The sequence below is a fragment of the Methylobacterium fujisawaense genome (genome assembly GCF_014138435.1).
Lineage (GTDB): Bacteria > Pseudomonadota > Alphaproteobacteria > Rhizobiales > Beijerinckiaceae > Methylobacterium > Methylobacterium fujisawaense.
Window position 1 is genome coordinate 57,672 of record NZ_JACJIM010000010.1, and the last position, 111,033, is coordinate 168,704.

Genomic DNA, 111,033 nt, shown 5'->3' on the forward strand with positions numbered 1-111,033 from the left:
CCTCTCGGACCTGCCCGCCCGACAGGAGCGCGGAGACGAGATCGGCCGCCTGCTCGCCGCCACGGCGACCCCCAAAGACAAGGGCACGATCGAGCCGCGAACGACCGGCGCGATCACCCGCACCGTCACCACGACCCGCACCCCGCCGACGGCTTCGAGGTAATCCCCCGTGTCCGATGACGCCGCCCAGACCCTAGAGCCGACGGTCGAGCCCGCCGTGTCGGACCACGAGGCCGCGCTTCTCGAGGCTGCCGCGCTGGCGCATGCCGCGGGCGCGCCGCGCCCTGTCGAGGAGGAGGCGCGCGAGCCGGTGCCGCCGTCGGAGCGCGCAAAGCTGCTCCTGCGGAGCATGTTCCGGCTGGCCATCGAGCGCTCGCACATGCGCGTCGCCCTGGTCGGCCTGGTCTTCGTGGGCGTGTTCGGGACGATCTCCGCCAAGCTCCTGATGATGGCGATCTTCGGGGATCCGCCCAGCCAGGAGCACCGGGTCGCGGCCGCATCCTCGACCGCCTTCCGGCCCGACATCATCGACCGGAACGGCGAGATCCTGGCCACCGACATCCGCACGGTCTCGGTCTTCGCCGAACCCGGGAACATCTACGACAAGGACGAGGCGGTGGAACTCCTCACCGCGGTCCTGCCGGAACTCAACGCCTCCGAGCTGCGCGCCAAGCTCACCCAGCGCAAGGACAAGAAGGGCGCCGGCTTCGTCTGGGTGAAGCGCGAGCTGACCCCGAAGCAGCAGGCCGAGGTCCACCGGCTCGGCATCCCGGGCATCGGCTTCCTGCCCGACCACAAGCGCGTCTACCCGAACGGCGTCGCGGCCGCCCACATCCTGGGCGCGACGAACCTCGACGGCATCGGCATCGCCGGCATGGAGAAGTACATCGACTCCACCGGCCTGCAGGCCCTCAACAGCTTCGGGCTGATCAACAAGCAGGCCGACCTGAAGCCGGTGCAGCTGTCGATCGACCTGCGCGCGCAGTTCGCCGTCCGCGACGAGCTGGCCTGGGGCATCGACCACTTCAAGGCCAAGGCCGGCGCCTCCATGATCCTCGACGTGAAGACCGGCGAGGTCATCGCGCTCGTGTCCATGCCCGATTTCGACCCGAACGATCCCAAGGATGCGCTCTCGCCGGATCGCATCAACCGCATGAATGTCGGCGTCTACGAGATGGGCTCGACCTTCAAGGCGATGACGCTCGCCATGGCGCTCGATTCCGGAAAGTACAACGTCAACTCGACCTTCGACACCCGGGGCGGCGTGCTGAACTGGGGCCGCCAGAAGATCCACGAGTACCACGGCACCAACCGGGTCATCACCATGCCGGAGGTGTTCACCCACTCCTCCAACATCGGCTCCGCCAAGATGGCGCTCGGCGTCGGCGTGCCCGGTCACAAGGCCTTCCTGAAGAAGATGGGCCTGCTCGACCGGCTGCGGACCGAGCTGCCCGAGAGCGCGGCGCCGATCGTTCCGTCCCGCTGGACCGAGATCAACACCATCACCATCGCCTTCGGCCACGGCATCGCGGTGGCGCCGATCCAGGCGGCGGCGGCGGTGGCGGCCATCGCCAACGGCGGCGACCTGATCACCCCGACCTTCCTCAAGGCGAACCCCGACGACAAGGCGCGATCCACCCACGTCCTGTCGGGCCAGACCTCCGAGGCGATGCGCTACATCATGCGGCTCAACGCCTCCGAGGGCTCGGCCAAGAAGGCCGCGATCCCGTACTACTTCGTCGGCGGCAAGACCGGCACGGCCGAGAAGGTGATCGGCGGTCGCTACATTCACAACCGCCTGTTCACGACCTTCATGGCGGCGGCGCCGATGAACGACCCGAAGTACCTGTTCGTCACGATCATGGACGAGCCGCAGGGCCTGCCGGAATCCGGCGGCTATGCCACCGCGGCCTGGAATTCCGGCGTGGTCACCGGCAAGGTGATCGAGCGCGTGGCGCCGATCCTCGGCCTGCCGCCGCAATTCGAGCCGCCGGTGAGGCCGTTCCCGCAGATGGTCAAGCTCAACGCCTACCACGTCAACCAGCTCGGCGGCCCATGAGGGTGGATTCATGAGTGCGCGGCTCGCCGACCTCTTCCCCGAGGCCACCGGCCCGGCCGCGGACCTGACCGTATCGGACCTCACGGCCGACAGCCGGCAGGTCGCCACCGGCACGGTGTTCGTGGCGGTGCCGGGCACGAAGGCCGATGGCCGGCGCTTCGCCGCGCAGGCCGCCCAGCGCGGCGCCGCCGCGGTGGCCGGGGAGGGGGCCCGCCCCGCCGACCTGCCGGACGCGGTCGCCTGGATCCCGGTCGCCGACGCGCGCCGGTCGCTCGCTCTCGCCGCGGCCCGCCTCGCCGGCGCGCAGCCCGGGACCGTGGTGGCCGTCACCGGCACCGCCGGCAAGAGTTCGGTGGCCGACTTCGTGCGCCAGATCCTGGCCCGCCTCGGCCGCGACGCCGCGAGCCTCGGCACCGTCGGAATCGTCACGAACCGCGGCGCGCAGTACGGCTCCCTGACCACCCCGGACCCGGTGACGCTGCACCGGACGCTGGCGCGTCTCGCCGCCGAGGGCGTCACCGACCTCGCCATGGAGGCCTCCTCCCACGGGATCGAGCAGCGCCGGCTCGACGGCGTGCGCCTCGACGCGGCGGGCTTCACCAATCTCGGGCGGGACCATCTCGACTACCACACGAGCATCGAGGAATACCTCGCGGCCAAGCTGCGCCTGTTCACAGACCTGCTGCCGCCGGGCTGCCCGGCCATCGTCAATGCCGACGGCGCCTATGCCGAGCGGGTGATCGCCGCGGCCGAAGGCGCAGGACGTCCGGTCCGCACGGTCGGGCGGGGCGGCCGGGATCTGCACGTCGAATCCGTCCGGACCGAGGGGTTCGCGCAGGCCGCCCGGGTCCTGTTCGCCGGCCGGGCCCGGGATCTGCGCCTGCCGCTCGTCGGCGAATTCCAGGTGGAGAACGCCCTGGTGGCGGCCGGCCTCGCCCTCGCCACACCGGCGGGCGCCGCCGATCCCGACGGCGTCTTCGCCGCGCTCGACCATCTCACCGGCGTCCCCGGCCGCATGGAGCGGATCGGCGAGGCGCGGGGCGGGCTCTGCCTCGTCGACTACGCCCACAAGCCGGAGGCCCTGGAGAGCGTGCTCGCCGCGCTCCGCCCGTTCGCGTCGGGCCGGCTGATCGTGGTCTTCGGCTGCGGCGGCGACCGCGACCGGGGCAAGCGGCCGCTGATGGGCGCCATCGCGAAGCGGCTCGCCGACGTCGTCATCGTCACGGACGACAACCCGCGCACCGAGGATCCCGCCACCATCCGCCGGGCGATCTTGGACGCCGCTCCGGGCGCAGAGGAGATCGGCGACCGCTCCGAGGCGATTCACAGCGCCGTCGGACGGCTCGGACCGGGCGATGTCCTGGTCGTGGCCGGCAAGGGCCATGAAACCGGCCAGATCGTGGGGGATCGCACGCTGCCGTTCTCGGACCATGCGGTCCTGCGTGCCGCGATTGCCGCGGCGGCCTGAGGACGACGGGGGAATCGACGATGACCGCACTCTGGACGCGGGAGGAGCTGGAATCCGCGACGGGCGGCCGACTGATCGGCCCCGAGCGCGCCATCGGCGGCGCCTCGATCGACACCCGCACGCTCCAGCCCGGCGACCTGTTCTTCGCGATCCGCGGCGATGCACGCGACGGCCACGACTTCGTTCCCGACGCCCTGGACCGCGGGGCCGGCGCCGCGGTGGTGAGCGCGTCCCGCCTCGGGGACCTCGCGTCCCACGGTCCCGTCCTGACGGTGCCCGAAGCGGGCGCCGACCCGGTGCTCACCGCGATGGTGCGTCTCGGCGCCGCCGCCCGCGCCCGGACAGGCGCGCAGGTCGTGGCCGTCACCGGCTCGGTCGGCAAGACCGGGACCAAGGAGGCGCTGCGCCACGTCCTGGCCGAGCAGGGGGAGACCCACGCCTCGGCGGCCTCCTACAACAATCATTGGGGCGTGCCCCTGACCCTGGCGCGGATGCCGCGCTCCACGCGCTACGGCGTGTTCGAGATCGGCATGAACCACGGCGGCGAGATCGTGCCGCTGACCGCCCAGGTCCGCCCCGACATCGCGCTCATCACCACCATCGCGCCCGCCCATATCGAACATTTCGCCTCGCTCGCCGCCATCGCGGACGCCAAGGGCGAGATCTTCTCCGGGCTCCAGCCCGGCGGCGTGGCGATCCTCAACCGCGACGTCCCGCATTTCGACCGGCTCGCGGCTCACGCGCAGGCCTCCCGGGCGGGACGGGTCGTCACCTTCGGCGAGCACCCGGATTCCGACGTGCGCGCCCTGAAGATCGTGCTCCGCCCCGACCTGTCGGTGATCGACGCGGCGGTGATGGGCCAGCCCGTCACCTACAAGCTCGGCACGGCCGGACGGCACGCGGCGCTGAACTCGCTCGGCGTCATGGCGGTGGTCCACAGCCTCGGGGCCGACCTCGCCCGCGCCGCCCTGTCTCTGGGCAGCCTGACGCCGCCGGCGGGCCGCGGCGAGCGCACCGCCCTCGAGATCGGTGGCGGCACCGCCTACCTCGTGGACGAGAGCTACAACGCCAACCCCGTCGCGGTCCGCGCGGCGCTGGCGACGCTCGCCGGGATCGAGACCGGACCCCGCGGACGCCGGATCGCGGTGCTGGGCGACATGCTGGAACTCGGCGCCGCCGCGCCCGACCTGCACCGCGGCCTCGCGGAGGCGATCGAGGCGGCACGGATCGACCTCGTCTTCACGGCCGGTCCGCTGATGCGCCACCTGTTCGAGGCCCTGCCGGTGAGCCGCCGCGGCGCCGTGACCGACACCGCCGCCGACCTGCTCGAGCCGCTCGCCCGGAATCTCAGATCCGGCGACGTCGTCATGGTAAAGGGATCGAACGGCAGCCGCATGGGCCGGATTGTCGAGGCGCTGAAAGCCCGCTACGCGGTCGATCCGACCCGGCGGACCCAGGCCGTCCCGTGACCGGCACGTCCGCGCGTTCGGCGCAGCCGGCGCCGCTCCCCGAAACCTGAGCCTGAACAAGGGGGCCGAGCGCCCGGATGCTGTACCTTCTCTCGGACCTGAGCAGCGCCTTCACGCCGCTCAACGTGTTCCGCTACATCACCTTCCGCACCGGCGGCGCGCTGTTCACCGCGGGCCTTTTCGTGTTCTGGTTCGGCCCCTGGATCATCTCGCTGCTGCGGATCCGCCAGGGCAAGGGTCAGCCGATCCGCGAGGACGGGCCGCAGACCCATCTGCTGACCAAGCGCGGCACGCCGACCATGGGCGGCCTGATGATCCTGGCCGGCGCCGTGGTGGCGATCCTGCTCTGGGCCAACCCGCGCAACCACTATGTCTGGGTGACGCTGACCGTCACGCTCGGCTTCGGTGCGATCGGCTTCTACGACGATTACCTCAAGGTCACGAAGCAGTCGCACAAGGGGTTCTCGGGCAAGTTCCGCCTCGCCCTCGAGGCCGTGATCGCCATGGCGGCCTGCTTCACCGTCGCGGTCTATTCCCCCGCCGCCCTCCAGAACCAGCTCGCCTTCCCGGTGTTCAAGGACGCCCTCCTCAATCTCGGCTGGTTCTACCCGTTGTTCGGCGCCTTCGTGATCGTCGGGGCGGGCAATTCCGTGAACATGACCGACGGCCTCGATGGCCTGGCGATCGTGCCGGTGATGATCGCCTGCGGCACCTTCGGGTTCATCGCCTATCTCGTCGGCAACTCGTTCACCGCCAGCTATCTGCAGGTGAACTACGTCCGCGACACGGGCGAACTGGCCGTGGTCTGCGGCGCGGTGATCGGTGCCGGTCTCGGCTTCCTCTGGTTCAACGCGCCGCCGGCCCAGATCTTCATGGGTGACACCGGCTCCCTGGCGCTGGGTGGCCTGCTCGGCTCCATCGCGGTGGCGACGAAGCACGAGATCGTCCTGGCGATCGTCGGCGGGCTGTTCGTCCTGGAGATGATGTCGGTGATCATCCAGGTTGCCTCGTTCAAGCTCACGGGCAAGCGCGTCTTCCGCATGGCGCCGATCCACCACCATTTCGAGCAGAAGGGCTGGAAGGAGCCGCAGGTGGTGATCCGCTTCTGGATCATCGCGGTGATCCTGGCGATGGCCGGTCTGGCGACGCTGAAGCTGCGCTGAAAAACTGTGCTAGAGGGGCGATGAAAGTGGGCGATCCCACGCTCGCCCTCATCCTGAGGTGCTGCGCAGCAGCCTCGAAGGAGCCCTCCAGCCGGCCACGCGATCCCTGGAGCCCTTCGAGACCTCCGCTGCGCGCCGGCACGACGGGATGAGACGGCGGGCGGGATCGGCCGGGTTCGGCTGCCGCATCCAGAGTTCCGCATGACCCCCGTCACCGTCTTCCAGGAAAAGACCGTCGCCCTGTTCGGACTCGGCGGCTCCGGACTTGCCACGGCGCTGGCGTTGAAGGCCGGCGGCGCGGGGGTGCAGGCCTGGGACGACAATGCCGACAGCCTCGCGCGGGCGCGGGAGGCCGGGATCGAGACGCGGGACCTGCGCGAGGCCGACTGGTCCGGCTTCGCCGCCCTCGTGCTCAGCCCGGGCGTGCCGCTGACCCATCCCGAGCCGCACTGGAGCGTCCGGCTCGCCCGGGACGCGGGCGTCGCGATCATCGGCGACATCGAGCTGTTCTGCCGGGAGCGGCGGGCCCAGGCGGCGGGGGCGCCGTTCGTGGCGATCACCGGGACCAACGGCAAGTCGACCACCACGGCGCTGATCGCCCATGTCCTCGCCCAGGCGGGCCGCGACGTTCAGATGGGCGGCAATATCGGCACCGCGATCCTGTCGCTGGAGCCCCCCGCGGCGGACCGCGTCCATGTGATCGAGATGTCGTCGTTCCAGATCGACCTGACGCCGAGCCTCGACCCGAGCGTCGGCGTGCTGATGAACATCACCCCCGACCATCTCGACCGCCACGGCACCATGGAGCAGTACGCGGCCATCAAGGAGCGCCTGATCCAGGGCGCCGGCCTCGCGGTGGTCGGCATCGACGACGCGCCGAGCCGGGCGATCGCCGACCGGCGCGGCGCCGACCTCGTGCGCGTCCACGTGCCCCACGGCGACGTGCTGTGCACCGACGCGCTGACGGTGCGCGAGGGGATCGTCCGCGATGTCGACGGCACGGCGCTCGCGGACGTCAACGGGATCGGCTCCCTCCGGGGGGCACATAACTGGCAGAATGCAGGCGTTGCGGTGGCGGTGGCGCGGGCCCTCGGCCTGTCGCCGGAGCAGATCCAGGCGGGTCTGACGTCCTTTCCGGGCCTGCCGCACCGGATGGAGGAGGTGGGACGGCGCGGCCACGTCCTGTTCGTCAACGATTCCAAGGCGACCAACGCCGATTCCACCGAGAAGGCGCTCACCGCCTTCCGGGACATCCACTGGATCCTCGGCGGCAAGGCCAAGGAGGGCGGCATCTTCCCGCTGGTGCCGTATTTCGAGCGGGTCGCCCACGCCTACCTGATTGGCGCCGCCTCGGATGCCTTCGCGGCGACCCTGGAGGGCGCAGTGCCCTACACCCGCTGCGAGACCCTCGAGAACGCCGTCCCGAAGGCTGCCGAGAACGCCGCCGCCTCGGGCGCGCCGGAGCCGGTGGTGCTGCTGTCACCGGCCTGCGCGTCCTACGACCAGTTCCGGAACTTCGAGATCCGCGGCAACCGCTTCCGCGAGCTGGTCCAGGCGCTGCCCTGAGGGTGCGCCGCTCTCAGCGCGCGAGAACCTTGGCGGCGTCGCGGGTGGTGCCGACCGCCTGCGAGACGTTGGCCACCGACTGGACGATCGCCCCGATATTGCCGGTGATGGCCGTGACGGCGCCCGCGGCGCTCTGCATGTTCTCGGCGAGGTCCCGGGTCACGGTGCTCTGCTCCTCGATGGCGGCCGCGGTGGCCACCACGGTCTCGCGCATCACCGAGACCGAGGATCCGATCGAACTGAGCGCCTGCACGACCTCCTGCGAGACGCGCTGCACGCTGGCGATCTCGCCGTTGATCTGGCCGGTGGCGCGCGCCGCCTGATCGGCCAGCGCCTTCACCTCCGAGGCCACGACCGCGAAGCCGCGGCCCGCCGCCCCCGCCCGGGCGGCCTCGATGGTGGCGTTCAGCGCCAGCAGGTTGATCTGGCCGGCGATATCCCGGATCAGGCCGACGATGCCGGTCATCGCGGTGGCGGTCTCGGCGAGGCGCTTGGTGTGGCCATCCGCGTCCTGGACGCAGGCATAGGCGGTGTCGGTGGCGCCCTGGGAGCGCACGATGCTCTGGGACATCTCCGCCACCGACGCCGCGAGTTCCTCGGCCGCGGCCGCGACGGTCTGGACGTTGCCGGCGGTGGAATCCGCCGCCGACGAGGCCAGCGCGGCCGCCTTCGTCGAATGCGTCACCGCCTGCTCGATCTCGCCGAAATTCTGGTCGATGAGCGTCCGGAGATTGGCGAGCAGCCGGACCTGATCGCTGATGTCGGTGGCGAACTTCACCACCTTGTAGGGCCGGCCGGCGGCATCGAGGATCGGGTTGTAGGAGGCCTGGATCCAGACCTCGCGGCCGTCCTTGCCGATCCGCCGGAACTGGGCGGCCTGATAGGTTCCGTTCCGCAGGGCCGCCCAGAAGGCCCGGTACCCCTCGCTCTCGCGGTGGGCGGGGTCCACGAACAGGCTGTGATGCTGCCCGATCACCTCGTCGCGGGTGTAGCCCATCGCAGTCAGGAAATTGTTGTTGACCGCCGTCACCGTGCCGTCGAGATCGAAGGCGATGACCGCCTGCACCTTGTCGATCGCGGCGATCTGGCCGGCGCGGTCGGCCTCCTCGGTCCGCTGCTGCGTGATGTCGGTGGCGAACTTCACCACCTTGTAGGGGCGGCCGCGGACGTCGAGCATCGGATTGTACGAGGCCTGGATCCAGATCGGCCGGCCGCCGCGGCCCACCCGCTGAAATTGACCGGATTCGAATGCGCCGGACCGAAGGCGTTCCCAGAAGGCCCGGTAGTCCGGCGCGTCCCGCTGGGCCGGATCCATGAACAGGCTGTGGTGCTGCCCGACGATCTCGGGCAGCGTGTACCCGACGACGTCGAGGAAATTGCGGTTCGCCGAGAGGATCCGCCCGGCCAGATCGAACTCGATCACGCCCTGAACCCGGTCGAGGGCCGCGAGCTTGGCATGCGCTTCACGGACGTTCAGGGCAGAAAACATGGCGCGTCGGCTTCCTCTGGGCGGGCCAGGCGCAGCGCGCCTCGACCCGCCGGGGGTACACCTGAAAGTTGCAATGGGAAGATTAACATAGGGTGTCTTTATACCAGTATAAAACCGGTCGAATACAGCACTCCACCGCAGGCCGGTTTCGCGGCGGCCGAAAGCCCACGCGGCGACCATAAGGCTCCGTTTACCATTCCTGCACAGGATCAGGCCCGACCCGCGCGGATCGGCATCCGCGCGGCCTGGAGTCGTTGCCCGGCATGATGTCACGCGCGGAACGCACGCCCCTGACGGACTGGTGGTGGACCGTGGACCGCGGTCTGCTCGCGGCCCTGTTCGCGCTGATGATCGCGGGTCTGGTCTTCCTGATGGGCGGCGGCCCCCCGGTGGCCGAACGCATCGGCCTCCCGACCTTCTACTTCCTCAACCGGCAGGCGATGTACCTCGCGCCGACCATCCTGCTGATCTGCGCGGTGTCGTTCCTGTCGCTGCGCGGCATCCGGCGGCTCGCGCTGGTCACCTGGGTCTGCGGCGTCGTCCTGTGCCTGCTCGCCGGCAAGTTCGGGCCCGAGATCAAGGGCGCGCACCGCTGGATCCAGTTCGGCTCCTTCGGCCTGCAGCCCTCGGAGTTCGTGAAGCCCGCCTTCGTGGTCGTCGCCGCCTGGGCCTTCTCGGAAGGCGCCCAGCGCCGCGACATGCCGGGCGGGATCCTCGCCCTGCTGCTGCTGCCGATCACCATCGTGCCGCTGCTGCTCCAGCCCGATTTCGGCCAGACCATGCTGATTACCATGGTGTGGTGCGCGCTGTTCTTCGTGGCCGGCCTCCACCTGATCTGGGTGGCCGTCCTCGGCGTGCTGGGCCTCGGAGGCGTGTTCGCTGCCTATCTGTTCTTCCATCACGTGCGTGAGCGCTTCAACAAGTTCCTCGACCGGGATTCCGGCGGCGGCTTCCAGGATTTCTGGTCGCGGGAATCCTTCCGTTCGGGCGGCTGGTTCGGCACCGGGCCGGGGGAGGGCGTGGCCAAGCGCCACCTGCCGGACGCGCATACCGACTTCATCTTCTCGGTCACCGGCGAGGAGTTCGGCGTGATCGTCTGCCTGTGCCTCGTGGCCCTGTTCGCCTTCATCGTCCTGCGCGGCCTCAAGCTCGCCCGCCGCACCGACGACACCTTCTCGCGGCTGGCGATCACCGGCCTGACCACGCTGTTCGGCCTCCAGGCCTGCATCAACATGGCGGTGAACACCCAGCTGATGCCCGCCAAGGGCATGACGCTGCCTTTCGTCTCCTACGGCGGCTCCTCGCTGATCTCGCTGGCGCTCGGCACCGGCTTCCTCGTCGCCCTGACCCGCAAGCGTCCCCGCACCGTGATGCTCAGCCAGAAGCCCCCCGGCACCGCGCCGGCCACCGTCGCCGGAGTGATGCGGTGACGGTCTTCACCCCCACGATCCTGCTCTGCGCGGGTGGAACCGGCGGCCACCTGTTCCCGGCCGAGAGCCTCGCCCACGCGCTGCGCGCCCGCGGCATCCGGGTGGCCCTAGCCACCGACGCCCGGGTCGATGCCATCGCGTCCGAGTTCCCGGCCTCCGAGGTCGTCACCATCGCCTCGGCGACGCCGTCCGGCCGCTCGCCGCTGAAGCGGGCCGGCGCCGTGCTGACCCTGGGCCGCGGCTTCGGCGTGGCCGCGAAGGAGATCCGACGGATCAACCCGGCCGCCATCGTGGGCTTCGGGGGCTATCCGACCGTCCCGCCGGTGCTGGCCGGCCAGATCCTGCGCGTGCCGACGATCCTGCACGAGCAGAATGCCGTGATGGGCAGGGCCAACGCCTTCCTGGCGCGGGGCGCCCGCACCATCGCCACCGGCTTCAAGGACGTGCGCGGCGTGCCCGAGAAGGCCAAAGCCCCGCGGATCCACACCGGCAACCCGCTTCGCCCGGCGGTGATCGAGGCGGCGAAGATCCCGTATCCCCCCTTCGGTCCGGATGACGCCCTGCGACTCCTGGTGTTCGGCGGCAGCCAGGGCGCCCGCGTGATGGGCGAGGTCGTGCCCGAGGCGATCGCCCGTCTGCCCGAAGCGCTGCGCGCCCGGCTGCACCTCGTCCAGCAGGTCCGGCCCGAGGACCTGACGGCGGTGCAGAACCGCTACCTCGCCATGGGTCTCGCGGGGATCGAGGCGGCGCCGTTCTTCAAGGACCTGCCGGCCCGCATGGCCGCGAGCCACCTCGTGGTCTCGCGCTCGGGGGCCTCGACGGTCTCCGAACTGGCGGCGATCGGCCGCCCGGCGATCCTGGTCCCGCTGCCCGGCTCGCTGGATCAGGACCAGGCTGCCAACGCCGCGACCCTCGACGCGATCGGCGCGGCGCTGGCGGTGAAACAGTCGGATTTCACGCCTGAGCGCCTCGCCGCGGACCTCACGGCCTGCTTCGAGACGCCGGCAAAATTGACCGCAGCGGCCGATGCGGCCAGAAGCGCGGGCATCCATGACGCCGCCGAGAGGCTGGCCGAGGTCGTCGTCGAGACGGCCGCCCGCACCTGATCCTCCCGGGATTCCGCACCGGCGATCCCGACACCAGACGGTTCGACCCATGAAGCTGCCCGACAAGCTCGGACCCATCCACTTCATCGGCATCGGCGGTATCGGCATGTCCGGCATCGCCGAGGTGATGCACAACCTCGGCTACACGGTGCAGGGGTCGGACGCCTCGGACAACACCAATGTCCGCCGTCTCGCCGAGAAGGGCATGCGCACCTTCGTGGGCCACGACGCCCAGAACGTCGAGGAGGCGGCCCTGGTCGTCGTCTCCACGGCGATCCAGCGCGACAATCCCGAGCTGCAAGCCGCCCGGGAGCGCCGTCTGCCGGTGGTGCGCCGGGCCGAGATGCTGGCGGAGCTGATGCGCTTCAAGTCCTGCGTGGCCATCGCGGGCACGCACGGCAAGACCACGACCACGTCGCTGGTCGCGACGCTGCTGCTGGCCGGCAACCTCGACCCGACGGTGATCAACGGCGGCATCATCAACGCCTTCGGCACCAATGCCCGCATGGGCGAGGGCGACTGGATGGTGGTGGAGGCCGACGAGTCCGACGGCACCTTCCTGAAGCTGCCGGCGGACGTCGCCATCGTCACCAACATCGACCCCGAGCATCTCGATCATTTCGGCTCGTTCGATGCCGTGAAGGACGCGTTCCGGCGTTTCATCGACAACATCCCGTTCTACGGCTTCGCGGTGATGTGCATCGACCATCCGGTGGTGCAGGATCTCGTCGGCCATATCGAGGACCGGCGGATCATCACCTACGGCGAGAACCCGCAGGCGGACGTGCGCCTGATCGACGTGGACCTGCGCGGCGGCCAGAGCCGCTTCCGGGTGATGATCCGCGACCGCCGCCCCGGCTACCGGATGGAGATGGAGGACCTGGTCCTGCCGATGCCGGGCAAGCACAACGCGCTCAACGCCACGGCGGCGCTCGCGGTGGCGCACGAGCTCGGCGTGAAGCCCGACGCGATCCGCCAGGCGCTCGCCGGCTTCGGCGGCGTCAAACGGCGCTTCACCCGCACCGGCGAGTGGAACGGCGCGACGATCTTCGACGATTACGGACACCATCCGGTGGAGATCAAGGCGGTGCTCAAGGCCGCGCGCGCCTCGACCGAGCACGGCGTGATCGCCGTGGTGCAGCCACACCGCTATACCCGGCTGCAATCGCTCTTCGACGATTTCTGCACCTGCTTCAACGATGCCGACACGGTGATCGTGGCGCCGGTCTACGCGGCCGGCGAGACGCCGATCGAGGGCTTCGACCGCGACAGCCTCGTGGCGGGCCTGCGCTCCCGCGGCCACCGCGACGCCCGGGCGCTGGAGCGGCCTGAGGAACTTTCGGGGATCATCGCGGAGCTCGCCAAGCCGGGCGACTACGTGGTGTGCCTCGGGGCCGGTACGATCACCCAATGGGCCTACGCGCTGCCGGGCGAATTGGCCGCGCGGGGACGGTAAGGGGATGCGCGGGGCCGATCCGGAACCGGCCCGTTTCCGGCGATGCCTGCGCGGATCACAGACCGAGGCCGAGCGCTGTCTCCGATGTCGCTTGCGGGACCGGCGTCTCGGCGGGGCCGAGGTCGTCCGGCAGGAATCGATCAGGCGCTCTGTCGCGGAGTTCGACTGCCGAACGTCACGCCTGATTGGCGAGCGGACTAGCGACCACCACGCGGACAGCGACCATGGCGTTCGGGTCCCGTGGCTGACCGCACAGGGCTCTCGTGTCCTGGGGTTCTGGAATGCCGGGATCGTGAACACCGTCGCCCGCGTCCGAGACACGATCTTGTCCGTGCCGCCCCCCTCTCACCGCTTGCCGCGAGAGGGTCGCGACGACCCCGTCGTCGGCACGGAACGCCCGAAGGGCGAAGGTGAGGGGGCGGCTTCAGTCAAGCCACAGCTGGAGCCGCCCCCTCACCCTCGGCTGCCGCCCCGATGCGACGACACGGTCGTCGCATCCCTCTCCCCGCAGGCGGGGAGCGGGGAGATCCAAAGATGACCGCATCCCTCCACGACCGAATCCGCGCCGCCGCGCCCGATCTTCGCGGGCGTCTGCTCGCCGACCAGCCGCTGGCCGACCTCACCTGGTTCCGGGTCGGCGGCCCCGCCGAGGTCCTGTTCACCCCGGCCGACGAGGAGGATCTGGCGCGCCTCCTCGCCACCCTGGACCCCGACGTGCCGGTCACGGTCATCGGTCTCGGCTCGAACCTGATCGTCCGCGACGGCGGGGTGCCGGGCGTGGTGGTCCGGCTCGGCGGCAAGGCGTTCGGCAGCGTCGCGATCGACGGCGACACGCTGGCTGTGGGCACCGCGGTTCCCGACATGCGCCTCGCCAAGGCGGCCGCCGAGGCCGGTCTCGACGGGCTCGCCTTCTACCGCGGCATCCCGGGCTCGATCGGCGGCGCGCTGCGCATGAATGCCGGCGCGCATGGCGGCGAGACCACCGACGTGCTGGTGGAGGCGCGCGGAATCGACCGCCGGGGCGCATTGCGCACCTTCAGCCACGCCGACATGGGCTTCTCCTACCGGCATTCGGATGCCCCGGAGGACGTCATCTTCACGAGCGCCCTGTTCCGGGGCAAGCCCGGCGACCGGGCCGCCATCGAGGCGGAGATGGAGCGGGTCACGGCCGCCCGCGAAGCCGCCCAGCCGATCCGCGAGCGCACCGGCGGCTCGACCTTCGCCAATCCCGAGGGCGGCAAGGCGTGGCAGCTCATCGACGCCGCCGGTTGCCGGGGCCTGACCCGGGGCGGCGCCCAGGTCAGCGAGATGCACTGCAATTTCCTGATCAACACCGGCCATGCGACCGCCGCCGATATCGAGGGACTCGGCGAGGAAGTCCGTCGCCGGGTGCGCGAGACAAGCGGCGTCGAGCTGCGCTGGGAGATCCGGCGGATCGGTGCGGCGGCCGCCCCCCGGTGAGCGCGGTGAGCGCGGCGTTCCCGACCCGCCGATGCGGCCGGGATACGGTGCTCGTCTGCCACCGGTGACCGTCCGGTCCCTGCAGAGTCTGTTTGAAGCCGACCTATTCGAGGTGCCCTGATGTCCAAGCACGTCGCCGTCCTGCTGGGCGGCACCTCCGCCGAGCGCGAAGTCTCGCTCAGTTCCGGCAAGGCCTGCGCCGACGCCCTCGAAGGCGAGGGCTACCGGGTCACCCGGGTCGATGTCGGTCCCGATATCGCCTCCGTGCTGACGGCGCTCAAGCCGGACGTGGCCTTCAACGCGCTGCACGGCCCGGACGGGGAGGACGGCACGATCCAGGGTCTCCTGGAGATCCTCAGGATCCCCTACACCCATTCCGGCGTCCTCGCCTCGGCGCTCGCGATGAACAAGGAGCAGGCCAAGACCGTCATGCGCGCGGCCGGCGTCGACGTGCCGGAAGGCCGGATCGTTAACCGTCGTGAGGCCGCCAGGACACACCCCCTGCCGCCACCCTATGTGGTGAAACCTATCGCCGAGGGCTCCTCGGTGGGTGTGATCATCGTGCGCGACGGGCGCTCGCACCCGCCCCAGATCCTCGCCTCCGAGGAGTGGACGTTCGGCGAGCAAGTCCTTGTAGAACCTTACATAGCCGGCCGCGAGCTCACCTGCGGGGTGATGGGCGACAGGGCCCTCGGCGTGATCGAGGTGAAGGCCGCGACGGGGGATTGGTACGACTACGACGCTAAATACGCCCCGGGGGGGTCGGTGCACGTGCTCCCGGCCGAACTTAAACCAAATGTTTACCAGCGTGTCCAAGAACTGTCGTTAACGGCGCATCAAGCACTGGGCTGTCGGGGCGTCAGCCGTGCCGACCTTCGCTACGACGACACACCGGGTGGAACCGGTCTGCTCGTCGTGCTGGAGGTCAACACGCAACCCGGCATGACCCAGACGAGCCTTGTGCCGGAGATGGCGGCCCATGCGGGCCTGAGTTTCGGTGAGCTCGTCCGATGGATGGTGGAGGACGCTTCCCTGAATCGCTGAGCGGCGACGCCGCCGGCCGGACCGGTCCCGCGCGCCTCGCTGGCGCGATCCTGGGCCGGCTCGCCGGCCGCGTCTCGCCTCGGTCGCTCTCGGTCCGCCGGGCCCGCTCGAGTCAGCGCCTGAGCGAGCGCCTGCCGCGCGGCGTCGGCGTGGTGGCGGTCTCCGTGTCCGCCGCCGCCATGGCGCTCGCCGGTTTCGTGGCGAGCGGCCGCTACGACGCCTTCGTGGCGGAGCAGGGCCGTCCCCTCGACATCGCGGCGCGCGTCGCGGGCTTCGGCGTCGAGCGCGTCACCATCTCGGGCATCTCCCGGATGTACGAGCGCGAGGTGCTGGCCGCCGCCGGCATCGACTGGCGCTCCTCGGTTCCCTTCCTCGACGTCAACGAGGTCCGCGAGCGGCTGCTGCGCGTGCCGCTGATCGCCCAGGCCTCCGTCCGGAAGATCTATCCCAACGAGATCGCCATCACCCAGGTGGAGCGCGAGCCCGCGGCCCTCTGGCAGAAGAACGGCGAGATCAGCGTGATCGCCGCCGACGGCACCGTCATCGACGCCATGCGGGACGACCGCTATGCCAGCCTCCCCCTGGTGGTCGGCGACGACGCCAACACCAAGCTTCCGGAATATCTCGCCCTCATCGCCGCCGCCGGTCCGCTCGCCGAGCGGATCAAGGCCGGCACCTACGTGTCCGGTCGGCGCTGGACCCTCAAGTTCGACGGCATCGACGTGCGCCTGCCCGAGGCCGACCCGGCCGCGGCGCTCGCCCGCCTCGTCCGGTTCGAGCGCGAGGCCGGCCTGCTTGAGAAGGACATCATCGCGGTGGACCTGCGCATGCCGGACCGCCTCGTGGTGCGCCTGACCGAGGAGGCCGCCGCCGCCCGTGCGGAAGCCCAGAAGGCGAAGAAGAAGGGCGCGGCCAGCTGATGCCCTTCCTGTCGATCTCCGCCCGTCCCGCCTCCCGCGTCCGGTAGCGTCAATGCACAGCCAACACGGCCTCACGCCGCGCTTGAAGCCGCTCTCCGCCCGGCGCTCGACCACCCTCTCGGTGCTCGATATCGGCACGAGCAAGGTGGTCTGCCTCATCGCCGAGCTGCAGCCCGCCGAGGCGCTCACCACGCTGCGCGGGCGCACCCACCTCGCGCGCATCATCGGCATCGGCCACCAGCGCTCGCTCGGCCTGAAGGGCGGCGCCATCGTCGACCTCGCCGCCGCCGAGGGCGCGATCCGTCAGGCGGTCCACGCCGCCGAGCGGATGGCCAAGGTCGAGGTCCAGTCGGTCATCGTCAACATGTCGGGCGGCCGGCTCGCCTCGCAGCATTTCCAGGCGCGGGTGAACGTCCGCTCCGGCACCGTCACGGGCAGCGACGTCGAGCGGGTGCTCGAGACCGCGAGCGCCCACGGCGTCAGCCCCGGCCGGGCCGTGCTGCACGCCCTCCCGACCGGCTACGCCCTGGACGGGCAGGGCGCCGTCATCGACCCGTCGGGCATGATCGGCGAGGCGCTCAGCGTCGACCTGCACGTGGTCACCAGCGAGCTGGCCGCCGCCCGCAACGTCATGCTGGCGGTTGAGCATTGCCACCTCGGCGTCGAGGCGGTGATCGCCACGCCCTACGCGGCCGGACTCTCCGCGCTCGTGGACGACGAGGCCGAGATGGGCGTCTGCGTCGTCGACATGGGCGGCGGCACCACCAGCGTCGGCGTGTTCTCCGGCGGGCACCTCGTCCACGTGGACGCCCTGGCGGTCGGCGGCCACCACGTCACCATGGACATCGCCCGCGGTCTCTCCACCCGGATGGCGGCGGCCGAGCGGCTGAAGACCCTCTACGGCTCGGCCCTGTCCACGCCTTCCGACGACCGCGACATGATCGCGGTGCACGGGGTCGGCGAGGACGAGGGCGAGGCCCCGGCCCACATCCCGCGCTCGCAGCTCGTGCGGATCATCAAGCCGCGGGTCGAGGAGGTGGTCGAGCTGGTCCGCGACCGCCTGCGGGACGCGGGCTTCGCGGCCCAGGCCGGACGGCGTGTGGTCCTCACCGGCGGCGCCAGCCAGCTCGTCGGCCTGCCGGAGGTCGCCCGCCGCGTCCTCCAGGGTCAGGTGCGAATCGGACGGCCCCTCGGGATCCGGGGTCTGCCGGAAGCCGCAAAGGGCCCGGCCTTCTCGGCGGCGGTCGGCCTGCTGGTCTACCCGCAGGTGGCGCATGCCGAGCATTTCGAGCCGCGCGGGCACGGCGCCTTCGCGGCGACCGGAACCGACAACTACCTGAACCGGGTCGGCCGCTGGCTCCGGGACAGCTTCTAGGGTTTCGCATCCGCCCCCGCGGACGGGCGGATCGAAGAGTATCCGGCGCCCAGGCGTCGCACGGAAAGCACAGTTAGCGAGAGGCTCGACACCATGGCCATCACCCTCCAGGCGCCGGACATCCGGGAACTCAAGCCCCGCATCACCGTCTTCGGCGTCGGCGGCGCCGGCGGCAACGCCGTCAACAACATGATCGAGTCGGGCCTGCTCGGCTGCGAATTCGTCGTGGCCAACACGGACGCCCAGGCGCTCACCTCCTCGAAGGCCGAGCGGGTGATCCAGATGGGCCTGGGCGTGACGCAGGGCCTCGGCGCCGGCTCGCACCCGGAGGTCGGCTCGGCCGCCGCCGACGAGGTGATCGACGAGATCCGTGACCAGCTCTCGGGCGCCCACATGTGCTTCATCACCGCCGGCATGGGCGGCGGCACCGGCACCGGCGCCGCTCCGGTCATCGCCCGTGCGGCCCGCGACATGGGCATCCTGACGGTCGGCGTCGTGACCAAGCCGTTCCAGTTCGAGGGCATGCGCCGCATGCGCACCGCCGAATCCGGCATCCAGGAGCTGCAGGCCGCGGTCGACACCCTGATCGTGATCCCGAACCAGAACCTGTTCCGGGTCGCCAACGAGAAGACCACCTTCGCGGACGCCTTCGCGATGGCCGACCAGGTGCTCTACTCCGGCGTCGCCTGCATCACCGACCTGATGGTGAAGGAAGGCCTCATCAACCTCGACTTCGCCGACGTCCGCGCGATCATGCGCGGCATGGGCAAGGCCATGATGGGCACCGGCGAGGCGTCCGGCGAGAAGCGCGCCAACCGCGCCGCCGAGGCGGCCATCGCCAATCCGCTCCTCGACGACGTCTCCATGAAGGGGGCCCGCGGCCTGCTGATCTCGATCACGGGCGGCTCGGACCTGACCCTGTACGAGCTCGACGAGGCCGCGACCCGCATCCGCGAGGAAGTCGACCAGGACGCCAACATCATCCTGGGCGCCACCTTCGACGAGAGCCTCGACGGCATCATCCGCGTGTCGGTGGTCGCCACCGGCATCGAGCCGCTGCTGATCTCGGCGAACTCGCCCAACAACCCGGCCATCGCCGAGACCGAGCAGCGCATCGCCGAGGTTGCCGAGCGCCTGCGCGCCGAGGCCCGCTCTCGCGCCGCCTCGCCGGTGCCGAGCATCCGCACCGAGTCGGCCGCGCCGGCCCCCGCGCCGCAGCCCAGCACGGAGATGCGGGCCGAGCCGCGGATCGAGAACCGCATGGAGAGCGCCGCGCCGGTGACCCGCGACGACGTCGTGCTCGCCCCGGCCCAGGCGCGCGCCGCGGCACCGTTCGTCCCGGCTCCCGCACCGCAGCGGGCCGAGCCGGCACCGGCCATCGAGGCTGGCCCGTTCGTGCCGCCGCGTCCCGCCGCCCCGACGGGCACGCCGCTCGCCCGCGCTCCGCGCATGCCGCAGATCCACGAGCTGCCCCCGATCGCCCAGACCCAGATCATGGCGAACCGCGCGGCCGAGGAGGCCGCTCCGGAATCCAAGCGGACCTCGCTGCTGCGCCGGCTCGCCACCGTGGGCTTCGGCGGCCGCCGCGAGGACATGGAGGGCGCCCCGGCAGCCCGGCCGGCCTCTCCCGCCGCCCCGCAGCCGCATTTGGCCCAGCCGCATTTGGCCCAGCCGCACATGGCCCAGCCGCACATGGCCCAGTCCCACGTGCCGCCGGCCCCCCGTGCCCCGGCCGCGCCCGCGGTGCCGCAATACCGCCCGGCCCAGGGCAACCTCGACGCGCAGGGCCGGGTCTCCGCGCAGCCCCGGATGATGGACGACGATCAGCTCGAGATCCCCGCCTTCCTGCGTCGTCAGGCGAACTGACAGGCCCAGATCTCGGACACGGCAGGGGGCCGGCGGGAAACCGCCGGCCCCTTCGCGCTGCAACAAAGCAACTCGTGGTTGTTACGACCTGAAACAGGCCCCATCGCGTGGGCATGCGGCGTCTCGCGAGGCCGGGACCGTGGTGCATCCGCGCCACAGAACGGCCGCCGGTTAGCCATGCGTTAACCAAGCTTTAAGCCTTTGGTGGACCAGCGTTTTGCGGCAACGAGCCGGTAAGCGTGTCTGTAACAGACCGTAAGAATCCGTGATTTGGCTGCCCTGTGCGGTGCAGCTATAGAAACCATGTGATCGAGACGACACGCATCGGGACACAACCTGATCGCGTGGGCTAGGGCATCAAGCAGCGGACGGATCAGTCGGTTTTCTCTTCACCCCCGGTCGGGGTGTCGGGATCTGGTCGCGCCCGGGGGCTAAGGAATGCGAACGCACAAACAGACGACCCTCAAAGGGCCGGCGACTCTCTCGGGCATCGGAGTTCACTCCGGCAATCCCGCCGAGATCACGATCCGGCCCGCTCCGGCCAATCATGGCATCGCCTTCCTCCGCACCGGCACCACTCACGGCAACGACCGCCTGATCAAGGCACACCACGCCCTCGTCTCCGCCACGGAACTCTGCACCGTTCTGGGTGACGTCGAGACGGGCGCAGTCGCCACCGTCGAGCACCTGATGTCCGCCCTGTTCGGCCTGGGCGTCGACAACGCCCTGATCGAGATCGACGGCCCGGAGATGCCGATCCTCGACGGATCCGCGCTCCCCTTCGTCCAGGCGATCGACCAAGTGGGGATCGCCACCTGCGACACCCCCCGGCGCTGGCTCAAGATCCTCCGCCACGTCCGCATCGAGACCGGCACGTCCTTCGCGGAGCTGCGTCCGATCGATCGCGGCTTCCGCCTCGATGTCGAGATCGATTTCGAGAGCCCGGTGATCGGCCGCTCCCGCAAGGCGATGGACCTCTCGCCCGCCACCTATCGCCGCGAGATCGCCGGCGCCCGCACCTTCGGGATGATGCGGGACGTGGAGCGCTACTGGAAGGCGGGCTTCGCCCTCGGCGCCTCGCTGGAGAACACCGTGGCGGTCGGCGAGACCGCGGTAGTCAACCCCGAGGGGCTGCGCTTCCAGGACGAATTCGTCCGCCACAAGATCCTCGACGCGATCGGCGACCTGGCGCTGGCCGGGCTGCCGATCCAGGGCGCGTACCGCTCCTATTGCGGCGGCCACCGGATGAATGTCGGCGTGCTCTCGGCCCTCTTCGCCGACCGGGCGAACTACGCCATCGTCGAGGCGCAGGGCTCGCGCCGCGAGACCGTTTTGTCCGAACTCGGCGTCGGCCTCGGCATCGCCGCCTTCGCGGGCGACCTCTAGAAAGCGCCTGTGGCCGGTGGGACACAGCCGGCAACCGATCCTGGCTGCCGCAGCCTTGCCGCTTTCGTGCCCGAATCGAACGGCACGGTTTAACGGTCCGTGAACGGCGGGCACGGCCCGGGGCGGGCCGGATCCACCCACGCGATGGCATGACGGCGCGAGACGGCGCCGGTTCCGGGAAAGAGCGCCAGATGCCTGTCACCATTCGTCATCGCCGGGGAGCGGCCTTCGCGGCGCCCCTCGTGGCCATCCTCGGCCTGGGCCTCGGCGGCTGCGACTTCGACCCGACCAGCATCTTCGCTGAGAAGTACAAACCCGAAGTCGTCCCGGACGTCCCGGCCGACAAGCTGTACAGCGATGGCTTGGCCAAGCTCGAGGACAGCGACTACGAGGGCGCAGTCAAGAAATTCGACAATCTGGACAAGCAGTATCAGTATTCCGAGTGGTCTCGGAAGGCACTGCTGATGACGGCCTACGCCAACTACGAAGGCCAGAAATACGACGACGCCATCAGCGCCTCGAAGCGTTACCTGCAGCGGCATCCGGCCAGCAAGGACGCCGCCTACGCGCAGTACCTGATGGCGATGTCGAACTATAAGCAGATCCCGGACGTCACCCGCGATCAGGACCGGTCCGAGAAGGCGCTCGTCGCCCTCCAGGAACTGGTACAGAAGTATCCGACATCGGAATACGCTGCCGACGCGAAGGCGAAGATCCAGATCACCCGCGATCAGCTCGCCGGCAAGGAGATGGAGATCGGCCGCTTCTACCTCGAGAAGCGGAATTTCCCGGCGGCGATCAACCGCTTCCGCGACGTGGTCGCCAAGTACCAGACCACCCGCCACGCCGAGGAGGCGCTCGAGCGCCTGACCGAGGCCTACTGGGCGCTGGGCATCACCCAGGAGGCGCAGAATGCCGCCGCGGTGCTCGGACACAACTTCCCGGAAAGCCCCTGGTACAAGGACGCCCACGCGCTCCTGGCTCAGGGCGGCCTCGAGCCCCGCGAGGAGAAGTCCTCGTTCCTCTCGAAGATCTACCGCACGGTCACCGGCAAGACCGCCTCGGCCGAGTAGGCATCGGAGCCCGCGACCGGGCCGTCCCGCGCACAGATCGAGGCCCGGAGCCGCCGCTCCGGGCCTTTCCCGTTGCGGCGCCCCCTTGCGTGGTGCGACGCATTTTTGGGGTGAATCCGCGCCGCAGCGGCCTTATGTGTGCGGTCCCGTCCTGAGGAATCCCCGTCGCCGCATGCTGGCGCAGCTCGCGATTCGCGACATCGTCCTGATCGACAGGCTCGAACTGAATTTTCGATCGGGACTCAGCGTCCTGACCGGAGAGACGGGCGCGGGCAAATCGATCCTGCTCGACGCCTTCGCCCTGGCCCTCGGCGGTCGTGGCGACGGCCGCCTGGTGCGTCACGGCGAGGCGCAGGGCGTGGTCACGGCGGTCTTCGACCTGCCCGTCGACCATCCCGCGCGCCGGATCGCGGAGGAGGCCGAGATCGACACCGAGGGCGACCTGATCCTGCGCCGGACCCAGATGGCGGACGGCCGGACCCGCGCCTTCGTCAACGACCAGCCGGTGGGCGTGCAGGTCCTGCGGGCGATCGGCGCGGCCCTTGTGGAGATCCACGGGCAGCACGACGACCGGGCGCTCGCCGACCCCGCCTCGCACCGCGCGATCCTGGACGCCTTCGGCGGGCTTCAGCCCCAGCTCGCCAAGGTCGGCACCGCCGCTCGGGCCGTCCGGACGGCTCGGACCGAACTCGCCGAGCACCGCGCCCGGGTCGAGACGGCCCGCAAGGAGGCCGACTTCCTGCGCCATTCCGTGGAGGAACTCGCCGAACTCGCGCCGCTTCCGGGGGAGGAGGCGCAGCTCGCCGAGCGCCGCACCATCATGCAGCAATCCGAGAAGGTGGCGCGCGAACTCAACGAGGCGCTGGAGGCGGTCGGCGGACCCCATTCCGGCGTGCCGCATCTCTCGGCCGCCCTGCGCAAGCTGGAGCGCCGCGCCGCGCAGCTGCCGGCCCTCGTCGACCCGTGCGTGAACGCCCTCGACGCCGCGATGGTCGCCCTCGACGAAGCCCGGGCGGTCCTCGATGCGGCGGTGGCCGAGACGGAGTTCGATCCCCGCGACCTGGAGCGCGTGGAGGAGCGGCTCTTCGCCCTGCGCGCCGCGTCGCGCAAGTACGACGTGCCCGCCGACGACCTCGCCGCCCTGGCGGAGCGCTACGCCAACGACGTCGCGGCCATCGATGCCGGCGAGGCGGCGCTGTCCGGCCTCGAGGAGGGGCTCGCGACGGCGGAGGCCGCCTACGCCGAGGCTGCCGAGAAGCTCAGCGCCGGGCGCCGCCGGGCGGCCAAGCAGCTCGACGCCGCCGTGAAGGCCGAGCTGCCGCCCCTCAAGCTGGAGCGGGCCCGGTTCATCACCGAGATCGTCACGGATCCGGATTCCCGCGATGCCGCCGGCACCGACCGCGTCGAGTTCTGGGCCCAGACAAACCCGGGGACCAAGCCCGGTCCGATGATGAAGGTCGCCTCGGGTGGCGAGCTGTCGCGCTTCATGCTGGCGCTCAAGGTGGTGCTGGCCGACAAGGGCTCCGCTCCGACCCTCATCTTCGACGAGATCGATACCGGGGTCGGCGGCGCGGTGGCGGACGCCATCGGGCTGCGCCTCGCCCGGCTGGCGGCCACCGTGCAGGTGGTCGCGGTGACCCATGCCCCCCAGGTTGCCGCGCGCGCCGAGACGCATTTCCTGATCGCCAAGGCGCCCGTGAAGGGGGCCGGCCGCGTCGCCACCCGCGTGTCGAGCCTGCCGGTCGCCGAGCGCCGGGAGGAGATCGCCCGGATGCTGGCGGGTGCCATCGTCACCGACGAAGCCCGGGCGGCAGCCGCGCGCCTGCTTCAGGGCGCCGAGGCATAGCCCGGCGACAGCCTTAACCGTTGGTTGAGCTTAACGATGCGTTAACTATTCGACTTGAAAGTGCCGTCATCCCGGTACCGCGGAAGGCATGGGCGGTCGATGGGCGGGAGGGAGCCATGAAGCCGGCTATCGTCGAGTCCGATGGGCATCTGCCTGCGGGACAGTCGCTGAAGCGGGCGCTCGACACGCGCCAGCTCGGCCTCAACCTTCGCACGGTCTACGAAGGCAGCGTCGACACGCAGCCGATCACCGACACGCACGTCGAGCTGCTTCTGCGACTGCGCCAGAAGGAGCGGGAGCTGCGCCGGGCGATCTGATCCGGCCCCACGCCGCTACCAGCGGCGCGCCCCCGGCCGTCGACGATACTCGGCGGCACGAATCAACGTCAGCACCCGGTCGAGGTTGACCAGCAGCTCGGCCTCCTCGCGCCGCGCTGCGGCCGCCAGCTCCGGATCGGTGGAGAATTTCTGGCGCGCCTGCGCCAGCGTGAGGGCACGCTCCACGGCCTCCCGCTCCGCATGCAGGGCCGACCAGACCGGGTCGGCATCCGCCCCCGTATCGACCTCCTCGCCGCCCACGATCCGACGTCCTCCCGCTGTCACTGCCGCTGGCATTGCCCCGGCATTGCCGCTGCCCATGCGGGTTATGAACGCGCGAGATCCACGAACCGTGCCGTCCGGCCCGCGGCGCGATGTCATCCCGGTGTCATCTGCCTGTCGTATGCGCCCCTCCATCGGGCGGCCGGCGCTGGGTCTCTTCGGAAGTTCGGCCGCAGAGCTCTGCCGCGGGCATGGGCTTGCCGGCAGGGCAGCGCAGGCTCTTGCCCGACGGCAACGGAGAATCCCTTGAGACCCTTCGCTTACGCGCTCGCCGTCGGCCTCGCGACGGTTCAGCTGGCGTCCGCGGCGCTCGCCGCCGATATCACCGGCGCCGGAGCTACGTTCCCCTTCCCGGTCTACTCCAAGTGGGCCGAGGCCTATCGCAAGGAGACCGGCTCGGGCCTCAACTACCAGTCGATCGGCTCCGGGGGCGGCATCAAGCAGATCCAGGCGAAGACGGTCGATTTCGGCGCCACCGACGCGCCCCTCAAGCCCGAGCAGCTCGCCAAGGACGGTCTCGTCCAGTTCCCGACCGTGATGGGCGGCGTCGTGCCGGTGGTGAACATCCCCGGGATCGAGCCGGGCAAGCTCAAGCTCACCGGCGACGTGCTGGCCGACATCTATGCCGGCAAGATCGCCAAGTGGAGCGATCCGCGGATCGCGAAACTCAATGACGGGCTGAAGCTCCCCGACTCCAACATCACCCCGGTCTACCGCTCCGACGCGTCGGGCACGACCAACATCTTCACCACCTACCTGTCCCAGGTCTCCGAGCCCTGGAAGAAGGAATACGGCGCCGCCACGACGATCTCCTGGCCGGTGGGGCAGGGTGGCAAGGGCAACGAGGGCGTGACCGCCACGGTGAAGCAGGTCCCGAACGCGATCGGCTACGTCGAGTCGGCCTACGCCAAGCAGAACAAGCTTTCCTACGCCCTGCTGCAGAACAAGGCCGGCAAGTATCCGCAGCCCGACGACAAGGCGTTCCAGGCCGCGGCGGCGAGCGCCGACTGGAAGGCGACCCCGGGCTTCGGCATCTCCCTGACCAACCAGCCGGGCGAGGCGGCGTGGCCGATCACGGCGGCGACCTTCATCCTGGTCCACAAGGATGCCGTCGATCCGGCCAAGTCCGCCGATGTGCTCAAGTTCTTCAACTGGGCCTACAAGAACGGCGACAAGCTTGCCGTCGACCTCGACTATGTCCCGCTGCCGGACAACGTCGTCGAGCTGATCCACCAGGAGTGGAAGGACGTGAAGGGCAAGGACGGTAAGCCCGTCTTCAACATGTGAGCGTGGCCGGGAGGAGGTGGGAACCTCCTCCCTCGCTTCTCGGAACGCCCCGCGCTACCACGCCCTCTTCGCAGAGAACAGCGGATGCCCGCTTTGACAGAATCGATCGCCCTCGGCCGAACCCGTTCCGCGACGGCGCGGAAGGCGCCGAGCCGGAGCCTCGACACCCTGTTCCGGACCTCCTCGTATGCCGCAGCGCTGCTGGTGCTGCTCGTCCTCGCCGGCATCCTGGGCTCGATCCTCTACGGCGGTTGGCCCGCCTTCCGCGAATTCGGCTTCGGATTCCTGACCTCCAGCGCCTGGAACGTCGGGACCGAGCAGTACGGCGCCCTGGTGGCGGTGATCGGGACCGTCGCCTCCGCCTTCCTGGCGCTCCTGATCGGCGTCCCCGTCTCCCTCGGGATCGCCGTCTACCTCACCCAGCTCTGCCCGGGCTGGGCCCGCAAGCCGGTCGCCATGACGATCGAGCTGCTCGCCGCCGTGCCCAGCATCATCTACGGCATGTGGGGCCTGTTCGTGTTCGCGCCGCTCTTCGCGCGCTACATCCAGATCCCGGTCTCGAACGTCGTCGAGGGCATGCCGATCGTCGGCACCTTGTTCTACGCCCGGGTTCCCTCGGGCGTCGGCGTCTTCACCGCCGGGATCATCCTGGCGATCATGATCGTGCCGTTCATCGCCTCGATCGCCCGCGACATGCTCGACCAGATCCCGACCGTGCTGCGCGAGAGCGCCTACGGCATCGGCTGCACCACCTGGGAGGTGGTGCGCCACGTGCTGGTGCCGCAGGCCTCGGTCTCGATCATCGGGGCGATCATGCTCGGCCTCGGCCGGGCGCTGGGCGAGACGATGGCGGTGACCTTCGTGGTCGGCAACGCCAACCGCCTCTCGGCCTCGATCTTCGATCCGAGCTCGACCATCGCGTCGCGCATCGCCAACGAGTTCAACGAAGCCGACGGCCTCCAGCTCAACGCCCTGATGGCTCTGGGCTGCATCCTGTTCGTGATCACCTTCGTGGTTCTCATCATCGCCCGGCTGCTGACGCGCCGCGTCCAGGCCGCCTGAGGAGCACGCGCGATGGACGCCTCCCCCACGATGACCGCGGCGCCCCGGCGCCGCTCCGGCCGGGTCCGTCAGGGCCGGCGCATCGCCGACCGCACGCTGCGGGTTGCCTGCACCGGGGCGACGCTGGTGGGTGCCCTGGTCCTGGGCTCGATCCTGGTGATGCTGATCGTCCAGGGCGTGCGCGGCTTCACGCCGACCCTGTTCACCAACCCGACGCCGGGCCCCGGATCCGAGGGCGGCGGCATCGCCAACGCCATTCTGGGCAGCCTCGTCCTGACCGGGATCGGCATCGTGATCGCGACGCCGGTCGGCGTCATGGCCGGGACCTTCCTGGCCGAGTACGGGCGCGGCTCGAAGCTCGCGGCCCTGATCCGCTTCCTCAACGACATCCTGCTCTCGGCGCCGTCGATCCTGATCGGCCTGTTCGTCTACACCCTGATGGTGCGGCCGATGGGCACCTATTCGGGCTGGGCCGGCGGCGTCGCGCTCGCGATCATCGCCGTTCCGGTGATCGTCCGCACCACCGAGGACATGCTGCGGCTCGTCCCCGGAACCCTGCGGGAGGCCGGCGCGGCGCTCGGGGCGCCGCCCTCGACGGTGATCATCAACGTCACGTGGCGGGCGGCCTCGGCTGGCATCGTCACCGGGATCATCCTGGCCCTGGCGCGCATCGCCGGCGAGACGGCGCCATTGCTGTTCACCGCCCTCAACAACAATTCCTGGTTCTCGGCCAACCTGATGGGTGGCGTCGCGAACCTGCCGGTGATGATCTACCAGTTCGCCCTGTCGCCCTACCCGAACTGGCAGGGCCTCGCCTGGGCCGGCGCGCTTCTGATCACCGCCACCATCCTGGTGCTGTCGATCATTGCCCGCCTTGTGATCAAGCCGCAGACCTCGCGCTGAGACCATTCGAGGACACGACGATGAACGCCGCCTCCGCGATCCCTACGGTCGAGCTGAACCGCAACCGCGCCGACGAGGGCGGTCCCGTGCGGATCGCCGTGAAGCGCCTGAACTTCTACTACGGCAGCTTCCACGGGTTGAAGGACGTCAACCTCAACTTTCACGACCGGCAGGTCACGGCGCTGATCGGGCCCTCGGGCTGCGGCAAGTCCACCCTGCTGCGCTGCTTCAACCGGATCTACAGCCTCTATCCGGAGCAGCGGGCCGAGGGCGAGATCCTCCTGGACGGGGAGAACATCCTCAGCCCATCCATCGACCTGAACGAGCTGCGCTCGCGCATCGGCATGGTGTTCCAGAAGCCGACGCCGTTCCCGATGTCGATCTATGACAACGTCGCCTTCGGCCTGCGCCTCTACGAGAAGCTGCCGAAATCCGAACTCGACGGCCGGATCGAGGCCTCCCTGCGCAAGGCCGCCCTCTGGGACGAGGTGAAGGACAAGCTCAAGCAGCAGGGCACGGGCCTGTCGGGCGGCCAGCAGCAGCGCCTGTGCATCGCCCGCACGGTGGCGCAGCGCCCGGAGGTGATCCTGTTCGACGAGCCGACCTCGGCCCTCGACCCGATCTCCACCGGCCGCATCGAGGAGCTGATCGAGCAGTTGCGCGACGAGTTCACCATCGTGATCGTCACCCACAACATGCAGCAGGCGGCGCGCATCTCGCAGTTCACCGCCTTCATGTATCTGGGCCAGCTGATCGAGTTCGGTCCGACCAACCGGATGTTCATGAACCCGACGGAACGCCGCACCCAGGACTACATCACCGGCCGGTTCGGCTAGTCTGCCTGGACGCTCCGGTCTCGGGGAAGGCCGTCCGGTCGCCGCATCCGCGGAGGGCCGGCGGGTCCCCGAGGGCCTCCCCGGAGCGCCGCCCCCGGGACCCATCGAAGGATTCGCCATGCCCGGCCATATCGTCACCTCCTACGACACCGACCTGGAGAACCTGCGTCGCTCGATCTCGGAGATGGGCGGCGTGGCCGAGAAGATGACCGCGGAGGCGACGGACGCCCTCGTGCGCCGGGACGACACGCTCGCCCAGGCGGTGATCGTCGCCGACAAGCGCCTCGACGCCCTGCAGCGGGACATCGAGGAGCGCGCCGTGCTGTTGATCGCCCGGCGTCAGCCCCTGGCGATCGATCTGCGTGAGACGATCTCGGCGATCCGCGTCTCCGGCGACCTCGAGCGGATCGGCGACCTCGCCAAGAACGTCGCCAAGCGGGTGGTGGCGATCTCCGATCAGGCGCCGGCCCAGAAGATCGTTCTCGGTGTGCGCCACATGAGCGACCTCGCGGAGGGCCAGCTCAAGGACGTTCTCGACGCCTATGCGAGCCGCGACGTCCAGGCAGCCCACGATGTCTGGGAGCGGGACGGCGAGATCGACGCCCTGTACAATTCGCTGTTCCGCGAGCTCCTGACCTACATGATGGAGGATCCGCGCAACATCTCGTTCTGCACGCATCTTCTGTTCTGCGCCAAGAACGTCGAGCGGATCGGCGACCACACCACCAACATCGCCGAGACGATCCACTATCTCGCCACGGGCGAGGCCCTAGCGGGCGACCGGCCGAAGAACGATGCGTCGAACTATGCGACCGTGGACGGGGTGCCGGCTCCGTAAGCGGGCCGCCCCCGGTCCAGGCGTCGGCCTGCGCGCGCTCCTGTGGGGCGCCGCCGGAGAATCGGAGCGTGCGGGTTGAGGCTGAGCGGCGCCTCCTGCACCCTCCGCCTGCCCGCCAACTCCAAGGAGAGTCGGCGCGCCTGCAGGCCGTATGGCGCCGCTTCGTGAACGGATCTTCGAACGTGAGCATGCAAGTCCTGATCGTCGAGGACGAGGAGGCGCTGACCACGCTGCTGCGCTACAATCTGGAAGCCGAGGGCTTTCTGGTGGATTCCGCGGCTCGCGGCGACGACGCGGAGCTGCTCCTGGCGGAGCGGATCCCCGATCTCGTCCTGCTCGACTGGATGCTGCCCGGCCTGTCGGGCATCGAGCTGTGCCGGCGGATCCGGGCGCGCCGGGAGACCGAGCGGCTGCCCGTGATCATGCTCACCGCCCGGGGCGAGGAGGGCGACCGGATCCGCGGTCTCGGGACGGGCGCCGACGACTACATCGTCAAGCCGTTCTCCGTCCCGGAACTGCTCGCCCGGATCCGCGCGCTGCTCCGCCGGGCCAAGCCCGCCCACGTCTCGGACCGGCTGGCGGCGGGCGACCTCGAACTCGACCGCACCGGCCATCGCGTCCGCCGCGGCGGCGAGGAGCTGCATCTCGGCCCCACAGAGTTCCGTCTGCTGGAATTCCTGATGCTGGCGCCGGGCCGGGTCTTCTCCCGCGAGCAGCTCCTCGACGGGGTCTGGGGACACGACGTCTACATCGACGAGCGCACGGTCGACGTCCATGTCGGGCGGCTGCGCAAGGCACTGAACGGCCCGCGTCAAGCCGACCCGATCCGTACGGTCCGCGGCTCGGGCTACGCCTTCGACGAGACGTTCTCGCTCGACGCTTGAGACGGGCGCGAAGCGTTCCGGGACAAAGCGTTTCGGGCCGGAGGCCGGTCGGCCGCGCCGCCCGCCCGCGTGCAGCGAAGGGAGCCGGGGACGCCCGAGGCCGGCGGATGCTGCGAGGCCCGGCGGGCCCCCGGGCCTCGCGCAGATTCAGCGGGTCAGCGCCGCGCTCCGGCCGGACGCGACCGGCACGGCGTCGAGCGCCGCCAGAACCGTCCCCTCGGTGAGGATCTGCGGAAGCACCTGAGGCGCTCCGGTTCCGGTATAGAGGAGGTAGAGCGGCACGCCGCTGCGCCCGTGCTTCTCCAGCAGACGGGTGATCTCGGGATTCTGGTTGGTCCAGTCGCCCTTCATGTAGGTCACGCCGCGCTCGGCCATCGCGGCCCGCACGGCCTTGGTGTTGAGGGAGGTCGCCTCGTTCACCGCGCAGGTGATGCACCACGCGGCGGTCATGTCCACGAAGACGGGGCGGTGCGCGTCCACCAGGGCGTCGAGACGCGCTTGAGTAAAGGACTCGACCCCGTCGGCGGCGGCCTGCGCCGACGGCGCGGCGCGGTCCCGCGGAAGGGTCACGGCGAGGGCCGACACGGCGATCAGCGCGAGGGCCGCAGCGACCCGCGCGACCCGGCCGGCCCCGGGCGCGGCGGCGCGGCCGTGTTCCCAGGCCCAGGCGGCGAAGCCCACCAGGACGAGGCCGATCAGCGCCGCCAGCAGCCCACGCGGATCGACCTGCTGGGCCAGAACCCAGATCAGCCAGGCCACGGTGGCGTAGACCGGGAAGGCCAGGACCTGTTTGAGGGTCTCCATCCAGGCGCCCGGCCGCGGCAGCGCCCGCAGGGCCGGCGGCCAGAGGGTCAGCACCAGGAAGGGCAGGGCGAGGCCGAGGCCGAGGCTCGCGAAGACGGCGAGCGCGACACCGGCACTCTGCGTCAGCGCGAAGCCCACCGCCGAGCCCATGAACGGCGCCGTGCAGGGGGTCGCCACCAGGGTCGCCAGCACGCCCGTGAAGAACGAGCCGCTCAGGCCGGCACGCCGGGTCAGGCCGTCTCCGAGGCCGGCGAGCCGGCCGCCGACATGGACCACCCCGGACAGGCTCAGGCCCATCGCGAACAGCAGATAGGCGAGGGCTGCGACCATGGCGGGCGATTGCAGCTGGAAGCCCCAGCCGATCGCGGCCCCGCCACCCTTCAGGGCGATCAGCAGGGATGCGAGGCCGAGGAAGCTCGCCAGCACGCCGGCCGTGTAGGCGAGGCCGTGCAGCCGCAGCCGCGCCGGGCCCTCGCCGGCATGCCGCACGAGGCTCAGCACCTTGATGGACAGCACCGGGAAGACGCAGGGCATCAGGTTGAGGATCAGGCCGCCCAGAAAGGCGAAGGCCGCGGCGGTCGCGAGGGTCAGCGCGTCGAACTCGGCGGCGGCCGGCGGGGCTCCGGCCGGATTCGGCGCGCTCGACGCGGCCGCGACGGCAGGAAGCACCGGCTCGTCACCATACGCGAAGGCGAGGCGGCGGGTGCCGTCCGTGCCGATCTCGTCGATCGTCAGGACGCCGGGCAGGGCCGCGGGCACAGGATCGGTCGGGCTGCTGCGCGCGATGGTCAGATGCAGACCGGTCTCGTCGACGGTCATCACCTGCGCGGCGGCGTTGTCGATCGCCGTCTCGGCATAGGGGAAGTAGGCGGCGTTCCGGATGGATTCCGGTTTCAGGCCGGTCGCGGCGAAATCGAGCTGGAGCGTGTCGCCCTGGCTCGACAGGCGCAGGGGCCAGAGCGCCGGCGCGGGCAGGGCAGCCCGGGCGCGCGCGAACAGCGCGGCGTTGGCCGGGTCCGGCTCGGCCTTGCCCACCGGCAGGGTGAGCGCGAGATCGGCCGAACCGGGGACGCACTCGGTCTCGCAGACGAGATAGGTCAGCTTCGCCTGGATCTGAACGGGATTGGCCGGGTCGAGGCTCGGCGGCGGCGTCACGGGCACGAGGAGCGTGACCTCACCCTCGTAGCCGTAATTCATGAGGGTCGCGATCGGGATGCGCTCCGGCGCCGGCCACCGGATCGCGCTGGCGTTGAAGCCGGCCGGCAGGGTCCAGGTCACCTCCGGAGGCAGTCCGGAATCGCCCGGGTTGCGCCAGTAGACGTGCCAGCCGGGCTTGATCTGCATCCGCACCGCCAGCGTGAACGGCTGCGCGCCGGCGACCGCGGCGGGCTCGGCCACGAGGCTCGCCCGCACGAGGTCGGCCGGCGTGCGGAAGCCCTGCGGGACCCCTTGGGCTGCGGCGGCCGAGAGGCTCGCGGCGAAGGCCAGGATCAGAATGGCGAGGCGGCGGATCATGCTGTCCCTTCGCGCGCAGGGCGGGCGCGGTTTCACGCGCGGTGTATCCGGGCCAGCGCGGGCGTTTCGATGGCGGTGGGTCTTAACACGGGCCGCGCCCGGGATCCCACGCCGATCGCTCAGTCCGCGAGCGGCACGGTCGCACGCTCCAGCCAGTCGCGCGTCCCGGCATCGACCCGGGGCGCCAGGGTCTCGCGCACCCGGGCATGATAGGCATCGATCCAGGCGCGCTCCTCCGGTTCGAGGAGGTCCGGCTGGATCAGCCGCCGATCATAGGGGGCGAGCGTCAGGGTCTCGAAGCCCAACATCGGGCGCTCGCCGCCCGCGATCGTGCGGGGCTCGACCAGCACGAGGTTCTCGATCCGGATGCCGTAGGCGCCGCGGGCGTAATAGCCAGGCTCGTTCGACAGGATCATGCCGGGCTCCAGCGCCACCGTGCCGGTCTTGGCGATCCGCTGCGGTCCCTCGTGCACCGACAGGAAGGCGCCGACGCCGTGGCCGGTGCCGTGATCGAAGTCGAGCCCCGCCTGCCAGAGCGGCGCCCGGGCGAAGGCGTCGATCTGGGCGCCGGTCGTGCCGACAGGAAACACCGCCCGGGCAATCGCGACGTGGCCCTTCAGCACCCGGGTGTAACGGTCGCGCATCTCGGCGCTCGGCGTGCCCACCGCGACCGTGCGGGTGATGTCGGTGGTGCCGTCCGGATACTGCGCACCGGAATCGATCAGGAACAACTCGCCGGTCCGGACCGTCCGGTCGGTGGCGCGGCTCACCCGGTAATGGACGATCGCGCCGTTCGGCCCGGATCCCGAGATCGTCGGGAACGAGACCTCGCGCAGATCGCCGCCCGCCGCGCGGAAATCCTCAAGGGCCTCGACGGCGGCGATCTCGGTGAGGCCCCCGGCCGCGGCCGCACCGTCGAGCCAGGCAAGAAACCGCACGACACTCGCCCCGTCGCGGACATGGGCGGCGCGCGCACCGGCGATCTCGGCGGCGTTCTTGACCGCCTTCATGCCGGTGATCGGATCCTTGCCGACATCGGCGGTGCCGCCGGCAGCCTCGATCTTTTCCTTCAGGGCGACGGCGCCGGTCGCCGCGTCGAGGCGGACACGCACGCCGGCGAGGGATCCCAGCCCGTCGTCCAGTTCCGCCCGGGGCAGGATCTCGGCGATCGGGGCCAGCACCGCGCGCAGCGCCGGATCGACCTCGGGCGAGACCAGGAACAGCCGCGCCAACCCCTCGCGCGGCAGGATGGCATAGCCGAGGGCCAGGGGCGTGTGACCGACATCGGAGCCGCGCAGGTTGAAGGCCCAGGCGAGATTGTGCGGATCCGAGATGACCAGGGCATCGCAGCCGCCCTCGGCGAGGGCCGCCCGGATCCGGGCGATTTTGTCGGTGCAGGCCTCGCCGCACAGGGCATCCGGATGGAGCACAACCGGTCCGGCGGGGGCCCTCGGGCGGCCCGCCCAGACGGCGTCGACGAGGTTCGGCACGGCCCGCACGGTGCCGCCGGCCCGGGTGGCGGCCCGCTCCAGGCGTGCGAGACCGTCGGGTGTATGCAGCCAGGGATCGTAGCCCAGAACCTGATCCCTCTTGAGGTTGACGCCGATCCAGGCTTCCGGCGTCGACTCGGCCAGCGGCACCACCGTGAGGATGCCGGTATCGACCTGTTCGGGCGCCTGCAGGGTGTAGCGGCCGTCGACGACCAGCGCCGCGGATTCCATCAGGATCACGGCCGTCCCCGCAGAGCCGGTGAAGCCGGTGAGCCAAGCCAGCCGTTCGGCGTCGGCCGGAACGTATTCGGACTGGTGCTCGTCCGCCCGGGGCACGACGAAACCGTCGATCCCGTGCTCGCGGAGAGCGGCCCGCAAGGCCTCGATCCGCTCGGCGCCCTTCCGGTGGCTCGGGTCGTCGAAACTCTGGAAGCGCTGACGCGGCTGGGGCGGACGGGGCTCAGTCATGAGGCGAGCCTAGCGCCCGCCGCTCCCACGCCGCAACACCCCGTCCTCAGAGGAGGCGCCCGGGTGCGGTGCCTAAAAGATCGCTAACAATCTTATCACGCCGCCGGATTTGGCCTATTCCTCAGACATGCCACGCCGCGTCTACTACCGGATCAGCGACAGACCCGATGGCCGCTTCGACGCCATCGTGACGATCGAACCCGACACGGTGGTTCGCCGGGACGGATTCGATTCGCTCGCCGAACTCGAGGAATGGGTGGACGGTCTGCGCGTTCTGATGGCGGCGCTCGGCGCTCCCGTGTCGCGGGCAGACGGGGCGGAAACAGCAACAGAAACCGCCCCCACCTCGGATGGTTCGACGCCGTCGGGCCGCCTCCGCACCGCGCGCTGATCAGCGCTTCGTGACCGGCAGGTCCGGCATGCGCTCGATGGGCGCGCCGTCATAGCCTTCGAACCACGCAACGCGTGCGGGCGAATTCGCCGGATAGGGGCACGCGTCCTTGGGACGGCCCTGGGCCCGGGCGCGGGCGCCCTCGGCGATGGGGTCCGCAGGCGGATCATGGAGCGACGTCTGGCTCATGGCCAATCAACGCGCCGGCGCGCCGCCGGTTCGGGGCGCCTCAGGGCCGTGGGCGGCGGGCGGCGCCGCCGCGCATCAGGACCAGGGCGACCCAGCCCTCGATCATGCCGCGGCGGACGAGGGAGAAGCCCTGGAGGCGGTAGGCCGAGAGGACGCCGGGCACGTCGCGCGCGATCAGGCCGGACAGGACCAGAACGCCCCCGGAGGCGACCACGCGCGTCAGCGTCGGCGCGAGGAGCCGCAGGGGCCGGGCCAGGATGTTGGCAAAGACGAGATCGAAATGGCGCGGTCGGTCGGCGAGGCGGTGGCGCACCCCCGGCCCCTCGTAGAGCTTGAGATAGGGCCCGAGCCCGTTGGCCCGGGCGTTCTCGCGGGCCGTGCGCACGGCCTCCGCGTCGAGGTCGCCGGCCACGACGGGTTGCCGCAGGGCCTTGGCGGCCGCGAAGGCGAGGATCCCGGTTCCCGTACCGACATCGAGGACATGGGCCGGGCGCCGGCGCTTCAGCTCCGAGACCAGCGCGCGCAGACAGCCCAGGGTGGTCCCATGGTGGCCGGTACCGAAGGCGAGGGCCGCCTCGATCTCGATGGGCAGATCGTTGCCCCGCACGGCGTCGCGGTCATGCGAGCCGTGGACGAGGAAGCGTCCCGCCCGAACCGGCTTCAGCCCCTCGAGCGACGCGCGCACCCAATCCTGCTGCGCGATGGTGCGAAACTCGGCCGCATCCGCCGCATCGCCGATGACGGGCCGGATCAGGTCCCGGACGTAATCCTCGTCGGGCGCGTCGGCGAAATAGGCTTCGAGGCGCCACGTGCGGCCGTCCTCGTCCTCGAAGGCGGCGACGGCCGTGTCCATGGGATCGAACATCTCACCCAGGAGGTCGGTCATCGCCCGGGCCGACCGTTCATCGGTCAGCAGGCGCAGGACGTGAGACGGGCGGTGGGGCGGCAGGCCTTCGAGCATGATGCCGGGCTGTAACGCCGGGGCGCGCCGCAGCCCAGGGGCTAACGCGAAAAAATACGGTCCCCGCCGGCGCAGGGAGGCCCGGGAGACGCGGCCGACGCGCGGCCGACGCGCGGTCCCGCCCTTTGTTGCCGGACAGACACAAGGGTGAATACTTGTGATCTCAGCGATCTAAATCAGTGTCCAGGGGCATCGCGCGTGCTTAAACAATCTCGGCTTCCCCAAGGCCAGACCCTCGACTCAGGCGCGCCGCACTTCGTGGAGCGGCGCGCCGGTTTTGACAGACGATCGTGCTGCCATGACATCGCCTCTCCTTATCAGCGTCGCCTTCGCGGTTGTGACCACGGCCGCGGCCACGCTGTGGGCGCTGCTGGTTGCGGACGGCATGAGCGGCGCGCCGGAGAGTCAGCCGGTGGAAGGCCGCGACATCCGGACCTGGTGAGCCCCGCCTTTCGATTCGTGCGCGCGACTGCCCAGGAATGCGGCACGATGGTCGCGCGTTAATCACATGATCCACCGGGGCCGTGGAACCAGCCGCTTCGGGCGGCGTTTTTGCCGGCTTTTTACGTGAATCACGATTGAGCAGGGTGCGTACAGCGTGACCAAGTCCCGGCGTTCCGGCCCCCGTGGGCCCGTGGTCGTCACCGGCACGGCCGTGCAGTCCCGACCGCGTGAGCGGATCTTCGGGGGCCCCGCACCGGACGGGCCCCTCCCGGGCCACCTCTTGGTTCTGCTGAGCCGCCTGCACCGCGCCGAGGCCGAGCCCAAGGATCGCCGCGACGCCAATCTGGGGTGATCCGACGAGGGCGTCCTTCCCGGCGCGACCGCCGGCCTTGGCCGGCGGCCGCGGCGTCCCTATGATCCCCGTCGTTCCCCGCTGGATATAGCGGGTCGCGACCGGGGAGACCCCATCCATGCGCCTGACCCGACGGATCCTGGCCACGCTGGCCCTCGCAACGCTGGCGCTCACCCCCGGGGATCGGGCGGCGCGGGCGGAGGAGCCCGTCGTGGTGTTCGCGGCCGCCAGCCTCAAGAACGCCCTCGACGACGCTTCGGCCGCCTGGACCAGGGCGTCGGGCAAGACCGCGCGGGTCTCCTATGCGGGCTCGAACGCCCTCGCCAAGCAGATCGAGGCGGGGGCGCCGGCGGACCTGTTCATCTCGGCCGACCTCGCCTGGATGGACTACGTTGACCGGGCCGGGCTCCTGAAGACCGGCTCGCGGATCGATTTCCTGCGCAATGCCCTGGTGCTGATCGCGCCGGGTCCGAAGAACGGCGCCGCGGACCCGCAGATCGCCCTGGCGCCGGACCTCGGCACCACGCTGACGCGGATTCTCGGCGGCGGCCGGCTGGCCATGGCGACGATCGACGCCGTCCCGGCCGGCAAGTACGGCAAGGCGGCCCTGGAGAAGCTCGGCGCCTGGGACGCCGTGAAGGGGCAGGTGGCGCAGGCGGAGAACGTGCGCGCCGCCCTGCTGCTCGTCGCGCGGGGCGAGGCGCCCCTCGGCATCGTCTATGCCACCGACGCCGCCGCGGACCCGAGCGTCCACGTGCTGGCGACCTTCCCGGCCGACAGCCACCCGCCGATCATCTATCCGGCGGCCGTGACCAAGGTTTCGCGCAACCCGGATGCCGGAGCCCTGCTCGGCTACCTGCGCGGCCCGGAGGCCCGGGGCTTCTTCGAGCGCCAGGGCTTCACGGTGGTTGCGCAGCCCGGCGCCAGCCAGTAGCGGCGCGCCGGCCCCGTGTTCGGTCTGACCCCGGAGGAGTGGACCGCCGTCGGCCTGAGCCTTCGGGTGGCGACGGTGGCGACGCTTGCGAGCCTCGTGCCCGGCCTCGCCGTGGCGTGGCTGCTGGCGCGGCGCCGCTTTCCCGGCCGCGCCCTGCTCGACGGGCTGGTCCACCTGCCGCTGATCCTCCCCCCGGTGGTCACCGGCTACCTGCTGCTGCTGGCCTTCGGCCGGCGCGGTCTGCTCGGCGCCCCCCTCGCCGAGATCGGCGTGGTGCTCTCCTTCCGCTGGACCGGAGCGGCGCTCGCCTGCGCGGTGATGGGGTTCCCGCTCATGGTGCGGGCGATGCGGCTGTCGATCGAGGCGGTCGACCGGCGGCTGGAGCAGGCGGCCGGGACGCTGGGGGCGAATCCCTTCGCGGTGTTCCTGACCATCACGCTGCCGCTCAGCCTGCCCGGTTGCCTCGCCGGGGCCGTGCTGGCCTTCGCCAAGGCGATGGGCGAGTTCGGCGCGACCATCACGTTCGTGTCGAACATCCCCGGCGAGACCCAGACGCTGCCGTCGGCGATCTACACGCTGACGCAGGTGCCCGGCGGGGAGGGGCCTGCCCTGCGCCTCACCCTGATCTCGATCGCGCTGTCGGTCTCGGCCCTTCTGATCTCGGAAGTCCTCGCCACGCGGGCCGGTCGACGGCTGGGGGCGGGCTGAATGGCCGCCGCCTCTAAGGGGGAGACCCGCTCAGGCATAGGCGTAGGGGCCGCCCTGCTGCAGCGCCCTCTGATAGGCCGGGCGGGTATGGATGCGTGCGAGCCAATCCGTGACCTGCGGGCCCGTTCCCGTGCCGCGCGCCGCGAAAGCCTCCAGCGGGAAGCTCATCAGGATATCGGCCGCGGAGAAATCGGTGCCGCAGAAATACGGCCGGTCCGCGAGCTCCGCCTCCCAGAAGGCCGCATGCCGGCGCAGATCCGGATCGACGAAGCCCCGCAGCACCGTGTCGGCGATCCGGCGCACGAGGGGCCGCAGCAGCCAAGGGCTGCTCGGCGCCAGCCGACCGAAGACCAGCTTCAGCAGCAGCGGCGGCATCGCCGACCCTTCGGCGTAATGCGACCAGTAGACGTAGCGCCGCCGCGCCTCCGTCCCTGGTTCGGGCACGAGCCTCGCGCCGGCCAGCTCCGTGAGATAGGCGACGATGGCGCCGGTCTCGGCGACCACCGTCTCGCCGTCGGTGATCACCGGCGCCTTGCCGAGCGGGTGCACGGCCACGAGCTCGGGGGGCGCGCGCAGGGTCCGGGGATCGCGGGCATAGCGCGTCACGCGATAGGGCAGGCCGAGTTCCTCCAGCAGCCAGAGCACGCGCTGCGACCGGCTGTTCTCGAGGTGATGGACCGTAATCATCGCGGGCGAGTCCGGGCCGGCGCCGGAACGCGCCGCGGCCCCTGTTACCCGAGTCCCGCCGCGTGAGCATCCAGGTCGACGTCCAGATCCGGCGCGGCGCCTTCGCGCTCGAGGCCGCCTTCGAGGCCGGGCCGGGGCTCACCGCCCTGTTCGGGCGCTCGGGCTCGGGGAAGACCACGTTGATCGACCTGATCGCCGGCCTCGCCCGCCCGGATCGGGGCCGGATCACGGTCGGGGGGGCCCCATGGGTCGATACCGCGGCGGGACTGATCCTGCCGCCGCATCGGCGACAGGTCGGCGTGGTGTTCCAGGATGCGCGGCTGTTCCCGCATCTCAGCGTCCGGACCAACCTCGGCTACGGCCGCATCTTCGCCCGGCACCGTGCCGACCCGGTGGCCTTCGCGGCGGTGACGGGCATGCTCGGGATCGACCATCTCCTCGACCGGCGGCCTGCCGGGCTCTCGGGGGGTGAGCGCCAGCGGGTGGCGATCGGCCGGGCCCTCCTGGCCAGACCGCGCCTCCTGCTGATGGACGAGCCCCTCGCGGCCCTGGACGAGGCCCGCAAGGCCGAGATCCTCCCCTATATCGAGCGCCTGCGCGACGAGGCCGGCATCCCGATCATCTATGTCAGCCACGCGGTGTCCGAGGTGGCACGGCTCGCCACCACGGTGATCGTGCTGGAATCCGGGCGCGTGGCCGCCGCCGGCCCCGCGGAAACGATCCTGCGCCGGGCCGATCTCGTCCCGATCCACGAGGCCGAAGCCGGCGCGCTGCTCGACATGGTCGTCGAGGCCGTCGATGACGCCACCGGGCTCACGCGTCTGACGGGCGCTGCCGGGCGCCTGCTGGTGCCGGGGCTGTCGCGCCCACCCGGAACGCGGCTGCGCGTCCGAATTCCCGCCCGCGACGTGCTCGTCGCCACAGAGCGCCCTCGCGGGCTCAGCGCCCGCAACGTGCTGGCGGGCCGGATCTGCGGGCTCGCCCCGGCGGGAGCCGAGACGGCGGTGGAGATCGATTGCAACGGCGCGCGCCTCGTGGCGCGCGTCACCGCCGCTGCCGTCCGCGAACTCGGGCTGGTGCCGGGGCGCGACGTTCATGCCATTATCAAGAGCGCGGCCTTCGATCCCGCCGGCATCGGTCTGCTGCGGCCGCCGACGGCCATCTGAGGCCGCCCCGGCGCGACGGCGTCGGCGCCGCACGCGGTGGCGCAGCGCGGTCCCCCCTGCCGGCGCCGCACCGGAGCGGCTGTTTTCGCCCAAAGGTTGTATAATCGACGATTAAAACAACCATTGGTTAGAAGATCGGCGCCACCATAGGTCGTGCAGTCATCGGGCTGCGCGACCCGTGGAGGGCGATGCGATGGACTTGCGGCGCTTGCGCCGGCGTGGCGCGCCGAAGGGGTGGACCTGCCGGCGGGGCAGCTCTGCGGTGGAGTTCGCCCTCGTGGCGCCCATGCTGCTCCTGCTGTTCGCCGGGATCGCGGTGTTCGGGATCTGTCTCGGCGCGGCCCACAACCTCCGCCAGATCGCCGCGGAGGCGGCACGCGCCTCCGTGGCGGGCGTCACCGATTCCGAGCGCGCCAGCCTCGCCCAGAAAATGGTGAACCAGAGCCTGAACGCCGGCGCGATGTTCCGGCCGGGCAGCATCGTCGTGCAGGTCGGGCCGGATCCCAGCGACGCCACGGTGTACACGGTCACCGTCACCCTCGACGCCACGACGCTGGGCATCAACGTCTTTTCCCGCCTGCTGCCGATGCTGCCGAGCGTGCTGCGCAGCACCGTCAGCGTTCGAAAGGGCGGCCTGTGACCGGGCCGCGCGCAGGCCGGGCACGGCCCTTCCGGGCGGCCCGGGGCGGCAACGTCGCGATCCTGGTCGCCCTCGGCAGCGCGATGCTGATGGGAGCGGGCGCGGTCGGGATCGACCTCGGCATGGTCTTCCAGGCGCGGCGCAAGGCACAGGGGGCGGTGGACATCGCCGCCATGCTGGCGGCCGTCGATCCGGCCCAGGCGGACACGGCGGCGCGGCGCTCCCTCGGCGACAACGGCTACGCCACGGCGACCGCCACGGTCAGCCCGGGCAGCTACGACGCCAGCGCGCCGGGAACCGCGCCCGGCAGCCGGTTCAAGGCCGGCGGCAGCCCGGCCAACGCCGTGCGGGTCGGTCTCTCGACTTCGGTCCCTGTGACCTTCGGCCGGGCGATCGGCCTTCCGGCCGCGGTGCCCCTGCGGGTCACGGGCACCGCGGCGAGCGCGCAGTTCGCCGCCTTCACGATCGGTTCCGGCACCCTGCAACTCCAGGGCGGCATCGCCAACGCCCTGCTCGGCGCGCTTCTGGGCGCCAAGCTGTCGCTCAGCGTCAGCGACTACGACGCCCTGGCGAGCGCCCGCGTGGACGGTCTGCGGGTGCTCGACGCGCTCGGGGCGAGCCTCAACATGCAGGCGGCGAACTACACCGACATCGTCCAGGCGCAGGCCAGCGTCGGGCAGATGTTGATGGCGCTCCGGGTCGCCGCGCAGGACAATGGCAGCGTCGTCTCGGCCCTCTCGGGAATCCTCAACGCCCTGCCGAATGCCGGCAACCTCATCGCGATCGGCCAGGTGGACGGGCTGGGCGATGCCGCGGCGCTGGCGCCGCCCCGGGGCTTCGCCGGCCCCTCCCTCAACGTGCTGAACCTTCTGGGTGCCGCGGCCGCGCTGGCGAACGGCCAGAACCAGGTGGCGGTCGATCTCGGGGCGACCATTCCGGGCCTGCTCGCGACCCGCTTGACCCTGGCGATCGGCGAGCGCAAGCGCAGCTCGGGCTGGGTCCGCCCGGGCAGCCCGAACGCCACCGTGCAGACCGCGCAGACCCGGCTGCTGATCGAGGCCACGGTCACGGCGCCCCTCGGACTCGGGAGCCTCACCCTGCCGGTCTACGCCGAGGTGGCGCCTGCCCAGGCGACCCTGCGGGCGCTCACTTGCGCGGGGCCCAGCGGACGTCAGGTCACCCTCGACGCGCAGACCGGGCTGGCGACCCTCGCGATCGCCGGCGTGCCGCGCACGGCGATCAACGGCGGCAGCACAGGTCCGGACCTCTCGCAACCGGCCCCCCTGATCGCCCTGCCGCTGATCACCGTCTCCGGCCGCGCGCTGGTGACACTGGGTACGGGCGCGCAGACCCTGACCTTCTCGGAGGCGGACATCGCCAACCACACCGTGCGCTCGGTCGCGTCGGGCAACCTGACCCAGTCGCTGACCGGCAGCCTGCTGCGCAACCTCACGCTGAACATCAACGGGATCGGCGTGGCTCCGCTGCTCCAGTCGGCCCTGACGACGACCCTGGGCGCCGTGGCGCCCGCGATCGACCTCGTGCTCGACAACGTGCTGCGCAGCCTCGGCCTGCGCCTCGGCTACGCCGATCTCGATGTCGACGGCACCCTCTGCAGCCAGGCCGTTCTGGTGCAGTGAGCCGGGCCGGCCCGGCTCAGTGGCCGCGACCGCGCGCACCGGTCGTGGAAGCCTTGGCGATGTGCCGGCCGAGGTGCAGCAGCAGCATGTCGACGAGGAGCTGAAGCTCGGTATCCGCCACCCCTTCCAGGGCGTCGCGGCATTCGAGGGCCCGATCCACCGCCTGCGTGAGCGCGTCCGCGGGCTCCGCCGCCACATCCGCGGGCGGCGACGCATCGGTCACGTCGATGATGATGCCGTGTCCGAGGCGCCGGCTCGACGCGCCCGCCGGAATGCGACCGCGATCGAGGATCCGGCGGACCTGGCCGGAGGGCGACAGCGTCCGGTACTCGGCCACGAACAGGCCGCCGCGCGCGCGCACCGCCTTGAACTGCCGCACCACGGCCGGCCGGTCCTCGGGATGAACGCAGGCCTTGGCGACCGAGAGCGGGAGCGGACGTCCGGCGAGCCCGGAATCCCCGGCCAGAACGTCGGCGGCGCCGGCATCAAGGATGCACCGCTCGTCCCGCGGCGACCAGGACCACGCACCGATGATCCCGGACGCGTTCAGCGCGGCCGCGAGATCGACGGGCCGAGGACGGGGATCTTGGATCGCGTCGGCAATCATGGGCGATCTCCGATTCCGGCGTGCCGCATGCACGCATTCGCCGGAGACATACAACCTTTGATAGAATTAATGAGCAGTTAACTCAACCCATAGCGAGGCATCTATCCCGGTACGCGACTGAGCCTCCATCACGATTCTCTTTTCCCGGCAGCGGGTCCACTTCGTTGCGCTCGCCTAACGACCCGCCCAAGTTGCAATCCCGGCAGCACGTCAACCGAGTTGCGTGAGCAGCGTGAACGCGCCGAAAATCAGAACCGCTCCCACCGAGGCGGCGAGCAGGATCAGCGCCGCGCGGGATTCCCGTATCTCCGGTGACATGGCGCCCTCCCATCACGGCCCGTGTTGGTTCGCGGGCTGGTTGCGTCAAGAATCGCACCGATCGGTCGGTCTGTCGACGGTCGCCTGCGCCCAGACCCATCATCGCCCGCCATCCGGACAGCTCCGGACGGCGGGGACCGCCGGGCGTCAGGCGGCGGTGCGCCGCTCCACCATCCGGGCGAGGAAGGCGCTGCCGATCGGGATGATCGAGTCGTCGAAGTTGTAGCCGGCATTGTGCAGGCCGGGACCCGGATTGGCGCCGAGCCAGACATAGGCGCCGGGCACCGCCATGGTCATGTCGGCGAAGTCCTCGCTGCCCATCTTCGGCACGACGTTCGCCTCGACCTTGTCGGCGCCCAGCAGCTCGGTGGCGACCTCCGTGGCGGCGGCCGCCTGCTCGGGGGCGTTCTCCAACACGGAGAACACGTCCTGCAGGTCGACCGTGACCTCGGCGCCGTAGGCCGCGCCGAAGCCCGCCGCCAGCTCGCGCATGCGGGCGCCGGCGAGGGCCCGGATCTCCTTGTCGAAGGTGCGGATCGTGCCGGCGAGATGGGCCGTCTCCGGGATGACGTTGTAGGCGGAGCCCGCCTCGATCCGGGTGATCGACAGCACGATGGATTTCAGCGGATCGGCGTTGCGCGACACGATCGACTGCAAGGCCTGGGCGAGGCCGGTGGCGATGATGATCGGGTCGACGCCCCGGTGCGGCTGGGCCGCGTGGATGCCCTTGCCGCGGATGTGGATGTCGAAGAAGTCCGCCGCCGCCATGATCGGCCCCGGCCGCAGCTTGATCATGCCGTGGCCGCCGCCCGGCTGGTTGTGCAGGCCGTAGATCTCGTCGCAGGGGAAGCGCTCGAACAGCCCGTCCTTCAGCATGGCCCGGGCGCCGCCGCGGCCCTCCTCGGCCGGTTGGAACACGAACACCGCGGTGCCGTCGAAGTCGCGGGTCTCGGCGAGGTAGCGCGCCGCGCCCAGCAGCATCGTGGTGTGGCCGTCATGGCCGCAGGCGTGCATCTTGCCGGCATAGGTCGAGCGATAGGGGAGGTTGGTCTCCTCCTCGATGGGCAGGGCGTCCATGTCGGCGCGCAGGCCGATCCGGCGGCCGTTGTCGGTGCGGCCCTTGAGCAGTCCCACCACGCCGGTGCCGCCAACGCCGCGATGCACCTCGCAGCCGAAGGTCTCGAGGAGGTCGGCGACGATGCCGGCGGTGCGCACCTCCTCGAAGCCGAGCTCCGGATGGGCGTGCAGGTCGCGGCGCAGGGCCGTCAGCTCGTCGGCATAGGTCTGGATACGGTCGATCGGGCTCATGTCTTACGGACTCTCGGGGGCTGACGTCTTGGAGGGCGAGGTTTCGGAAAGCGCAGCGCCGTCGCAGGCACCGCCCTCGTCCGTGCGCCGGAACGGCGTCAACGTGTCGAGGACGTCCACCGCCTCGGCGACGTGGGCGCGCTCCCGCTGCAAGTAATCGGCCACCGCGCGGCGCAGGGCCGGGTCGGCGATGTCGTGGGCCGAATGCATCAGGACCGGCCGGTAGCCGCGGGCGAGCTTGTGCTCGCCCTGCGCGCCCGCCTCGACCCGCTTCAGGCCTCGGGCAATCGCGAAGTCGATCGCCTGATAGTAGCAGATCTCGAAATGCAGGAAGGGGTGGTCCTCGATGCAGCCCCAGTTGCGCCCGTAGAGCGCCGTGTCGCCGATGAGGTTGATGGCCCCGGCGATGTAGGTGCCCGCGCGCTTGGCCATCACGAGGAGCACCCGGTCGGCCATGCGCTCGGACAGGAGCGAGAAGAAGCGGCGGTTGAGGTAGGGCCGTCCCCATTTCCGGGAGCCCGTGTCCATGTAGAAGGCGTAGAACGCGTCCCAATGGGCCTCGGTGATGTCCGCGCCGGTGAGGTGCTCCACGGTGATCCCGGGCGCGAGGGCGTCGCGGCGCTCCTTGCGGATGGTCTTGCGCTTGCGCGAGGCGAGGGCGGCCAGGAAGTCGTCGAAGGTGGCGTAGCCGTCGTTCTGCCAGTGGAACTGCTGGTCGGTGCGCTGCAGGAAGCCGGCGGCGCCGGCCCGCTCCCACTCCGCCTCGCGCATGAAGGTGACGTGGATCGAGGAGGCCTTGGTCTCGCCCCGCAGCGCCCGCAGGCCCGCGACGAGGCCGGCGGTGGCCTCGTCGGGATCGGCCCCCGGCGCGATCAGGAAGCGGGGGCCGGTCACCGGCGTGAACGGCACGCTGACTTGCAGCTTCGGGTAGTAGGCGCCGCCGGCCCGCTCATAGGCGTCGGCCCAGCCGTGATCGAACACGTACTCGCCCTGGCTGTGGGATTTCAGGTAGCAGGGCGCCACGCCGAGGCGCTCGCCGTCGCGCTCGACCGAGATGTGGAGCGGCAGCCAGCCGGTCCTGCGGGAGACGCAGCCCGAATCCTCCAGCGCCGACAGGAAGGCGTGCGACAGGAAGGGATTGTGGGTCTCGTCGCCCGCCGCCAGCGTCTCGGCCGAGAAGGCGCAGGCATCCCAATCCGCGGCGCCGATCTCCTTCAATCCGGGAAGCGCCCGCACGGTGAGTGCGGCGGTCTCCGGCGTCGGCCCGGGTGCTTGCTTCATGGGCCGGAATCTAGCCTGTGCCCCGCAGGGAGCAAGCGGGCGGATGCGCACGGCAGCCATGGCTGCCTTGTCAGATGGCCGCCGCCGTCACCCGCTGCGCGCGCCGGACCCGCCGTCGCGCGCTTCCTCGACGGCTTGCTCGACGGCGCGGAAACGGGCCTGAGACCCGAACGGGACGCCGCCGTCGCGGCCCGCGCTCACTCCCCGAGCCGGCCCACGCAGGACACATTGTCCGGCTTGCAGTCGAGATATCCCTTCAGGATCTTGGTCCGCGCGTCGGTCAGGCCCTTCAGGCAGCCGTTGTATTCCATCGCGTAGGCCGAGCCCCCGTCGAAACCCATGGTCTCGAGGAAGCAGGTCGTGTCCCGGTACGACAGCCAGGCCTTCTGGGCGCCCCGCAGGGCGTCCTTCGTCTTCGGACCGACCTTCTTCATCAACTGCCCATAGACGGCGTTCAACGCCGTATCGGCGGTCCGGTAATCGGCACCCGCGCAGGCGTTGAGATCCGCCTGGGTCGTGCCCTCGCACGGGTCGGCCGCAGCGGCGGGCACCGGGGAGAGCAGGGTCGCGGCGAGGGCGAGCCCGCCGCAGAGCCGCACGAACCGTGCGCGCGATTCACTCGAAACGGTCATGGCGGTCTTCGTCGTGACGAATCGGACGGGTCTTAGAAAAATTTACGGGACGAATCCCTCGAACACCATCTGGTCCGCGTGTGCGGCGGCCCGGGCGCGCTGCTCCTCGGTCCGGACCGTCCAGGTCATCACCGGGACCCGTGCGAGCAGCCGGCAGAGATAGGTCGGCGCGCAGGGCAGGTCGTCCACCCGCCAGGACAGGAAGTCGGGCCTGGTCTCGGCGAAGTGCAGCAGGTCGGAGAGCGACCGGCGGAGCGAGGGCGTCAGCGCCGCGTAGGCGGGATCGTCCTGCGTGGTCTCCGCCACGATGCCTCGCGGGATCGTGGCAGGGCAGAGATCGCGCAGGGCCGCGACCACCTGCGGGTCGAAGGATTTCAGCGCCACCGGCCCGGCATAGGCCGCGGCGACCTCGGCGGTGCGGGTCGCGAGCCGCAGGTCGCCGTCGTAGCGGGACTTCACCTCGATCACCACCGGCACGACCCCGGCCACCGCCGCCAGGAAGGCCGGCAGCGTCGGGATCGTCTCCGCGGACCCGGCGACTTTGAGCGTCCCGAGTTCGGCGGCCGACCGTTCGGCCACCGCCTCGCGCGCCGTCGTGAGGCGGCCGAGGGCGGCGTCGTGGAACACCATCGCCTCGCCGTCGGCACTCAACTGGACGTCGCACTCGATGGCGAAGCCGCCCGCGACCGCCGCCCGGGCCGCCGCCAGCGTGTTCTCCGGCCGGCCCGCCGCCCGGTCGTGCAGGCCGCGATGGGCGATCGGCCGCGCGGTGAGCCAATCGGGGGCGCCCACCGTCAGCGGACCTCGAACATCGCCTCGACCTCGACGGCGGCGTCGAGGGGCAGCTCCGCAACGCCGACGGTGGAGCGGGCATGGCGCCCGCGGTCGCCGAGCAGCTCGACCATCAGGTCGGAGGCGCCGTTCATCACCCCGGCCACCGCCGAGAAGCCCGGCGCCGCGTTGATGAAGCCGCCGAGCCGCACGCATTGCACCACCGCGTGGTCGAGGTCGCCGACCGCGGCCTCGAGCTGGGCGAGGACGTTGAGGGCGCACAGGCGGGCGGCCGCCTTGCCGGCCTCCGCCGAGACCCCGCCGCCGACCTTGCCCTTGTGCTCGGCCGCGATGGCGCCGTCCGCGCCGAAGCAGACCTGGCCGGAGATCACCACGAGGTTGCCGGTGCGCACGAACGGCACATAGTTGGCGACGGGCGCGGCCGCCTTGGGCAGGGTCAGGCCCAGCGCCTCCAGGCGTTCCTTGATCGAGCTCATCGGGTTCTCCCTGGTTCCTGCGAATCCGCGGGAGCAGGAGCACGGCCGCGCCCCGCGGCGCAAGGGCCGCGCGCCGCGAAGGCTCGGATCGCGGCCTCGATGACCGGCCGCGGCGGCGGCCGTCCAGCCTCCGTTTCGCGGGCTCGCGATTCGCCGACGGCGCACGGCAAAGCCGCGGATTTGTCCCAGAGATCAGCTCTGTCCGTGCTCCGTGCAGGCCTGCCCGGCGGGCCCACCTGACATTGAAACGTTGACAGGAGCCGGCTCTTTCATAGTAATCGCGCGCGTGCCGCCCAGGACTGAGGCGGCACTTTCATTTGGAGCCGGCTCAACGCTGGCTCCCGGATCCTGCATGAAACGGAGATGGGACCCGTGACGTCAGCCCTTCTGCCGACCTACGTCCGCGCGCCGCTCGCCTTCGAGCGCGGCGAGGGCGCCTGGCTCGTGACGGAGGGCGGCGAGCGATACCTCGATTTCGGCGCCGGCATCGCGGTGAACGGCCTCGGCCACGCCCATCCGCATCTCGTCGGCGCGCTCACCGAGCAGGCGGGCAAGATCTGGCACACCTCGAACCTGTTCCAGATCCCCGGCGGCGAACGCCTCGGGCAGCGGCTCGTCGATGCGACCTTCGCGGACGTGGTGTTCTTCTGCAACTCGGGCGCGGAAGCCAACGAGGCGGCGATCAAGATCGCCCGCAAGTACCACGCGGCCGACGGCCATCCGGAGCGGTACCGGATCGTCACCTTCGCGGGCGCCTTCCACGGGCGGACCCTGGCGACGCTCGCGGCCGGCGGACAGCAGAAGTACATCGAGGGGTTCGGGCCGAAGGTCGAGGGGTTCGATCAGGTCCCGGCCGGCGACTGGGCGGCGCTGGAGGCGGTGATCGGGCCGGAGACGGCGGCACTGATGATCGAGCCGATCCAGGGCGAGGGCGGCGTGCGGGTGATTCCCCACGCGGACCTGCGCCGGCTGCGCGAGATCTGCGACGCGAAGGGCCTGCTTCTGATCATGGACGAGGTCCAGACCGGCGTCGGCCGCACCGGCCGGCTGTTCGCCCATGAATGGTCCGGCATCACGCCGGACATCATGAGCGCGGCCAAGGGCATCGGCGGCGGCTTTCCCCTCGGCGCCTGCCTCGCCACCCGCGAGGCGGCCCGCGGCATGACCGCCGGCACGCACGGCACCACCTTCGGCGGCAACCCCCTCGCCATGGCGGTGGGCAACGCCGTGCTGGACGTCGTGCTGGAGGAGGGCTTCCTCGATCGCGTCGCCCGCTCCGGCCTGCTGCTCAAGCAGAAACTCGCGGCTTTGCGCGATCGCCATCCGCACGTCATCGAGGAGATCCGCGGCGAGGGGCTGATGCTCGGCCTCAAGCTCGGCGTGCCGAACACGGATTTCGCCGCCGCCGCGCGGGACGCGCACCTGCTGGTGATCCCGGCGGGCGACAACATCGTCCGCCTGCTGCCGCCGCTGACCATCGGCGAGACCGAGATCGACGAGGCGGTCCGGCGCCTGGACGCGGCGGCGTCCAGCTTCGAGGCCGTGCGCGGCGCGGCCGAGTAGGACCGATCCGAGAGTTTCAGAACACCGCCCTCCGGATGCCGGGGGGCGGCCCGAAGCATTTCCGGGCGCGGTCGATCCCGCCGCGCCTGACGGAGATGCCCCTGCCAGGAGGTAGAGTGCGGTTCATGATCAGGTGATCGTTGAGCAGACTCTAGTTATTGTGACGCGATGAAAGCCCAGATTGACGGCCGGGCACAGGCCCCGGCCAGGCACCTGAACGGTGCCGGCCCTCGTCATTTCCTCGATCTGAAGGACTTTTCCGGAGCAGAGCTGCGCCGGGTCCTCGATGCCAGCGCCGCCATCAAGGGGCGCCGTCGGAAGGGCGAACTGGCCGCGGAGCGCCCCCTCACGGGCAAGACCCTGGCGATGGTGTTCGACCGGCCCTCGACCCGCACCCGCGTGTCCTTCGACGTCGCCATGCGCGAACTCGGCGGCGAGACCCTGATGCTCACCGGCTCGGAGATGCAGCTCGGGCGCGGCGAGACCATCGGCGACACCGCGCAGGTGCTGTCCCGCTTCGTCGACGCGATCATGATCCGCATCCTCGACCACGGTCAGATGCTGGAACTGGCCGAGTACGCCACCGTCCCGGTGATCAACGCCCTGACCAAGGTCTCGCATCCCTGCCAGATCATGGCCGACGTGCTGACCTTCGAGGAGCATTGCGGGCCGATCAAGGGCCGCAAAGTGGCCTGGTCCGGCGATGCCAACAATGTGCTGGCGAGCTGGGTCCATGCGGCCGCGCGGTTCGACTTCACGCTCAACATCGCGAGCCCGCCCGAGCTGGCCCCGCCCCCCGCGCTCCTCGCCTGGGCGCAGCAGGAGGGCGCCGACATCCACGTCACCACCGACGCCTTCGCGGCGGTGGAGGGCGTCGATGCCGTGGTCACCGATTGCTGGGTGTCGATGGGCGACGACGACGAGGCCCACCGGCACAACCTGCTCAGCCCCTATCAGGTCAACGCCAAGCTGATGGCGGCGGCGAATCCGGACGCGATCTTCATGCACTGTCTCCCGGCCCATCGCGGCGAGGAGGTGACGGCCGACGTGATGGACGGCCCGCGCTCCGTGGTGTTCGACGAGGCCGAGAATCGCCTGCACGCGCAGAAGGGCATCCTAGCCTGGTGCCTGGGCGCGAACGGGCTCTGATCCGGTCGATGTCACCGGCCTCGCGCTGGCGGGGTCGGTGCACCATATGGGCGTGAGCGGTCGGCCGGTGCCGTCCGCCTCCCCATCATGGCTGCCGTCAGGCGGCATCCCGGCGACGGACGGCGCGCGCAGCGCGGCGGCTCCGACTCCGGGCCGGTCGGGGTGAGGGATCCGATCGCTCCGCCAAGGTCATCGCCTCACGCCGCCCGGTCCGCCGGGAGGACGGATCCACGCCTCGCCGGCACGACATGCCGGACGCATCGATCGGAGAGGGCATGACCTCAGGAACCCAGTCGCATTCCCCGTCTCATTCCCCGTCGCAGCCCGAGAATGCCGGCAACGGCCAGGCAGGGGCGGACGATGCCGTGCTGCCCTTCGCCGTCGAGGCGCTGGACGTGCGCGGACGCGTCGTGCGGCTCGGTCCCGCCGTGGATACGATCCTGCGCCGCCACGGCTATCCGGACCCGGTGGCACGCCTCCTCGGCGAGGCGGCGGCGCTGACGGTGCTGCTCGGCTCCTCCCTCAAGTTCGAGGGCCGGTTCCAGCTCCAGACCAAGACCGACGGTCCGGTCGCGATGATCGTGGTCGATTTCGAGGCCCCGGACCGGCTGCGCGCCACCGCGCGGTTCGACCCGGCACGCGTGGCCGCCCTCGGCACCGGCCCGCTCGCGGATTCCGACCTGATCGGCACCGGCCATCTGGCCATGACCATCGACCAGGGCACGGCCGCCAGCCGCTACCAGGGCGTCGTGGCCCTTGAGGGCCAGAGCCTGGAGGAGGCCGCGTATCAGTACTTCCGGCAGTCGGAACAGATCCCCACACAGGTGCGCCTCGCCGTGGCCGAGGCCGTGGAGGAGGGGGCCGGACGCTGGCGGGCCGGCGGGCTGCTCGTGCAGTTCCTGCCGCAGTCGGTGGACCGGGCGCGCCTCGCCGATCTGCCGCCGGGCGACATTCCCGAGGGGCACAGGCATCTCTCGGGCGAGGCACCGGAGGACGATGCCTGGGTCGAGGCCCGCTCGCTGGTCGCCACGATCGAGGATCACGAACTCGTCGATCCGCATGTCTCCAGCGAGCGGCTGCTCTACAGGCTGTTTCACCAGCGCGGGGTGCGGGTGTTCGACCGCCAGCCGGTCCGGGAGACCTGCCGCTGCTCGCGCGAGCGCGTGATGGGCATGATCCGCTCGTTCTCCCCGCAGGAGCGCCACGACATGGTGGCGGATGACGGACGCATCGTCATCACCTGCGAGTTCTGCTCCCGGCGCTACGATCTCGATCCCCAGGAGGTCGAGGCGGAGGTTGCCGGACAGCCGACCCAGTAGAGCGCCGATCGGCGCAAGCACGGATCCACAGACCCGTGCTTATGGCCAAGCTTTTCCGCGCGAAACGCACGAAGTTCGGTATTCGTTGCGTGAATTTTTGGATCCTCCAGTCTGAACCGTTTCGCGACCTTCGACGTTGCGTGGCAGATTCAAGATTGGAGGTTTCGCCATGCGGAAGATGTCGATTGGTTTGGCTGCGCTGCTGATCAGCACCTCGGCCTATGCCCAGCAGGGTGGCGCCGAGATGGGCGGACGTGGCGGTCAGGGAGCTGCCGAGTCCAGCATGAAGGCCGGCGGCGGCGAGCGCGGCGGGATGCAGGGTGGCGCTCAAGGTGGCGCGCAGGGCGACATGAAGGCCGGCCGCCAGGCGGGCTCCGAGCGCGGGGCCGCCGAGACGGGCCGGTCCGCGCAGGGCCGTGAGGCCGGCGGCGAGGGTCGCATGGCCCAGGACAAGGATCGGGCCGGTGCCGAGCGTGGCGGTGGGGATGGCGACCGCGCCGAGCGGAATGAGCGCGGCGATCGCACCGGCGACCGCGCCGAGCGCGGCGACCGGCACGGTGATCGGCATGGCGACCGTCATGGTGAGCGGCGTGGCGACCGTGCTGATTTCCGCGGTCGGACGGATGTGAGCCGTACCGATATCCGGTCCGAGCGCTTCGAAGGCGGCTTCCGCCGTGAGGGGCGCTACGTGTTCATCGGTGGCCGCCGCGTCGTGTACGGCTCCCCCGAGTATCGGCGCCTGATCGTCACCGAGAACCGTGGCCCGCGCGTCCGCTATGTCGTCATTCGCGGCCAGCGCGTCCTCTACGGTTCGCCCGAGTACCGTCGTCTCGTCAGCATCCGCGAGACCGGACCCCGCGCGCGCTACGTCGTCGTCCGCGGCCAGCGCGTCCTCTACGGTTCGCCCGAGTACCGTCGCCTCGTCTCGGTCCAGGAGGATCGCTTCGTGACGATCCGCGGTCAGCGGGTGCGCTACGGCTCCGCGGAATATCGCCGTCTCAGCGGCGGCGGCGCGGTCAGCGCGAGCTTCCGCTCCGAGCAGCGGGCCGGCGCGCGCTTCGACAACCGCGGCGGCCGGGACGGCATCCGCGACGTCTCGCGGACCGAGGGTCGCAACGACACCCGGACGGACCGCAACGACCGCGGCCAGGATCGCGGCATGGATCGGGCCGCCGGTCGGGACGGCAAGATGGACGGCAAGACGGGCGGCAAGACGGACGGCATGCGCAACAGCGACATGCGCGGCGGCCAGCAGGACGGCATCCGCAACGCGTCGGATCGCGGCGGCCAGGCGGGTGGCATGAAGTCCGGCGCCGAAGGCGGCCGGATGGGCGGCGCCGAGCGTGGCGGCATGAACGGCGGCAAGGCCGGCATGGACGGCGCGCAGGGTGCGGGCCGGTCGGGCGGTCAGGCGGGTGCCGGCCGCAACTGACGCGACGATCAGGGGGAGGAGCCGTGGCGCTCCTCCCCCCTTCTGTCTCGGTCGACGGCCCCGCGCCTCGTCTCAGGACGCGGAGCGAGGCCGGTCGGTGAACATCCGCCGTCCGGCCTCGCGGAGCCCGGACGTGCGGGATGGCCTCGGCGACAATGTTCGACGGCGTCGCGGCTGTTGCGAGGGGCTGCCTCGCCCCCGGCCCTCCGGTCGAACGGTCTCACGCCTTCAGGACGGGCTCCGCGATGTCGCCGCCACCGCCGCGGGCCCTGAGATATTCGGGCTGGAACAGGCACATCCGCACGGCGTCGCGGTAGCGCCCGTTCACGAAGAACTCGTCCTTGAGCACGCCCTCGGGATGGAAGCCGCAGCGCTCGTAGATCCGCACGGCCCGGGCATTGTCCCGGTCGACGTGCAGGTAGAGCTTGTGGATGTTGAGCACGCTGAAGGCGTAATCCATGGCGATCCGGGTTGCCTGCCACGCGTAGCCGCGCCCCTGGAAGCTCGGATGGATCGCGATCTGGAACTCGCAGCGCCGGTGCAGGTGGTTGATCTCGACCAGCTCGATCAGTCCGGCCGGTTCTCCGCTCGGATCGGCGACGATGAAACGGCGCTCGGTCTGATTGTGGATGTTGCGCTCGTAGAGCTGCTGGAGTTCGGCGAAGGACTCGTAGGCCTCCTCGAACCAGTAGCGCATGATGCTGTCGTTGTTGTTGAGCTGGTGGACGAAACGCAGGTCCTCCCGCTCCAGCGGTCGCAGCTTGATGGTGATTCCGCTCATCGCGTTCATGACGCACACGCCTCGATCAGGTTGCGCAGGAACCGCTCACCCTGGCCGAGGGCGTCGAGGGTGATGAACTCGTCGGGCTGGTGCGCCTGGGCGATGTCGCCGGGGCCGCAGACCACCGTCGGGAGGCCCGCCGCCTGGAACCGTCCGGCCTCGGTGGCGTAGGGGACGGCGACGGTATGGTTGCGTCCGGCGAGACGCAGGCAGAGCCGCTCGGCCTCCGAGCCCGGCTCGGGGGCCAAGCCCGGGATGTCCACCTCCTCAAGGGTCTCGATCCGCCCATACGCGCCGTAGCGGTTCAGGCGCTCGCGGGTGACCCGCTCGACCTCCTGGGCGAAGAGGCGCGGAATCTCGGCCGGGTCGAGATCCGGGAGGCCGCGATACTCCCAGAGGAAGCGGCACTCCTTGGCCAGGATGTTCCGGGCGGTCCCGCCTTGGATCGTCCCCACATGGACTGTGGTCGAGGCCGGGTCGAACCGCCCGGACGGGTCGCCGCGCTCGATCATCAGATCGGCGATCCGGTTGAGGCCGGCCACGAGATCGCAGGCGGCCGAGACGGCGTTCGCCCCGAGGGCGGGACGGGCCGAATGGGCCTCATGGCCGTGAACCGTGGTGAGGCAGGTGACGATGCTCTTGTGGGCGTCCGCCACCTCCATGCCGGTGGGCTCGCCGACGATCACCGCGGCGGGCCGCGGCAGGTCGGCGCCGAACCGCGCGATCCCGTCCATGGATCCGAGACAGGTCGTCTCCTCATCGTAGGAGAGCAGGATGTGGATCGGCCGCTTCAGGCCGGCGGCGAGCATGTCGGGCACCAGGGCCAGGGCCAGCGCGTCGAAACCCTTCATGTCGACCGCGCCCCGCCCGTAGGCCCGGCCGTCGGCAAGGCGCAGCGTGAACGGGTCGCTGGTCCAGGCCTGCCCCGTCACCGGCACCACGTCGGTATGTCCGGACAGGACGACGCCGCCATCGACCATCGGCCCGATCGTGGCGAGGACGGCCGCCTTGTCGCCCCCAGGGTTCGGCAGATGCAGATACGGGACGTTCCAGCCGCCCAGATAATCGCAGACGGCCTCGATCAGCGGGAGGTTGGACTTGTCGCTCTCCGTGTCGAAGGACACGAGGCGGGCGAGCATGTCGAGCGGGCTGAGCCGCTCGCCGGTCGCGGACATGGATTCCTCCGGGGCGAGGCCCCGGGCCGGGACCTCAGTGCAGGCTGCGGCGGACGTGCGGGCTGTCGAGGGAGAAGGCGGGGATCTCGGCCTCGAAGCTCTCGCCGGCCACCGTCGCCATGGTGTAGCTGCCGGCCATCAACCCGTCGGGCGTGTTGAGGGGACAGCCGCTGGTGTAGCAGAAGGACTCGCCCGGCTCCAGCACGGGCTGCTTCCCGACCACGCCGGTGCCGCGCACCTCCTGGCAGGCGCCGTGGCCGTCGATGATGCGCCAATGCCGCGAGCGCAGCTGAACCTGCTCGCTGCCGTTGTTCACGATCTCGACCGTGTAGGCGAAGAAGTAACGGCTCTCATTCGGCGAGGATTCCTCCTCGACGAAGCGAGATTGCACGGTCACACTAATTCCCCGTGTCTCGGCCTTGTACATCGCCCTATTTGGCCCTTCTTCGGACTGTGCGATTCGCAGAAGCCGAAAGGAACGCGCTTCCTGGCCGGTCGTAGTAGGCGGCGGAATCGCCGTCAATTGCGGCGGACTACCTCGCGTCGTCCCGATCCCGGCCCCGGGCCGGGCGCCGCGACCGGCCGGGTCGCGGCGCCGACATGACGCGGCCCTCGGAAGCGGTTAAGCCCGCGTTAGCGGGTCCCGGCCGACAACGCTCGCCGACGCGGACCTGCCGGGCGCGCGAAGGAGTCATGGGCGCGATGAACGCGGGCGCAGCCACGGGAGCCGCCGATTCGGGCGCGGATGGCCGGTCCGGCATTCTGCCGGCCCAGGCGATCGCCGCCCTGGCCAGGGCGGGCGGGATCCGCGCTGCGACGCCCTTCGCGCCCGACCAGATCCAGCCCGCGAGCCTCGACCTGCGCCTGGGCGCCAAGGCCTACCGGGTGCGGACGAGCTTCCTGCCGGGCTCCGGCCGGACGGTCCAGGCCTGCGTCGACCGGCTGTCGCTGCACGCCGTCGACCTGCGACCGGGTGCCGTCCTGGAGACGGGCTGCGTCTACATCGCCGAGTTGCAGGAGAGCCTCGCCTTGCCGGGCGATCTCGCGGCGGCGGCCAACCCCAAAAGTTCGACCGGGCGCATCGACGTCTTCACCCGGGTCATCACCGACCGGGGCGAGGCCTTCGATCAGGTGGAGCCCGGCTATGACGGGCCGCTCTACGCGGAGATCTCGCCGCGCACCTTCCCGGTCCTCGTGCGGACCGGCTCGCGCCTGTCGCAGATCCGCTTCCGCCGCGGGGCGCCACGGCTGACCGAGGCCGAGCTCGGCCTGCTCCATGCCCGCTCGGCGCTGGTCGACGTGGGCAGTCCGTCCCTTCAGGGCGGTGTGGCGGTCTCGGTGGACCTCTCCGGCTTCGACGGCCTCGTCGGCTATCGGGCGAAGCGCCATACCGGCCTCGTGGACGTGGACGCCCCCGGCCGTCATCGCGCCGCGGATTTCTGGGAGCCCCTGGCGGCCGACGGATCGGGCAGCCTGATCCTCGATCCCGGGCAATTCTACATCCTGGCCTCCAAGGAAGCGGTCCAGGTCCCGCCGGACCACGCCGCCGAGATGGTGCCGTTCGATCCGCTGGTGGGCGAGTTCCGGGTCCACTACGCCGGCTTCTTCGATCCGGGCTTCGGCTATGCCGGAGCCGGCGGGGAGGGGGCGCGGGCCGTCCTGGAAGTCCGCTCCCGCGACGTGCCGTTCCTGCTGGAGGACGGGCAGATCGTCGGCCGCCTCGTCTACGAGCGCATGCTCGACCTCCCGGAGACGCTCTACGGGGCGGGGGCGGGGTCGAACTACCAGGCCCAGGGCCTCAAGCTCTCGAAGCACTTCGCGTTGTAATCCGGCCCGGAGCCGTCGACGGGAGCATCGTTCGCATGGACGCGGTGGACCGGAAGATCCTGGACCTCCTCCAGCAGGACGCGACCCTCCCGGTGGCCGAACTCGCCGAGCAGGTCGGGATCAGCGCAGCCCCCTGCTGGCGCCGGGTGAAGAAGCTGGAGGCCTCCGGCGTGATCCGGCGCCGGGTCGCCCTGGTGGATCGCCGCAAGGTCAACGTCCCCACCACGGTGTTCGTGGCCGTGAAGGCGCCCCGTCACGCCGCCGACTGGTCCGACGCGTTCCGGCGGGTCGTCGCCGGCTTCCCGGAGATCGTCGAGGCGTGGCGCCTGACCGGCGAGATCGACTACCTTTTGCGGATCGTGGTGCCGGACATCGAGGCCTACGACGCGGTCTACCAGCGCCTCATCGCCAAGCTCGACTTCTCGAACCTGTCCTCCTCCATCGCCATGGAGGAGATGAAGTACACGACCGCGGTCCCGACGATCTACGTGACGTGACGCGGTCGCTCCGCGGCGCGACTCAGCCCGCCGCGACCGCGTAGGTCCGGTGGATCGACGAATCCTGCGCCCGGTGGTCGTAGCCGTAGACGTGGATCGAGACGGCCGCGTCCGGCCCGTCATTGGCGATCCGGTGCAGGTTCGGTCCCGACGGCATCATGCAGGCGACGAAGCCGGGCTCGCGGACGACGTCCTGCGTCGCCACCGCGTGGGTCTCGCTGATCGGGCGGTACCACGTTTCCCGCAGCCGGCCGCGCAGCAGGCCGAAACAGCACGAGCAGTGATGGTCGTGGACCGGCGTCACCGCGCCCGGCGCCCACACCATCGCCCAGATGCTGATCGCCTCGGTGCCGAACAGCAGATTGCGGCTCAGGCCCGGACCGCGGCCGACCAGCCGCGACGGGTCGAGGAGATCCGGCTGGGTCAGGATGCGGACCAGCGTGGCCCGGGCCGCGGCCAGATAGGCCTCCGGCGAGCGGCCCGCGGAACGGGCGAGGCTCGCCATCATCGCCTCGACATCGGTCGGGATGGTCGTCTGCGGCATCGGCGGGTCTCCTTCGGCGCCCTTCACGCGGCGCCCTTCACGAGGCTGCGCGAAGCGTACCGCAGGCCCGACGGCGCGGGGTTGCGTTCTTGACCGCGATGTCGCCCGAGCGAGCAATGGGATTGCGCTAATCGGCGATCGGACGAAATCCCGTTGCGCGCCCTCCGCTATCCCGGCGAAGCCGATGCCGTCGTGACGGAACCGGGCGTGCCGTCGGCGAACGTCCGGCCGTCCCGACGCCATAGCTCTCCGGGGATCGGTTCCTGCCGGGAAAGGGCGGCGGATGAGCCCGCGATGCCGCCGGCGAGAACCACCGAGGGTGTCAGCCGGCCGCGGCCTCGTCGAGCAGCCACGCCACGGCGCCCGTGCTGGTCACACGGCCGGCGGGCAGGCTCTCGCCCGCGGCGAGCCGGGCGAGGGGCGCCCGCTTGCCGGCGCCGGTGACCAGAAACAGCACGTGCCGCGAGGAGGCGAGCGCCGGCAGCGTCAGGCTGATCCGCGGGACGAACGGCTCCAGGCCGGCCTCGGGCACGGGGACGACGAGCCGCCGGGCCTCGTCGGCGGCAGGCGTGCCGGGAAACAGCGAGGCGGTGTGCCCGTCCTCGCCGAGGCCGAGCAGAACGAGATCGAACAGCGGCCGTGCCGGATCGAGGCGCTCGGCGCCGTAGAAGTCGAGAAGCGTCCGCTCATAGGCGCGGGCGCCCGCGTCCGGGCCTGCGTCGGACGGGATGAAGTGGAGGTGCGTCGGCGGGATCGGGGCACCGTGCCCGAACGCCTCTCGGACCATCCGGACATTGCTGCGCGGGTCGTCCCACGGCACCGCGCGATCATCCCCGAAGAACCAGTGGATTCGCGCCCAGGGCAGCCGGGTCGCGTAGTCCGGCCCCGAGAGCAGGCCGTACAGCACCTTGGGCGTCGAACCGCCCGAGAGGCAGATCGCGATCCGCTCGGACCGGCTCTCGCCGCAGGCCTCGATGAGCCGCTCGGCCGCCGCGCGGGCGACCGCCTCCGGATCCTTCAGGATGTGGCTTCCGGCGGGAAGGCTCATGGGTGACGGCCCTGCGGCTTCGGGGGTCGGACGGGTCGGTCTGCGGGCGGCCCGAGGCGGCCGGCTCAGCCCTTCGGCTCCTGGTGGCCGCCGAAGCCCTTGCGCATCGCCGAGAGCAGCTTGTCGGCGTAGCTCGCGTGCTCCCGGGAGCGGAAGCGGCGGTAGAGGGCGGCGGAGAGCACCGTCGCCGGGACGCCTTCCTCGACGGCGGCGTTGATGGTCCAGCGGCCCTCGCCCGAATCCTCCACGTAGCCGGAGAAGTCGGTGAGCTGCTCGTCGCCCGCCAGCGCCTGGGCGGTCAGGTCGAGGAGCCACGACGAGACGACGCTGCCGCGCCGCCAGACCTCGGCGATGTCGCCCATGTTCAGGTCGAAGCGGCGCTCGGCCGGCAGCTCCTGGGCATTGGCGTGGCGGAGGATGTCGAACCCCTCGGCATAGGCCTGCATCAGCCCGTACTCGATGCCGTTATGGACCATCTTGACGAAGTGGCCGGCACCGGTCGGCCCGGCATGGATGTAGCCCTGCTCGGCACGCGAGTCGCGCCCCTCGCGGTTCGGCGTCTTGGGGATGTCACCGACGCCCGGCGCCAGGGTCTTGAAGATCGGGTCGAGGCGGTCGACGGTCTCCGTGTCGCCGCCGATCATCATGCAGTAGCCGCGCTCCAGGCCCCAGACGCCGCCCGAGGTGCCGACATCCACGTAGTGCAGGCCCTTCTCCTTCAGAGCGAGCCCACGGCGGACATCGTCACCGTAGAAGGAATTGCCGCCGTCGATGACGCAGTCGCCCGCCTGCATCAGGCCCGACAGCGTCTGGACCGCCTGCTCGGTGATCGCGCCGGCCGGCAACATCACCCAGGCCGCGCGCGGCACCTCCAGCTTGGAGACCAGATCCTCCAGGCTCGATGCGCCGACCGCGCCGGCCTCCACCAGCGCCGCGACGGCCTCCGGGTTCTGGTCGAACACCACGGCCGTGTGTCCGTCGCGCAGGAGACGCCGGACGATGTTGCCGCCCATCCGGCCGAGGCCGATCATGCCGAGTTGCATTGCCGTCATCTCCTCGGGGGTTTTCCTCCCCCGTGCGGGGAGGGGTCAGGGGTGGGGGTGGTGCAGACGGGACCGCTGAGCCTCATCGGGAATCGCCCCCACCTCCGGCGCCTACGCCACGGCGGCCTTGAGGGCCGCCGCGATGCGCTTCAGCCCGGCCTCGAGGTCGCCCTTGATGTGGACCCGCAGCGCCCGCCGGCCCCGCTCGGCCAGCACGGCGAAATCACCCCGCGCCTGCGCGGCCACGACGGTGGCGAAGCCGAGGGAGCGGCCCGGGATCGGCAGGTCCTGCGACGGATCCGCGGTGATCTGCAGGAACACGCCGGTATCCGGGCCGCCCTTGTAGGCCTGACCGGTGGAGTGCAGGAACCGGGGCCCGAACTCCAGGCAGGTCGCCACCTTGCGGGTGTCGCGTACGGCGATCCGTGCCTCCTGGAGGATATCGGCGGTCTCGGCGTTGCGCGGCACGTAGGCGAGCAGCCCGAGGTAATCGCCGTCCTTCAGCCGGGCGATCTGCGCCTTGAGCGCAGGCTCCAGGCCGTCGGTCGCCTGCTTCAAACCGTCCGCGTTCTGCGGGTCGGCGTAGAGGGCGATCGCATCATCCGAGAAGAGCGGCGTCTCCGCGGGGAGGGCGCCGCTCGCCTCGGCCTCGGCGAACAGCTTCTTGGTCTCGACCTTGCTGGCCTCGACGTCGGGCTGGTCGAACGGGTTGATGCCGATCACCGCGCCGGCCACGGCGGTGGCCATCTCCAGCCGGTAGAATTCCTGCGGCAGCTGCTCGACCGAATCGAGGGTGATGCGGGCGATCGGGTGGCCGTCCCGCTCCAGGGCCCGCAGGGCCTCGTCCTGCGCCGCCTCGGCGTTGCCGTCGAGGCGGAGATAGATGAAGAACCGGTCGTGCCCGTAGACCGCCGGAACGCCCACCGGCTCGCCGTCCACGGGAACCAAGCCCTTGCCCTGCTTGCCGGTCGATTCCGCGATCAGCTGCTCGGCCCAGGCGCCGAAGCTCGCGATCGCCGGGGAGGCGACGATCGTCACCTTGTCGCGGCCGGCCAGCGCCGCCGCGCCCATGGCGGTCCCGAGCAGCACGCCCGGGTTCTGGGCCGGGGGCACCGCCGGGCCGCAGGAACGGACCATGATTCGGGCCGTCTCCAGAAGCGCCTTGACGTCGAGGCCCATGGCGGCCGCCGGCACGAGGCCGAAGGCCGAGAGCACCGAGTAGCGCCCGCCGATCTGCTTCACGCCGTAGAAGATGCGCTTGAACCCGTCCGCCTTCGCGGCGCGCTCCATGTCGGAGCCGGGGTCGGTGACGGCCACGAAGTGGCCGCCGGCCCGGTCGCCGAGCACGTCCTTGGCGCGGGCCAGGAAGTAGTCGCGGAAGACGTTGGGCTCCAGCGTCGAGCCGGATTTCGACGCGACGATGAACAGCGTCTTCGCCAGATCGATGCTCGCCTCCAGGGCGCGCACCTGATCCGGGTGGGTCGAGTCGAGGATCTGAAGCTTCGGGAAGCCTTCGCGCTGGCCGTAGGTCAGGCTCAGAACCTCCGGGCCGAGGCTCGATCCGCCCATGCCCAGCACGACGACGTCGGTGAAGCCTTCCGCCTTCACCCAGTCCGAGAAAGCCGCGTAGTCGGCGGCCTTCTCCAGTTCCTCCTCGACGATGTGCAGCCAGCCGAGCCAGTTCGCCTCGTCATGGCCGGACCAGACCGAGGCATCGCCCGCCCAGAGCCGACGGATCGAGCCGCTCGCGCGCCAGGATTCGACGGTCTTCTTGGCCTCGGCCGCGAGGGTGTCGTCCATGACGAGGCTCTGGCCGTCCAGCCGATGCCCCAGGAGCGCGGTGCGCTTGCCCGCCACGGCGCCGAGCAGGTTGTCGGCGGCGTCGATGAAGAGCTGCACGCCCTCCTTCACCAGCTGCTCGGCGACGGCCTCGATGTCGATGCCGGACCGCGCGAGCTTGGCCATCACGGCCTCGGCGCCGGGCACGTCCTCCTCGATCGTCGCCCGCACCACGCCGTGGTCGCGGAACGCGTCCATGGTGGCGGGCGGCATGGTGTTGACGGTGTTCGGCCCGATCAGCTCCTCGACGTAGAGGACGTCCGAATAGGCCTTGTTCTTCGTGCCGGTGGAGGCCCAGAGCAGGCGCTGCGCCTTGGCGCCCTTCTCGGCCAGGGCCGTCCACTTGGACTCCGCGAAGATCCGCTTGTAACGCTGGTAGGCGAGCTTGGCGTTGGCGATCGCCACCTTTCCCTTCAGCTGCTCCAGGGCGAATTTCTCGTCGGGATCGTTGGCCTCGGCGATCTTCTCGTCGAGGCGCTTGTCGACCAGGACGTCGATGCGGCTGATGAAGAAGCTCGCCACGCTGGCGACCTTCGAGACGTCGTGGCCGGCCTTCGCGCGCGCGTCCAGCCCGTCGATGAAGGCGCGGGCTACGGCCTCGTAGGCCTCCTGCGAGAACAGGAGGGTGACGTTGATCGAGATGCCCTCGCTGGTGAGCTGCCGGATCGCCGGGATACCCTCCGGTGTGGCCGGCACCTTCACCATCAGGTTGTCGCGGGCGACCGCCTTGTGCAAGCGCCGGGCTTCGGCCAGCGTCTCCTCGGTGTCGAGGGCGAGGTAGGGCGAGACCTCCAGGCTGACATAGCCGTCGGCCCCGTCGCTCGCCTCGTAGACCGGGCGGAGCACGTCGGCGGCCGCCTGGATGTCGGCGATGGCGAGACCCTCGTAGAGGTCGATGACGCGGCTGTCCCCTGTCACCTGAACGGCCTTCAGGCTGTCGTCGTACTCGTCCGAGTGCCCGATCGCCTTCTCGAAGATCGACGGGTTGGAGGTGACGCCGCGCAAGCCGTCGCGCTCGACGAGCTGCTTCAGTTCGCCTTTCTGGATGAAGCCGCGGGCCACGAAGTCGAGCCAGACCGCCTGATCCTGTTCGTCGTGCAGGGCCTTGAGCGCGTTCATGTCGGTTCCTCGTCTCGCGTGCCGCCACTTGCCGGGCGCTCTCCCTCCCCCCTCTGCAGGGGAGGGTGGCCCTCGCGTCTGCGAGGGTCGGGAGAGGGGGACCCGGGTTCAGGGAAGGACGCGGCCTTCATAAAGGACGGCACCGTCCTGTGCACCGTCGCTCCCCTCTCCCGACCCCCTTCGGGGTCTCCCTCCCCCCGCAGAGGGGGGAGGGAGGCGTCGCGCATCAGCTGTTACCGCTTATGCTTGGCCATCTGCGCCTTCGCGGCCTCCAGGACCTTGTCGGGGGTGAAGCCGAATTTGGTCTGGAGATCCTTGATCGGCGCCGAGGCGCCGAAGGTGTGCATGCCGATGATCGCGCCCTCGGAGCCGGCGTAGCGGTCCCAGCCGATGACACTGCCCTGCTCGACGGCCACCCGTGCCTTGACGGCGGGCGGCAGCACCGAGTCGCGGTAGGCCTGATCCTGCCGCTCGAACAGGTCCCAGGACGGCATCGACACCACCCGGGCCTTCACGCCCTCGGCCTTCAGCGCCTCGTAGGCGCCGACGCAGAGCTGCACCTCGGAACCCGAGCCCAGCAGGATGACGTCGGGCGTGCCGTCGCAATCGGCGAGCACGTAGCCGCCCTTGGCGGTGCCGGAGGCCGCGCCGTACCGGGTCCGGTCGAGGGTCGGCAGCGGCTGGCGGGAGAGCGCGAGCACGGCCGGCTGGTTCCTCAGCGAGAAGATCACCCGGTAGGCCTCGGCCACTTCGTTGGCATCGGCCGGGCGCAGGGTCACGAGGCCCGGGATGCAGCGCAGCGACAGCAGCTGCTCGACGGGCTGGTGGGTCGGCCCGTCCTCGCCCACGCCGATCGAATCGTGCGTGAAGATGTGGAAGACTGGCAGCTCCATCAGGGCGGCGAGACGGATCGGCGGGCGCATGTAATCGGCGAAAACCAGGAAGGTCGCGCCGTAGGCCCGCAGCCCCGAGAGGCCGAGGCCGTTCACGATCGAGCCCATGGCGTGTTCGCGGACGCCGAAATGCAGGTTGCGGCCGCCCGGCGAGAACGGGCCGAACGAGCCCGCGCCCTCGAAGGTCAGGTTCGACTTGTTGGACGGCGCCAGATCCGCCGAGCCGCCGAGCAGGAACGGCACGTGCTGGGCGATGGCGTTCAGCACCTTGCCGGAGGATTCCCGGGTGGCGAGGCCCTTGGCGTCGGCCTCGAAGACCAGGATGTCCTTGTCCCAGCCGTGCGGCAGCCGGCCTTCCAGGAAGGCGTTCAGGTCCTCGGCGTGGGCGGCATCCGCCGCCTTGGCCTGGCTCAGCAGGCCCTGCCACGCGTCGTAGAGGCCGGCGCCGCGCTTGCCGATCCCATCGCGGAAATTCTCGCGGACGCCGTCCGGGACGAGGAACTGCGCGTCCTCCGGCCAGCCGTAGGCGCGCTTGGCCCCCTTGACCTCGTCTTCGCCCAGCGCGTCCGAGTGGGCCTTGGACGTGCCCTGCTTCTTCGGCGCCCCGTAGCCGATCACCGACTTGACGATGATCAGGGTCGGCCGGTCGTTGGTGGCGAGGAAGGTCTCGATCGAGCCGGCGAGCGCGTGCACGTCGTTGGCGTCCGCAACGCGCAGAACCTGCCAGCCGTAAGCGAGGAACCGGGTGGCCACCTCCTCGCCGAAGGCCAGCTCGGTGTGGCCCTCGATGGTGATGGTGTTGTCGTCGTAGATCCAGCAGAGGTTCGCGAGCCGGAGGTGGCCGGCGAGGGACGCAGCCTCCGAGGCCACGCCCTCCATCAGGTCGCCGTCCGAGCACATCGCGTAGACGTTGTAGTCGAAGAGCGGCAGGTTCGGCCTGTTCAGGTGCTGGCCGAGGAAGCGGCTGCCCATGGCCATGCCGACCGAGTTGGCCACACCCTGGCCGAGCGGGCCGGTGGTGGTCTCGACGCCGGTGGTGAAGTGGTACTCGGGATGGCCCGGGGTCCGGCTGTCCAGCTGGCGGAACTTCTTGATGTCGTCCAGCGACACCGCCGGCGCGTTGCCGCCGTCGCTCTGCGCGACGCCCGCGAGATGCAGCAGCCCGTAGAGCAGCATCGAGGCGTGGCCGCAGGACAGCACGAAGCGGTCGCGGTTCGGCCAGTGCGGATGGGCCGGATCGTAGCGCAGGTAGCGGTTCCACAGGGTGTAGGCGACCGGCGCCAGCGCCATGGGCGCGCCGGCATGGCCGGAATTGGCCTTCTGCACCGCGTCGATCGCGAGCGTCCGGATCGTGTTGATGCTGAGCGTATCGATCTCAGCGAGGTCCGCCTTGGCGGGAGTGTCAGCACCGCTCATGATGTCGCGTCTTCCAGTTCGCCTCGCGCGGTCCGTTTCGCGGCTTCGCGCTGCCGTAGGACGGCGGGAGGGGCTCCGTTGGCCTTACCACCCTGCCGATCCGCCGGCCCTTCGCCGCGCGTATAGCTGAGCAGCGTGTTGACGAGCGCGACGTGCGTGAACGCCTGAGGGAAGTTACCCACAAGACGCTTGGCTTGCACGTCGTATTCCTCGCTGACCAGGCCGAGATCGGTGCAGATGCCGATCAGGCGCTCGATCAGCACCCCCGCTTCGTCGCGGCGCCCCAGGCCGATGAGGTTGTCGGCGTACCAGAAGGTGCAGGGCAGGAAAGCCCCCTCGCTGCCCGTCAGGCCGTCGGTCGTCTGGCCCTCGGTCTCGTAGCGGAGGATGAACCCGTCCCGCATCAGCCCCTTGCCGATCGCCTCGACGGTGCCGATCACCCGGGGGTCGTCCTGCGGCAGGAAGCCGGTATGGGCGATGAGCAGCAGGCTCGCGTCCAGCGCCTTCGAGCCATAGGACTGGACGAAGCTGTTGAGCGCCGGGTCGAAGCCCTTGGCGCAGACCTCGGCGTGGATCTCGTCCTTGATGGCGCGCCAGCGCTTGGCATGTTCCTCGGTGGCGCCCGATTCGTGCATCTCGTGCATGCGCAGGGCCCGGTCGAACGCCACCCAGGCCATGACCTTGGAATGGGTGAAGTGGCGCCGCCCGCCGCGCACCTCCCAGATCCCCTCGTCGGGCTCGCGCCATGCCTGCTCCAGGTGGCCGAGGATCGCGAGGCCGACCCGCAGGCCGTCCTGGCTCACCGGCAATCCGCGGGCATGAGCCTGATAGAGCGCGTCGAACAGCTCGCCGTAGACGTCGATCTGGAACTGGCTGGCGGCGGCGTTGCCGATTCGCACGGGCCTCGAATTCTCGTAGCCCGGCAGCCAGTCGAGCTCGATCTCGGGCAGCAGCCGCTCGCCGCCGATCCCGTAGAGGATGTGCGCCTGCTCGGGATTGCCGGCCACGGCCCGAAGCAGCCAGCCCAGCCAGTCCCGGGCCTCGTCGATATAGCCCGCATCCATCAGGGCGATCAGGGTCAGGGTCGAATCGCGCAGCCAGCAGAACCGGTAATCCCAGTTGCGGATCCCGCCGAGCCCCTCCGGCAGGGACGCCGTGGGCGCCGCCACGATGCCGCCGGTGGGTTCGTAGATCAGCGCCTTGAGGGTCAGCAGGGAGCGCTGGAGCATCCGATCCCAGGGGGCGCCGCCCGCGCAGCGGCACGCCCAATCCCGCCAGTGCTGATCCGTGGCTTCGAGAACCTTGCGCGGCTCGATCGGGGGCGGATCGTCCTCGTGGGAGGCCCCGTAGCTCAGGACGAACCGGTGCTGGTCGCCGGCATGGACCGTGAACTCGGCCACGGTGGTCTGCGCCTCCGATCCCTTGAGATGGACGTCGGAGCGCAGCACGACTTTGTGCGGTCCCGAGACGGCGCGCAGGTCGCCCAGCTCGGAGCGCGACACCCAGGGCACGGCCGAGCCGTAATCGAACCGGACCGCCATCTCCATCCGCATGGCGACCCGCCCGTGCACGCCCTCGACGAGGCGCACGAGATGCGATCCGTCGCCGACGGGCATGAAGTCCGTGACCAGGACCTCGCCGAGCCGCGTGGTGTGCCGCGTCTCCAGGACGAGGCTGCCCGGGCGGTAGGACCACCGGGTCTCGACGTGCTCCGCCTCGGGGAAGATCTTCCAGAAGCCGTGCGCCTCGGTGCCCAGCAGGCTGGTGAACAGGGCGGCCGCGTCGAAGCGCGGCCAGCACAACCAATCGACGCTGCCCTGCCGGCTGATCAGCGCGGCGCTGCGGCAATCCCCGACGAGCGCGTAATCCTCGATGCGTGCAGCCATCCGGCCCCGGCTCCGGTCCGCGGACGGAAGCTCGGTCCATCCGCTGCGACGCACCTAGGACGTCCGCCCAGGAGATCCAGAGGTTTGGGGCCGGCCCGCGGATGCGGTCAGCGCAGGCAGTCGGCCACCGCCAGGGCCACCGAGCCCTGAACCGACGCCGCACCTTTGCGCACGAAGTCCGCGGCATCGCCGACCGCCCGGGCCGCAGGGACCAGCGTCTCGACCACCGAGGTGGCAAACGGCAGGGCCCGCCCAGGGAGCAGCGCATCCTCGGCCGGTTCGGCGGCTTCCGCGCGTCCGGGCGCCATGGGATCGATCGGGCTGCGGGGCGCCTCGGGGCAGCGCCGTCCCGGGCAGGTACGTCGACCCGCCACCGCCACATGGGACGTCGCCCGCGCCGTCGTCGCCGGACGGACGGGCAGAGCCCCCGTCCGCGAGACCGCAGCGTCCAGCGGGTACAGCTCGGCGAACGCGATCGCGGCCGGCGGCCGGATCGGCGACGCCACCGCGGCGACCGGTGCGAAATCCGTGGGTCCGAGAGCGGGGGATCCGCCCGCCCGGGCACCGGGGGGCACCGGATTGGACGACGGGCAGTAGAGCGAGGCCACACCCAGGAGCGCCACGACGGCCAGCGTCGGCAGGAAGGGCATGGACACGCGGCCATTCGCGGCGTCCGTCAGGGCGGGCTGATCTGGCCTGCGCATCCGAATCACCGATCTCCCTGACCACCGTGAGGCGAAGAGAATGCGGCCAGCATTGCGGCGGAAGCTGGACCGTTTCTTTGCGCGGCGGTTACCGGCATCGTACATTGGGATTGCGCGGATGCGTCCGCGACGGGCCCCGACGCGGGCACGGGCCTTGCTTAGTTCGCGGCGGCCCGAACCGGGCCGTCCTCCAGAAGAAGACCCGCCCCGTCCCGGGCCAAGATGACCGAATCCAATCTCACCGTCGCCGTGATCGATCCGAGCCGCGCCCGCGCGGCCATTCTGGAGGAGGGCCTGCGCGCCGCCGGAATCGGGCGTGTGGTGGTGATTCCCGATACCGCCGACCTCATGGAACGCGTGGCCGCGCTGAAGCCCGACGTGGTGGTGATCCATCTGGAGAGCCCGAGCCGGGACATCCTGGAGCAGATGTCGGGCGTTTCCCGGCAGGTCGAGCGGCCGGTGGCGATGTTCGTCGACCGCTCGGATTCGACCATGATGCAGGCCGCCGTCGATGCCGGAATCTCCGCCTACGTGGTGGACGGGCTGCGGGCGGAACGGATCAAGTCGATCCTCGACATCGCGATCCTGCGCTTCAACGCCTTCGCGCGCCTCCAGCGCGAGCTGACGGAGGCGCGCAGCGAACTCGCCGACCGCAAGCTGATCGAGCGGGCGAAGGGCATCCTGATGACCATGAAGGGCCTGTCCGAGGACGAGGCGTACAAGCAGCTGCGCCGCAAGGCCATGAACGAGAAGCGCAAGATCGTCGACATCGCCCGGGCGATCGTCACCACCGCGGACCTGCTCGGATGAGGCTCCAGCTCGGCTACGTCCCGCTCTGCGATGCGGCCCCCCTGATCGCGGCCCATGAACTGGGCTTCGCCCGGGCCGAGGGGCTCGACCTCGACCTCACCGCCGAGCCCTCCTGGGCGACCCTTCGCGACCGGCTGGCGCTGGGGCACCTCGACGGCGCGCACATGCTGGCGCCGCTGGCGTTGGCGAGCCGGCTCGCCTTGTCCGGGCCGCCCTCCGACCTGATCGTGCCGCTCCAGCTCAGCACCGACGGCAATGCCCTCACGCTGTCCCGCACCCTCTGGGCGGCGATGGCCCCCGACAGCGAGGCCCTGCCGGATGTCGCCCGCGCCTTCGCGGGCGTCGCGGAGATGCGGCACCGCGCCGGAGACCCGCTCACCCTCGGCACCGTGCATCCCTTCTCGTGCCACAGCTACCAGCTACGGCTGTTCGCCGAAGCCGGGAGCCTCGACCCTGCCGCGTTCCGCACGGTCGTGGTCCCCCCGCAACATTGCGTGGAGGCCCTGGCCCGCGGCCTGGTCGACGGATTCTGCGCCGGCGCACCCTGGAACGACGTGGCGGCCGAGGCCGGGCATGGGCGCATCGCCGTCCACGGCAGCGCCCTCGCGCCGAACGCGACCGAGAAGGTCCTGGCCGTCTCCGCACGGCTCGACGGCGCGATCCTGCCGCTGGTGCGGGCGGTCGCCCGGGCGGGACGCTGGTGCGCGGATCCGGAGAACCGGACCGAGCTGATCCATCGCCTCGCACGCCGGACCTATCTGAATCTCGATCCGGCGTTGGTCGCGCGGACCTTTTCCGACGGTCCGGACGTCATGGCCGGGACGGGTGCGCATCTCCGCTTCGGCGCGGCGATCGAGGAGCCGCGCGCGGCGCAGGCCCGCTGGGTGCTGGAGCAGATGCGCGCCGCGCAGCAGATCCCCGGGCCTTTCGACATCCCGGCGGCGATCACGACCGTCTACAGACCCGACCTTTACCGGCGGGCGGTCGCCGACATCTGAGGCCCGCGACACTTCGAGCCATTCGTCATCCACCCGCAACGCCGGCGCGAACAGCCGCGGAACGTCGGGCGGGCTCGCCCGTTGTGCCTACGCCATGCCTGGATGTCGCAAACTCGAAACTGGATCGTTGATGTCGCATCCGCGCGGGCGGGTCGAACTTCGACGCTACGTATGCCGGGGCGGCCGCGTCCCCCGCGCCTGCAACGACAACCGGCGGGCCGGTGCGCGCCACGCTTGGTACTGGGTGCTGGCGGCCGGCGCGATGCCGACCCTGGGCCTCCTGGCGATGCTGTCGCAGCTGCTGTAGCCCCCACATCAATTGGACTGGTTATCGTCCAGCGAGAGTGGGAGCTGATTGCCCGCGGTGTCCAAAAGGACAGACTTCGACATTCGTTACAGGTAGAATGCCGTTCAAATACGGAAGTTGTTCACATATAAGTTCGATATTTCGTCGTCGAAGTATTCTCGACCGACTTTTGCTCGCTCTCCAGTTTGCCCGTGTCGTGATCCGACGACGGTGAGCGTCAACCCGACCCTCCGTCAGTCCGGAAGACATCCTTAACCCTCCGCAGCTTGCCCCACCGCGCCGCTGGCGCGTGATCGCTTTTGCGACGGGCCGCACAGATTTTGTGCAGCGCCGATGGGCGGCCTCTGGTTGCACCTCCGATCTGCAGGCCTCGCCCCGGCGGCAGCGTCCACGCGCGCCGTGCGGCGCGTTTCGATTGGCACGGAACCTGCGAGGCGAGCCGCGTCCGTCAACGGCGACGGACAGCGCCGTCAGCGAGGCCGCTGATCCGGTTCTCCTGGGGCTGAAGCCTGCCGGGAGACGACCGGCAGCGGCTTTTTCGTGGGCGGTCCGCCAACGACCCTGCAATCGAGGTTCCAGACACGATCGAGCGATGGCGACATCCCCTAAGGACACACGCGGACACGACGCGCGCGCCGAGAGCGGCCTGCCGCGCGAGAGATTGGTCGTCGTCGGCAACGGCATGGCCTCCCTGCGATTCCTGGAGCGGCTCACGGAGATCGCACCCGGCCGTTACGACATCACCTGCATCGGCGCCGAGCCGACGGTCGCCTACAACCGGGTCCTGCTCTCCTCGCTGCTCGGCGGCGAGGTCGACGAGGCCGCCTGCGCCTTCCGCGGCCTCGACTGGTACGCGGATCACGGCATCCGCCTGATCACCGGCGCGCCGGCGACCCGGATCGACCGGGAGAACGGGTACGTCCGCGTGGGCGAGACCCACGTCCTGCCCTTCGACAGGCTGGTCCTCGCGGTCGGCTCCCTGCCGATCCGCCTGCCGAAGCCCGGCATGGATCTCCCCGGCGTCATCACCTTCCGCGACCTCGCCGACGTGGCGGCGATCCGGAAGGCCGCCGTGCAGCACGCCCGGGCGATCGTCATCGGCGGCGGCCTTCTCGGCCTGGAGGCGGCGGTCGGGCTCGCGCGCCTCGGCGTCGAGACCACGCTGCTCCACGTCATGGACCGGCTGATGGAGCGCCAGCTCGACCACCATGCCGCCGCGCTCGTAAAGCGTGCCATGGAGGCGCGGGGGGTTCGGGTGATCCTCAAGGCGGATACCGCCCGCCTCGAAGGAGACGGCCGCGTCGAGCGCCTCGTCCTGGCGGACGGCACCGCGCTCCCGGCCGACCTCGTGGTGATGTCGGTGGGCGTGCGCCCCTCGGTGGCGCTGGCGCAGGCCGCGGGACTGGCGGTCGGCCGGGGCATCACGGTCGACGACCGGATGACCACCTCGGACCCGCGGATTTTCGCGCTCGGCGAGTGCGCCGAGCACCGCGGCCAGATCTACGGCCTGGTCGAGCCCGCCTACGAGCACGCCGAGACGCTCGCCCGCCACCTCGCCGGCGAGCCGGCCGAGTACCGGGGCACGGCCCTGTCCACGAGCCTGAAGGTGTCGGGCCTGCCGGTCTTCTCGGCCGGGATCGTGGACACGCCCGACGATGCGGAGGCGATCGTGCTCTCCGACCCCGGAGCCGGCCTCTACCGCAAGCTTCTGGTGCGCGATGGGAAGCTGATCGGCGCGGTGTTCGTCGGCGACATCGCCGAGCAGGGCGCCTGCAAGGGGCTGATCCGGTCCGGCGACCCGATCGAGAACGTGGACGACTTGATGTTCGGGCGCCCCGTGCCCGAGCCGCTGGCTGCTTGAGGAGGCGCGGATGTCCGAGACCACCACCCAGAGCGCCGCAGGCGCGTTCGAGGCCGAGCAGAAGCGCTACCTCGAAGGCTTCGCCTCCGGCATCGCCGCCGTCCGCATGACCGGCGGCCTCGCCGCGGGCGGGGCCGGGGCGGCCGCGCCACCCGCCGAGCCCACGGGCCCGGACGCGATCCACATCAAGGCGCAGGACAAGACCGTCAAGGCGGGCGGCAAGCTCTGCGACCAGGAGAAGTGGAAGCGCGCCGAGAACCCGTTCGACGGCCACAACCGCCTGATCCAGGAGGCCGCCGCCGGCAAGCAGCCGAAGCCCGAGGACAATTTCCGCTGGCGCTACCACGGCCTGTTCTGGGTCGCGCCGAACCAGGTCTCGTACATGTGCCGGCTGCGGATCCCCAACGGGATCCTGCACCATTGGCAGTTCGCGGGCGTCGCCGACCTCGCCGACGAGCATGGCGGCGGCTACGTCCACGTGACCACCCGGGCGAACCTCCAGGTGCGGGAGATCGGCCCCGAGCACGCCCAGCCCTTCCTCGACGGGCTCACCGATATCGGCCTCACGGCCCGGGGGGCGGGCGCCGACAACATCCGCAACGTCACCGGTTCGTCGACCGCCGGCATCGACGCCCAGGAGCTGCTGGACACGCGCCCGCTCGCCAAGTCCTGGCACAACTGGATCCTGAACGACCGCTCCCTCTACGGCCTGCCGCGCAAGTTCAACGTCGCCTTCGACGGCAGCGGCGTGATGCCGACCCTGGAGGAGACCAACGACATCGGCTTCCAGGCGGTGGAGGTTCTCGACGGCGCTTCGGTGCCTCCGGGGATCTACATGCGCCTCGTGCTCGGCGGCATCTCGGGCCACCGCGACCTCGCCCGCGACACCGGCATCGTCCTGAAGCCGGAAGACTGCAACGCGGTCGCCGACGCGATCATCCGGGTGTTCATCGAGAACGGCGACCGGACGAACCGCAACAAGAGCCGGATGAAGTACGTCCTCGACGCCTGGGGCTTCGACAAGTACCTCGCCGCCGTCGAGGACAAGCTCGGCCGCAAGCTCGACCGGGTCGCGCCCGAGCACGTGGCGCCGCGTAAAGCCACCGACCGCTACGCCCATGTGGGCGTCCACGCCCAGAAGCAGCCCGGCCTCAACTGGGTCGGCGTGGTCCTGCCGGTCGGCAAGATGACGAGCGATCAGGTGCGGGCGCTGGCCCGGATCGCCGCGGAGTGCGGGGACGGCCAGATCCGCCTCACCGTCTGGCAGAACTTCATTTTTTCCGGTGTTCCGGACGCGAAGGTCGCCGAGGTGGAGGCTCGCGTGGACGCGCTCGGCCTCACCACCAAGGCCGCCGGCATCCGCTCCGGCCTCGTGGCCTGCACGGGCGCCAAAGGCTGCAAATTCGCGGCCTCCGACACCAAGGGCCACGCGCTGATCATCGCCGACCATGTCGAGAAGGCCGTGCCGAACCTCGACGTGCCGGTGAACGTCCACCTCACCGGCTGCCACCACAGCTGCGCCCAGCACTACATCGGCGACATCGGGCTGATCGGCGCCAAGGTCGTCGTCTCGGAGGAGGGCGACACCGTCGAGGGCTACGACGTCGTGGTCGGCGGTGGCTTCGCCGAGAACCCGAAGATCGGCACCGAGATCTGGAAGGCCGTGAAGGCCGAGGATACGCCCTCCCGCGTCGAGGCTCTGCTGCGCGCCTACCTCGCCCTCCGCCAGGGCCCCGAGGAGAGCTTCCAGGCCTTCACAAGCCGCACCGGCGCGGAGGCGCTCCGCGACGCCGCCGAGGACCAGCCCGCCCTGAAGGCCGCCGCATGACCCAGCACGTCTCGCCCCCCCTCGTCCTGATCCCCGAGACCGCGCCCTTCAACGAGGACCAGCGCGCCTGGCTCTCGGGCTACTTCGCGGCCCTGCTCGGCCCCGCCGTCGCGGGTGCAACGGCGCTCGCCCCCGGCGAAGGCCCCGCGACCGGGCCGAAACTGGCCGACAACGACGACGCCCCCTGGCACGACCCGTCGATGCCGCTCGGCGACCGGATGGCGATGGCCAAGGACCGGCCCGAGCCGCAGAAGCTGATGGCCGCCATGGCCCAGCAGGATTGCGGCCAGTGCGGCTACAACTGCGCCGACTACGCCAACGCGATCTTCCTGAAGAACGAGGCGCGCCTGAATCTTTGCCAGCCCGGCGGCAAAGAGACCCTGCGCATGCTCAAGAAGCTGGACGAGGAGTTCGGCGCCGCCGGGGGCGCCCCGGCCGCGCCGAAGGCGGACGATGACGCCCCGAAGGCCGCCGCCGACCTCGGGCCGCTCGGCTTCTGCCGCGAGAACCCGGTCGAGGCGCTGTTCCTGTCCCGCCGCCGCCTCAACGATCCGGGCGGCGAGAAGGAGACGTGGCACATCGAGATCGGGCTGGACGGTACGCCGATCCAGTACGAGGTCGGCGATTCGCTGGGCCTGTTCCCCGCCAACGCCCCGGCGCTGGTCGACGCGGTGATCGCGGAGCTCGGCGCCCGGCCCGAGCGGGTGATCGGCGAGAAAACCCTGCGTGAGCACCTGCTGATCAACTACGCGCTGGGTGCCGCGCCCGACAACCTCTATCAGCTCCTGTCGCTGCTCACCTCGGGCGCGGCCCGCAAGAAGGCGCAGGCGCTGGCCTCCGGCGAGGATCCGGACGGCGATGCCGCCTATCTCGACGTCCTCGGCGCCCTGCACAAGTTCCCGGGCGCGCGGCCCGACGCCGAGGTCTTCCTGGAGGCCTTGGACGAGCTGCAGCCGCGGCTCTATTCGATCTCGTCCTCGCCCAAGATGGATGTCGGCCGCGTGTCCCTGACGGTGGACGCGGTGCGCTACAACCACCGCTCGCGGCTGCGGCTCGGCGTCGCCTCGACCCATCTCGGCGAGCGCCTGCCCGAGCAGACCAAGGTGAAGGTCTATCTTCAGAAGGCGCACGGCTTCGGGCTGCCGGCCGATCTGTCGAAGGACGTGATCATGTGCGGCCCCGGCACCGGCATCGCGCCCTTCCGGGCGTTCCTGCGGGAACGCGCCGCCACGCAGGCGCCCGGCCGCAACTGGCTGTTCTACGGTCACCAGCGGCAAGCCAGCGACTTCTTCTACAAGGACGAGCTGACCCAGCTGAAGGACGACAAGGTGCTCACCCGCCTGTCCCTGGCTTGGTCCCGGGACGGCAAGGAGAAGACCTACGTCCAGGACCGGATGCGCGAGAACGGCGCCGAGCTCTGGAAGTGGCTCGAGGGCGGCGCGCATTTCTACGTCTGCGGCGACGCCAAGCGCATGGCCAAGGACGTCGAGCGGGCGATCATCGACGTGGCCGCGCAGTTCGGGGGCAAGAGCCCCGAGGATGCGGTGGCCTACCTCGCCGCGCTGAAGAAGGCCGGGCGGTATCAGGCCGACGTGTACTGAGCAGCCCAACCCTCCCCCGCGGAGGGGGGAGGGAGACGCGGCGCGAACCTTCGAGGACTTCAGCCATGACCCAGCCCGTGGCGGCGTCGACGGTGCGGACCACCTGCCCCTATTGCGGGGTCGGGTGCGGCGTGCTCGCGAGTCCGGACGGGCAGGGCGGCGCCACGATCGCGGGCGACACCGACCACCCGGCCAATTTCGGGCGCCTGTGCTCGAAGGGCTCGGCGCTGGGCGAGACCCTGTCGCTGGAGAACCGCCTGCTTCACCCGCAGGTCGACGGCGCGCAGGTCTCGTGGGATGCGGCCCTCGACACGGTCGCGGGCAAGCTCCGCGCGGTGGCCGAGGAGCACGGCCCGGACGCGATCGCCTTCTACCTGTCGGGCCAGCTGCTCACCGAAGACTATTACGTCGCCAACAAGCTCGCGAAGGGCTTCATCGGCACGCCGCACGTGGACACCAATTCCCGGCTGTGCATGTCGAGCGCGGTGGCGGCCCATCGCCGGGCCTTCGGCTCCGACACGGTGCCGGGCTGCTACGAGGATCTCGACGAGGCCGACCTGATCGTGCTGGTCGGCTCCAACACCGCGTGGTGCCACCCGATCCTGTTCCGCCGCATGGCCGACGCCAAGGCGCGCCGCGGGACCAAGTTCGTGGTCATCGACCCCCGCCGGACCCAGACCGCGGAGGAATCCGACCTGTTCCTCGGCATCCGGCCGGGCACCGACACCGCACTGTTCTCGGGCCTGCTGGTCTACCTGTCCGACAACGGCTTCCGCGATCGCGCTTTCATCGATTCCCATACGGCCGGCCTCGATGGCGCCCTCGACCGCGCCCGCCAGATCGCGCCGGACGTGGCGGCGGTCGCCGCCGTCACCGGCGCGCCGGAGGTCGACATCGCGGCCTTCTACGCCCTGTTCGCCGGTACCCGCCGGGTGGTCACGGCCTTCTCGCAGGGGGTGAACCAGTCGGCGCAGGGCACCGACAAGGGTAACAGCATCATCAACTGCCACCTCGTCACCGGCCGCATCGGCGAGACCGGGATGGGGCCGTTCTCCCTGACCGGCCAGCCCAACGCCATGGGCGGGCGCGAGGTCGGGGGGCTGGCCAACATGCTGGCGGCCCACATGCACTTCACCCCCGAGGAGGTGGACCGGGTGCGCCGCTACTGGGGGGCGCCGCGGATCATCACCGGCGAGGGCATGAAGGCGGTGGCGCTGTTCGAGGCGATCGCCCGGGGCAAGATCAAGGCGCTCTGGGTCATGGGCACGAACCCGCTGGTCTCGATGCCGCGGGCCGACGCGATCCGCGAGTCGCTCGCCGGCCTCGACCTCTTCGTGGTGTCCGAGGCGGTGGCGGATTCCGACACCGCCCGGGGCTGCGGCAGGACCACGGTGCTTTTGCCCGCCCAGGCCTGGGGCGAGAAGGACGGCACGGTCACCAATTCCGAGCGGCGGATCTCCCGCCAGCGCCGCTTCCTCGCGAGCCCCGGCGAGGCGCGGCCGGACTGGGCGGCGCTGGCCGATGTCGGCCGCCGCCTCGGGCACGGAAAGGCCTTCGCGTTCGACTCCGCCGCCGCGATCTTCCGCGAGCATGCCGGGCTCTCGACCTACGAGAACAACGGCACCCGCGACTTCGACCTCGGCGCGCTCGCGGACATCAGCGACGCCGCCTACGACGTGACCCTGCCGGTGCAGTGGCCCATCCCGAAGCGCTCCGGCTTCCGGGGCGCCCCGCAGGGCAAGGCCAGGCTGTTCGGCGACGGCCGGTTCTACACCTTCGACCGGCGCGCCCGCTTCGTCGCGGTGCAGCCGCCGGCCCTCGCGCTCGCGGCCTCGCCGGCGTTCCCGCTCATGCTCAACACCGGCCGGGTCCGCGACCACTGGCACACGATGACGCGCACCGGGAAGAGCCAGCGCCTCTCGGCGCACCGGGCCGTCCCGTTCGTCGAAATCCACCCGGACGACGCGGCGGCCCACGGCCTCGCGGAGGGCGACATCGCCCGGCTCTCGACCGAGCACGGCGCGGCCGAGCTGGAGGTGACGGTCACCGACACGGTGGTGCCGGGCAATCTGTTCATGCCGATGCACTGGGGCGGCGCCTTCGCGTCGCAGGCCCGGGTCGGCGCGCTGGTGCGCGGCATGACCGACCCGGTCTCGGGCCAGCCCGAACTCAAAGCGACCCCGGCGGCCATCGCGTCCGTCGGCTACCGCGCCCGCGGCTTCCTGCTGACGCGCCGGCAGGTGGCGATGCCCGAGGGCTGGTGGTGGGCGCGCGCCGCGATCACCGGCGGCTGGGGCGCGCAGTTCGCCACCGCCGACAGCTCCCGGGCGGTGGCGCTGATGGTGCGCGGCCTGATCCAGAGCGAGGCCCTGTCGGGCTGCGAACTCGCGGAATATGCCGATCACACCCGCAACCGCTACCGCTGCGCGGTCTATGACGGCGACCGCCTCGTCGCCTGCCTCGCCTACGCCCCCGCGGGGGAGCGGCCGGACTGGGAGGCCGCCAAGGCCCTGTTCGCCACCGAGGTGCCCGACGCCGCCGAGCGACGGGCGCTGCTCTCGGGCCGCGCGGCCACGGCCTCGGCGGGGCCCGTGGTCTGCGCCTGCCACGGCGTCGGCGCCGACGTCATCGCCACCACCATCGCCGGGGGCGCCGCCTCCGTGGAGGCGGTGGGCGCCGCCTGCAAGGCCGGCACGAATTGCGGCTCGTGCATACCGGAGATCCGCAAGATGCTGGCCGGGCAGACCGCATGCGCCGCGTGATTTTCTGATACACTTGCCGGCGAGGACAGACCGACCCGTCCAACCGGACCCCCTCATCCTGGGGGGGTGGACAGGAGAGGCCGGTTCGAGACGATTCAGGACAGGCCCGTGACCGAGACCCCCCTGCGCGCAGCCCGCGCCCCCCGCGAGACCAAGGCCGCCGGCCTGGAGCCGCTGGCGGTGCTGCCCGTCTTCGTGCCCCTGCGCGGCAAGCGGGTGGTTCTGGCCGGATCCTCCGGCGGGGCGCCGTGGAAGGTGAAGGTCCTGGCCGCGGCCGGCGCCCATGTGGACGTCTACGCCCCCGATCCCGGCGAGGAGCTGCGCGCGGTCCCGGGCGAGATCGTCGATGGGCACGTCACGCTGCACGAGCGGGCCTGGACGCCGGACGACCTTTGGGGCGCGGCCTTCTGCATCGGCGCCTTGGAGGACGAGGCCGAGTGCGTCGCCTTCGTGGTGGCGGCCCGCGGAGCCGGGGCGATCGTCAACGCGGTCGACCGGCCGCATCTCTGCGACGTGAAGTTCGGCGCCATCGTCAACCGCTCGCCGCTGGTCGTGGGCATCTCGACGGAGGGCGCCGCCCCGGTCTTCGGCCAGACCGTGCGCGCCCGGATCGAGGCGATGCTGCCCCGGGGCTTCGCCCGCTGGGTCGGGGCGGCCCGCGACTGGCGCGATGGCGTCACGGCGCGCTTCCACGGCTTCGCGGAGCGCCGTGCCTTCTGGGAGCGCTTCACCGACCGGGCCTTCGCGGAGCCGGACCGCGCCCCCTCCGACACGGATCTCGCGGAATTGCTCGGCGAGACGGAAGCCGCCCCGAAGGGCGGAGCGGTGACCCTGGTCGGGGCCGGCCCCGGCGACGCGGAGCTTCTGACCCTCAAGGCGCTGCGGGCGCTCCGCAACGCCGACGTGATCCTCTACGACGACCTCGTCGCCCCGGAGATCCTCGACTATGCCCGCCGCGAGGCGCGCACCATGCTGGTGGGCAAGACCGGCCACGGCCCGTCCTGCCGCCAGGACGACATCAACGCGCTGATGGTCCAGCTCGCCCGCTCGGGCAAGCAGGTGGTGCGGCTGAAATCCGGCGACCCGCTGGTCTTCGGCCGGGCCGGCGAGGAGATCGAGGCCTGCCGGGCCGCCGGCATCCCGGTCACCGTGGTCCCCGGGGTCTCGGCCGCGCAGGGTGCAGCGGCGGCGCTCGGCGTGTCCCTGACCCATCGGGACGCCGCGCGCCGGCTCCAGTTCGTCACCGGCCACGACCGCCGCGGGGCGCTGCCGGACGACCTGAACTGGGGGGCGCTCGCGGATCCGAGCGTCACCACGGTGATCTACATGCCCAAGCGGACCCTGCGGGCGCTGCTGGCGCGCGCGGTGGAGGAAGGTCTGGCGCCGTCGACGCCGGCGCTGCTGGTGTTCAACGCGACGCGCCCGAACCAGCAGGCCCTGCGGGGCACGGCCGCCGACCTCGCCGACCGGGTGGAGGCGGCGGGGCTCGAAGGGCCGGCGCTGCTGATGGTCGGTACGGCCTTCTCGGAGATGCGGAGCGCCGTGACGGAAGACGGGGCGCAGAGCCGGATGGTCGTCTGACCGGACGGATCCCACGTGCCCCGCGCGGCTTGCGACGATCTGAAACGGTTGCCCTGCCTGGGAAACGGCCCGCCCGGACCCAGAACTGCCCGTGGGCCCAGGCCTTGGGCAGAAACGGAGGGTGGAATGACACGGTCATGGATCAGCGCCGCGGCGGCGCTGGCGATGCTCGGCGGTTTCGGGCCGGCTTCGGCGGCCGACCACGCCGGGCTTGTGGTGGTTCCGGATGGCGCCTCCGCCACCTACGAGCCCGGCCCGCCCAACCTGCCCAGAGGGACCCAGATCAGCCGGATCGCGGGCGATCCGTCGAAGCCCGGCGCCTTCGTCCTGCGGGTGAAGGTACCGGCCAATACGGTGATCGCGCCGCACACCCATTCCAAGCCCGAGACGCTGACGATCCTCTCGGGTTCGATCCATCACGCGCACGGGCGGACCCTGGACAAGACCAAGGGTTCGGTGCTGAAGGCCGGCGGCTTCGTCTACCTGCCGGAGGACATGCCGCATTCGTTGTGGACCACCGACGAGCCGGTCGAACTGCAGGTCAACGGCTCCGGGCCGTTCGGGCTGAACTACATCAACCCCGCCGACGATCCGAGCCGGGACGCCGGCAAGCCCGGCTAGAAACGGGCGGGGGGCTCAGGTCTCGCCCGCCACGAACGCGCGCATCAGGTAGTGCGCGATCGCCATGGGCGGCGGGGCCTGGATCCCCTCGGGATGCGTCCCGTCGAGCATCGCCGCGACCGCGTCCCGGTCGAACCAGCGGGCATCCTCCAGCTCGTTCGGATCGGTCACGATGGCCGCGTCGAGGGCCTCGGCGGCGCAGCCGAGCATCAGTGAGGACGGGAACGGCCAGGGCTGCGACGTCCGGTAGGTGACGGCGCCGACGCGGATCCGCGTCTCCTCGAACACCTCGCGGCGGACCGCGTCCTCGATCGTCTCGCCGGGCTCCAGGAAGCCCGCGAGGCACGAGAACATGCCCGGCTTGAAATGCGGCCCCCGGCCGAGCAGGCAGGTGTCGCCCCGGCGCACCAGCATGATCACCACCGGATCGACCCGGGGGAAGTGGTGGGCGTCGCAACCCGGGCATTCGCGCCGGAAGCCGCCGGCCTTCGCCACCGTGGCGGTGCCGCACTTGGCGCAGAAGCCGTGGCGGGCGTGCCAGTCGAGCATCGACTTGGCCACGGCCAGCAGGCCGAGCTCCTCGGCCTCCACGGCGGATTCGGTGGCGATCGACCGCAGGTCGAGGGTGCGGACCGGCGCCTCGGCGAACCGCTCGGCCGCCTCGGCGGGGGCTGCGGCGGCGAAGACGGGCTGCCCGTCCCGGTGCCCGAGGAAGATGCGCGTCCCGCCGTCGAGGCCCGCGGCCTCCGCGGGGGCGATCAGCGCGGTCGATCCGCGCAGCACGATCCGGTCGCCGCAGATCAGGACGAGGCGCGCGTCCGGCGCGTCGAAGGCGGGCACCGCCTCCTCGGGCTGCTCGGACGAGTGGCGGTCGAGGCGGTTGCGGACGAATCCGAGGGTGTCGCGGGGATCGGTCATGCCAGTGTCAGGCCGCGGAGAACAGGGCGCCGGCGCGCTCGAGGAGCTGGGCGCGGGCGTGGGGTGGATAGGGCTTGCGGGTCTCGAACCCCCAGACCGGACCCGGCCAGGCCGGATCTGACCGGAATCGGCCGATGACGTGGACGTGGAGCTGCGCCACCACGTTGCCGAGGGCGCCGACATTCACCTTGTCGGGCTTCGACAGGGCCTGCATCACCCCCGTGGCGAGACGGATCTCCTGCCAGAGCGCGGCGGCATCGGCCTCGGAGAGATCGGTGATCTCGCAGAGGTCCGGGCGGCGCGGCACCAGGATCAGCCAGGGGAACCGGGCATCGTCCATCAGCAGCACGCGGCACAGGGCGAGGTCGCCCACCTCCGCCGTGTCGGCGGAGAGGCGCGGGTCGAGGGTGAAGGCGGGCTCGGTCATCGGGACACGATGTAGCGCAGCTTCCGCATCGGCGCGCGGGTTTGGTGCGCCGCCGATGATGCGGCACGGGTCTCGTCCGCCTCAGAGCCCCGGCACGACGCCCTGGCGGCCGACCGCGATCGTGCCGGCCACGAGGCCGCCCTCCGGGTGGGAGCGGGCGAAGATCGTCACGGCGGCGCCGGGCTGGAGCATGGCTTTCTCGCCCGGGGCGAACTGCGTCACCGGCGCACCGTCCGGGATCGCGAAGGACGCCTGCCCGTCCTTGTAGGCGAGCGTCACGCGCATCGGCGGCCCCCTCTGCAGGTCGGCGACCCAGCCGGCCGTCAGGCTCGCGCCCTGCGCCGTGTCCCAGGGCTGGCTGCCCGCCTCGAAGCCGCGCTCGGAGGGCGAGTACAGGGTCACCGCGGTCGCCTGCCGCGGCTCGGGGCCGGCCTCGCCGATGACGCTGACGTAGCTCTCGGGTTTGATGTTGCGGAGGCTCGCGGCATTGACCGCGTAGATCCGGGTGCGCGGGACCATCCGCACGGTGAGGGTGCCGCCGCTGGCGCGGCGGATCTCCAGGCGCTCCGAGTCGGCCCGGACCACCGTGCCGCGGAACCGGACCGTCGTCGGCTCCGCCCGGGCGGCGCCGACGGCTGAGATCGCCAGAAAGCCGGCGAGGAAGAGGCGTCTCACGGGGCTCGTCACAGGACTCCTTTCGCGGCGTCGCACCATCCGGACGCGGGAGCCGAACGCCACGGGCCGGCGCCGGTTCCCGGCGCGGTCCCGGTTGCCACCGGCCCGGTCCGCGCAGCGGTCAATGGGCCATCAGCACCGGCATGTCGGCATGCGCCAGGACATGGCTGGTGACGCCGCCGAAGATCATCTGGCGCAGGCGGCTCTGGGTGTAGGCGCCCTTGATCAGCAGGTCGCAACCGAAGGCCTTGGACTCCGCCAGGAAGGTCTCGCCGGGCACCCGCCGGCCGGCCGGCAGCGCCCGGTGCGACGCGTCCACGCCCTCGCAGGCCAGTGCCTGGGCGAGATCCTGGGCGGTCGGGCCCGGCACCATGCCGCCTTCGACGCTGAGCACCAGCACCCGCTCGGCCCGCCGCAGGAACGGCATCGCGAAGGCCACCGCCCGGGCGGTCTCGGTGGAGCCGTTCCAGGCGATGACCACCGCGTCGCCGAGGCTCGCCGGGGCGCTGGGCGGGGCCAGAAGGATCGGCCGGCCGCTCTCGAACAGGGCCGTCTCGAAGGTGGTCATGCGCGGGGCATTGTCGGTCGTGCCCGGACGCCCGACCACGGTGGCCGAGAAGAGCCGTGCATACTGGCCGAGGAACGCGTCGCCGGTGGGGACGTCCTGCCGCCAGCGGTAGCGCGGGCCGGCATCCGGCACGCGATCCGGAATGCACAGGCCGTCGCGGGCATGCCGCGGGATGCCGGCACCGTCCATGAAGGCGATGAAACGGCTGCCCGCCTCTTCGGCCTCGGCCCGGTCGGCCTCCTCGTCGCGCAGCCACGTCATGCCGCCGACCATGTCGACGGGGACGTACTCGGCGAGGGCCGGGCGCAGGGACACGCCCTCGATCAGGCTGCCGAAGCGCGTCGCCGCCAGCCGGGTGGTCTCGAAGACGGAGGGCAGGGCGTCGTGCATCGCGACGGGTACGAGCAGGGTCTTCATGGTGGCAATCTCCCCGGTCTCGAGAGGCTAATCCGCCCGGCCGCCCGGTGGAACCGGGGCCAGCGCGGCGCGCACACGGTTTTGCGGCCCGCGCGGATCGAGGCGCGCCCGCAGGATCCGGGTCAGCGGCGCCTCGACGAGGCGGTGGACCACGAGCGCGGCCGCCACGCTGCCGGCGAGCATCAGGACCATGCTGCCCCAGGGCTGCACGGCCGGCGCCAGCCCGAGCCGGAGCAGCCCCTCGCGCACGAGGCGCAGCGCGAAGGGATGCACGAGATAAAGGGCGTAGGAGGCGTCGCCCAGCCCGACGAGCCCGCGCACCGGGACGGGAAGGCGCGCGACCTGGGCGGCATCGCGCGTCGGTCCGAGGGCGGCCGCCACCAGCAGGGCGGCCGGGCCGCCGACGAGGAGGGGCCGCAGAAATCCGTCGGCCCCGCCTTGGCCGGCGAGCACGCGCGCGGCCAGGACGAGCCCGACGCCGCCCAGAACCGTGAGACCGACCCGCAGGGGCAGGCCCGGCCGGAAACCCTCGCGATAGGCGAGGGCGAGACCGGCGCCGGCGACGAATTCGAGCACGATCGGATCCGTCCAGAAGCGGAGCGGCACCGGAAGACCGGGCACGAGGGCTCCGACAGCCACGAGGAGCACAAGGGCCCCGCACAGCCAGGCGACGGCGCCGCGCCGGCCGAAGCCGAGCCCTGCCGCGAAGACTGCGTAGAAGAAGGCCTCGTAGTTCAGGGTCCAGCCGAGGCCATAGAGCGGTTGGACGGTGCCGTCGGGCCGGGCCACCGGCCAGAACAGGAAGCTCGCCACGAGGGCTGCGGGATCGCCGAGGAGGGCCGCCGCGTCGCCGAGCAGATCCGGCCGGGCCAGCGCGAGGGCGAGGAAGACGAGGCTCACCAGCCAGTAGAGCGGGACCACCCGGGCGATCCGATGGGCGAGGAAGCGGGCCCGCCCCCCCGGCCTGCCGGCCAGCCGGATCCCGGTATGGACGATGACGAATCCGGAGATCACGAAGAACAAATCGACCCCGCCCCACCAGGGCATGAGCGTTTCCGGGGCGGGCGCGTGGCCGAAGCCGCGCTCCGCCAGCAGCCCCGCCTCGTGCCGCGCATGATGCCAGACGACCATCAGGGCGGCCCCGGCGCGCAGGACCTGGAGCAGGACGAAGATCACCGGGCGACCATGCCTCGCCCCGCGCCCCGCCAGCAGGGCGCGCATGCGGTTCCGCCGCGGCTGCAGCCGAGGTCGGAGGCGGGCCGGACGGCGATCGGTCCGGCGGCCGAGTCTGCGGACCGGCGGCTCACCCCGCGGACCGCCGCCCTTCGGCCACCGCCCCGTCCGGGGCGAAAACGGCAGGAACCATAAGCCCATAACCTCGTTGACCGACCAATTCGCGAACCCGCCTGCGCCCGATCCTTCGTGCTGCGCATGCGACCTGCCAGAGTTCGCGTATCCATTTCGAACAGAGGTCCCGATGCTGAAGAACTATGCTGCCGCGTCCGCGCTTGTCCTGGCGCTGTCGACCCCGGCCCTGGCTCAGAGCGCCAACGACTTCCGCCTCCAGTCGATGCAGGCGAACGCCTTCGAAATCCAGTCCTCGCAGATCGCCCTGTCCAAGTCGCGCAACCCGAAGGTCCGCTCCTACGCCCAGGAGGTCCTCCGCGACCACCGGGCCGCCAACGTCGCCCTGGCGGGCGGCCAGATGAACGGCGTGGCCGGTGATCCGGGCGTCGGCGGCCTGATCACGGCGCCGATCGCGGTGGCGGGCAGCGCCGTGGGCGCCGGCGTCGGCGCGGCGACCGGCGTGGTCGGCGGCACCCTCGCGGGCGGACCGGTCGGCGGCCTCGAGGGCGCCGGCGCCGGTGCGGCGCGCGGCGCCGCCGCGGGCGGTCAGATCGGGCGCGGCGACATGATGGCCACGGGCGCCTCGACGATGGTGGCGCCGAGCCCCGAGCAGCAGGCGATGCTGGCCGAGCTGTCGTCGACCCCGGCCGGCCCGCGCTTCGACCGCCTCTACGCCAGCCAGCAGCTCCAGGCGCATCAGATAACCATCGCGATGACGCAGGCCTACGCCCAGGGCGGCCCGAACCCGGCCCTGCGCAACTACGCCCAGCAGGCCCTTCCGGCCCTGCAGATGCACTACAACCAGGCTCAGCGCCTCCCCGGCGCGATGTAAGGGTCATCGTCAGGGACGGCCCGGCTTCCGCCGGGCCAGACCTCCGGCGGCGGGTGCGAGCCCGCCGCCGTTTTCATGTCCGGCCTCTCTGCCCCGGCCACCGGCGAACCCGCGGGCGCGCCGCGTTCACGGGCCGGCACGTTGCGCCATCCGTTTCCGCCACGGACGGTCCGCGCAGAGGCATTGCCGAGATCCGCGCGCCGACCGGAGCCCCAAACGAAAACGGCCGGTGCGCGATGCGCAGCCGGCCGTTCCCGCAAAGTTACCGATCGGAGCCGGTCAGCCGACCCCGTTCTTCAGCGCGCGTCGCGCTCAATCGCACGCGATGGCGGCGACCGAGCGGACGGTCTGGCCCGTCGTGTCGATCGGCGGCTTGAACACGCCGGTCTCCGGGTCGCGCACCAGCAGGGAGCCGCTCGCCACGCCGAAATGCGCGCCGTGGATCTCCAGACGGCCGTCGTCGACCCGCTCCTTCACGAACGGGAAGGTCAGCAAGTTCTCCATGCTCTGGACGACCACCGCATGCTCCAGCTTGGTCAGGTAGTCCGGCGCGCCGGGATCGCCGGCCTTGTCTTCGGCCTGACCCACGAGCGAGACCCATTTGCCGATGAAGTCGCCGGGAGAGAGCGGCTTGGCCTTGTTGGCGTAGGCCTTGATGCCGCCGCAGGTGGCGTGGCCGAGAATGACGATGTGCTTCACCTCCAGAGCCTGGACGGCGAATTCCAGCGCCGCCGAGGTGCCGTGGTACTGACCGTCCGGCTGGTAGACCGGCACGAGGTTCGCGACGTTGCGGATCGTGAACAGCTCGCCCGGCCCGGCATTGAAGATCGCGCTGGGCGACACCCGGCTGTCACAGCAGCTGATGACCAGGATCTCCGGGTTCTGCGTGGAGGCGAGCTGCGCGAAGCGCCGGCGCTCGGTCGGGAAGCGGTCGAGGAGGAAGGACCGGTAGCCTTCGGTCAGGTAGACGGGGAACATAAAGGCGTCTCCAGTTAGACAATCCCGCGACGGCAGGAAGTGAACTCAAAGTTCTCGCCAGGCAAGAACGCGTGGGTGGGCCGGAATAGTCCCGTTCGCGAGGTCCGCGGCGAGATCGGCGAGACCGGCCGGCTCGAAGTGCTCGCCGCTGGCGCGCAATTCGTCGATCGGCCACCAGCGTGTCCCGATCAGCGGGTTGTCCTCGGTCTCGGCGAGGCGGCTCGTATCGACCCGGTCGTCGGGCAGGCGGACGAGGAAGTAGCGCTCGCGGGCGTCCCGCGCCTGCCGGAACAAGTGGAACGGGCCGTCGCAGGCGGCGACCTGCGGGCCGATGGCGACATCGCCGCGGCCGATCTCCTCCTCGAGCTCCCGGCGACAGGCGGTGACGTGGTCCTCGCCGGGCTCCAGGCCGCCCCCCGGCATGAACCAGAACCGCAGGGGCGCGCCGTCCGGCCCTTTGGCATGGACCGACGTGTAGGCGATGAGCAGGATCCGATCCTGCGGATCGAGCACGATCGCGCGGGCGATGTGGCGGACGGGCAGGGGGTTCGCGGCGCTCATGCAGCGAGAGCTAGAGCGGGCGCGGTGAACGGACACCGCCTGTGCGCGAGGCTGCGTGCAAAACAGCACGTTGGGTCGCGCACGGCGCCGGTTGCGATCCCTGGCGGACGGCCGCTCAGGACGGCGCGCGCAAAGCCGGGGCCCAGATCACCACGGGAAGCCCGAACGCGTCCCGCTCCGGCGGATCCGGCAGCGGCACGGCGCATCCGAGGCGGATGTCGCGGGCGACCACCAGGGCGGCCAGCGCATCCAGATGGTCGTCCTCCGGAACGCCCTTCGCCCGGGCCTCGATCAGCGCGCCCGGCAGGCCCGCCGCCGCGAGGAGCGCCCGGCGCAGGTCCAATCCTTCCCGGGCGCGCCGGCCCTTCTTGGGCAGGCCGAGCGGCCGGCCGCCGTTGAGGGCGTGGAAGGCCACCTCGGGATGGACCTCGTGGACCCGCGCCCGCACCTCCGGCCGCTCCCGCAGGAGCGTGTCGACCGCGCGGACGGCGCGGAAGATGTTGTATCCCTGGATCGAGGGCGCGAAGGGCGGGTCGCTCGCCTCGCGCGAAGCGGCCTTCGCGGCTTCATAGTCGGGGGCGTAGACCGCGCTCCGCGGCGGCATCGGAAACACCGATGCCCGCGCCGGCCCGAGCCGGGCGCGGGCCGCCCGGTCGGCGGCACGTCCGCCGCCGATGATGCGGTCCGGCAGGCCGATCGGCACGTCGATCCCGACGATGCAGGGCCGCTCCGGGGCGTCGAGCAGCGCGGCGACGTCGGGGAACAGGGCAGAGTGGTGCCGGTCGGGATCGTCGAGGTCGAGGAGCGCGCCCGCCCAGGCTCCGCGGCAGCCGTCCAGTCCCGCGATCCAGCGTGCCATGCCGTTCCTTCCTCGCGCGACGCGCGGCGGGCGTTCTTGCCGGGATGCGCAGGGAAAGCTATCCGCGTCGCCGAGGGCGCCGCCGGCCCGGGAGAAGCGTGATGAGCGAGATCCGTCCCCGTCGCAGCGTGCTGGCGATGCCGGGCTCCAACGCCCGGGCGCTGGAAAAGGCGCGGTCGCTCCCCGCCGACGTCATCCTGATCGACCTTGAGGACGGCACGGCCCCGGAGGTCAAGGCGGCCGCCCGTGCCCAGGTCGCCGCAGCGGTCACGGCGCGCGGCTTCGGCGCCCGCGAGGTGGTGGTGCGCATCAACGCGCCCGAGACCGAGGACGGCGAGGCCGATCTCGTGGCACTCGCTGCGGCCGCACCGGATGCCATTCTGGTGCCCAAGGTGCGCACCTCCGACACGCTGATCGCGGTCGGATCCCGGCTGCGCCGGCTCGGCGCGCCCCTGGCGACGCGGGTCTGGGCGATGATCGAGACGCCGATGGCGGTGGTGAACGCCGCCGAGATCGCGGGCGCGGCCCGGGACGTGGACGGGCGGCTTGCCGCCCTGGTGATCGGCCCGAACGACCTGCTGAAGGCGTCCCGGATCCGGCCCCCGGGGCGGGCTGCCCTGATGCCCTGGCTGATGACCGTGCTGGCCGCCGCCCGGGCCTACGAGATCGAGGCGATCGACGGCGTCTTCACCGACCTCACCGACGCGGCCGGATTCGAGGCGGAGTGCGTCCAGGGGCGCGACCTCGGCTTCGACGGCAAGATGCTGATCCATCCGAGCCAGATCGGCCCGGCCAACGCGGCCTTCGGCCCGGATGCCGCGGAGATCGCGCAGGCGCGGTCGTTGATGGACGTCTTCGACGCGCCGGAGAACCGGGCGCGCGGGGTCATCGCGGTGGATGGGAAGATGGTCGAGCGCCTCCATGTCGAGGCCGCCCGGCGGACCCTCGCCATGGCCGAGGCGATCGCGCGTCTCGGCGCGTGAGCGACCGGCCGGAGATCGGCCTGCGGCTGCTCGATCCGCGGCTGCCGGGCTGGGGCTTCCCGCGCTGGGGCTCGCCGGCTGCGGCCGGCCTCGACCTGCACGCCTGCCTCGACGCGCCGCTGGTGCTCCCGCCCCAGGGCAAGCCGGCGCTGATCCCGGCGGGGTTCAGCGTCCTGATCCGCGATCCCGATTGGTGCGGCCTGATCTTCCCGCGCTCGGGGCGCGGGCACCGCGAGGGTCTGGTGCTGGGCAACGGCACCGGCGTCATCGACGCGGATTACGAGGGGCCGCTGATGGTTTCCGCCTGGAACCGCGACGAATCCGAGCCGGTCCGGATCGAGCCGGGCGAGCGGATCGCCCAGCTGGTCTTCACGCGGATCACCCGGCCGGTCCTGACCGTGCTGGAGGGCGAGCCCGGCCCCGGCTCCGAGCGGGGGTCGGGCGGGTTCGGGTCGAGCGGGCGGTAGGCGCCCTCAGTCGAGCGTCTTGCCGAGTCGCCCCGCCAGATCCTGGATGAACTGGAAGGCGGTCCGGCCCGAGCGGGAGCCGCGGGTGGTGGCCCATTCAAGGCATTCGGCGCGCAGCTGCTCCGGCGGCACGGCGAGGCCATAGCGCTCGGCATAGGCGCGGATCATCGCCAGGTACTCGTCCTGGCTGCACTTGTGGAAGCCGAGCCAGAGGCCGAACCGGTCCGAGAGCGAGACCTTCTCCTCGACCGCCTCGCCGGGGTTGATCGCCGTGGAGCGCTCGTTCTCCACCATGTCGCGGGCGAGCAGGTGCCGGCGGTTCGAGGTGGCGTAGAACAGCACGTTGTTCGGCCGCCCCTCGATGCCGCCATCGAGCGCGGTCTTGAGCGACTTGTACGAAGTGTCGTCGGCGTCGAAGGAGAGGTCGTCGCAATAGACCAGCCAGCGGTGCGGGTCCGGCCGCAGCAGGGCCATCAGGTCCGGCAGGGCCTCGATGTCCTCGCGGTGGATCTCCACGAGCTTCATCGGCCGGCTGCCGGCGGGCCTGCGGGCGTTGATCTCGGCATGGGCCGCCTTGACCAGCGACGACTTGCCCATGCCGCGGGCCCCCCACAGCAGGGCATTGTTGGCCGGCAGGCCGCGGGCGAAGCGTTCGGTGTTCTCCACCAGGGTGTCGCGCGCCCGGTCGATGCCGGTGAGCAGGCCCATCTCCACCCGCGCCACCTGCGGCACCGGGGTCAGCCGGCGCTCGGGGCCCCACAGGAAGGCGTCGGCGGCGTCGGGATCGAAGGCCGGCGGGGCGGCGGGCGCGGCCCGCTCCAGCGCGGTGGCGATGCGCTCCAGGAGCGGCATCAGGGTATCCAGGGTCGCGGGGCTCGTCATCGGATCGGGGGGTTCGCGTGCGGGTCGGTCAGGCGGCCGGTTCTACGGGGAAGATCCGGGGAAATCATCCGTATCCGGATGCATGGCCCGGGCCTTCCGAACGGGAACCCGGATCGGGCGTTGATCATCGCGGCAGCACGGGTGCCGTAACGGCCGGGGGGCATGATGGACGCGGGACCGACGATCCGGATCACCCAGGTCGCCGATTACGTCTTCACGGTGGATTTCGGCGCGGCCCTGCCGGCGCTTCTCACCGACGAGGCGCCCCCGATCGGCGGCGGGACCGGGCCGTTCCCCGAGCAGCTGCTGATCTCCGGCGTCGCGAACTGCCTCTGCGCCAGCCTGGTCTTCGCGCTGGGGAAGTTCCGCCAGGAGGCCCGGGGCGTGGCCGCCGAGGCGTCCTGCCGGCTGGAGCGCAACCCTGCCGGGCGGCTCCGCGTCACCGCGATCGACGTGCGGATCCGCCTCGGCGCGGCGGCGGCCGACCTGCCGCGGATCGACCGGGTGCTGGAGCAGTTCGAGCGGTTCTGCACCGTCTCGGAGAGCGTGAAGGCCGGGATCCCGGTCGCCGTGTCGGTGGCCGATTGCGACGGCACGCGCCTGAAATGACCGGCGCCCCGGGGAAAGATCGGCCGCCCGGCGCATTGCCGCAGCACCAACCGGCCGCCGGAGCCGGACGAGGAGACGCCATGTCGGATCAGACGCGAGAACCCGCCCGCGCCCCCGAGGACCTTGCCGCCCTGTTCAACCAGCGCGCCAATGCCGGCGATGTCGAGGGCCTCGTCGCCCTCTACGAGCCCGACGCGGTGCTGGCCGCCGGCCGGGTCGTCGCCACGGGCCATGCCGAGATCCGGAGCTTCTACGCCGACCTGCTGGCGCGCAAATCCGACTTCCCGGCCCCGGAGACGCTGCCGCCCCTGCGCAACGGCCCCCTCGCCATGACCTTCGCGCGGCTGCCCAACGGCGCCCTGTCGGTGGAGGCCGCCCGGGAGCAGGCGGACGGGACGTGGCTCTGGGCGATCGACCAGCTCAAGATCGCGCCGCCGAAGACCTGACCGTCGGCCCGGACGCGCCCCCGCGCTTGTCCCACCGGACGCGATGCGGCAAAGCGGAGCCCGCGCGCTCGACGCTGCGCAGAAGACCCGAGCCGACTCGATGCACGACATCCGCGCCATCCGGGAGAACCCGGACGCCTTCGACAGCGACCTCGCCCGCCGGGGCCTCGCGCCGCTCTCGGCCGCGCTGATCGCGCTGGACGAGGCGCGGAAGGCGTCGGTCTCGGCCGCGCAGGCCAACCAGGAGCGGCGCAACGCCCTGGCCAAGGAGATCGGCGGCGCCAAGAAGGCCAAGGACGAGGACCGCGCCGCCGCCCTGATGGCGGAGGTCGCGGCCCTGAAGGGCGCCGAGCCGGAGCTGAAGGCCGCGCAGGACGCGGCCGACAAGGCGCTGGCGGACAAGCTCGCCGCGATCCCGAACCGGCCGAAACCTGACGTGCCCGAGGGTGCCGACGAGCACGGCAACGTCCTCTACCGCAGCCACGCCGCGACCCGCGAGCGGCTTACCGAGGGCCGCGAGCATTTCGAACTCGGCGAGGCCGCCGGCCTGATGGATTTCGAGGCGGCGGCCAAGCTGTCCGGGGCGCGCTTCGTGGTGCTGAAAGGTCAGCTCGCCCGGCTGGAGCGGGCGCTCGGCCAGTTCATGCTCGACCTGCACACCCAGGAGCACGGCTACCTGGAGGTGGCGCCGCCGGTTCTGGTGCGCGACGCCGCCATGTTCGGCACCGCGCAGCTGCCGAAGTTCGAGGACGATCAATTTAGTGTCAGAACCGGCAACAAAGATTTCTTAGACGATTTGGCCGGCGAAGAAGCTATGGCGGCCATCAAGCAACTCATTCGCCTTGAGAGTGAGAGCAATAATGATTATTATTCAGACCAGCTAAACAAAAACGATCCCAATAAAATTATCAATTGGATGCGGAAAGCGTCTGTATTCGCTGAAATTTTTCGAAATTCCGGCGCAGAAAAGCTAACTTCTGACGAAGAGCTCGAAAAGCGAGTTGCAGAACTTAAGAATAACAGCGGGTTATGGCTCATCCCCACCGCCGAGGTGCCGCTGACGAACCTCGTCCGCGAGTCGATCCTCCGCGAGGAGGAGCTGCCCCTGCGCTTCACCGCGCTGACGCCCTGTTTCCGGGCCGAGGCCGGGTCGGCGGGGCGCGACACCCGCGGCATGCTGCGCCAGCACCAGTTCAACAAGGTCGAGCTGGTCTCGATCACCACACCGGAGGAATCCGCCACCGAGCACGAGCGGATGCTCACCTGCGCCGAGGCGGTTCTGAAGAAGCTGGATCTGCCCTACCGGGTCATGACCCTCTGCACCGGCGACATGGGCTTCGCGGCGCAAAAAACCTACGACATCGAGGTCTGGGTGCCGGGCCAGCGCACCCACCGCGAGATCTCGTCGTGCTCGGTCTGCGGCGACTTCCAGGCCCGGCGGATGAACGCCCGCTACCGGGGCAAGGACGGCAAGCCGGCCTATGTCCACACTCTCAACGGCTCGGGCGTGGCGGTCGGCCGCGCGCTCATCGCCGTGATGGAGAACTATCAGAACCCGGACGGGAGCATCACGATCCCGTCGGTGCTCCACCCCTACATGGGCGGGCTCAACCGGATCGAGGGCACCCGCTGATGCGCATCCTGGTCACCAACGACGACGGCATCCACGCCCCGGGGCTCAGTACCCTGGAGGAGATCGCCCGGGAGCTGTCGGACGACGTCTGGGTGGTGGCGCCGGAGAGCGACCAGTCCGGCGTGTCGCACTCGCTGTCGCTCAACGACCCGCTGCGCCTGCGGCAGGTCTCAGAGCAGCGTTTCGCCGTGAAGGGGACGCCGTCGGACTGCGTGATCCTGGGCGTGCGCCACATCCTGGGCGACCACGGGCCGGACCTCGTCCTGTCGGGGGTCAACCGCGGCCAGAACGTCGCCGAGGACGTGACCTATTCGGGCACGATCGCGGCCGCCATGGAGGGGACGATCCTCGGCGTCCGCTCGATCGCGCTCAGCCAAGCCTACGGGGTGGGCGGACGCGGCGCCCTCAAGTGGGACTGCGCCCGGACGCACGGGGCGAAGGTCGTCCGGAAGATCCTGGAGACCGGGATCGAACCCGGCATCCTGGTCAACGTGAATTTTCCGGATTGCGAACCGGCCGACGTGCAGGGCATCGCGGTGGCCGCGCAGGGCTTCCGCAATCAGGCGCTGCTGTCCATCGACGCCCGGGTCGACGGGCGCGGCAACCCGTATTTCTGGCTGGCCTTCGCCAAGGCCCGGTTCGAGCCGGGCCACGGTTCGGATCTGAAAGCCATCGCCGAGAAGCGGATCTCGGTGACGCCCCTGCGCCTCGATCTCACGGACGAGCCGACGCTGACGCGCTTCGCGCAGGCCTTCGCCGAGTGATCGATCTGGGCAGCCTGGAAGAGGCTGCCGGCAACGCGGCCTTCGTCATGGCGCTCCGGGGCCGGGGCCTGCGGGACACCGCGGTGCTGCGGGCCATGGAACAGGTGCCCCGGGACACCTTCGCGCCGCCGCAGCATCGGGAGCATGCGCGGCGGGACATCGCCCTGCCGCTGTCCTGCGGCGCGTCGATGACGGCCCCCTCCACCGTGGCGGTGATGCTGGCGCTGCTTCGGCTCGAGCCGGGCCAGCGCGTCCTCGAGATCGGCACGGGCTCGGGCTACGTGACCGCCCTGCTCGCCCAGCTCGGGGCCGGGGCGGTGCTCAGCCTGGAACGCTACACCTCCCTGGCCGGGGCGGCGACGCGGCGGCTCGCGGCCCTGTCCGAGGTGCATGTCGTCCGGGCGGACGGGCTGGCCCCGGACCTGCCGGACGGGGGGTTCGACCGGATCCTGGTCCACGGCAGCGTCGCGGCGATCCCGCAGCACTGGCGCGCGGCCCTCGAACCCGGCGGACGGCTGGTGACGGGCCTCAGGGGCGAGGGCGGCTGCCGGGTCGCGGTGCTGCCGACGCCGGAGGCCGAGCCGGTACCGGGGGCGCCGGTGCGGCTGACGGCGCTGATGCCGGGACTGGCGCGGGTTCTCTGACGCCGAGCCGACAGGGCACGCGCCGCGAAGCGACCGAGGGCCGGGCGACATTTGCGAGCGCGGCGCCGCTGGATTGCCCCCTCGCGAGAACGGTGGAGCGACCCTCAGCCCACCCGCCGCGCCGCCCGCCACAGGCGCCACAGCCGGCGCCAGCGCGGCAGTTCGACGGGCGTGTTGAGCGGGTCGTAGGAGGCCCGCTCCATGGCGGCGAGGTAGGGTTCCACCAGGGCCGTGGGCAGGAAGGCGGCGCCCGCCGAGGGGGCGATGGTCGGACGCGCCGCCTCGAAGGCCTTGAGGTGCTGCCGGGCGAGGTCGCGCAGGTCGGCACAGGCCCGGCGCAGGCCCGGCCCGCCGCGGCCCGTGACGATGTCCTCGCGGGTGACGCCGTAGCGGCCGAGGATGTCCGCCGGCAGGTAGACCTGCCCCGAGCGGGCGTGCCAGGGCAGGGCACGCAGGAGTCCGGTGATCCCGTAGGCAACCCCGGCATGGCCGGCCGCCCCCGCGCCGCCCGGCTCTGTGCCGTTGCCGATCACGAGGCTCGCCAGCCGGAACAGGGCCGAGGCGGTCTCGCCGCAATAGCCCTCCAGGTCGTTCACCCGAGGCATCGGGTCCTCGTAGAGATCGAATACCCGTGCGTCGATCAGGTCGACGAAGGGCTGGCGACCGAGGCGGTTGACCCGGATCGCCTCCTCCAGGGCCGCCGCCACCGGATTGGCGCGCACGTCGCCCCGGGCCTCCCCCTGGAGAGCGTCGCGCCACCATTGCAGGCGGATCTCGCCGGCCAGGGGGTTCGAGGCCGCCTCGCGCACCCGCGCGATGGTCAGGCTGAAGGCGTAGAGGGCGAAGAGGTGCGGACGGGCGGCGGCCGGGGCGAACAGGGTGGCGTAGTAGCGGTCCGGATCGCCGGTCCGCACGAGATCCTCGCAATGGGATTGCGCGAAGGCGAGCCCGGTCTCGGTGGTCCTGCCCTCGACCTCCGGCATCAGGCCACCGCGATCAGCGCGGCCGCGACCTTGCGGTTCTCGGCCACCAGGATGTTGTAGGTCCGGGCCGCGGCCCCGGTCTGCATCACGTCGAGGCCGACGCCGAAATCCTTGAGCCAGCCCCGCAAGGCGGGGTCGATGGCGGCGATGTCGAGGCCGGTGCCGACGAGCAGCAACTCGATCCCCTCCGATTCCGCCTGGACCGGCCGCAGGGCCGTCCGGTCGATCGCCCTCGGCTCCGTCACCTCCCAGGCCCGAACCCCCGAGGGCAGCAGCAGGATCGAGCCGCGATGCGACATCCCGGCGAAGCGGAAGCCGCCATTGCCGTAGGTATCGATGATGTGGCGACCCGGCACGAAGCCGGAGTCGAAGGTCTTCGGACTTGGCTGATCGGCCATCTCGGAAAAAAGACTACTCCGCCGGTTGCGGGACGCCGGACCGCTCGGACGCGGCGCGGGCGCCCGAGAGCATCAGGCCCAGATAGATCAACACCGGAGTCGAGATGAAGATCGCCGAGTAGGTGCAGATCAGGACGCCGCAGAGCATCACCACGGCGAAGCCCTTGATCGCCTCGCCGCCGAACAGGACCAGCGCCAGCAGCGACAGGGAGGACGAGATCGACGTCATCACCGTGCGCGACATGGTCGAGTTGATCGACAGGTTCAGCAGGTCGACGGTGGGGATGGTCTTGTACCGCCGCATCAGCTCGCGGGTCCGGTCGAACACCACCACGGTTTCGTTGAGCGAGTAGCCCACGATGGTCAGGATCGCCGCGATCGAGGTCATGTTGAACTCGATCCGGGTGATGATGAACACGCCCACCGTCAGCACGATGTCGTGGAGCGTGCCGACGATGGCGCCGAGCGCCAGCTCCCGCTCGAACCGGAACCAGAGGTAGAGCAGCACCGCCACGACGGAGAGCACGACGCCCAGCGTGCCGGACTGCACGAGTTCGCCGGAGACGCGCGGGCCGACGGTCTCGGTGCGGCGGAACTCGTAATCCTTATCGAAGGCGGCGTGCGCCTTGTTCATCACCGCGGTCTGGCCCTGCTCGCCGGGCTGGAGCGGCAGGCGGACCAGCACGGTACCCTGGTTGCCCAGTTCCTGCACCTCCGGCTCGCCGAAGCCGAAGCCCGCGGCCGTATGGCGGATCGCCGCGACATCCGCGGTGCCGGATTTCGCCTGCAATTCGACCAGGGTCCCGCCCTTGAAGTCGATGCCGAAGTTCAACCCGATCGTCAGGAACAGCGCCACCGTGACGAGCGACAGCACCGCCGAGAGCGGGAAGGTGAAGCGCCGGAATCGCATGAAGTCGAAATGCGATTCATCGGGCCAGAGGCGGAGCAGGCGCATGGAAACGGACCTAACGTTTGGGAGATCTCAGCACCGGTCCGCTCGTCCCACCCTCACCCTCGACCTGAGGCGCCGGAGCGAAGCGGAGGCCTCGAAGGAGGGCTCCAGGGATCGCAGCGCCGTCTGGAGGGCCCCTTCGAGGCCCGCTGACGCGGGCACCTCAGGATGAGGTGAGGGTCTGGAGCGGCCTTCTTCCGCCGGTGATGCGTCTCCCGAAAGTGAACTCGTTCAGAACGGCAGGGTCTTCGGCCGGAAGGTCTTGTACCACACCGCGATCATCATCCGGGTCAGCGTCACCGCGGTGATGACCGTCGTCAGGATGCCGAGGATGAAGACCACGGCGAAGCCCTTCACCGGGCCCGAGCCGAGGAAGAACAGGATCAGGGCGGCGATCGCCATGGTCGAGTTCGAGTCGATGATGGTGGCGAAGGCCCGGTCGAAGCCCGCCTGCAGCGCCGAGATCAGCGAGCGGCCGGCATGGCTCTCCTCGCGCATGCGCTCGTAGATCAGGACGTTCGAATCCACCGCGGTGCCGATGGTGAGCACGATGCCGGCGATGCCCGGCAGCGTCATGGTCGCCTCCAGCACCGACATCAGGCCCAGGATCAGCCCGACGTGGACGATCAGCGCGATGTTGGCGATGAAGCCGAACGTCCCGTAGGTCGCGAACATGAAGGCCACCACGAGGCCCGCCGCCACCAGGGTCGCGAGCTTGCCGGCCTCGATGGAGTCGCGGCCGAGGCCCGGGCCGACGACGCGGCGCTCGACCACGGTGAACTTGGCCGGCAGCGCGCCGGCCCGGAGCAGGACCGCCAGGTCGTTGGCCTGCTGGACGGTGAAGTTGCCGGTGATCTGGCCCGAACCGCCGGTGATCGCCGAGCGGATCACGGGGGCGGAGACGACCTCGTTGTCGAGCACGATCGCCATGCGCCGACCGATATTCTCCGAGGTCGCCTGCCCGAACCGCTGCGCGCCGCGCAGGTTGAACTTGAAGCTCACCATCGGCTCGTGGGACTGCTGGTCGAAGGCGGGCTGCGCGTCCGTCAGCTCGCCGCCATCGGCCATGACCCGGCGCTCCACCGGGACCTTGGCGCCCTTCTCGTCCTTGGAGGGCAGCATGTCGACGTCGCCCGAGGGGCTGTCGGCGAGCATGCGGAACTCGAGCTTGGCGGTCGAGCCGAGGAGCTTTTCCAGCCGCTCGGGATTCTGCTCGCCCGGCACCTGGATCAGAATGCGGTCGGCGCCCTGCTGCTGGATCGACGGCTCGGTGGTGCCGGTGGAGTCGAGGCGGCGCCGGATGACCTCGATGCCCTGGCTCACGGCCCGGCGGGTCCGGTCGGTGATGCCGGCATCGGTCAGCATGAGGCGGATCACGCCGCCCGGCTGCTCGGAGATGTCGAGGGTACGGGCCGCCGTCTGGCCTATCGAGGTGGTGATCGGCTGCGACAGTTCCTGAAGCTTCGGCAGGACCTTGGCCCGGGCGGCGGCGTCGTCGATCTTCACCTGGACGCCGCGCGGCAGGAGGCCGATGCCGCCGTCGGCGCGGACATTCTCCTGCTGGAGCACGCGGCGCACGTCGTCGCGCAGGGCCTTGGCCTGGGAGGCGACCAGCTCGTTCTGGTCGACCTCAAGCAGGAGCTGCGAGCCGCCCTGCAGGTCGAGGCCGAGCACGATGGCGCGGGTCGGCACGATCCAGCTCGGGAACCACGTGGGCAGGCTGGCGACGAAGCCCTTGCGCTGCTCGGGCGAGAAGAAGCTCGGCACGGCGAGCATCAGCCCCACCAGGATCAAGCCTAGTGTCGCGATGATCTTCGCACGGGAGAAGCGCAGCATCGGCCGTCTTTTTCTCTTTTGGGCCGGCGCACGACGCCGGCCGGTTCAACCGGGAACTCAGGCGGCTTTCACCGTGCCCTTGGCGCGGACCTCGGAGATCATCGACCGGACCACCCGAACGCGCACGTTCGGGGCGATCTCGACCTCGATCTCGGGCTGGTCGTCCGACGCCTTGGTCACGCGTCCGACGAGGCCGCCGTTGGTGACGACCGTATCGTCCCGGCGCACGGACTTCAGCAGCGCCTGGTGGTCCTTGACCCGCTTCTGCTGCGGCCGCAGGATCAGGAAGTACATGATCACGAAGATCAGAACGAACGGGACCACCTGAAAGGCGATCTCCGCTCCGCCAGCGGCCGCACCGGCCCCTTGCGCGAAGGCGGGGGTGATCAACGAGCGTCTCCTGCGAATGGCGTGCAGGTCTGCCGCCGGATGAGGCGCCCGCAGACCTGTCGAAAAGCGCGCGGACTATAGCCAGGGGCTACCCGAAAGCAACGTCGAAGCGACAGGCCGATGCGGCGCGCTCACAGCAGGGCGCGGATCGCCGCCGCGAAGGCGTCCGGCGCCTCCTGGGGAAAGTTGTGCCCGACCCCCGCGACGATCTCACGCCGGTACGGTCCCGTGAAGTGGCGGGCGTCCGTGTCGGTGGCGGGCGGCGGCCCGACGCCGTCATCGGCCCCGAGCAGCACGATCGTCGGCACGGCGATCGCCGGCTGGGCGGCGAGCCGCGCCTCGATCTCCACCAGCGCCGGATCGCTCGGCACGAGCCCGAAACGGTGGCGGTAGGAATGCACCACCACGTCGACGAAGTCGGGATTGTCGAAGGCGCGGGCGGTCTGCGCGAAGGTCTCCGCGTCGAACGCCCAGGTCGGCGACCAGAGCCGCCAGAGCAGGCGGCAGAAGGCGTCCCGGTTCTCGGCGAGGCCGGCGCGGCCGCGCTCGCCGTGGAGGTAGTACTGGTACCAGAGACGGTGCTCGGTCTCCGGCGCGACCGGCCGCCCGGCGGCCGGGATGTTCTGGATGTTGTAGCCGACGCCGCAGCTCACGAGGCCCCGGGCCCGGTCCGGCCAGAGCGCCGCCACCACGCAGGCGGCCCGGCCGCCCCAATCGTAGCCGGCGAGCACGGCGCGCCCGATGCCGAGGGCGTCGAGGAAGGCGAGCAGGTCGGCCCCGAGGGCCGCCTGCTCGCCCGAGCGCGGCGTGGCGGGGTCCAGGAACCGGGTCGGCCCGTAGCCGCGCAGGTACGGGACGAGGCAGCGCACCCCGTCGGCGGCGAGACGCAGGGCCGCCGCCTCGCAGGCCTGGATATCGTAGGGGAAGCCGTGGAGCAGCACGGCGGGCGGCCCGTCCGGCGGACCGAATTCCCGATAGGCGATGTCCAGCACGCCGGCCCGCACGCGTTCCATGAACGACTCCCCCTCGCCACGGGGCGATCCTAGCGGGTTCGCCGCGCAATTGCCGCACGCGCTTGCCGCCGCCGCGTCGCGCCCGACTTCTCCTGCGACGAAGAAGCGCGACGGTGGAGAACGATGGGACTGCTCGACGGTGCGAAGAACCTGATCGGCGACGTGGTCGCGGCGGCCGACCGGGCCTTTGAGGAGACCGGCAGCGGCAAGCTCGCCTTGGCGCTCGCGAAATTCTATCCCGGCGGCCTCGCGGCCTTCCTCGACCGCCTGAGGGAGACCGGACACGGCGCGGCCGTCGATTCGTGGCTCTCGCCGGGCACGCGGCAGGCGGTTCCGGCCTCCGCGCTGGCGGCCTGCCTGCCGGAGGCGGTGACCGAGCGCCTTGCCTACGATCTCGGCGTGCCGGCCGCGCGCGTTCCCACCGTGCTCGCGGAGTTCCTGCCCGCCGCCGTCGCGGATCAGAGCGAGAACGGGAGCCTGAAGCCCCAGCCGAATTTCAGCACGCAGGTCCGCTGATCATCGGGGCCTCATGGGGCCGCGCATTTCATCAGAGGCGGGGCGGTCGCGCAGCTCAGATGGCAGCTCTGCTTCGCGAAGCAGAACCACGAGAGCGCGCCGCTCTTCAGGCAGGATCCGCCGCAATGCCGGTACGCGCCGTAGAGCGGCCGAACGAAGACGGCATCGGCGAGGGGGCGCGCCTCCGACGACCGCGCCGTCTCCGCGGCGGGCAGCGCCACCGCCGCACCGGCCGCGACCACGAGCACGAAAGACGGTGCCAGGACTCTCATTCGCGTCGACCGTGGAACCGTGTCCGGGCCGGCATACCGGGCCAAAGTCCGGGTCCTGTCGACTAAATTGCGGTTCACGCGGGCCGGGGGCAGCCACCGGCCTCTCCCGCTTTTCGGACGACGCCCTAGACTCCCGTCGACCGATCCTTCGACGCGAGGCCCACATGAGTCTGCTCAATTCCCTCGGCGGCTCGCTGGGGCAGATCGCCCTCAAGGCGTTGCCGGGCGTGATCCAGCAGGTCCTGCCCGGCGGGCTCAACGCCCTGCTCGATCAGCTCCGGCGATCCGGCTACGAGAGCCAGGTCAATTCCTGGCTCGGCCGCGGGCCCAACGAGCCGATCACCGCCGACGACCTGCGCAAGGTCCTCGACAACGATCAGGTGCGCCAGATGGCGGGAAAGCTCGGAATCCCGATGGACCAGCTGTTCCCGACCCTCGCGCAGGCCCTTCCCGAGACCGTGGACCACCACAGCCCCGACGGGACCCTGCAGGTGCCCAAGGCCTAGGCGGCCACGGCGCGGGCGAGGGGAGGGCCGGCGCGGCCTGACCGTCGGTCCGCAACGCGAAACGGCGGCCCCGTCCGGGACCGCCGCCGCGTGCCGCCGTCTTGCCGGTCGGCTCAGTTGCTGGCGAGCTGGGACATGGGATCCACGGGCGCGCCGCCCTTGCGGATCTCGAAATGGAGCTGCGGCGAGGTCACGTTGCCCGACGCGCCGGACTTCGCGATGGTCTGACCGCGCTTGACCTTCTCGCCGGGCTTCACGTCGATCTCGCCGTTATGGGCGTAGGCCGAGACGTAGCCGTTGGCGTGACGCACGAGGACCAGCTTGCCGTAGCCCTTCACGTCGGAGCCGGCATAGGCGACCGTGCCCTCTTCGGCGGCCTTGACGGGGGTGCCCTCCGGGACGGCGATGTTGATGCCCTCGTTGCCGGAGCTGCCATAGCCGGAGATCACCCGGCCCTTGGCGGGCCAGCGGAAGTTCTCCGTCGCCTCGGCCACGGAGCCGGTGGCGGCGGGCTCGGACTTGGCCTGGGCAGGAGCCGCGGCGGCCACCGGCTTCGGCGTCTCCTTGGCGGCGACCTTCTCGGCGGCGGCGGGCTTCTGCGCCGCCTCCTTGGCGGCCTCCTTGGCGGCCTCCTTGGTGGCCTGCTTGGCCGCCTCCTTGGAGGCTTCCTTGGCGGCCTTCGCCTCGGCGAGCTTCTGGGCGGCCTCCGCCTTCGCGGCGGCCTTCGCCTCGGCGCGGGCTTCCTGGGCCTTGGCTTCGGCCTTCGCCTTCGCCTCGAGCTTCGGATCCGCCTTCTTGTCGTCGGCCTTCTTCTCCTCGGCCTTGGCGACCTGTCCGGGACGCACGTGCTTCGGCTTCTCGCCGTCCTTCGCGGTGGCGTCCTTGCGGGTCTTGGCGTCGGCGACCTTGCGGGCGGCGGCGTCGCGGGCGAGCGCCTCCTTGCGCTCCGCCTCCTTCTCGGCGGCGGCGGCCTTCTGCGCCGCCTCCTTGGCGGCCTTCGCCTCGGCGAGCTTCTGGGCGGCCTCCTTGGCCTCCTCGCGCTTCGCGGCGATCTTGTTCTCGACCTGCTTGGCGTCCTCGCGCTTCTCCTCGGCAGCCCGGGCGGGCCGGGCGGACATCGGGGCCGCGGCGGGGTTCAGCCCGGAGGCGTTGTAGACCGGGATCACGATCTGACGACCGGGCGTGATCTGGCTCGCGTTGCTCAGGCCATTGGCGGCCAGGATCGCCGAAGCGGGCACGCCGAAGCGGGTGGACATCTGGTTCAGGCTGTCGTTGCGCGAGACGGTGATCTGCGTGCCGCCCTCGGCGCTCCAGCCGACGCCGCCGGTGGAGGCGACTCGGGTCGCGGGGGCGGCAGCAGGGGTCTGGGCCGGACTCGCGGCGGCGGCCGGACGCGCGGCGCCGGGCGCGCTCAGCGCCTCCGATTGGATGCGGCCGGTCCGGACCGGCGGCACCGACTTCAGGGATCCGTCCGGCAGGCTGCCGGTGGCGGAAGGCTCCGACTCGAACGGATTCGAGAATGGGTTGCCCAGCCGCGATGCGTCCGAGGAACAGGCGGCGGCCGCCCCGCCGATCATGCCGATGAGCGCGACGCGCGACAGCGTCCGCAACATCTGACCCGTACCGCGCACCCGCATCGACACACCCGTTTGCCTGACGCAACCTGATGCCCCAATGAAGACGGATTCAGGTTAAGCAACCGTTCCCGTTCCGCATACCTGCGACCCAGAAGCGAAGGAGCGCGCAGGGTTTCGCGCAGGGTTTCGCGCCGTGCCGGGGATGAAACCCAGGGGCGAGACCGTCCCTTTTCCTACCTGGGCGGCTCCCCACATCGTGGACATGTTTACCATCCGCGGCGCGCGCGACAGCTTGGCCGATCTGCCGGCGATTGAGACCGCGCGCCTCTCGGTCGCCGCCCTTCAGCCCGCGGACGCAGCGGCCCTGCGCCGGCTCACCGACGATCCGGCGATCACCGCCGCGGTGGACTTCCTGCCGACCCCCTTCACGCTCCAGGATGCCGAGGATCTGATTCGCAGCGGCCGGCGGGGCCGGGACTGCTTCCTCGGGGCCTGGACCCGCGGCGGCGACGATCCCGGTGTCGCCCCCGATCCGGCGGGACGCGACCTGGTTGGGGTGGTCGGGACGCATCTGCGCGGCACCGGCACGATCGAGATCGGATACTGGATCGGGGGCGCCGCCCGCGGGCGCGGCTTCGCCTACGAGGCCGTATCGGCGATCCTCGGCCTTCTCGGCGCGCGCTTCCCGGCGCGCCTCGTGGTGGCGGAATGCCGCCCGGCCAACGTCGCGTCCTGGGGCCTGCTGCAGAAGCTGGGTTTTCGCGACACCGGCGAGGAGGGGCACCGCCCGGGCCGCCGCCTGCTCAGACGGGATTGAGCCCCATGGCCGGCGGGCGGACCCCGACCGCTGGTCTCAGGTCTCAGGCTCCACGCCGCCGCACCTTCGTGCGCCGCGGGCCGAGCGCGAAGGGCGCCTCGTCGTCCGGCGAGCGCTCCGCCAGGGCGAAGCTGTGCAGTTCGTTCAGCCCGCCCCCGTCCCGGGGCTGCACCGCGACCAGGGCGTAGAAGGCCGCCCGCACCACATCCTTCCTGGACGCGTCGGGATGCGTCTCGCGGACGGCGACGCGCAGCGCCTTCGGCGTCATGCCCAGTGCGGCCAGGCTCCAGAGCGTCGCCGCGAGCGCCTCGATCGAAGCCATCCGAAACGCCCCCGTCGGTCGAGTCCCAGGGTCTTTATACGGACCGGCCCAGCACCGGCGCAAGTCTCGTTCAGACGACCGCAAGATCGGCGGCTCATCGAGCACATATCGTCACAACAATACGACGATATACGAAGTCGATTACTACAAATGTCGCAATCGATTTGCCACAACACCTTCAATTTCAGCAGACAACAAAAAGCCCCCGGACCTGAGGCCGGGGGCTTGCTGGCGACCGGTTCCGTGAACCGGTCCGGGTCATCCGATCAGAAGGTGATGCCGGTCTCGACCATGTAGCGGTCCTGGGAGGTGTTGTTGCCGGTGCGGCCGAAGCCGGTGCCGAGCGTCCCCTCCGCGAGGTTGCCACGGGTGATCCCGCCGAGTTCGACGTGGGCGTATTCCACCCGGAAGAAGTACCGGTCGAAGGTGAAGGTCGGCGTGACGGTGACCGAGAAGGCGTTGCTGCCCGCACCGAAGCCCAGCAGGTTGGTCCCGCCGGATCCGCGGACGCCGGTCTGCTCGGTGTACTCGACGCGGCCGGCCAGGGAGAAATTATCGGTGAACGAGTAGGCCGCCAGCAGCGCGCCGCCGTAGGTCGACGCCGAGTTGGCGATGCCGACGCGCAGGTCCCGCTCGACATTGGTGAACTGGAAGTACGGCGAGATGATCCACGGGCCGTTCGCGTAGGTGTAGTTGATGTTGAAGATGCCGCTGTTCTGCTGGAGGTTCGGCGTCGCGAACTGGTAGCGCGGGCTGCGGTCGAGGGCGTTGGTCCGGCCGACGTTCAGGCCGCCGTTGACGCCGATCGTGTTGTAGTCGTCGAGCTTGTAGGCGACGTTGCCGGTGAACCACGTGATCTCGTTGGAGAAGAAGCCGTCCGTGCCCGCGAGGGACACCGAGAGCGGGCCGCTGCTGTAATTGACCTGCACGCCCTGGTTGATGAAGTTCTCCTGCACGAACAGGAGGCCGCGGTTGATGTTCAGGTTCTGGTAGGTGAACAGCAGCTCGGTGCCGATCAGGGTGAACATCCGGCCGCCCTGGACCGACCATTCATCGTTGATCTGGATCTTGCCGAAGGCGACCGGGACCGGGCCGAACAGGAGATCGGTCTGGGTGAAGGTGCCGAGCGTGGGGAAGCCGAGCTGCGGGATCGAGTAGCCGCCGGCCTGGATGTAGAACTGGAACGCGCCCTCGGGCTTCTGGATGATGCCCTGCACGTTCGAGAAGTCGAACCGGGCCGACCGGTCGCGGTCGTTGGGCGCCGCCGGGGTCGAGAACGAGGCGAACGGGTTCGACTGCGTGTAGCCGTAGCCGGTGATGGCGCCGCCCACGTAGAGGTCCCCGAGCGGACCCGCGGAGAAGCAGCTCGGATTCGGGTTGGCCTTGATCACGCCGCTATAGGCCGGACCGATCAGCGTGGCCTTGCACGGCTCGGCGGGGGGCGCGACGGGAACCGGCGCCGGGGCCGACAGATCGGCCGCGAGGATGCTGGTCGAGGACAGCAGCACGGTGGCCAGGCCGGCCAGGGCGGATCGCTTCAGCATGGTTCGGAGCTCGTTCGGATTCGTCTACGGCCAAGCTGACATCGCGCTGCGAATGACACAAAATCAAACATAGAGCAGTTGCATATTTTTTGGGCAGATCCCTATCGCTGAACACGTTCGACGCGGAAATGTGACTTTGCCGCCACAATCGTCCGGGCGGACCGGCGTTTTCCTTTGCGGGCGTCCGGAACAGCTTTCCCGGCACGGCCCAAGTCTACCGTGTCAGGCCGCGGGACCGATCGGATCGCAGCGAAATCCTCCGAACTCATGCCGGGCCAGCCGTTCGGCCAGGGCCGGCAGGAACAGCATCGCCTCCTCGGCGAGGCGCCACGGCGGGTTGACCACGATCAGGCCGCTCCCGGTGAGCCGCGTCGGGTCGCCCGGCCGCTCGATCAGGAGATCGAGCCGCAGGGCCGGGCGGGGCAGGGCGGCATCGAGGTCGCGGACCATCCGGTCGAGGGCCTCGGTGTCCTTGATCGGATACCAGGCCAGGAACACCCCGGTGGGCCATTTCGCCACCGCCCGGGCGAGGTGGGCGCCGAGGCGCTCGATCTCGCCGGGCACCTCGTAGGGCGGATCGATCAGCACGAGGCCGCGCCGCTCCGGCGGCGGGATCTGGGCGTTGATCGCAGTCCAGCCGTCGAGGCTCATCACCTTGGTGCGGGGATCGCGGGCGTAGCGGTCCTGCAGCGTGGCGGCATCCGCCGGATGGAGTTCCACGAACACGCCCTTGTCGCCGGGGCGCAGCGCCTCGCGGATCAGGGCGGGCGAGCCGGGATAGGCGGTGGCGCCGTCGCGCGCCTGCACCGCGGCCACCGCGGCCCGGTAAGGCGCAAGCAGCGCCTCGACATCCGGCGCGAAGGGCGCGGCCATCCGGCCCCACCCCTCCCGCCACTCGCCGGTGCGGGCCGCCTCGTCGGCCTCGAGATCGTAGACGCCGAGTCCCGCGAAGGCGTCCAGCGCCCGGAACGGCTTGTCCTTGAGCCGGAGGTGGTCGAGCACCCGCGCCAGAACGAGGTGCTTGAGGACGTCGGCGTGGTTGCCGGCGTGGAAGGCGTGCCGATAGTTCATGGCCGCGCGCTCAAGCCGATCCGGCGCCTCAGGTCCAGCGCCCGGCGCGCAAAACGCCGAAAAAACCTAGCGGGCGGCGTCGAGACGCACCTCGGGCGCCCGGCAATTGCCGCGGGCGACCTCGGGGCAGGGGGCGAAGCCGCGCAGGTCCTTGCCGAAGCAGATCCGGACCTCCTGCAGTTGCCCGCGGGTGCAGGTGACCGCCATCATGTCGGGGCGCAGGCCGCGATTGGCCGCCACGAATTGCCGCGCGATCTCGATGGGGGCGAGGGATTGCGGCGGGGAGCCGCCCGTCAGGCCGTCGGGGATCGTCACCGCCTGCCGCGCCGTGCGGGCGGCCGCGAAATAGGCGGCGGGGTCGAGGCCCGAGCAGGTGCCGTGCTTGCGCCACTCGTACCGGGCGAGCCCCTCGCTTGGATAGACCTGCCCGGCCACCTCCATGGCCTGCCGGGTGGGCGCGCGGTTCACCGCCGAGCAGTTCTCCGGATAGCCGCGGGCATATTGCGGCCATAGGCCGTGGACGACGAAGCCGAGGCCGCGACCGGGGGCGCACTGGACGTCGTCCCGGCGTGCGCCCGGCCCCGCGCAGTAGGTCGGCGACCACGACAGTGCGAGGACGTAGAAGTCGAACGCGCCGGGCGTGCCGCCACGGGCGAAGCCGCCGTAATCCTGGGCGGCGGCCGGCCCGGCGAGGAGCAGGCCCGCGAGGCCGGCGGCGAGCCTGCGCATGGTCAGGGACGCGCCATCCGGCAGGCGGTGGCGTAGGCGTAGGCGAGGTCCCGGTCGAGCCCGTGGACGCAAAACTCGACGCCCCAGGTCGCCCCGATGATCCCGAGGCTCTCGCGCACCGAGTAGTCGACCTTGCGGCGGACGCCGTCCGACGTGGTGATGGTCGCGGTGCAGAAGCGGCGGGGATAGGTGTCGAGGCCCCAGGGCCGCCAGGCGGTGCGCTCGATCGTGTCGAAGGACAGGATCGTCATCGACGAATTCCAGAACTTCGCCTCCTTCTCGGCGAAGTTGGTCGAGACCCGCTCCAGCACCGACGGGTCCTGGCAGCCGGGGATCTGCGCGTCGAAGGGGAAGATCCGCTCCTCGGCGGGCTCGATGTCCTCCCGGGCCGAGCGGGCCAGCGCTGGCTGGGCCAGGGCGAGAAGGGCCAGCCCGAGGGCGAAGCCGTGAAAGAGCGGGCGCATGGCGCGTGCCTCGACGGATGTGCGATCCTGCATCCGCGAACGATGGCCCGGCCGCGCCGCCAGTCAAGCTCCGGCGGCCCCGCGCCGGTGCTTTGGCGGCCTGTGCGGCGCGGCCGCTACACTCGCCGGCCGATGCCCCCCGGAGCGGGACCGGCCCCCGCGGCCCGATCCCGTCAACCCGCGTTCCGGCGTCGCCCGGTCAGTAGATCGGCCCCGTGCTCGGTGGCGCGCCGAGCTGCAGCGGCTCGTCGTAGTCCTGCGCGGGCTCCTCGGGGGCGGCCGCAGCGATCCGTGGCGCCGGCCGCACCGGCGGCGCGGCGGTGTAGGCCGATGCCGCGGTCGGGCGGGCCGGCGCCCTGGCGACCTGCGTCGCGCCGCCGGCCTTCGACATCGGCGACACGCCGTAGGGATCGTCCTGCTCCACATCCACCGGCGCCTGCGGGGCGGCAGGCTGGCGCTGCGGCGGGACCGGACGGCTCAGCGGCCGCTCGACGCCGGTGCCGAGCTGCGGCGTGAACTTGATCATCGGCTGGCAGATCCGCCTCAGACCGCGCGGGTCGTGCCGGGCGAGATCGACGTGGATGTGGTCGTAGTGGAACACGTTCGAGCCGGGGGCCAGCACCGTGGTGAAGCGCTGGCAGGCGCCGAGGAAGATCTCGCGCAGGAAGCCCTGCTCGGCCTCCGTGCCGCGCCAGCCGCCCTTCACGGTGATCACGTGGCCGTCGGCGAGCTTGATCGACATGACGTCGATGGCGTTGCCGAAACCGTGCTCGGAGAGCTTGGCGCCGGGCTGGTTGTTGCGGCCGCGGCAGGAATAGGAACCCGCGTTGATCTCGGCCACCGGCACGCCGAAATAGAGGTTGGCGGCCGGCTGGATCGTGTCGGCGAGCCACGCCTCGGCCTCGGCCAGCGCCGGGCAGCCCAGGGTCATCCGCTGCTTCAGCAGGACGGAGCCGCCGCCGAGCCGCGTCACCCGGAAGGGCTGCTGCATGCCGCACGGCCCCGGGCCGTCCATGGCCGCGATCGGCGTGATGAACTCCGAGGGCTCGACGAGCTTCTTGGCCAGGCAGACCTGCTCCGCCTGATCGCGCCACGGTTCGCGCCGCTCGAAATGATTGATCGAGCACGCGGTGAGGCCCGCGCCGAACAGCGCCAGAGCCGAGAACAGGGATACGCCACGCCACATGACCCGGACGATGCGCACGGTCGCGTAAAGCGTTCGTCAACGGCGTTTCGGGAATGACGCGACCTGTGGCGTCTCGGTTGACAGCGCCGCGGACCGCAGACTGAATGCATTATGCTTTCACTTCTCGAACTCCGCGCCCGCATCGCCGCCGGCACCCTGACCCCCGCGGGGGCGATCGATCTGTGCCGCGCCGCGATCGCCGCGCGGGAGCCGGACCTGCACGCGCTGGTCACCCTCGACCCGGCGCCGGCGATCCCGGAGACCGGGCCGCTCGCCGGCATCGCGGTGGGCGTGAAGGACATCATCGACAGCGCCGGCCTGCCGAGCCAGATGGGCTCGTCGATCTACGCGGGCTGGACGCCCCGGGGTGATGCCGCCGTGGTGAGCCGGCTGAAGCAGCTCGGCGCCGTCGCCCTCGCCAAGACCACCACCACGGCCTTCGCCAGCAGCGACCCGACCGAGACGGTCAACCCGCACGATCCCGGCCACACGCCGGGCGGCTCATCGGCGGGCTCGGCCGCCGCCGTGGGCGCCGGGATGCTGCCCCTGGCCCTCGGCACGCAGACGGCGGGGTCGGTGATCCGGCCCGCGAGCTATTGCGGCTGCGCGGCGGTGAAGCCGTCGTTCCGGCTGATCCCCACGGTCGGCGTGAAGACCTATTCCTGGGCCCTCGACACGGTCGGGCTGTTCGCCGCCGGGGTCGCGGACGTCGCCCATGCCCTCGCCCTGGTCACCGGACGCCCGGAGATCGACGGCGCGGATTCGGGCTCGGCCCCCCGCATCGCCGTGGTGCGGCAGGACTTCGCCGAGGCCCCAGAACCGGAGGCCGAAGCCGCATTGATGCGCGCCCGGCAGGCGGCCGAGCGGGCCGGGGCGCGGGTGAGCGACCTCGCCCTGCCGCCGGAGCTGGCGCAGGCCTGGGAGCGCCACCGCATCATCCAGAACTACGAGGGGCGGCTGGCGCTCGCCTGGGAGTACGACACGCAGGCCGACGCGCTCCCGCCCCGCGTCCGCGAGCATCTCGACGCTGGCGCGGCGATCGAGCCGGCCCAGTACGACGATGCCCGCCGCCACGGCCATCACGCCCGGCGGGTGCTGAAGGGCCTCTTCGCCGATTACGACGCGATCCTGACCTTCTCGGCGCCGGGATCCGCACCCGCGACCCTGGATTCGACGGGCGACCCGCGCTTCAACCAGCTGTGGACGCTGATGGGCGTGCCCTGCGTGAACGTGCCGGTGCCCGGCCAGAGCCTGCCGGTGGGCGTCCAGGTGATCGGCCGCTTCGGCGACGACGGCCGGACCCTGGCGGTGGCCCGGATGATCGAGACCGCGCTGCGCGGCTGACCGGCCGTCAGGGCGACCCGCACCGGCACGCTCTCGGGCGACGCCGCCGGGTGCCCATCCCGTCCGCCGTTCCGGGGCCGCGCAGCGCCCGGGATCCAGAGCCGCCGACT

At 71.0% G+C, this 111,033-nt stretch carries 106 protein-coding genes (1 of these 106 cut by a window edge); 60 read left to right on the plus strand and 46 right to left on the minus strand.

Annotated features, from left to right (window positions below; translation table 11 throughout):
- The 6 genes from ftsL to murD all read left to right on the plus strand — a co-directional run.
- Positions 1 to 163: the final stretch of a cell division protein FtsL gene (gene ftsL, locus GGQ91_RS25330; RefSeq protein ID WP_043384256.1), read on the plus strand. Its footprint begins 251 nt before the window's first position; only the last 163 of its 414 coding nucleotides appear in the window; the start codon falls outside the window, past its left edge; the stop codon is at positions 161 to 163.
- A gap of 54 nt (positions 164 to 217) precedes the next feature.
- Positions 218 to 2,059: a peptidoglycan D,D-transpeptidase FtsI family protein gene (locus GGQ91_RS25335; protein WP_403091639.1), complete on the plus strand. Its 1,842-nt coding sequence runs from the start codon at positions 218 to 220 to the stop codon at positions 2,057 to 2,059.
- Between the two features lie 10 nt (positions 2,060 to 2,069).
- Entirely contained in the window at positions 2,070 to 3,527 is a 1,458-nt protein-coding gene (locus GGQ91_RS25340) for a UDP-N-acetylmuramoyl-L-alanyl-D-glutamate--2,6-diaminopimelate ligase (protein ID WP_182593123.1), read from the plus strand.
- A gap of 20 nt (positions 3,528 to 3,547) precedes the next feature.
- The gene (locus GGQ91_RS25345) at positions 3,548 to 4,996 is read left to right on the plus strand and encodes a UDP-N-acetylmuramoylalanyl-D-glutamyl-2,6-diaminopimelate--D-alanyl-D-alanine ligase (protein ID WP_182593124.1); all 1,449 of its coding nucleotides are present in this window, start codon (positions 3,548 to 3,550) and stop codon (positions 4,994 to 4,996) included.
- Positions 4,997 to 5,073: 77 nt separating this feature from the next.
- Positions 5,074 to 6,159 carry a phospho-N-acetylmuramoyl-pentapeptide-transferase gene (mraY, locus tag GGQ91_RS25350; RefSeq protein ID WP_043356717.1) on the plus strand — a complete coding sequence of 362 codons (1,086 nt, stop codon included), beginning with the start codon at positions 5,074 to 5,076 and terminating at the stop codon, positions 6,157 to 6,159.
- 201 nt (positions 6,160 to 6,360) lie between these two features.
- On the plus strand, positions 6,361 to 7,725 hold the full coding sequence (gene murD, locus GGQ91_RS25355; RefSeq protein WP_043384245.1) for a UDP-N-acetylmuramoyl-L-alanine--D-glutamate ligase: 1,365 nt from the start codon (positions 6,361 to 6,363) through the stop codon (positions 7,723 to 7,725).
- 13 nt (positions 7,726 to 7,738) lie between these two features.
- Here murD and GGQ91_RS25360 read toward each other — a convergent pair whose 3' ends face one another.
- A complete protein-coding gene (locus GGQ91_RS25360) occupies positions 7,739 to 9,214 on the minus strand; it encodes a methyl-accepting chemotaxis protein (RefSeq protein WP_182593125.1) in 1,476 nt (491 codons plus the stop codon).
- 263 nt (positions 9,215 to 9,477) lie between these two features.
- Here GGQ91_RS25360 and GGQ91_RS25365 point away from each other — a divergent pair, with 263 nt between their 5' ends.
- The 13 genes from GGQ91_RS25365 to GGQ91_RS25425 all read left to right on the plus strand — a co-directional run bounded on the left by GGQ91_RS25365 (position 9,478) and on the right by GGQ91_RS25425 (position 24,494).
- The gene (locus GGQ91_RS25365; RefSeq protein ID WP_043356321.1) at positions 9,478 to 10,644 is read left to right on the plus strand and encodes an FtsW/RodA/SpoVE family cell cycle protein; all 1,167 of its coding nucleotides are present in this window, start codon (positions 9,478 to 9,480) and stop codon (positions 10,642 to 10,644) included.
- Entirely contained in the window at positions 10,641 to 11,750 is a 1,110-nt protein-coding gene (gene murG, locus GGQ91_RS25370; RefSeq protein WP_075380275.1) for an undecaprenyldiphospho-muramoylpentapeptide beta-N-acetylglucosaminyltransferase, read from the plus strand. The genes GGQ91_RS25365 and murG overlap by 4 nt, the downstream gene beginning before the upstream one ends.
- 49 nt (positions 11,751 to 11,799) lie before the next feature.
- Positions 11,800 to 13,206, plus strand: coding sequence for a UDP-N-acetylmuramate--L-alanine ligase (gene murC / locus GGQ91_RS25375; protein WP_043356325.1), 1,407 nt, complete (start codon positions 11,800 to 11,802; stop codon positions 13,204 to 13,206).
- A 4-nt stretch (positions 13,207 to 13,210) separates the two neighbouring features.
- Positions 13,211 to 13,744, plus strand: a complete 534-nt coding sequence (locus GGQ91_RS25380) for a DUF559 domain-containing protein (RefSeq protein ID WP_182593126.1) — start codon at positions 13,211 to 13,213, stop codon at positions 13,742 to 13,744.
- Complete coding sequence (gene murB, locus GGQ91_RS25385; protein WP_053608386.1) at positions 13,741 to 14,667, plus strand: UDP-N-acetylmuramate dehydrogenase; 927 nt, start codon at positions 13,741 to 13,743, stop codon at positions 14,665 to 14,667. The genes GGQ91_RS25380 and murB overlap by 4 nt, the downstream gene beginning before the upstream one ends.
- A gap of 120 nt (positions 14,668 to 14,787) precedes the next feature.
- Positions 14,788 to 15,711, plus strand: a complete 924-nt coding sequence (locus tag GGQ91_RS25390; RefSeq protein ID WP_043356331.1) for a D-alanine--D-alanine ligase — start codon at positions 14,788 to 14,790, stop codon at positions 15,709 to 15,711.
- Positions 15,678 to 16,631: a cell division protein FtsQ/DivIB gene (locus tag GGQ91_RS25395; protein WP_182593127.1), complete on the plus strand. Its 954-nt coding sequence runs from the start codon at positions 15,678 to 15,680 to the stop codon at positions 16,629 to 16,631. Before GGQ91_RS25390 ends, GGQ91_RS25395 begins: the two co-directional genes overlap by 34 nt.
- 52 nt (positions 16,632 to 16,683) lie before the next feature.
- Entirely contained in the window at positions 16,684 to 18,006 is a 1,323-nt protein-coding gene (gene ftsA, locus GGQ91_RS25400; RefSeq protein WP_043384227.1) for a cell division protein FtsA, read from the plus strand.
- Between the two features lie 93 nt (positions 18,007 to 18,099).
- Positions 18,100 to 19,872 (plus strand): cell division protein FtsZ, encoded by a 1,773-nt coding sequence (gene ftsZ, locus GGQ91_RS25405; protein ID WP_182593128.1) that lies wholly within the window; start codon positions 18,100 to 18,102, stop codon positions 19,870 to 19,872.
- 438 nt (positions 19,873 to 20,310) lie between these two features.
- Positions 20,311 to 21,258: a UDP-3-O-acyl-N-acetylglucosamine deacetylase gene (lpxC, locus tag GGQ91_RS25410; protein WP_043345543.1), complete on the plus strand. Its 948-nt coding sequence runs from the start codon at positions 20,311 to 20,313 to the stop codon at positions 21,256 to 21,258.
- A gap of 191 nt (positions 21,259 to 21,449) precedes the next feature.
- A complete protein-coding gene (locus GGQ91_RS25415; protein ID WP_043345570.1) occupies positions 21,450 to 22,331 on the plus strand; it encodes an outer membrane protein assembly factor BamD in 882 nt (293 codons plus the stop codon).
- A gap of 172 nt (positions 22,332 to 22,503) precedes the next feature.
- On the plus strand, positions 22,504 to 24,177 hold the full coding sequence (gene recN / locus GGQ91_RS25420; RefSeq protein ID WP_182593129.1) for a DNA repair protein RecN: 1,674 nt from the start codon (positions 22,504 to 22,506) through the stop codon (positions 24,175 to 24,177).
- Between the two features lie 116 nt (positions 24,178 to 24,293).
- Complete coding sequence (locus GGQ91_RS25425) at positions 24,294 to 24,494, plus strand: hypothetical protein (protein WP_043345537.1); 201 nt, start codon at positions 24,294 to 24,296, stop codon at positions 24,492 to 24,494.
- A 15-nt stretch (positions 24,495 to 24,509) separates the two neighbouring features.
- On the opposite strand, the gene GGQ91_RS25430 is transcribed toward GGQ91_RS25425, so the two are convergent.
- Positions 24,510 to 24,755, minus strand: coding sequence for a hypothetical protein (locus GGQ91_RS25430; protein ID WP_043345535.1), 246 nt, complete (start codon positions 24,753 to 24,755; stop codon positions 24,510 to 24,512).
- A 267-nt stretch (positions 24,756 to 25,022) separates the two neighbouring features.
- Between GGQ91_RS25430 and pstS the strand changes: the two genes are divergently transcribed.
- The 6 genes from pstS to phoB all read left to right on the plus strand — a co-directional run bounded on the left by pstS (position 25,023) and on the right by phoB (position 30,586).
- Positions 25,023 to 26,063: a phosphate ABC transporter substrate-binding protein PstS gene (pstS, locus tag GGQ91_RS25435; protein WP_043345532.1), complete on the plus strand. Its 1,041-nt coding sequence runs from the start codon at positions 25,023 to 25,025 to the stop codon at positions 26,061 to 26,063.
- An 84-nt stretch (positions 26,064 to 26,147) separates the two neighbouring features.
- Entirely contained in the window at positions 26,148 to 27,125 is a 978-nt protein-coding gene (gene pstC / locus GGQ91_RS25440; protein ID WP_043384217.1) for a phosphate ABC transporter permease subunit PstC, read from the plus strand.
- A 12-nt stretch (positions 27,126 to 27,137) separates the two neighbouring features.
- Positions 27,138 to 28,028: a phosphate ABC transporter permease PstA gene (pstA, locus tag GGQ91_RS25445; RefSeq protein WP_075380270.1), complete on the plus strand. Its 891-nt coding sequence runs from the start codon at positions 27,138 to 27,140 to the stop codon at positions 28,026 to 28,028.
- Positions 28,029 to 28,048: 20 nt separating this feature from the next.
- Complete coding sequence (gene pstB / locus GGQ91_RS25450; RefSeq protein WP_043345526.1) at positions 28,049 to 28,864, plus strand: phosphate ABC transporter ATP-binding protein PstB; 816 nt, start codon at positions 28,049 to 28,051, stop codon at positions 28,862 to 28,864.
- Positions 28,865 to 28,982: 118 nt separating this feature from the next.
- Positions 28,983 to 29,702, plus strand: coding sequence for a phosphate signaling complex protein PhoU (phoU, locus tag GGQ91_RS25455; protein WP_043345524.1), 720 nt, complete (start codon positions 28,983 to 28,985; stop codon positions 29,700 to 29,702).
- Between the two features lie 188 nt (positions 29,703 to 29,890).
- Positions 29,891 to 30,586: a phosphate regulon transcriptional regulator PhoB gene (gene phoB / locus GGQ91_RS25460; RefSeq protein ID WP_043345521.1), complete on the plus strand. Its 696-nt coding sequence runs from the start codon at positions 29,891 to 29,893 to the stop codon at positions 30,584 to 30,586.
- A gap of 147 nt (positions 30,587 to 30,733) precedes the next feature.
- Here the strand turns inward: phoB and GGQ91_RS25465 are convergent, their stop codons facing one another.
- Both GGQ91_RS25465 and GGQ91_RS25470 read right to left on the minus strand, forming a co-directional pair.
- Positions 30,734 to 32,905, minus strand: a complete 2,172-nt coding sequence (locus GGQ91_RS25465; RefSeq protein WP_182593130.1) for a protein-disulfide reductase DsbD family protein — start codon at positions 32,903 to 32,905, stop codon at positions 30,734 to 30,736.
- 119 nt (positions 32,906 to 33,024) lie between these two features.
- Positions 33,025 to 34,863: an aminopeptidase P family protein gene (locus GGQ91_RS25470; protein ID WP_182593131.1), complete on the minus strand. Its 1,839-nt coding sequence runs from the start codon at positions 34,861 to 34,863 to the stop codon at positions 33,025 to 33,027.
- Positions 34,864 to 34,990: 127 nt separating this feature from the next.
- On the opposite strand from GGQ91_RS25470, the gene GGQ91_RS25475 reads away from it, so the two are divergent.
- Entirely contained in the window at positions 34,991 to 35,254 is a 264-nt protein-coding gene (locus GGQ91_RS25475) for a hypothetical protein (protein WP_043757577.1), read from the plus strand.
- Here GGQ91_RS25475 and GGQ91_RS25480 read toward each other — a convergent pair whose 3' ends face one another.
- Both GGQ91_RS25480 and GGQ91_RS25485 read right to left on the minus strand, forming a co-directional pair.
- On the minus strand, positions 35,255 to 35,443 hold the full coding sequence (locus tag GGQ91_RS25480; RefSeq protein WP_043757574.1) for a ribosome modulation factor: 189 nt from the start codon (positions 35,441 to 35,443) through the stop codon (positions 35,255 to 35,257).
- Between the two features lie 40 nt (positions 35,444 to 35,483).
- On the minus strand, positions 35,484 to 36,404 hold the full coding sequence (locus GGQ91_RS25485; RefSeq protein WP_182593132.1) for a 50S ribosomal protein L11 methyltransferase: 921 nt from the start codon (positions 36,402 to 36,404) through the stop codon (positions 35,484 to 35,486).
- Positions 36,405 to 36,702: 298 nt separating this feature from the next.
- On the opposite strand from GGQ91_RS25485, the gene GGQ91_RS25490 reads away from it, so the two are divergent.
- The 4 genes from GGQ91_RS25490 to modB all read left to right on the plus strand — a co-directional run bounded on the left by GGQ91_RS25490 (position 36,703) and on the right by modB (position 38,842).
- Positions 36,703 to 36,846: a hypothetical protein gene (locus GGQ91_RS25490; RefSeq protein ID WP_167380412.1), complete on the plus strand. Its 144-nt coding sequence runs from the start codon at positions 36,703 to 36,705 to the stop codon at positions 36,844 to 36,846.
- A 156-nt stretch (positions 36,847 to 37,002) separates the two neighbouring features.
- Positions 37,003 to 37,200 (plus strand): hypothetical protein, encoded by a 198-nt coding sequence (locus GGQ91_RS25495; RefSeq protein ID WP_043345513.1) that lies wholly within the window; start codon positions 37,003 to 37,005, stop codon positions 37,198 to 37,200.
- Positions 37,201 to 37,318: 118 nt separating this feature from the next.
- The gene (modA, locus tag GGQ91_RS25500) at positions 37,319 to 38,134 is read left to right on the plus strand and encodes a molybdate ABC transporter substrate-binding protein (protein ID WP_182593133.1); all 816 of its coding nucleotides are present in this window, start codon (positions 37,319 to 37,321) and stop codon (positions 38,132 to 38,134) included.
- 15 nt (positions 38,135 to 38,149) lie between these two features.
- Positions 38,150 to 38,842 carry a molybdate ABC transporter permease subunit gene (modB, locus tag GGQ91_RS25505; RefSeq protein WP_043345507.1) on the plus strand — a complete coding sequence of 231 codons (693 nt, stop codon included), beginning with the start codon at positions 38,150 to 38,152 and terminating at the stop codon, positions 38,840 to 38,842.
- A gap of 30 nt (positions 38,843 to 38,872) precedes the next feature.
- On the opposite strand, the gene GGQ91_RS25510 is transcribed toward modB, so the two are convergent.
- A complete protein-coding gene (locus GGQ91_RS25510) occupies positions 38,873 to 39,529 on the minus strand; it encodes a glutathione S-transferase (RefSeq protein WP_043384205.1) in 657 nt (218 codons plus the stop codon).
- Positions 39,530 to 39,591: 62 nt separating this feature from the next.
- Here GGQ91_RS25510 and modC point away from each other — a divergent pair, with 62 nt between their 5' ends.
- From modC to GGQ91_RS25525, 3 genes are all read left to right on the plus strand, one after another.
- Positions 39,592 to 40,695 carry a molybdenum ABC transporter ATP-binding protein gene (modC, locus tag GGQ91_RS25515; RefSeq protein ID WP_182593134.1) on the plus strand — a complete coding sequence of 368 codons (1,104 nt, stop codon included), beginning with the start codon at positions 39,592 to 39,594 and terminating at the stop codon, positions 40,693 to 40,695.
- Between the two features lie 262 nt (positions 40,696 to 40,957).
- Positions 40,958 to 41,335, plus strand: a complete 378-nt coding sequence (locus GGQ91_RS25520) for a TadE/TadG family type IV pilus assembly protein (protein WP_236961402.1) — start codon at positions 40,958 to 40,960, stop codon at positions 41,333 to 41,335.
- Entirely contained in the window at positions 41,332 to 42,975 is a 1,644-nt protein-coding gene (locus tag GGQ91_RS25525) for a TadG family pilus assembly protein (protein WP_343066862.1), read from the plus strand. The genes GGQ91_RS25520 and GGQ91_RS25525 overlap by 4 nt, the downstream gene beginning before the upstream one ends.
- A gap of 16 nt (positions 42,976 to 42,991) precedes the next feature.
- Here the strand turns inward: GGQ91_RS25525 and GGQ91_RS25530 are convergent, their stop codons facing one another.
- From GGQ91_RS25530 to GGQ91_RS25555, 6 genes are all read right to left on the minus strand, one after another.
- Positions 42,992 to 43,582 (minus strand): PAS domain-containing protein, encoded by a 591-nt coding sequence (locus GGQ91_RS25530; RefSeq protein ID WP_053608376.1) that lies wholly within the window; start codon positions 43,580 to 43,582, stop codon positions 42,992 to 42,994.
- A 465-nt stretch (positions 43,583 to 44,047) separates the two neighbouring features.
- On the minus strand, positions 44,048 to 45,208 hold the full coding sequence (locus tag GGQ91_RS25535) for a M20 aminoacylase family protein (RefSeq protein ID WP_043384193.1): 1,161 nt from the start codon (positions 45,206 to 45,208) through the stop codon (positions 44,048 to 44,050).
- A gap of 3 nt (positions 45,209 to 45,211) precedes the next feature.
- A complete protein-coding gene (locus GGQ91_RS25540; protein ID WP_182593135.1) occupies positions 45,212 to 46,489 on the minus strand; it encodes a GNAT family N-acetyltransferase in 1,278 nt (425 codons plus the stop codon).
- A gap of 197 nt (positions 46,490 to 46,686) precedes the next feature.
- On the minus strand, positions 46,687 to 47,121 hold the full coding sequence (locus GGQ91_RS25545) for a lysozyme inhibitor LprI family protein (RefSeq protein ID WP_182593136.1): 435 nt from the start codon (positions 47,119 to 47,121) through the stop codon (positions 46,687 to 46,689).
- Between the two features lie 42 nt (positions 47,122 to 47,163).
- The gene (locus GGQ91_RS25550) at positions 47,164 to 47,913 is read right to left on the minus strand and encodes a glycerophosphodiester phosphodiesterase family protein (protein ID WP_182593137.1); all 750 of its coding nucleotides are present in this window, start codon (positions 47,911 to 47,913) and stop codon (positions 47,164 to 47,166) included.
- A 2-nt stretch (positions 47,914 to 47,915) separates the two neighbouring features.
- Entirely contained in the window at positions 47,916 to 48,389 is a 474-nt protein-coding gene (locus tag GGQ91_RS25555; protein WP_179696670.1) for a RidA family protein, read from the minus strand.
- Positions 48,390 to 48,761: 372 nt separating this feature from the next.
- Here GGQ91_RS25555 and GGQ91_RS25560 point away from each other — a divergent pair, with 372 nt between their 5' ends.
- The 4 genes from GGQ91_RS25560 (at position 48,762) to GGQ91_RS25575 (ending at position 53,852) form a co-directional block, all read left to right on the plus strand.
- Positions 48,762 to 49,952 carry an aspartate aminotransferase family protein gene (locus GGQ91_RS25560; RefSeq protein WP_043384310.1) on the plus strand — a complete coding sequence of 397 codons (1,191 nt, stop codon included), beginning with the start codon at positions 48,762 to 48,764 and terminating at the stop codon, positions 49,950 to 49,952.
- Positions 49,953 to 50,120: 168 nt separating this feature from the next.
- Entirely contained in the window at positions 50,121 to 51,101 is a 981-nt protein-coding gene (gene argF, locus GGQ91_RS25565) for an ornithine carbamoyltransferase (protein WP_051045020.1), read from the plus strand.
- A gap of 275 nt (positions 51,102 to 51,376) precedes the next feature.
- Positions 51,377 to 52,420 carry an Hsp33 family molecular chaperone gene (locus GGQ91_RS25570; protein ID WP_043355216.1) on the plus strand — a complete coding sequence of 348 codons (1,044 nt, stop codon included), beginning with the start codon at positions 51,377 to 51,379 and terminating at the stop codon, positions 52,418 to 52,420.
- A gap of 169 nt (positions 52,421 to 52,589) precedes the next feature.
- Positions 52,590 to 53,852 (plus strand): hypothetical protein, encoded by a 1,263-nt coding sequence (locus GGQ91_RS25575; protein WP_182593138.1) that lies wholly within the window; start codon positions 52,590 to 52,592, stop codon positions 53,850 to 53,852.
- Positions 53,853 to 54,072: 220 nt separating this feature from the next.
- Here the strand turns inward: GGQ91_RS25575 and speG are convergent, their stop codons facing one another.
- From speG to apaG, 3 genes are read right to left on the minus strand one after another with little or no spacing between them, the layout of a single operon-like run.
- Entirely contained in the window at positions 54,073 to 54,642 is a 570-nt protein-coding gene (speG, locus tag GGQ91_RS25580; RefSeq protein WP_078946951.1) for a spermidine N1-acetyltransferase, read from the minus strand.
- Positions 54,639 to 55,808 carry an acetylornithine deacetylase gene (argE, locus tag GGQ91_RS25585; RefSeq protein ID WP_043355210.1) on the minus strand — a complete coding sequence of 390 codons (1,170 nt, stop codon included), beginning with the start codon at positions 55,806 to 55,808 and terminating at the stop codon, positions 54,639 to 54,641. Before argE ends, speG begins: the two co-directional genes overlap by 4 nt.
- A 34-nt stretch (positions 55,809 to 55,842) precedes the next feature.
- The gene (apaG, locus tag GGQ91_RS25590) at positions 55,843 to 56,235 is read right to left on the minus strand and encodes a Co2+/Mg2+ efflux protein ApaG (protein ID WP_043355208.1); all 393 of its coding nucleotides are present in this window, start codon (positions 56,233 to 56,235) and stop codon (positions 55,843 to 55,845) included.
- Positions 56,236 to 56,510: 275 nt separating this feature from the next.
- On the opposite strand from apaG, the gene GGQ91_RS25595 reads away from it, so the two are divergent.
- A complete protein-coding gene (locus GGQ91_RS25595) occupies positions 56,511 to 57,635 on the plus strand; it encodes a 2'-deoxycytidine 5'-triphosphate deaminase (protein ID WP_043355214.1) in 1,125 nt (374 codons plus the stop codon).
- Positions 57,636 to 57,670: 35 nt separating this feature from the next.
- On the plus strand, positions 57,671 to 58,132 hold the full coding sequence (locus tag GGQ91_RS25600) for an Lrp/AsnC family transcriptional regulator (RefSeq protein ID WP_043384177.1): 462 nt from the start codon (positions 57,671 to 57,673) through the stop codon (positions 58,130 to 58,132).
- 22 nt (positions 58,133 to 58,154) lie between these two features.
- On the opposite strand, the gene GGQ91_RS25605 is transcribed toward GGQ91_RS25600, so the two are convergent.
- The 7 genes from GGQ91_RS25605 to GGQ91_RS25635 all read right to left on the minus strand — a co-directional run bounded on the left by GGQ91_RS25605 (position 58,155) and on the right by GGQ91_RS25635 (position 68,624).
- Positions 58,155 to 58,676: a cysteine dioxygenase gene (locus tag GGQ91_RS25605; protein ID WP_182593139.1), complete on the minus strand. Its 522-nt coding sequence runs from the start codon at positions 58,674 to 58,676 to the stop codon at positions 58,155 to 58,157.
- Positions 58,677 to 58,998: 322 nt separating this feature from the next.
- Entirely contained in the window at positions 58,999 to 59,724 is a 726-nt protein-coding gene (gene pgl, locus GGQ91_RS25610; protein WP_182593140.1) for a 6-phosphogluconolactonase, read from the minus strand.
- 65 nt (positions 59,725 to 59,789) lie between these two features.
- Complete coding sequence (gnd, locus tag GGQ91_RS25615) at positions 59,790 to 60,767, minus strand: phosphogluconate dehydrogenase (NAD(+)-dependent, decarboxylating) (RefSeq protein ID WP_182593141.1); 978 nt, start codon at positions 60,765 to 60,767, stop codon at positions 59,790 to 59,792.
- A gap of 111 nt (positions 60,768 to 60,878) precedes the next feature.
- Positions 60,879 to 63,725 carry a bifunctional transaldolase/phosoglucose isomerase gene (locus GGQ91_RS25620; RefSeq protein ID WP_182593142.1) on the minus strand — a complete coding sequence of 949 codons (2,847 nt, stop codon included), beginning with the start codon at positions 63,723 to 63,725 and terminating at the stop codon, positions 60,879 to 60,881.
- Between the two features lie 233 nt (positions 63,726 to 63,958).
- The gene (gene tkt, locus GGQ91_RS25625; protein ID WP_182593143.1) at positions 63,959 to 66,034 is read right to left on the minus strand and encodes a transketolase; all 2,076 of its coding nucleotides are present in this window, start codon (positions 66,032 to 66,034) and stop codon (positions 63,959 to 63,961) included.
- On the minus strand, positions 66,031 to 67,920 hold the full coding sequence (locus GGQ91_RS25630) for a glycoside hydrolase family 15 protein (RefSeq protein WP_043385017.1): 1,890 nt from the start codon (positions 67,918 to 67,920) through the stop codon (positions 66,031 to 66,033). The genes tkt and GGQ91_RS25630 overlap by 4 nt, the downstream gene beginning before the upstream one ends.
- Before the next feature lie 107 nt (positions 67,921 to 68,027).
- Positions 68,028 to 68,624 carry a hypothetical protein gene (locus tag GGQ91_RS25635; protein WP_182593144.1) on the minus strand — a complete coding sequence of 199 codons (597 nt, stop codon included), beginning with the start codon at positions 68,622 to 68,624 and terminating at the stop codon, positions 68,028 to 68,030.
- A 222-nt stretch (positions 68,625 to 68,846) separates the two neighbouring features.
- Between GGQ91_RS25635 and GGQ91_RS25640 the strand changes: the two genes are divergently transcribed.
- From GGQ91_RS25640 to GGQ91_RS25680, 9 genes are all read left to right on the plus strand, one after another.
- Complete coding sequence (locus GGQ91_RS25640; protein WP_043353887.1) at positions 68,847 to 69,434, plus strand: ANTAR domain-containing response regulator; 588 nt, start codon at positions 68,847 to 68,849, stop codon at positions 69,432 to 69,434.
- Entirely contained in the window at positions 69,431 to 70,432 is a 1,002-nt protein-coding gene (locus GGQ91_RS25645) for a CmpA/NrtA family ABC transporter substrate-binding protein (RefSeq protein ID WP_053608365.1), read from the plus strand. Before GGQ91_RS25640 ends, GGQ91_RS25645 begins: the two co-directional genes overlap by 4 nt.
- A 130-nt stretch (positions 70,433 to 70,562) precedes the next feature.
- A complete protein-coding gene (locus GGQ91_RS25650) occupies positions 70,563 to 70,739 on the plus strand; it encodes a hypothetical protein (RefSeq protein WP_158498452.1) in 177 nt (58 codons plus the stop codon).
- A 592-nt stretch (positions 70,740 to 71,331) separates the two neighbouring features.
- Entirely contained in the window at positions 71,332 to 72,600 is a 1,269-nt protein-coding gene (locus GGQ91_RS25655; protein ID WP_053608364.1) for an NAD(P)/FAD-dependent oxidoreductase, read from the plus strand.
- Positions 72,601 to 72,610: 10 nt separating this feature from the next.
- On the plus strand, positions 72,611 to 74,428 hold the full coding sequence (locus tag GGQ91_RS25660) for a NirA family protein (RefSeq protein ID WP_053608363.1): 1,818 nt from the start codon (positions 72,611 to 72,613) through the stop codon (positions 74,426 to 74,428).
- The gene (locus GGQ91_RS25665) at positions 74,425 to 76,029 is read left to right on the plus strand and encodes a sulfite reductase subunit alpha (RefSeq protein ID WP_182593145.1); all 1,605 of its coding nucleotides are present in this window, start codon (positions 74,425 to 74,427) and stop codon (positions 76,027 to 76,029) included. The genes GGQ91_RS25660 and GGQ91_RS25665 overlap by 4 nt, the downstream gene beginning before the upstream one ends.
- Before the next feature lie 65 nt (positions 76,030 to 76,094).
- Positions 76,095 to 78,791: a nitrate reductase gene (locus tag GGQ91_RS25670; protein WP_182593146.1), complete on the plus strand. Its 2,697-nt coding sequence runs from the start codon at positions 76,095 to 76,097 to the stop codon at positions 78,789 to 78,791.
- A gap of 108 nt (positions 78,792 to 78,899) precedes the next feature.
- Entirely contained in the window at positions 78,900 to 80,372 is a 1,473-nt protein-coding gene (gene cysG / locus GGQ91_RS25675) for a siroheme synthase CysG (protein ID WP_043384998.1), read from the plus strand.
- Between the two features lie 126 nt (positions 80,373 to 80,498).
- A complete protein-coding gene (locus GGQ91_RS25680) occupies positions 80,499 to 80,993 on the plus strand; it encodes a cupin domain-containing protein (RefSeq protein ID WP_043757527.1) in 495 nt (164 codons plus the stop codon).
- Positions 80,994 to 81,008: 15 nt separating this feature from the next.
- On the opposite strand, the gene nudC is transcribed toward GGQ91_RS25680, so the two are convergent.
- From nudC to GGQ91_RS25705, 5 genes are all read right to left on the minus strand, one after another.
- The gene (gene nudC / locus GGQ91_RS25685) at positions 81,009 to 81,911 is read right to left on the minus strand and encodes an NAD(+) diphosphatase (protein WP_043351766.1); all 903 of its coding nucleotides are present in this window, start codon (positions 81,909 to 81,911) and stop codon (positions 81,009 to 81,011) included.
- 7 nt (positions 81,912 to 81,918) lie between these two features.
- Complete coding sequence (locus GGQ91_RS25690; protein WP_053608360.1) at positions 81,919 to 82,338, minus strand: HIT domain-containing protein; 420 nt, start codon at positions 82,336 to 82,338, stop codon at positions 81,919 to 81,921.
- A gap of 81 nt (positions 82,339 to 82,419) precedes the next feature.
- Positions 82,420 to 83,013 (minus strand): hypothetical protein, encoded by a 594-nt coding sequence (locus GGQ91_RS25695; RefSeq protein ID WP_343066863.1) that lies wholly within the window; start codon positions 83,011 to 83,013, stop codon positions 82,420 to 82,422.
- A 121-nt stretch (positions 83,014 to 83,134) separates the two neighbouring features.
- On the minus strand, positions 83,135 to 83,998 hold the full coding sequence (locus tag GGQ91_RS25700; protein ID WP_043351769.1) for a universal stress protein: 864 nt from the start codon (positions 83,996 to 83,998) through the stop codon (positions 83,135 to 83,137).
- 27 nt (positions 83,999 to 84,025) lie between these two features.
- Complete coding sequence (locus GGQ91_RS25705; RefSeq protein WP_182593148.1) at positions 84,026 to 85,219, minus strand: acyltransferase family protein; 1,194 nt, start codon at positions 85,217 to 85,219, stop codon at positions 84,026 to 84,028.
- A gap of 256 nt (positions 85,220 to 85,475) precedes the next feature.
- Between GGQ91_RS25705 and GGQ91_RS25710 the strand changes: the two genes are divergently transcribed.
- A complete protein-coding gene (locus GGQ91_RS25710; protein WP_182593149.1) occupies positions 85,476 to 86,177 on the plus strand; it encodes a DUF4142 domain-containing protein in 702 nt (233 codons plus the stop codon).
- 312 nt (positions 86,178 to 86,489) lie between these two features.
- On the opposite strand, the gene GGQ91_RS25715 is transcribed toward GGQ91_RS25710, so the two are convergent.
- From GGQ91_RS25715 to GGQ91_RS25725, 3 genes are all read right to left on the minus strand, one after another.
- A complete protein-coding gene (locus tag GGQ91_RS25715; protein WP_043351772.1) occupies positions 86,490 to 87,155 on the minus strand; it encodes a carbonic anhydrase in 666 nt (221 codons plus the stop codon).
- A gap of 45 nt (positions 87,156 to 87,200) precedes the next feature.
- The gene (locus GGQ91_RS25720; RefSeq protein WP_043351773.1) at positions 87,201 to 87,716 is read right to left on the minus strand and encodes an NUDIX hydrolase; all 516 of its coding nucleotides are present in this window, start codon (positions 87,714 to 87,716) and stop codon (positions 87,201 to 87,203) included.
- Positions 87,717 to 87,831: 115 nt separating this feature from the next.
- The gene (locus GGQ91_RS25725) at positions 87,832 to 88,575 is read right to left on the minus strand and encodes a DUF429 domain-containing protein (protein ID WP_182593150.1); all 744 of its coding nucleotides are present in this window, start codon (positions 88,573 to 88,575) and stop codon (positions 87,832 to 87,834) included.
- Positions 88,576 to 88,676: 101 nt separating this feature from the next.
- Here GGQ91_RS25725 and GGQ91_RS25730 point away from each other — a divergent pair, with 101 nt between their 5' ends.
- Both GGQ91_RS25730 and dut read left to right on the plus strand, forming a co-directional pair.
- A complete protein-coding gene (locus GGQ91_RS25730) occupies positions 88,677 to 89,558 on the plus strand; it encodes an HpcH/HpaI aldolase/citrate lyase family protein (RefSeq protein WP_043757518.1) in 882 nt (293 codons plus the stop codon).
- Positions 89,555 to 90,025, plus strand: coding sequence for a dUTP diphosphatase (gene dut, locus GGQ91_RS25735; protein ID WP_043384973.1), 471 nt, complete (start codon positions 89,555 to 89,557; stop codon positions 90,023 to 90,025). The genes GGQ91_RS25730 and dut overlap by 4 nt, the downstream gene beginning before the upstream one ends.
- Before the next feature lie 6 nt (positions 90,026 to 90,031).
- Here dut and GGQ91_RS25740 read toward each other — a convergent pair whose 3' ends face one another.
- Positions 90,032 to 90,907: an ATP-binding protein gene (locus GGQ91_RS25740; RefSeq protein ID WP_043384970.1), complete on the minus strand. Its 876-nt coding sequence runs from the start codon at positions 90,905 to 90,907 to the stop codon at positions 90,032 to 90,034.
- Positions 90,908 to 91,072: 165 nt separating this feature from the next.
- Between GGQ91_RS25740 and GGQ91_RS25745 the strand changes: the two genes are divergently transcribed.
- The 5 genes from GGQ91_RS25745 to GGQ91_RS25765 all read left to right on the plus strand — a co-directional run bounded on the left by GGQ91_RS25745 (position 91,073) and on the right by GGQ91_RS25765 (position 95,003).
- Entirely contained in the window at positions 91,073 to 91,516 is a 444-nt protein-coding gene (locus GGQ91_RS25745; RefSeq protein WP_182593168.1) for an OsmC family protein, read from the plus strand.
- Positions 91,517 to 91,596: 80 nt separating this feature from the next.
- A complete protein-coding gene (locus GGQ91_RS25750; RefSeq protein WP_182593151.1) occupies positions 91,597 to 91,962 on the plus strand; it encodes a YybH family protein in 366 nt (121 codons plus the stop codon).
- Between the two features lie 100 nt (positions 91,963 to 92,062).
- Complete coding sequence (gene serS, locus GGQ91_RS25755; protein ID WP_182593152.1) at positions 92,063 to 93,595, plus strand: serine--tRNA ligase; 1,533 nt, start codon at positions 92,063 to 92,065, stop codon at positions 93,593 to 93,595.
- The gene (gene surE, locus GGQ91_RS25760; protein WP_182593153.1) at positions 93,595 to 94,359 is read left to right on the plus strand and encodes a 5'/3'-nucleotidase SurE; all 765 of its coding nucleotides are present in this window, start codon (positions 93,595 to 93,597) and stop codon (positions 94,357 to 94,359) included. The genes serS and surE overlap by 1 nt, the downstream gene beginning before the upstream one ends.
- Complete coding sequence (locus GGQ91_RS25765) at positions 94,356 to 95,003, plus strand: methyltransferase domain-containing protein (RefSeq protein ID WP_182593154.1); 648 nt, start codon at positions 94,356 to 94,358, stop codon at positions 95,001 to 95,003. Before surE ends, GGQ91_RS25765 begins: the two co-directional genes overlap by 4 nt.
- Before the next feature lie 104 nt (positions 95,004 to 95,107).
- Here the strand turns inward: GGQ91_RS25765 and GGQ91_RS25770 are convergent, their stop codons facing one another.
- The 6 genes from GGQ91_RS25770 to GGQ91_RS25795 all read right to left on the minus strand — a co-directional run bounded on the left by GGQ91_RS25770 (position 95,108) and on the right by GGQ91_RS25795 (position 100,575).
- Positions 95,108 to 95,986 (minus strand): phytoene/squalene synthase family protein, encoded by an 879-nt coding sequence (locus GGQ91_RS25770; RefSeq protein WP_043757506.1) that lies wholly within the window; start codon positions 95,984 to 95,986, stop codon positions 95,108 to 95,110.
- A complete protein-coding gene (locus GGQ91_RS25775; protein ID WP_043384961.1) occupies positions 95,986 to 96,384 on the minus strand; it encodes an Mth938-like domain-containing protein in 399 nt (132 codons plus the stop codon). Before GGQ91_RS25775 ends, GGQ91_RS25770 begins: the two co-directional genes overlap by 1 nt.
- Before the next feature lie 13 nt (positions 96,385 to 96,397).
- The gene (secF, locus tag GGQ91_RS25780; RefSeq protein WP_043757501.1) at positions 96,398 to 97,339 is read right to left on the minus strand and encodes a protein translocase subunit SecF; all 942 of its coding nucleotides are present in this window, start codon (positions 97,337 to 97,339) and stop codon (positions 96,398 to 96,400) included.
- Between the two features lie 228 nt (positions 97,340 to 97,567).
- Positions 97,568 to 99,172, minus strand: coding sequence for a protein translocase subunit SecD (gene secD, locus GGQ91_RS25785; RefSeq protein ID WP_043350919.1), 1,605 nt, complete (start codon positions 99,170 to 99,172; stop codon positions 97,568 to 97,570).
- 57 nt (positions 99,173 to 99,229) lie between these two features.
- Positions 99,230 to 99,562 carry a preprotein translocase subunit YajC gene (gene yajC, locus GGQ91_RS25790; RefSeq protein ID WP_012319243.1) on the minus strand — a complete coding sequence of 111 codons (333 nt, stop codon included), beginning with the start codon at positions 99,560 to 99,562 and terminating at the stop codon, positions 99,230 to 99,232.
- Positions 99,563 to 99,693: 131 nt separating this feature from the next.
- On the minus strand, positions 99,694 to 100,575 hold the full coding sequence (locus GGQ91_RS25795; RefSeq protein WP_043350916.1) for an alpha/beta fold hydrolase: 882 nt from the start codon (positions 100,573 to 100,575) through the stop codon (positions 99,694 to 99,696).
- A gap of 123 nt (positions 100,576 to 100,698) precedes the next feature.
- On the opposite strand from GGQ91_RS25795, the gene GGQ91_RS25800 reads away from it, so the two are divergent.
- Positions 100,699 to 101,091, plus strand: coding sequence for a YidB family protein (locus GGQ91_RS25800; protein ID WP_043350915.1), 393 nt, complete (start codon positions 100,699 to 100,701; stop codon positions 101,089 to 101,091).
- 11 nt (positions 101,092 to 101,102) lie between these two features.
- On the opposite strand, the gene GGQ91_RS25805 is transcribed toward GGQ91_RS25800, so the two are convergent.
- A complete protein-coding gene (locus GGQ91_RS25805; RefSeq protein ID WP_043350912.1) occupies positions 101,103 to 101,363 on the minus strand; it encodes a hypothetical protein in 261 nt (86 codons plus the stop codon).
- A 164-nt stretch (positions 101,364 to 101,527) separates the two neighbouring features.
- Between GGQ91_RS25805 and GGQ91_RS25810 the strand changes: the two genes are divergently transcribed.
- Complete coding sequence (locus GGQ91_RS25810) at positions 101,528 to 101,869, plus strand: YidB family protein (RefSeq protein ID WP_043350910.1); 342 nt, start codon at positions 101,528 to 101,530, stop codon at positions 101,867 to 101,869.
- Between the two features lie 113 nt (positions 101,870 to 101,982).
- Here GGQ91_RS25810 and GGQ91_RS25815 read toward each other — a convergent pair whose 3' ends face one another.
- Complete coding sequence (locus tag GGQ91_RS25815; protein ID WP_182593155.1) at positions 101,983 to 103,506, minus strand: peptidoglycan DD-metalloendopeptidase family protein; 1,524 nt, start codon at positions 103,504 to 103,506, stop codon at positions 101,983 to 101,985.
- Between the two features lie 202 nt (positions 103,507 to 103,708).
- Here GGQ91_RS25815 and GGQ91_RS25820 point away from each other — a divergent pair, with 202 nt between their 5' ends.
- Positions 103,709 to 104,263, plus strand: coding sequence for a GNAT family N-acetyltransferase (locus GGQ91_RS25820; protein ID WP_043761157.1), 555 nt, complete (start codon positions 103,709 to 103,711; stop codon positions 104,261 to 104,263).
- Between the two features lie 43 nt (positions 104,264 to 104,306).
- On the opposite strand, the gene GGQ91_RS25825 is transcribed toward GGQ91_RS25820, so the two are convergent.
- From GGQ91_RS25825 to GGQ91_RS25850, 6 genes are all read right to left on the minus strand, one after another.
- Positions 104,307 to 104,585 (minus strand): hypothetical protein, encoded by a 279-nt coding sequence (locus tag GGQ91_RS25825; RefSeq protein ID WP_043757490.1) that lies wholly within the window; start codon positions 104,583 to 104,585, stop codon positions 104,307 to 104,309.
- Positions 104,586 to 104,851: 266 nt separating this feature from the next.
- A complete protein-coding gene (locus GGQ91_RS25830) occupies positions 104,852 to 106,129 on the minus strand; it encodes a porin (RefSeq protein WP_182593156.1) in 1,278 nt (425 codons plus the stop codon).
- Between the two features lie 222 nt (positions 106,130 to 106,351).
- Complete coding sequence (locus GGQ91_RS25835; RefSeq protein ID WP_043350901.1) at positions 106,352 to 107,200, minus strand: 23S rRNA (adenine(2030)-N(6))-methyltransferase RlmJ; 849 nt, start codon at positions 107,198 to 107,200, stop codon at positions 106,352 to 106,354.
- Positions 107,201 to 107,266: 66 nt separating this feature from the next.
- Entirely contained in the window at positions 107,267 to 107,929 is a 663-nt protein-coding gene (locus tag GGQ91_RS25840; protein ID WP_043350900.1) for a ribonuclease T2 family protein, read from the minus strand.
- Between the two features lie 2 nt (positions 107,930 to 107,931).
- A complete protein-coding gene (locus GGQ91_RS25845) occupies positions 107,932 to 108,393 on the minus strand; it encodes a hypothetical protein (protein ID WP_043350928.1) in 462 nt (153 codons plus the stop codon).
- A 199-nt stretch (positions 108,394 to 108,592) separates the two neighbouring features.
- Entirely contained in the window at positions 108,593 to 109,579 is a 987-nt protein-coding gene (locus GGQ91_RS25850) for an extensin-like domain-containing protein (RefSeq protein WP_043757487.1), read from the minus strand.
- A gap of 111 nt (positions 109,580 to 109,690) precedes the next feature.
- Here GGQ91_RS25850 and GGQ91_RS25855 point away from each other — a divergent pair, with 111 nt between their 5' ends.
- The gene (locus GGQ91_RS25855) at positions 109,691 to 110,923 is read left to right on the plus strand and encodes an amidase (protein ID WP_182593157.1); all 1,233 of its coding nucleotides are present in this window, start codon (positions 109,691 to 109,693) and stop codon (positions 110,921 to 110,923) included.
- The last annotated feature ends 110 nt before the right edge of the window (positions 110,924 to 111,033 follow it).

What these genes read in the sequence shown, in the direction of transcription:
- GGQ91_RS25340 (WP_182593123.1), top strand. Translation starts at nt 2,070, where the DNA reads ATGAGTGCGCGGCTCGCCGACCTCTTCCCCGAGGCCACCGGCCCGGCC.
- GGQ91_RS25345 (WP_182593124.1), top strand. Translation starts at nt 3,548, where the DNA reads ATGACCGCACTCTGGACGCGGGAGGAGCTGGAATCCGCGACGGGCGGC.
- mraY (WP_043356717.1), top strand. Translation starts at nt 5,074, where the DNA reads ATGCTGTACCTTCTCTCGGACCTGAGCAGCGCCTTCACGCCGCTCAAC.
- murD (WP_043384245.1), top strand. Translation starts at nt 6,361, where the DNA reads ATGACCCCCGTCACCGTCTTCCAGGAAAAGACCGTCGCCCTGTTCGGA.
- GGQ91_RS25360 (WP_182593125.1), bottom strand. Translation starts at nt 9,214, where the DNA reads ATGTTTTCTGCCCTGAACGTCCGTGAAGCGCATGCCAAGCTCGCGGCC.
- GGQ91_RS25365 (WP_043356321.1), top strand. Translation starts at nt 9,478, where the DNA reads ATGATGTCACGCGCGGAACGCACGCCCCTGACGGACTGGTGGTGGACC.
- murC (WP_043356325.1), top strand. Translation starts at nt 11,800, where the DNA reads ATGAAGCTGCCCGACAAGCTCGGACCCATCCACTTCATCGGCATCGGC.
- GGQ91_RS25380 (WP_182593126.1), top strand. Translation starts at nt 13,211, where the DNA reads ATGCGCGGGGCCGATCCGGAACCGGCCCGTTTCCGGCGATGCCTGCGC.
- murB (WP_053608386.1), top strand. Translation starts at nt 13,741, where the DNA reads ATGACCGCATCCCTCCACGACCGAATCCGCGCCGCCGCGCCCGATCTT.
- GGQ91_RS25390 (WP_043356331.1), top strand. Translation starts at nt 14,788, where the DNA reads ATGTCCAAGCACGTCGCCGTCCTGCTGGGCGGCACCTCCGCCGAGCGC.
- GGQ91_RS25395 (WP_182593127.1), top strand. Translation starts at nt 15,678, where the DNA reads ATGGATGGTGGAGGACGCTTCCCTGAATCGCTGAGCGGCGACGCCGCC.
- ftsA (WP_043384227.1), top strand. Translation starts at nt 16,684, where the DNA reads ATGCACAGCCAACACGGCCTCACGCCGCGCTTGAAGCCGCTCTCCGCC.
- ftsZ (WP_182593128.1), top strand. Translation starts at nt 18,100, where the DNA reads ATGGCCATCACCCTCCAGGCGCCGGACATCCGGGAACTCAAGCCCCGC.
- lpxC (WP_043345543.1), top strand. Translation starts at nt 20,311, where the DNA reads ATGCGAACGCACAAACAGACGACCCTCAAAGGGCCGGCGACTCTCTCG.
- GGQ91_RS25415 (WP_043345570.1), top strand. Translation starts at nt 21,450, where the DNA reads ATGCCTGTCACCATTCGTCATCGCCGGGGAGCGGCCTTCGCGGCGCCC.
- recN (WP_182593129.1), top strand. Translation starts at nt 22,504, where the DNA reads ATGCTGGCGCAGCTCGCGATTCGCGACATCGTCCTGATCGACAGGCTC.
- GGQ91_RS25425 (WP_043345537.1), top strand. Translation starts at nt 24,294, where the DNA reads ATGAAGCCGGCTATCGTCGAGTCCGATGGGCATCTGCCTGCGGGACAG.
- pstC (WP_043384217.1), top strand. Translation starts at nt 26,148, where the DNA reads ATGCCCGCTTTGACAGAATCGATCGCCCTCGGCCGAACCCGTTCCGCG.
- pstA (WP_075380270.1), top strand. Translation starts at nt 27,138, where the DNA reads ATGGACGCCTCCCCCACGATGACCGCGGCGCCCCGGCGCCGCTCCGGC.
- pstB (WP_043345526.1), top strand. Translation starts at nt 28,049, where the DNA reads ATGAACGCCGCCTCCGCGATCCCTACGGTCGAGCTGAACCGCAACCGC.
- phoU (WP_043345524.1), top strand. Translation starts at nt 28,983, where the DNA reads ATGCCCGGCCATATCGTCACCTCCTACGACACCGACCTGGAGAACCTG.
- phoB (WP_043345521.1), top strand. Translation starts at nt 29,891, where the DNA reads ATGCAAGTCCTGATCGTCGAGGACGAGGAGGCGCTGACCACGCTGCTG.
- GGQ91_RS25465 (WP_182593130.1), bottom strand. Translation starts at nt 32,905, where the DNA reads ATGATCCGCCGCCTCGCCATTCTGATCCTGGCCTTCGCCGCGAGCCTC.
- GGQ91_RS25470 (WP_182593131.1), bottom strand. Translation starts at nt 34,863, where the DNA reads ATGACTGAGCCCCGTCCGCCCCAGCCGCGTCAGCGCTTCCAGAGTTTC.
- GGQ91_RS25475 (WP_043757577.1), top strand. Translation starts at nt 34,991, where the DNA reads ATGCCACGCCGCGTCTACTACCGGATCAGCGACAGACCCGATGGCCGC.
- GGQ91_RS25480 (WP_043757574.1), bottom strand. Translation starts at nt 35,443, where the DNA reads ATGAGCCAGACGTCGCTCCATGATCCGCCTGCGGACCCCATCGCCGAG.
- GGQ91_RS25485 (WP_182593132.1), bottom strand. Translation starts at nt 36,404, where the DNA reads ATGCTCGAAGGCCTGCCGCCCCACCGCCCGTCTCACGTCCTGCGCCTG.
- GGQ91_RS25490 (WP_167380412.1), top strand. Translation starts at nt 36,703, where the DNA reads ATGACATCGCCTCTCCTTATCAGCGTCGCCTTCGCGGTTGTGACCACG.
- modA (WP_182593133.1), top strand. Translation starts at nt 37,319, where the DNA reads ATGCGCCTGACCCGACGGATCCTGGCCACGCTGGCCCTCGCAACGCTG.
- GGQ91_RS25510 (WP_043384205.1), bottom strand. Translation starts at nt 39,529, where the DNA reads ATGATTACGGTCCATCACCTCGAGAACAGCCGGTCGCAGCGCGTGCTC.
- GGQ91_RS25530 (WP_053608376.1), bottom strand. Translation starts at nt 43,582, where the DNA reads ATGATTGCCGACGCGATCCAAGATCCCCGTCCTCGGCCCGTCGATCTC.
- GGQ91_RS25535 (WP_043384193.1), bottom strand. Translation starts at nt 45,208, where the DNA reads ATGAGCCCGATCGACCGTATCCAGACCTATGCCGACGAGCTGACGGCC.
- GGQ91_RS25540 (WP_182593135.1), bottom strand. Translation starts at nt 46,489, where the DNA reads ATGAAGCAAGCACCCGGGCCGACGCCGGAGACCGCCGCACTCACCGTG.
- GGQ91_RS25545 (WP_182593136.1), bottom strand. Translation starts at nt 47,121, where the DNA reads ATGACCGTTTCGAGTGAATCGCGCGCACGGTTCGTGCGGCTCTGCGGC.
- GGQ91_RS25555 (WP_179696670.1), bottom strand. Translation starts at nt 48,389, where the DNA reads ATGAGCTCGATCAAGGAACGCCTGGAGGCGCTGGGCCTGACCCTGCCC.
- argF (WP_051045020.1), top strand. Translation starts at nt 50,121, where the DNA reads ATGAAAGCCCAGATTGACGGCCGGGCACAGGCCCCGGCCAGGCACCTG.
- GGQ91_RS25570 (WP_043355216.1), top strand. Translation starts at nt 51,377, where the DNA reads ATGACCTCAGGAACCCAGTCGCATTCCCCGTCTCATTCCCCGTCGCAG.
- GGQ91_RS25575 (WP_182593138.1), top strand. Translation starts at nt 52,590, where the DNA reads ATGCGGAAGATGTCGATTGGTTTGGCTGCGCTGCTGATCAGCACCTCG.
- speG (WP_078946951.1), bottom strand. Translation starts at nt 54,642, where the DNA reads ATGAACGCGATGAGCGGAATCACCATCAAGCTGCGACCGCTGGAGCGG.
- argE (WP_043355210.1), bottom strand. Translation starts at nt 55,808, where the DNA reads ATGTCCGCGACCGGCGAGCGGCTCAGCCCGCTCGACATGCTCGCCCGC.
- apaG (WP_043355208.1), bottom strand. Translation starts at nt 56,235, where the DNA reads ATGTACAAGGCCGAGACACGGGGAATTAGTGTGACCGTGCAATCTCGC.
- GGQ91_RS25595 (WP_043355214.1), top strand. Translation starts at nt 56,511, where the DNA reads ATGAACGCGGGCGCAGCCACGGGAGCCGCCGATTCGGGCGCGGATGGC.
- GGQ91_RS25600 (WP_043384177.1), top strand. Translation starts at nt 57,671, where the DNA reads ATGGACGCGGTGGACCGGAAGATCCTGGACCTCCTCCAGCAGGACGCG.
- GGQ91_RS25605 (WP_182593139.1), bottom strand. Translation starts at nt 58,676, where the DNA reads ATGCCGCAGACGACCATCCCGACCGATGTCGAGGCGATGATGGCGAGC.
- pgl (WP_182593140.1), bottom strand. Translation starts at nt 59,724, where the DNA reads ATGAGCCTTCCCGCCGGAAGCCACATCCTGAAGGATCCGGAGGCGGTC.
- gnd (WP_182593141.1), bottom strand. Translation starts at nt 60,767, where the DNA reads ATGCAACTCGGCATGATCGGCCTCGGCCGGATGGGCGGCAACATCGTC.
- GGQ91_RS25620 (WP_182593142.1), bottom strand. Translation starts at nt 63,725, where the DNA reads ATGAACGCGCTCAAGGCCCTGCACGACGAACAGGATCAGGCGGTCTGG.
- tkt (WP_182593143.1), bottom strand. Translation starts at nt 66,034, where the DNA reads ATGAGCGGTGCTGACACTCCCGCCAAGGCGGACCTCGCTGAGATCGAT.
- GGQ91_RS25630 (WP_043385017.1), bottom strand. Translation starts at nt 67,920, where the DNA reads ATGGCTGCACGCATCGAGGATTACGCGCTCGTCGGGGATTGCCGCAGC.
- GGQ91_RS25635 (WP_182593144.1), bottom strand. Translation starts at nt 68,624, where the DNA reads ATGCGCAGGCCAGATCAGCCCGCCCTGACGGACGCCGCGAATGGCCGC.
- GGQ91_RS25640 (WP_043353887.1), top strand. Translation starts at nt 68,847, where the DNA reads ATGACCGAATCCAATCTCACCGTCGCCGTGATCGATCCGAGCCGCGCC.
- GGQ91_RS25645 (WP_053608365.1), top strand. Translation starts at nt 69,431, where the DNA reads ATGAGGCTCCAGCTCGGCTACGTCCCGCTCTGCGATGCGGCCCCCCTG.
- GGQ91_RS25650 (WP_158498452.1), top strand. Translation starts at nt 70,563, where the DNA reads ATGTCGCATCCGCGCGGGCGGGTCGAACTTCGACGCTACGTATGCCGG.
- GGQ91_RS25655 (WP_053608364.1), top strand. Translation starts at nt 71,332, where the DNA reads ATGGCGACATCCCCTAAGGACACACGCGGACACGACGCGCGCGCCGAG.
- GGQ91_RS25660 (WP_053608363.1), top strand. Translation starts at nt 72,611, where the DNA reads ATGTCCGAGACCACCACCCAGAGCGCCGCAGGCGCGTTCGAGGCCGAG.
- GGQ91_RS25665 (WP_182593145.1), top strand. Translation starts at nt 74,425, where the DNA reads ATGACCCAGCACGTCTCGCCCCCCCTCGTCCTGATCCCCGAGACCGCG.
- GGQ91_RS25670 (WP_182593146.1), top strand. Translation starts at nt 76,095, where the DNA reads ATGACCCAGCCCGTGGCGGCGTCGACGGTGCGGACCACCTGCCCCTAT.
- GGQ91_RS25680 (WP_043757527.1), top strand. Translation starts at nt 80,499, where the DNA reads ATGACACGGTCATGGATCAGCGCCGCGGCGGCGCTGGCGATGCTCGGC.
- nudC (WP_043351766.1), bottom strand. Translation starts at nt 81,911, where the DNA reads ATGACCGATCCCCGCGACACCCTCGGATTCGTCCGCAACCGCCTCGAC.
- GGQ91_RS25690 (WP_053608360.1), bottom strand. Translation starts at nt 82,338, where the DNA reads ATGACCGAGCCCGCCTTCACCCTCGACCCGCGCCTCTCCGCCGACACG.
- GGQ91_RS25700 (WP_043351769.1), bottom strand. Translation starts at nt 83,998, where the DNA reads ATGAAGACCCTGCTCGTACCCGTCGCGATGCACGACGCCCTGCCCTCC.
- GGQ91_RS25705 (WP_182593148.1), bottom strand. Translation starts at nt 85,219, where the DNA reads ATGCGCGCCCTGCTGGCGGGGCGCGGGGCGAGGCATGGTCGCCCGGTG.
- GGQ91_RS25710 (WP_182593149.1), top strand. Translation starts at nt 85,476, where the DNA reads ATGCTGAAGAACTATGCTGCCGCGTCCGCGCTTGTCCTGGCGCTGTCG.
- GGQ91_RS25715 (WP_043351772.1), bottom strand. Translation starts at nt 87,155, where the DNA reads ATGTTCCCCGTCTACCTGACCGAAGGCTACCGGTCCTTCCTCCTCGAC.
- GGQ91_RS25720 (WP_043351773.1), bottom strand. Translation starts at nt 87,716, where the DNA reads ATGAGCGCCGCGAACCCCCTGCCCGTCCGCCACATCGCCCGCGCGATC.
- GGQ91_RS25725 (WP_182593150.1), bottom strand. Translation starts at nt 88,575, where the DNA reads ATGGCACGCTGGATCGCGGGACTGGACGGCTGCCGCGGAGCCTGGGCG.
- GGQ91_RS25730 (WP_043757518.1), top strand. Translation starts at nt 88,677, where the DNA reads ATGAGCGAGATCCGTCCCCGTCGCAGCGTGCTGGCGATGCCGGGCTCC.
- GGQ91_RS25740 (WP_043384970.1), bottom strand. Translation starts at nt 90,907, where the DNA reads ATGACGAGCCCCGCGACCCTGGATACCCTGATGCCGCTCCTGGAGCGC.
- GGQ91_RS25745 (WP_182593168.1), top strand. Translation starts at nt 91,073, where the DNA reads ATGGACGCGGGACCGACGATCCGGATCACCCAGGTCGCCGATTACGTC.
- GGQ91_RS25750 (WP_182593151.1), top strand. Translation starts at nt 91,597, where the DNA reads ATGTCGGATCAGACGCGAGAACCCGCCCGCGCCCCCGAGGACCTTGCC.
- serS (WP_182593152.1), top strand. Translation starts at nt 92,063, where the DNA reads ATGCACGACATCCGCGCCATCCGGGAGAACCCGGACGCCTTCGACAGC.
- surE (WP_182593153.1), top strand. Translation starts at nt 93,595, where the DNA reads ATGCGCATCCTGGTCACCAACGACGACGGCATCCACGCCCCGGGGCTC.
- GGQ91_RS25770 (WP_043757506.1), bottom strand. Translation starts at nt 95,986, where the DNA reads ATGCCGGAGGTCGAGGGCAGGACCACCGAGACCGGGCTCGCCTTCGCG.
- GGQ91_RS25775 (WP_043384961.1), bottom strand. Translation starts at nt 96,384, where the DNA reads ATGGCCGATCAGCCAAGTCCGAAGACCTTCGACTCCGGCTTCGTGCCG.
- secF (WP_043757501.1), bottom strand. Translation starts at nt 97,339, where the DNA reads ATGCGCCTGCTCCGCCTCTGGCCCGATGAATCGCATTTCGACTTCATG.
- secD (WP_043350919.1), bottom strand. Translation starts at nt 99,172, where the DNA reads ATGCTGCGCTTCTCCCGTGCGAAGATCATCGCGACACTAGGCTTGATC.
- GGQ91_RS25795 (WP_043350916.1), bottom strand. Translation starts at nt 100,575, where the DNA reads ATGGAACGCGTGCGGGCCGGCGTGCTGGACATCGCCTATCGGGAATTC.
- GGQ91_RS25800 (WP_043350915.1), top strand. Translation starts at nt 100,699, where the DNA reads ATGGGACTGCTCGACGGTGCGAAGAACCTGATCGGCGACGTGGTCGCG.
- GGQ91_RS25805 (WP_043350912.1), bottom strand. Translation starts at nt 101,363, where the DNA reads ATGAGAGTCCTGGCACCGTCTTTCGTGCTCGTGGTCGCGGCCGGTGCG.
- GGQ91_RS25810 (WP_043350910.1), top strand. Translation starts at nt 101,528, where the DNA reads ATGAGTCTGCTCAATTCCCTCGGCGGCTCGCTGGGGCAGATCGCCCTC.
- GGQ91_RS25815 (WP_182593155.1), bottom strand. Translation starts at nt 103,506, where the DNA reads ATGCGGGTGCGCGGTACGGGTCAGATGTTGCGGACGCTGTCGCGCGTC.
- GGQ91_RS25820 (WP_043761157.1), top strand. Translation starts at nt 103,709, where the DNA reads ATGTTTACCATCCGCGGCGCGCGCGACAGCTTGGCCGATCTGCCGGCG.
- GGQ91_RS25825 (WP_043757490.1), bottom strand. Translation starts at nt 104,585, where the DNA reads ATGGCTTCGATCGAGGCGCTCGCGGCGACGCTCTGGAGCCTGGCCGCA.
- GGQ91_RS25830 (WP_182593156.1), bottom strand. Translation starts at nt 106,129, where the DNA reads ATGCTGAAGCGATCCGCCCTGGCCGGCCTGGCCACCGTGCTGCTGTCC.
- GGQ91_RS25835 (WP_043350901.1), bottom strand. Translation starts at nt 107,200, where the DNA reads ATGAACTATCGGCACGCCTTCCACGCCGGCAACCACGCCGACGTCCTC.
- GGQ91_RS25840 (WP_043350900.1), bottom strand. Translation starts at nt 107,929, where the DNA reads ATGCGCAGGCTCGCCGCCGGCCTCGCGGGCCTGCTCCTCGCCGGGCCG.
- GGQ91_RS25845 (WP_043350928.1), bottom strand. Translation starts at nt 108,393, where the DNA reads ATGCGCCCGCTCTTTCACGGCTTCGCCCTCGGGCTGGCCCTTCTCGCC.
- GGQ91_RS25850 (WP_043757487.1), bottom strand. Translation starts at nt 109,579, where the DNA reads ATGTGGCGTGGCGTATCCCTGTTCTCGGCTCTGGCGCTGTTCGGCGCG.
- GGQ91_RS25855 (WP_182593157.1), top strand. Translation starts at nt 109,691, where the DNA reads ATGCTTTCACTTCTCGAACTCCGCGCCCGCATCGCCGCCGGCACCCTG.